The organism is Terrabacter tumescens (assembly GCF_014646815.1).
Lineage (GTDB): Bacteria > Actinomycetota > Actinomycetes > Actinomycetales > Dermatophilaceae > Terrabacter > Terrabacter tumescens.
In genome coordinates, this window is sequence record NZ_BMNZ01000001.1 from 114,063 (window position 1) to 229,405 (window position 115,343).

General features: G+C 71.9%; 106 protein-coding genes and 1 riboswitch (1 of these 107 only partly in view). Of the genes, 76 read left to right on the top strand and 30 right to left on the bottom strand.

Annotated elements, in window-relative coordinates; translation table 11 throughout:
• Positions 1-70: 70 nt before the first annotated feature.
• Entirely contained in the window at positions 71-1,540 is a 1,470-nt protein-coding gene (locus IEY30_RS00550; protein WP_030146617.1) for an NAD-dependent succinate-semialdehyde dehydrogenase, read from the top strand.
• Between the two features lie 58 nt (positions 1,541-1,598).
• Entirely contained in the window at positions 1,599-2,615 is a 1,017-nt protein-coding gene (locus IEY30_RS00555; protein ID WP_030146616.1) for a DnaB-like helicase C-terminal domain-containing protein, read from the top strand.
• Between the two features lie 88 nt (positions 2,616-2,703).
• Here the strand turns inward: IEY30_RS00555 and IEY30_RS00560 are convergent, their stop codons facing one another.
• Entirely contained in the window at positions 2,704-3,051 is a 348-nt protein-coding gene (locus IEY30_RS00560) for a barstar family protein (protein WP_030146615.1), read from the bottom strand.
• Entirely contained in the window at positions 3,048-3,515 is a 468-nt protein-coding gene (locus IEY30_RS00565; protein WP_030146614.1) for a guanyl-specific ribonuclease, read from the bottom strand. Before IEY30_RS00565 ends, IEY30_RS00560 begins: the two co-directional genes overlap by 4 nt.
• A gap of 72 nt (positions 3,516-3,587) precedes the next feature.
• Here IEY30_RS00565 and IEY30_RS00570 point away from each other — a divergent pair, with 72 nt between their 5' ends.
• The 8 genes from IEY30_RS00570 (at position 3,588) to IEY30_RS00605 (ending at position 11,484) form a co-directional block, all read left to right on the top strand.
• Positions 3,588-4,901 carry an SRPBCC family protein gene (locus IEY30_RS00570; RefSeq protein WP_030146613.1) on the top strand — a complete coding sequence of 438 codons (1,314 nt, stop codon included), beginning with the start codon at positions 3,588-3,590 and terminating at the stop codon, positions 4,899-4,901.
• A gap of 62 nt (positions 4,902-4,963) precedes the next feature.
• Positions 4,964-5,485 carry a pyridoxamine 5'-phosphate oxidase family protein gene (locus IEY30_RS00575; RefSeq protein WP_030146612.1) on the top strand — a complete coding sequence of 174 codons (522 nt, stop codon included), beginning with the start codon at positions 4,964-4,966 and terminating at the stop codon, positions 5,483-5,485.
• 33 nt (positions 5,486-5,518) lie between these two features.
• Positions 5,519-6,724, top strand: coding sequence for a 1-deoxy-D-xylulose-5-phosphate reductoisomerase (gene dxr / locus IEY30_RS00580; protein ID WP_030146611.1), 1,206 nt, complete (start codon positions 5,519-5,521; stop codon positions 6,722-6,724).
• Positions 6,725-6,831: 107 nt separating this feature from the next.
• Positions 6,832-8,178: a M50 family metallopeptidase gene (locus tag IEY30_RS00585; protein ID WP_030146610.1), complete on the top strand. Its 1,347-nt coding sequence runs from the start codon at positions 6,832-6,834 to the stop codon at positions 8,176-8,178.
• A 48-nt stretch (positions 8,179-8,226) separates the two neighbouring features.
• On the top strand, positions 8,227-9,387 hold the full coding sequence (gene ispG, locus IEY30_RS00590; protein ID WP_030146609.1) for a flavodoxin-dependent (E)-4-hydroxy-3-methylbut-2-enyl-diphosphate synthase: 1,161 nt from the start codon (positions 8,227-8,229) through the stop codon (positions 9,385-9,387).
• Between the two features lie 142 nt (positions 9,388-9,529).
• Positions 9,530-10,120: a nucleoside/nucleotide kinase family protein gene (locus tag IEY30_RS00595; RefSeq protein ID WP_229674771.1), complete on the top strand. Its 591-nt coding sequence runs from the start codon at positions 9,530-9,532 to the stop codon at positions 10,118-10,120.
• Positions 10,121-10,220: 100 nt separating this feature from the next.
• On the top strand, positions 10,221-11,045 hold the full coding sequence (locus IEY30_RS00600) for a GNAT family N-acetyltransferase (protein ID WP_052358205.1): 825 nt from the start codon (positions 10,221-10,223) through the stop codon (positions 11,043-11,045).
• 28 nt (positions 11,046-11,073) lie between these two features.
• The gene (locus tag IEY30_RS00605) at positions 11,074-11,484 is read left to right on the top strand and encodes a DoxX family protein (RefSeq protein WP_030146606.1); all 411 of its coding nucleotides are present in this window, start codon (positions 11,074-11,076) and stop codon (positions 11,482-11,484) included.
• Here the strand turns inward: IEY30_RS00605 and IEY30_RS00610 are convergent.
• From IEY30_RS00610 to mmsA, 5 genes are all read right to left on the bottom strand, one after another.
• Positions 11,474-12,337: a GNAT family N-acetyltransferase gene (locus tag IEY30_RS00610; RefSeq protein ID WP_030146605.1), complete on the bottom strand. Its 864-nt coding sequence runs from the start codon at positions 12,335-12,337 to the stop codon at positions 11,474-11,476. The genes IEY30_RS00605 and IEY30_RS00610 overlap by 11 nt on opposite strands.
• Positions 12,338-12,409: 72 nt before the next feature.
• Positions 12,410-13,213, bottom strand: coding sequence for a methyltransferase domain-containing protein (locus tag IEY30_RS00615; protein ID WP_030146604.1), 804 nt, complete (start codon positions 13,211-13,213; stop codon positions 12,410-12,412).
• A gap of 132 nt (positions 13,214-13,345) precedes the next feature.
• The gene (locus IEY30_RS00620) at positions 13,346-14,449 is read right to left on the bottom strand and encodes a substrate-binding domain-containing protein (RefSeq protein ID WP_030146603.1); all 1,104 of its coding nucleotides are present in this window, start codon (positions 14,447-14,449) and stop codon (positions 13,346-13,348) included.
• 138 nt (positions 14,450-14,587) lie between these two features.
• Positions 14,588-15,883, bottom strand: coding sequence for a multiple monosaccharide ABC transporter permease (mmsB, locus tag IEY30_RS00625; RefSeq protein ID WP_030146602.1), 1,296 nt, complete (start codon positions 15,881-15,883; stop codon positions 14,588-14,590).
• A 59-nt stretch (positions 15,884-15,942) separates the two neighbouring features.
• Positions 15,943-17,496 carry a multiple monosaccharide ABC transporter ATP-binding protein gene (gene mmsA / locus IEY30_RS00630; RefSeq protein WP_052358279.1) on the bottom strand — a complete coding sequence of 518 codons (1,554 nt, stop codon included), beginning with the start codon at positions 17,494-17,496 and terminating at the stop codon, positions 15,943-15,945.
• Between the two features lie 427 nt (positions 17,497-17,923).
• Here mmsA and IEY30_RS00635 point away from each other — a divergent pair, with 427 nt between their 5' ends.
• From IEY30_RS00635 to IEY30_RS00645, 3 genes are read left to right on the top strand one after another with little or no spacing between them, the layout of a single operon-like run.
• Positions 17,924-19,702 carry a proline--tRNA ligase gene (locus tag IEY30_RS00635; protein ID WP_030146600.1) on the top strand — a complete coding sequence of 593 codons (1,779 nt, stop codon included), beginning with the start codon at positions 17,924-17,926 and terminating at the stop codon, positions 19,700-19,702.
• On the top strand, positions 19,699-20,484 hold the full coding sequence (locus IEY30_RS00640) for an HAD family hydrolase (protein WP_030146599.1): 786 nt from the start codon (positions 19,699-19,701) through the stop codon (positions 20,482-20,484). Before IEY30_RS00635 ends, IEY30_RS00640 begins: the two co-directional genes overlap by 4 nt.
• Complete coding sequence (locus IEY30_RS00645; protein ID WP_030146598.1) at positions 20,481-21,263, top strand: TSUP family transporter; 783 nt, start codon at positions 20,481-20,483, stop codon at positions 21,261-21,263. Before IEY30_RS00640 ends, IEY30_RS00645 begins: the two co-directional genes overlap by 4 nt.
• A gap of 41 nt (positions 21,264-21,304) precedes the next feature.
• Here IEY30_RS00645 and IEY30_RS00650 read toward each other — a convergent pair whose 3' ends face one another.
• On the bottom strand, positions 21,305-22,576 hold the full coding sequence (locus tag IEY30_RS00650) for a cytochrome P450 (protein WP_052358204.1): 1,272 nt from the start codon (positions 22,574-22,576) through the stop codon (positions 21,305-21,307).
• A gap of 70 nt (positions 22,577-22,646) precedes the next feature.
• Between IEY30_RS00650 and IEY30_RS00655 the strand changes: the two genes are divergently transcribed.
• From IEY30_RS00655 to IEY30_RS00695, 9 genes are all read left to right on the top strand, one after another.
• Positions 22,647-23,657 (top strand): 3-oxoacyl-ACP synthase III family protein, encoded by a 1,011-nt coding sequence (locus IEY30_RS00655; protein WP_030146596.1) that lies wholly within the window; start codon positions 22,647-22,649, stop codon positions 23,655-23,657.
• Positions 23,654-24,445 (top strand): glycosyltransferase family 2 protein, encoded by a 792-nt coding sequence (locus IEY30_RS00660; RefSeq protein WP_030146595.1) that lies wholly within the window; start codon positions 23,654-23,656, stop codon positions 24,443-24,445. Before IEY30_RS00655 ends, IEY30_RS00660 begins: the two co-directional genes overlap by 4 nt.
• Entirely contained in the window at positions 24,442-25,683 is a 1,242-nt protein-coding gene (locus IEY30_RS00665) for a cytochrome P450 (protein ID WP_052358202.1), read from the top strand. The genes IEY30_RS00660 and IEY30_RS00665 overlap by 4 nt, the downstream gene beginning before the upstream one ends.
• Positions 25,680-27,248 (top strand): class I adenylate-forming enzyme family protein, encoded by a 1,569-nt coding sequence (locus IEY30_RS00670; RefSeq protein WP_030146593.1) that lies wholly within the window; start codon positions 25,680-25,682, stop codon positions 27,246-27,248. Before IEY30_RS00665 ends, IEY30_RS00670 begins: the two co-directional genes overlap by 4 nt.
• Positions 27,245-28,207 carry an NAD-dependent epimerase/dehydratase family protein gene (locus IEY30_RS00675; RefSeq protein WP_081920292.1) on the top strand — a complete coding sequence of 321 codons (963 nt, stop codon included), beginning with the start codon at positions 27,245-27,247 and terminating at the stop codon, positions 28,205-28,207. The genes IEY30_RS00670 and IEY30_RS00675 overlap by 4 nt, the downstream gene beginning before the upstream one ends.
• A gap of 50 nt (positions 28,208-28,257) precedes the next feature.
• The gene (locus tag IEY30_RS00680; protein WP_030146591.1) at positions 28,258-29,679 is read left to right on the top strand and encodes a ferredoxin reductase family protein; all 1,422 of its coding nucleotides are present in this window, start codon (positions 28,258-28,260) and stop codon (positions 29,677-29,679) included.
• 108 nt (positions 29,680-29,787) lie between these two features.
• Positions 29,788-30,315 (top strand): FMN-binding protein, encoded by a 528-nt coding sequence (locus IEY30_RS00685; protein WP_308423742.1) that lies wholly within the window; start codon positions 29,788-29,790, stop codon positions 30,313-30,315.
• Positions 30,316-30,349: 34 nt separating this feature from the next.
• Entirely contained in the window at positions 30,350-31,219 is an 870-nt protein-coding gene (locus tag IEY30_RS00690; protein WP_081920291.1) for an FAD:protein FMN transferase, read from the top strand.
• A gap of 415 nt (positions 31,220-31,634) precedes the next feature.
• On the top strand, positions 31,635-32,042 hold the full coding sequence (locus IEY30_RS00695) for a hypothetical protein (protein ID WP_030146588.1): 408 nt from the start codon (positions 31,635-31,637) through the stop codon (positions 32,040-32,042).
• Between the two features lie 71 nt (positions 32,043-32,113).
• On the opposite strand, the gene IEY30_RS00700 is transcribed toward IEY30_RS00695, so the two are convergent.
• Together IEY30_RS00700 and IEY30_RS00705 are read right to left on the bottom strand one after the other, a co-directional pair.
• A complete protein-coding gene (locus IEY30_RS00700; RefSeq protein ID WP_030146587.1) occupies positions 32,114-32,911 on the bottom strand; it encodes a response regulator transcription factor in 798 nt (265 codons plus the stop codon).
• A 64-nt stretch (positions 32,912-32,975) separates the two neighbouring features.
• Entirely contained in the window at positions 32,976-34,967 is a 1,992-nt protein-coding gene (locus tag IEY30_RS00705) for a thioredoxin domain-containing protein (protein ID WP_030146586.1), read from the bottom strand.
• Between the two features lie 90 nt (positions 34,968-35,057).
• Here IEY30_RS00705 and IEY30_RS00710 point away from each other — a divergent pair, with 90 nt between their 5' ends.
• Complete coding sequence (locus tag IEY30_RS00710; protein WP_081920290.1) at positions 35,058-35,693, top strand: hypothetical protein; 636 nt, start codon at positions 35,058-35,060, stop codon at positions 35,691-35,693.
• Here IEY30_RS00710 and IEY30_RS00715 read toward each other — a convergent pair.
• The 3 genes from IEY30_RS00715 to IEY30_RS00725 form a co-directional block, all read right to left on the bottom strand.
• Positions 35,669-37,102, bottom strand: a complete 1,434-nt coding sequence (locus IEY30_RS00715; RefSeq protein WP_229674772.1) for an MATE family efflux transporter — start codon at positions 37,100-37,102, stop codon at positions 35,669-35,671. The genes IEY30_RS00710 and IEY30_RS00715 overlap by 25 nt on opposite strands.
• Before the next feature lie 114 nt (positions 37,103-37,216).
• Entirely contained in the window at positions 37,217-38,185 is a 969-nt protein-coding gene (locus IEY30_RS00720; protein WP_030146583.1) for an aminoglycoside phosphotransferase family protein, read from the bottom strand.
• Entirely contained in the window at positions 38,182-39,219 is a 1,038-nt protein-coding gene (locus IEY30_RS00725) for a DUF4439 domain-containing protein (protein ID WP_156035065.1), read from the bottom strand. Before IEY30_RS00725 ends, IEY30_RS00720 begins: the two co-directional genes overlap by 4 nt.
• Before the next feature lie 133 nt (positions 39,220-39,352).
• On the opposite strand from IEY30_RS00725, the gene rimP reads away from it, so the two are divergent.
• The 9 genes from rimP (at position 39,353) to IEY30_RS00770 (ending at position 50,404) form a co-directional block, all read left to right on the top strand.
• Positions 39,353-39,958 carry a ribosome maturation factor RimP gene (gene rimP / locus IEY30_RS00730; RefSeq protein ID WP_030146581.1) on the top strand — a complete coding sequence of 202 codons (606 nt, stop codon included), beginning with the start codon at positions 39,353-39,355 and terminating at the stop codon, positions 39,956-39,958.
• Positions 39,958-41,013, top strand: coding sequence for a transcription termination factor NusA (gene nusA, locus IEY30_RS00735; RefSeq protein ID WP_043415654.1), 1,056 nt, complete (start codon positions 39,958-39,960; stop codon positions 41,011-41,013). Before rimP ends, nusA begins: the two co-directional genes overlap by 1 nt.
• 118 nt (positions 41,014-41,131) lie before the next feature.
• On the top strand, positions 41,132-41,377 hold the full coding sequence (locus IEY30_RS00740; RefSeq protein ID WP_229674773.1) for a YlxR family protein: 246 nt from the start codon (positions 41,132-41,134) through the stop codon (positions 41,375-41,377).
• Positions 41,378-41,554: 177 nt separating this feature from the next.
• Positions 41,555-44,491, top strand: coding sequence for a translation initiation factor IF-2 (gene infB / locus IEY30_RS00745; RefSeq protein ID WP_030146578.1), 2,937 nt, complete (start codon positions 41,555-41,557; stop codon positions 44,489-44,491).
• Between the two features lie 195 nt (positions 44,492-44,686).
• Positions 44,687-45,181, top strand: coding sequence for a 30S ribosome-binding factor RbfA (gene rbfA / locus IEY30_RS00750; protein ID WP_030146577.1), 495 nt, complete (start codon positions 44,687-44,689; stop codon positions 45,179-45,181).
• Complete coding sequence (truB, locus tag IEY30_RS00755) at positions 45,178-46,128, top strand: tRNA pseudouridine(55) synthase TruB (protein ID WP_030146576.1); 951 nt, start codon at positions 45,178-45,180, stop codon at positions 46,126-46,128. The genes rbfA and truB overlap by 4 nt, the downstream gene beginning before the upstream one ends.
• A gap of 56 nt (positions 46,129-46,184) precedes the next feature.
• Positions 46,185-47,156, top strand: a complete 972-nt coding sequence (locus tag IEY30_RS00760; protein ID WP_188960082.1) for a bifunctional riboflavin kinase/FAD synthetase — start codon at positions 46,185-46,187, stop codon at positions 47,154-47,156.
• Entirely contained in the window at positions 47,120-48,382 is a 1,263-nt protein-coding gene (gene rodA, locus IEY30_RS00765) for a rod shape-determining protein RodA (RefSeq protein ID WP_229674774.1), read from the top strand. The genes IEY30_RS00760 and rodA overlap by 37 nt, the downstream gene beginning before the upstream one ends.
• Before the next feature lie 168 nt (positions 48,383-48,550).
• A complete protein-coding gene (locus IEY30_RS00770; RefSeq protein WP_030146573.1) occupies positions 48,551-50,404 on the top strand; it encodes an AMP-dependent synthetase/ligase in 1,854 nt (617 codons plus the stop codon).
• A 400-nt stretch (positions 50,405-50,804) separates the two neighbouring features.
• Here IEY30_RS00770 and IEY30_RS00775 read toward each other — a convergent pair whose 3' ends face one another.
• Positions 50,805-51,938, bottom strand: coding sequence for an MBL fold metallo-hydrolase (locus IEY30_RS00775; protein ID WP_030146572.1), 1,134 nt, complete (start codon positions 51,936-51,938; stop codon positions 50,805-50,807).
• A 125-nt stretch (positions 51,939-52,063) separates the two neighbouring features.
• On the opposite strand from IEY30_RS00775, the gene IEY30_RS00780 reads away from it, so the two are divergent.
• On the top strand, positions 52,064-54,055 hold the full coding sequence (locus IEY30_RS00780; protein ID WP_030146571.1) for a TIGR03960 family B12-binding radical SAM protein: 1,992 nt from the start codon (positions 52,064-52,066) through the stop codon (positions 54,053-54,055).
• Positions 54,056-54,146: 91 nt separating this feature from the next.
• On the opposite strand, the gene IEY30_RS00785 is transcribed toward IEY30_RS00780, so the two are convergent.
• Complete coding sequence (locus IEY30_RS00785) at positions 54,147-54,680, bottom strand: NUDIX hydrolase family protein (RefSeq protein WP_030146570.1); 534 nt, start codon at positions 54,678-54,680, stop codon at positions 54,147-54,149.
• Between the two features lie 61 nt (positions 54,681-54,741).
• Positions 54,742-55,488 (bottom strand): M28 family metallopeptidase, encoded by a 747-nt coding sequence (locus IEY30_RS00790; protein WP_030146569.1) that lies wholly within the window; start codon positions 55,486-55,488, stop codon positions 54,742-54,744.
• Between the two features lie 16 nt (positions 55,489-55,504).
• Here IEY30_RS00790 and IEY30_RS00795 point away from each other — a divergent pair, with 16 nt between their 5' ends.
• Entirely contained in the window at positions 55,505-55,870 is a 366-nt protein-coding gene (locus IEY30_RS00795) for a hypothetical protein (RefSeq protein WP_156035061.1), read from the top strand.
• Here IEY30_RS00795 and IEY30_RS00800 read toward each other — a convergent pair.
• Positions 55,851-56,705 (bottom strand): GNAT family N-acetyltransferase, encoded by an 855-nt coding sequence (locus IEY30_RS00800; RefSeq protein WP_162180977.1) that lies wholly within the window; start codon positions 56,703-56,705, stop codon positions 55,851-55,853. The genes IEY30_RS00795 and IEY30_RS00800 overlap by 20 nt on opposite strands.
• A gap of 363 nt (positions 56,706-57,068) precedes the next feature.
• Between IEY30_RS00800 and ileS the strand changes: the two genes are divergently transcribed.
• The 11 genes from ileS (at position 57,069) to IEY30_RS00855 (ending at position 69,414) form a co-directional block, all read left to right on the top strand.
• Positions 57,069-60,353, top strand: a complete 3,285-nt coding sequence (gene ileS, locus IEY30_RS00805; protein ID WP_043415647.1) for an isoleucine--tRNA ligase — start codon at positions 57,069-57,071, stop codon at positions 60,351-60,353.
• A gap of 38 nt (positions 60,354-60,391) precedes the next feature.
• Complete coding sequence (locus IEY30_RS00810; RefSeq protein WP_043415916.1) at positions 60,392-60,916, top strand: GNAT family N-acetyltransferase; 525 nt, start codon at positions 60,392-60,394, stop codon at positions 60,914-60,916.
• Positions 60,913-62,304, top strand: coding sequence for a bifunctional folylpolyglutamate synthase/dihydrofolate synthase (locus tag IEY30_RS00815; RefSeq protein ID WP_030146564.1), 1,392 nt, complete (start codon positions 60,913-60,915; stop codon positions 62,302-62,304). The genes IEY30_RS00810 and IEY30_RS00815 overlap by 4 nt, the downstream gene beginning before the upstream one ends.
• 51 nt (positions 62,305-62,355) lie before the next feature.
• Positions 62,356-62,799 carry a hypothetical protein gene (locus tag IEY30_RS00820; protein WP_030146563.1) on the top strand — a complete coding sequence of 148 codons (444 nt, stop codon included), beginning with the start codon at positions 62,356-62,358 and terminating at the stop codon, positions 62,797-62,799.
• A gap of 79 nt (positions 62,800-62,878) precedes the next feature.
• Positions 62,879-63,319: a DUF4233 domain-containing protein gene (locus IEY30_RS00825; protein WP_030146562.1), complete on the top strand. Its 441-nt coding sequence runs from the start codon at positions 62,879-62,881 to the stop codon at positions 63,317-63,319.
• Entirely contained in the window at positions 63,316-63,744 is a 429-nt protein-coding gene (gene ndk, locus IEY30_RS00830; RefSeq protein WP_030146561.1) for a nucleoside-diphosphate kinase, read from the top strand. Before IEY30_RS00825 ends, ndk begins: the two co-directional genes overlap by 4 nt.
• Before the next feature lie 18 nt (positions 63,745-63,762).
• A complete protein-coding gene (locus IEY30_RS00835; RefSeq protein WP_030146560.1) occupies positions 63,763-64,797 on the top strand; it encodes a rod shape-determining protein in 1,035 nt (344 codons plus the stop codon).
• Positions 64,798-64,801: 4 nt separating this feature from the next.
• A complete protein-coding gene (gene mreC / locus IEY30_RS00840) occupies positions 64,802-65,674 on the top strand; it encodes a rod shape-determining protein MreC (protein ID WP_030146559.1) in 873 nt (290 codons plus the stop codon).
• Complete coding sequence (gene mreD / locus IEY30_RS00845) at positions 65,671-66,171, top strand: rod shape-determining protein MreD (protein WP_030146558.1); 501 nt, start codon at positions 65,671-65,673, stop codon at positions 66,169-66,171. The genes mreC and mreD overlap by 4 nt, the downstream gene beginning before the upstream one ends.
• 23 nt (positions 66,172-66,194) lie before the next feature.
• A complete protein-coding gene (gene mrdA, locus IEY30_RS00850; protein WP_229674775.1) occupies positions 66,195-68,204 on the top strand; it encodes a penicillin-binding protein 2 in 2,010 nt (669 codons plus the stop codon).
• A gap of 73 nt (positions 68,205-68,277) precedes the next feature.
• A complete protein-coding gene (locus IEY30_RS00855; protein WP_030146556.1) occupies positions 68,278-69,414 on the top strand; it encodes an FUSC family protein in 1,137 nt (378 codons plus the stop codon).
• A 229-nt stretch (positions 69,415-69,643) separates the two neighbouring features.
• Here the strand turns inward: IEY30_RS00855 and mctP are convergent, their stop codons facing one another.
• Positions 69,644-71,338, bottom strand: a complete 1,695-nt coding sequence (gene mctP, locus IEY30_RS00860; RefSeq protein WP_030146555.1) for a monocarboxylate uptake permease MctP — start codon at positions 71,336-71,338, stop codon at positions 69,644-69,646.
• Positions 71,335-71,643: a DUF3311 domain-containing protein gene (locus IEY30_RS00865; RefSeq protein ID WP_043415636.1), complete on the bottom strand. Its 309-nt coding sequence runs from the start codon at positions 71,641-71,643 to the stop codon at positions 71,335-71,337. The genes mctP and IEY30_RS00865 overlap by 4 nt, the downstream gene beginning before the upstream one ends.
• Before the next feature lie 174 nt (positions 71,644-71,817).
• On the opposite strand from IEY30_RS00865, the gene lpdA reads away from it, so the two are divergent.
• Positions 71,818-73,215, top strand: a complete 1,398-nt coding sequence (lpdA, locus tag IEY30_RS00870) for a dihydrolipoyl dehydrogenase (protein ID WP_030146553.1) — start codon at positions 71,818-71,820, stop codon at positions 73,213-73,215.
• A gap of 164 nt (positions 73,216-73,379) precedes the next feature.
• Here lpdA and IEY30_RS00875 read toward each other — a convergent pair whose 3' ends face one another.
• Positions 73,380-73,538 carry a DUF6131 family protein gene (locus IEY30_RS00875; protein ID WP_186815187.1) on the bottom strand — a complete coding sequence of 53 codons (159 nt, stop codon included), beginning with the start codon at positions 73,536-73,538 and terminating at the stop codon, positions 73,380-73,382.
• A 275-nt stretch (positions 73,539-73,813) separates the two neighbouring features.
• Here IEY30_RS00875 and rpsO point away from each other — a divergent pair, with 275 nt between their 5' ends.
• Both rpsO and IEY30_RS00885 read left to right on the top strand, forming a co-directional pair.
• Positions 73,814-74,083 carry a 30S ribosomal protein S15 gene (rpsO, locus tag IEY30_RS00880; protein WP_030146552.1) on the top strand — a complete coding sequence of 90 codons (270 nt, stop codon included), beginning with the start codon at positions 73,814-73,816 and terminating at the stop codon, positions 74,081-74,083.
• Positions 74,084-74,250: 167 nt separating this feature from the next.
• Entirely contained in the window at positions 74,251-76,503 is a 2,253-nt protein-coding gene (locus IEY30_RS00885) for a polyribonucleotide nucleotidyltransferase (protein ID WP_030146551.1), read from the top strand.
• Positions 76,504-76,603: 100 nt separating this feature from the next.
• Here the strand turns inward: IEY30_RS00885 and IEY30_RS00890 are convergent, their stop codons facing one another.
• Positions 76,604-78,232: an FG-GAP-like repeat-containing protein gene (locus IEY30_RS00890; protein ID WP_030146550.1), complete on the bottom strand. Its 1,629-nt coding sequence runs from the start codon at positions 78,230-78,232 to the stop codon at positions 76,604-76,606.
• Positions 78,233-78,356: 124 nt separating this feature from the next.
• Between IEY30_RS00890 and dapB the strand changes: the two genes are divergently transcribed.
• A complete protein-coding gene (gene dapB / locus IEY30_RS00895) occupies positions 78,357-79,145 on the top strand; it encodes a 4-hydroxy-tetrahydrodipicolinate reductase (RefSeq protein WP_081920287.1) in 789 nt (262 codons plus the stop codon).
• Between the two features lie 29 nt (positions 79,146-79,174).
• Positions 79,175-80,038, top strand: a complete 864-nt coding sequence (gene trhO / locus IEY30_RS00900; protein ID WP_030146548.1) for an oxygen-dependent tRNA uridine(34) hydroxylase TrhO — start codon at positions 79,175-79,177, stop codon at positions 80,036-80,038.
• A gap of 7 nt (positions 80,039-80,045) precedes the next feature.
• Here the strand turns inward: trhO and IEY30_RS00905 are convergent, their stop codons facing one another.
• The 4 genes from IEY30_RS00905 to IEY30_RS00920 are packed head-to-tail and all read right to left on the bottom strand — an operon-like array spanning position 80,046 to position 82,086.
• Positions 80,046-80,402 (bottom strand): MmcQ/YjbR family DNA-binding protein, encoded by a 357-nt coding sequence (locus IEY30_RS00905; RefSeq protein ID WP_030146547.1) that lies wholly within the window; start codon positions 80,400-80,402, stop codon positions 80,046-80,048.
• A gap of 3 nt (positions 80,403-80,405) precedes the next feature.
• Complete coding sequence (locus IEY30_RS00910) at positions 80,406-80,720, bottom strand: AzlD domain-containing protein (protein WP_030146546.1); 315 nt, start codon at positions 80,718-80,720, stop codon at positions 80,406-80,408.
• The gene (locus IEY30_RS00915; RefSeq protein WP_052358191.1) at positions 80,717-81,439 is read right to left on the bottom strand and encodes an AzlC family ABC transporter permease; all 723 of its coding nucleotides are present in this window, start codon (positions 81,437-81,439) and stop codon (positions 80,717-80,719) included. The genes IEY30_RS00910 and IEY30_RS00915 overlap by 4 nt, the downstream gene beginning before the upstream one ends.
• Positions 81,436-82,086 carry a GNAT family N-acetyltransferase gene (locus tag IEY30_RS00920; RefSeq protein ID WP_043415913.1) on the bottom strand — a complete coding sequence of 217 codons (651 nt, stop codon included), beginning with the start codon at positions 82,084-82,086 and terminating at the stop codon, positions 81,436-81,438. Before IEY30_RS00920 ends, IEY30_RS00915 begins: the two co-directional genes overlap by 4 nt.
• A 132-nt stretch (positions 82,087-82,218) precedes the next feature.
• On the opposite strand from IEY30_RS00920, the gene paaA reads away from it, so the two are divergent.
• The 5 genes from paaA to paaE are packed head-to-tail and all read left to right on the top strand — an operon-like array spanning position 82,219 to position 86,073.
• Complete coding sequence (gene paaA / locus IEY30_RS00925; protein WP_030146543.1) at positions 82,219-83,268, top strand: 1,2-phenylacetyl-CoA epoxidase subunit PaaA; 1,050 nt, start codon at positions 82,219-82,221, stop codon at positions 83,266-83,268.
• The gene (gene paaB / locus IEY30_RS00930; protein WP_030146542.1) at positions 83,265-83,573 is read left to right on the top strand and encodes a 1,2-phenylacetyl-CoA epoxidase subunit PaaB; all 309 of its coding nucleotides are present in this window, start codon (positions 83,265-83,267) and stop codon (positions 83,571-83,573) included. Before paaA ends, paaB begins: the two co-directional genes overlap by 4 nt.
• Positions 83,570-84,385, top strand: coding sequence for a 1,2-phenylacetyl-CoA epoxidase subunit PaaC (paaC, locus tag IEY30_RS00935; RefSeq protein ID WP_030146541.1), 816 nt, complete (start codon positions 83,570-83,572; stop codon positions 84,383-84,385). The genes paaB and paaC overlap by 4 nt, the downstream gene beginning before the upstream one ends.
• Positions 84,382-84,891, top strand: coding sequence for a 1,2-phenylacetyl-CoA epoxidase subunit PaaD (gene paaD, locus IEY30_RS00940; protein WP_030146540.1), 510 nt, complete (start codon positions 84,382-84,384; stop codon positions 84,889-84,891). The genes paaC and paaD overlap by 4 nt, the downstream gene beginning before the upstream one ends.
• The gene (paaE, locus tag IEY30_RS00945) at positions 84,892-86,073 is read left to right on the top strand and encodes a 1,2-phenylacetyl-CoA epoxidase subunit PaaE (RefSeq protein WP_030146539.1); all 1,182 of its coding nucleotides are present in this window, start codon (positions 84,892-84,894) and stop codon (positions 86,071-86,073) included.
• An 86-nt stretch (positions 86,074-86,159) separates the two neighbouring features.
• Here paaE and IEY30_RS00950 read toward each other — a convergent pair whose 3' ends face one another.
• Entirely contained in the window at positions 86,160-86,822 is a 663-nt protein-coding gene (locus IEY30_RS00950; RefSeq protein ID WP_156035059.1) for a putative endonuclease domain-containing protein, read from the bottom strand.
• A 457-nt stretch (positions 86,823-87,279) separates the two neighbouring features.
• Here IEY30_RS00950 and IEY30_RS00955 point away from each other — a divergent pair, with 457 nt between their 5' ends.
• From IEY30_RS00955 to IEY30_RS00975, 5 genes are all read left to right on the top strand, one after another.
• Positions 87,280-88,092 (top strand): thymidylate synthase, encoded by an 813-nt coding sequence (locus IEY30_RS00955; protein WP_030146537.1) that lies wholly within the window; start codon positions 87,280-87,282, stop codon positions 88,090-88,092.
• A gap of 28 nt (positions 88,093-88,120) precedes the next feature.
• Complete coding sequence (locus IEY30_RS00960; protein WP_030146536.1) at positions 88,121-88,600, top strand: dihydrofolate reductase; 480 nt, start codon at positions 88,121-88,123, stop codon at positions 88,598-88,600.
• Positions 88,601-88,836: 236 nt separating this feature from the next.
• The gene (dapA, locus tag IEY30_RS00965) at positions 88,837-89,748 is read left to right on the top strand and encodes a 4-hydroxy-tetrahydrodipicolinate synthase (RefSeq protein WP_030146535.1); all 912 of its coding nucleotides are present in this window, start codon (positions 88,837-88,839) and stop codon (positions 89,746-89,748) included.
• Between the two features lie 66 nt (positions 89,749-89,814).
• The gene (locus tag IEY30_RS00970) at positions 89,815-91,500 is read left to right on the top strand and encodes a ribonuclease J (protein WP_030146534.1); all 1,686 of its coding nucleotides are present in this window, start codon (positions 89,815-89,817) and stop codon (positions 91,498-91,500) included.
• Position 91,501: 1 nt separating this feature from the next.
• Complete coding sequence (locus IEY30_RS00975) at positions 91,502-92,614, top strand: endonuclease/exonuclease/phosphatase family protein (protein ID WP_229674776.1); 1,113 nt, start codon at positions 91,502-91,504, stop codon at positions 92,612-92,614.
• Positions 92,615-92,660: 46 nt separating this feature from the next.
• Here IEY30_RS00975 and IEY30_RS00980 read toward each other — a convergent pair whose 3' ends face one another.
• Complete coding sequence (locus IEY30_RS00980; protein WP_030146532.1) at positions 92,661-94,070, bottom strand: aminotransferase class V-fold PLP-dependent enzyme; 1,410 nt, start codon at positions 94,068-94,070, stop codon at positions 92,661-92,663.
• A gap of 35 nt (positions 94,071-94,105) precedes the next feature.
• Positions 94,106-94,231: riboswitch (SAM riboswitch) on the bottom strand.
• A gap of 223 nt (positions 94,232-94,454) precedes the next feature.
• Between IEY30_RS00980 and IEY30_RS00985 the strand changes: the two genes are divergently transcribed.
• Both IEY30_RS00985 and IEY30_RS00990 read left to right on the top strand, forming a co-directional pair.
• A complete protein-coding gene (locus tag IEY30_RS00985) occupies positions 94,455-97,412 on the top strand; it encodes an FtsK/SpoIIIE family DNA translocase (RefSeq protein ID WP_229674777.1) in 2,958 nt (985 codons plus the stop codon).
• 98 nt (positions 97,413-97,510) lie between these two features.
• Complete coding sequence (locus IEY30_RS00990) at positions 97,511-98,254, top strand: ion channel (RefSeq protein WP_030146530.1); 744 nt, start codon at positions 97,511-97,513, stop codon at positions 98,252-98,254.
• 45 nt (positions 98,255-98,299) lie between these two features.
• Here IEY30_RS00990 and IEY30_RS00995 read toward each other — a convergent pair whose 3' ends face one another.
• A complete protein-coding gene (locus tag IEY30_RS00995) occupies positions 98,300-99,520 on the bottom strand; it encodes a dipeptidase (RefSeq protein ID WP_030146529.1) in 1,221 nt (406 codons plus the stop codon).
• A 28-nt stretch (positions 99,521-99,548) separates the two neighbouring features.
• Here IEY30_RS00995 and rimO point away from each other — a divergent pair, with 28 nt between their 5' ends.
• Genes rimO through IEY30_RS01025 form a run of 6 tightly spaced genes read left to right on the top strand, consistent with a single transcriptional unit; the run spans position 99,549 to position 104,744 of the window.
• Positions 99,549-101,069 (top strand): 30S ribosomal protein S12 methylthiotransferase RimO, encoded by a 1,521-nt coding sequence (gene rimO / locus IEY30_RS01000; RefSeq protein ID WP_030146528.1) that lies wholly within the window; start codon positions 99,549-99,551, stop codon positions 101,067-101,069.
• Positions 101,066-101,851: a CDP-diacylglycerol--glycerol-3-phosphate 3-phosphatidyltransferase gene (pgsA, locus tag IEY30_RS01005; RefSeq protein ID WP_081920284.1), complete on the top strand. Its 786-nt coding sequence runs from the start codon at positions 101,066-101,068 to the stop codon at positions 101,849-101,851. The genes rimO and pgsA overlap by 4 nt, the downstream gene beginning before the upstream one ends.
• 1 nt (position 101,852) lies before the next feature.
• Positions 101,853-102,434, top strand: a complete 582-nt coding sequence (locus IEY30_RS01010) for a CinA family protein (protein WP_030146526.1) — start codon at positions 101,853-101,855, stop codon at positions 102,432-102,434.
• 11 nt (positions 102,435-102,445) lie between these two features.
• A complete protein-coding gene (locus IEY30_RS01015; RefSeq protein WP_030146525.1) occupies positions 102,446-102,748 on the top strand; it encodes a helix-turn-helix domain-containing protein in 303 nt (100 codons plus the stop codon).
• 17 nt (positions 102,749-102,765) lie between these two features.
• Positions 102,766-103,641: a serine hydrolase gene (locus IEY30_RS01020; protein WP_162180976.1), complete on the top strand. Its 876-nt coding sequence runs from the start codon at positions 102,766-102,768 to the stop codon at positions 103,639-103,641.
• Positions 103,638-104,744, top strand: coding sequence for a dipeptide epimerase (locus IEY30_RS01025; RefSeq protein WP_030146523.1), 1,107 nt, complete (start codon positions 103,638-103,640; stop codon positions 104,742-104,744). Before IEY30_RS01020 ends, IEY30_RS01025 begins: the two co-directional genes overlap by 4 nt.
• 76 nt (positions 104,745-104,820) lie before the next feature.
• Here IEY30_RS01025 and IEY30_RS01030 read toward each other — a convergent pair whose 3' ends face one another.
• Positions 104,821-106,437 (bottom strand): DUF3352 domain-containing protein, encoded by a 1,617-nt coding sequence (locus IEY30_RS01030; protein ID WP_030146522.1) that lies wholly within the window; start codon positions 106,435-106,437, stop codon positions 104,821-104,823.
• Positions 106,438-106,596: 159 nt separating this feature from the next.
• Between IEY30_RS01030 and IEY30_RS01035 the strand changes: the two genes are divergently transcribed.
• From IEY30_RS01035 to IEY30_RS01045, 3 genes are all read left to right on the top strand, one after another.
• Entirely contained in the window at positions 106,597-106,845 is a 249-nt protein-coding gene (locus IEY30_RS01035) for a DUF3046 domain-containing protein (protein WP_081920282.1), read from the top strand.
• A gap of 206 nt (positions 106,846-107,051) precedes the next feature.
• Positions 107,052-108,101: a recombinase RecA gene (recA, locus tag IEY30_RS01040; RefSeq protein WP_030146520.1), complete on the top strand. Its 1,050-nt coding sequence runs from the start codon at positions 107,052-107,054 to the stop codon at positions 108,099-108,101.
• A 368-nt stretch (positions 108,102-108,469) separates the two neighbouring features.
• Positions 108,470-109,084, top strand: coding sequence for a regulatory protein RecX (locus IEY30_RS01045; protein ID WP_229674778.1), 615 nt, complete (start codon positions 108,470-108,472; stop codon positions 109,082-109,084).
• A gap of 120 nt (positions 109,085-109,204) precedes the next feature.
• Here IEY30_RS01045 and IEY30_RS01050 read toward each other — a convergent pair whose 3' ends face one another.
• The gene (locus IEY30_RS01050; protein WP_030146518.1) at positions 109,205-109,810 is read right to left on the bottom strand and encodes a YceI family protein; all 606 of its coding nucleotides are present in this window, start codon (positions 109,808-109,810) and stop codon (positions 109,205-109,207) included.
• A 197-nt stretch (positions 109,811-110,007) separates the two neighbouring features.
• Between IEY30_RS01050 and miaB the strand changes: the two genes are divergently transcribed.
• From miaB to IEY30_RS01075, 5 genes are all read left to right on the top strand, one after another.
• Complete coding sequence (miaB, locus tag IEY30_RS01055; protein WP_030146517.1) at positions 110,008-111,573, top strand: tRNA (N6-isopentenyl adenosine(37)-C2)-methylthiotransferase MiaB; 1,566 nt, start codon at positions 110,008-110,010, stop codon at positions 111,571-111,573.
• Between the two features lie 42 nt (positions 111,574-111,615).
• The gene (def, locus tag IEY30_RS01060) at positions 111,616-112,242 is read left to right on the top strand and encodes a peptide deformylase (protein WP_030146516.1); all 627 of its coding nucleotides are present in this window, start codon (positions 111,616-111,618) and stop codon (positions 112,240-112,242) included.
• A 4-nt stretch (positions 112,243-112,246) separates the two neighbouring features.
• Positions 112,247-113,173 carry a tRNA (adenosine(37)-N6)-dimethylallyltransferase MiaA gene (gene miaA, locus IEY30_RS01065; RefSeq protein ID WP_030146515.1) on the top strand — a complete coding sequence of 309 codons (927 nt, stop codon included), beginning with the start codon at positions 112,247-112,249 and terminating at the stop codon, positions 113,171-113,173.
• A gap of 115 nt (positions 113,174-113,288) precedes the next feature.
• Positions 113,289-113,624 carry an ArsR/SmtB family transcription factor gene (locus tag IEY30_RS01070; RefSeq protein WP_030146514.1) on the top strand — a complete coding sequence of 112 codons (336 nt, stop codon included), beginning with the start codon at positions 113,289-113,291 and terminating at the stop codon, positions 113,622-113,624.
• Positions 113,621-115,343: the 5' portion of a SulP family inorganic anion transporter gene (locus tag IEY30_RS01075; RefSeq protein WP_081920281.1), read on the top strand. The gene runs 44 nt beyond the window's last position; 1,723 of the gene's 1,767 nt are visible here — the first part of the coding sequence; its start codon is at positions 113,621-113,623; its stop codon lies off the right edge, out of view. The genes IEY30_RS01070 and IEY30_RS01075 overlap by 4 nt, the downstream gene beginning before the upstream one ends.

Genomic DNA, 115,343 nt, shown 5'->3' on the forward strand with positions numbered 1-115,343 from the left:
GGGCGAGCGCTGACCACGCGTCCTCCGGGGCGGCGACGACCACCATCACGACAGGAATAGGGTTTCAGGCATGGCAGCGGTGACACAGAAGTCAGTGATCGACGCAGTGCCCAAGGGCCTGCTCATCGGTGGGCAGTGGCGTGACGGCAGCGAGGGAGAGACCATCGCGGTCGACGACCCCTCGAACGGCAAGGTGCTGACCCACGTCGCGGCGGCGTCCGTCGCCGACGGCCGGGCGGCGCTCGACGCCGCGGTGGCGGCGCAGGCGGACTGGGCCCGCACGGCCCCGCGCGACCGTGGCGAGCTGCTGCGGGCGGCATACGAGAAGATCACCGAGCGCGCGGACGAGTTCGCGATGCTCATGACGCTCGAGATGGGCAAGACGCTCGCCGAGAGCCGCGGCGAGGTCGCCTACGGCGCCGAGTTCTTCCGCTGGTTCTCCGAGGAGGCCGTGCGCATCTCGGGTCGCTGGTCGACGGCCCCCAACGGGGCAACCCGTCTCATGACGATGAAGCAGCCCGTCGGCCCGACGCTGATGATCACGCCGTGGAACTTCCCGCTCGCGATGGGCACCCGCAAGATCGGCCCCGCCATCGCGGCCGGCTGCACCATGGTCGTCAAGCCGGCGAGCCAGACGCCCCTGACGATGCTCGCCCTCGCCGAGCTGCTGCGCGAGTGCGGCCTGCCCGACGGCGTGCTCAACGTCGTCATGACGACGCACGGCACCACCGGCGACGTCATGGAGCCGCTCATCCGCGACCCGCGCCTGCGCAAGCTGACCTTCACCGGCTCGACGCCCGTGGGCCGTTCGCTCATGGAGCAGGCGTCGCAGGGCATCCTGCGGGTCTCGATGGAGCTCGGCGGGAACGCGCCGTTCCTCGTCTTCGAGGACGCCGACGTCGAGAAGGCCGTCGAGGGCGCGATGCTCGCCAAGATGCGCAACATGGGCGAGGCCTGCACGGCCGCCAACCGCTTCTACGTCCACGAGTCGCTCGCCGACGAGTTCAGCGCCAAGCTGGCCCGCCGGATGGGTGCCCTGACCCTCGGCAAGGGCACCAAGGACGGCGTCGACGTCGGCCCGCTCGTCGACGAGAAGGCCCGCGACAAGGTCTCGGCGCTCGTCGACGACGCCGTCTCCAAGGGCGCCAAGGTCCTCGTGGGTGGCAAGGTGCCCGACGGCGCGGGCTGGTTCTACGAGCCGACCGTGCTCGCGGACGTCCCCGACGACGCCGACATGGCCCGCGAGGAGATCTTCGGACCGGTCGCCCCGGTCACGACGTTCCGCACCGACGCCGAGGCGATCCGCCTGGCCAACGACACCGAGTATGGCCTCGTGGCCTACCTGTTCACCCAGGACCTCTCGCGCGCCATCACGATGAGCGAGGCGCTCGAGTACGGCATGGTCGGCGTCAACCAGGGCATCGTCTCCAACCCGGCGGCTCCCTTCGGCGGCGTCAAGGCCTCCGGGGTCGGGCGCGAGGGCGGCTTCGAGGGCATCGACGAGTACCTCGAGACGAAGTACGTCGGCATCGCCCTCTGACGTCCGGACATTCGCCGAACCGGCCCGACGCCCTGTCGCGCTGTGGTCCAATCTGCGCATGGTGACACCAGCCGGTCCGCGTGACGCCGGAGCCCTGCGCCCGCTCGACGCCCTTCTCAGCGAGACGGACGACGTGCTGAGGCGCGGGGCGCCGGCGGGCGCGCGGGTCTGGTCGACGGGCTTCCCGGCGCTCGACACCGTGCTCACGGGGGGCCTGCGCTCGGGCGAGCTCGTCCTGCTCGGTGGCCCGGCCGGCCACGGCAAGACGACGATCGGGATGCAGTTCGCCCGCAACGTCGTCGCTGCCGGGGCGAGCGCGCTGGTCTTCTCCTACGAGCACGAGAGCCACACCCTGCTCGAGCGGCTCATCTCGATGGAGGCCGCCGAGGGTGACCCCGGCGAGGTCGCGGGGGTCGTCGACGTGCGCCGCGCGCTCGAGACCGCCGACCACGGCGACTCGCTCGACGCGGTGCTCGGCGCCCTGCCCGGCGGGTCACGCGCGCTCGCGGCGCTCGTGGGCTACCGCGACCGCCTCCAGATCCACGAGTCGTCGGGCGCTACGACGACGCTCGAGCAGATCCGCGCGGCGGTCGAACGTGTCACGGAGACGACGGGGCAGGCGCCCTTCGTGCTGCTCGACTACATCCAGAAGCTGCCCGTCGACCGTCCGGGCGAGGACGAGCGCATCACCGCCGCCGCGGAGGGCCTGAAGGACCTCGCCCTGGCCGCGCGCGTGCCGGTCGTCGCCATCTCGGCCGCCGACAAGGACGCACTGGCCGCAGGGCACCGGATGCGCACCCACGACCTGCGTGGCTCCTCGGCCCTGGCCTTCGAGGCCGACGTCGTCCTCATCGTCAACGACAAGGTCGACGTCGTCTCGCGCGAGCACCTCGTCTACAACCTCGGCAACATCGACCGGTTCCGCGGGTGGTCGGTCGTCAGCATCGAGAAGAACCGCCACGGCAAGGCCCACGTCGAGCTCGAGTTCGCCAAGGACTTCGAGCACGGCCGGTTCCACACCGAGGGCCAGCAGGTCACCGAGCGCCTCATCGACGACCGGGTCTTCGTCTCCTGACCACCCGATGGCGTATGCCGTGTGGCTGCGCGAGCGAGCCCGCGCGGGCACGCGGGAGGTCACGTGACGGCATACGCCCGCGTGCGCCTCAGCGGGTCACGACCGTGACGTTGAGGTCGTCGCGCTCGTCGGCGACCTGCTCGAGGATCTCGACGACCGTGTCGTAGGCGTCGCGGTCCTGCTCGCGCAGGTGGGCCGCGTGGTCCCAGACGAGCTCGATGGGCACGCCACGCCGGCTGTCGAGGTCGCGCAGCGCGTCGACCAGGGCGTCCCAGTTGTGCCCGAACCAGTCGGGCAGCTCGAGGCCGGTCGCAAAGGCCTCGAGCACGCTCGCCTTGTCGTGGCCGCCGGACACGACGCGCACGTCGTGCCCCAGCCACCGCAGCTGCTCGAGGTGGTCGTCGGCCTCGCTGTGCCTGCCCAGGAACGTCGTCACGTGCCCTCCCTGATCCGGCTGAACGACTCGTAGTGGTCGGCGGTCCAGTACTTCTCGCCGGCACTGCCGGTGATGATGCGTCGGGCGCCGCGGTCCTCGGATCCCGGTGTCACGACGGTGAACTCGCGGTAGTAGCCGCGAGTCTGCTTCGGCAGCAGACGTTCCCGGTTGTCGAAGACCTGGTTGTCGCTGCGGGGGAAGGGGAACGGGCCGCCCGCCCGGATCAGGGCGAGGGTGTCGGCGGCCTGTCGCGGGAGCGCCGACTCGGCCACCCACGGCAACCCCGAGACCGGGTCGGTGCCCTGGGGGCCCGGCGTGCGGGTGTCCGTCGCGCTCGTGCGAGGTCCGTCTGTCGTGGCGCTCGTCGACGGCGCCTGCGGGGTGCGGACGACCACCCACGCGAGCACGACGAGGGCCACGGCGAGGACGCCGAGCAGGACCTGACGCGAGCCGAGCGTCTTCACGCCCTCATCATGCCCGAGGGAATGCCGCGAATCCGCTGACGAGGCAGTCTCGCCGGGGGGAGACTGCCGGGCGTGAGCCTTCTGCGCGGCCTCTTCGGGGACCGGGGTGGTCGTCGTGACGAGCCGGCCCCGGCCGTCGTGGTGCACGACGTCGGCCACCGCGTCTTCGTCGAGCGCCCGCCCGCGGACGTCTGGCCGCACCTCGTGTCGCCCCGTCCGGGTGCGGAGCTCGGGGTGGACTGCGTCCGAGTCGTGGCCCTGCCGGCCACCGGTCCGGCCGGGCTGCCGGAGTTCGCCGGCGTCTGGCGGCGGTCGAACGGGCGCCTCTGGGCTGGTCTCAGCACCGTCGTCGACGTCGAGCACGGGAAGCGCGTCGTGTCGCAGGCGGCCGACGGAGCGGTCGCCCTCGTCCTGACGACGACGCTCGAGCCCCTCGACGGCGGATGCGTCGTCGCCCAGCAGCTGGACGGCGTCGCGCCTGTCGATCCCGTGGCGGAGTTCGCCCGGGCTTGGATGGCGCGCGCCCTGCTCGGCCTCAAGGCGGACGTCGAGGGCACTTCCCGCGGCGGGACCCGGGACCCCGCGATGGACGAGCCGGTGGACGCCGCCATGGCGAGCGGCTTCGTCGGTCACGGCGTCGCGACGGCGGGCGGCCCGGGCGTCGCGCCCGTGCACGAGAGGGCGTCGATCGACGTCGCCACGTCACCGGAACGCCTGTGGGAGCTGCTCGGCCAGCCCTCGTCGGAGCAGCTGCTCAAGCCCTCGCTCGAGCAGCTCCTGCGCACCGAGCTCGCCGACGAGCCCGGACGCGAGCACGTGCTCGCGGTCCACCGCAGCGACGACGGGCGGCGCGCGGCCTCGGTGTCGCTCGTGGTCGAGGCGACACCGCCTGCACGCTCCGTCGAGCGCGACCTGACGTCGTCGCACGAGGCCGACGTCGTCACGACCATCGAGCCGTGCGAGCTCGGCGCCCGTCTCACGGAGACGTTCACCGGCTGGCTGCCGGCGGGCCCCGGCCGTGTCGTCGACGCGTCCGGGATCGCTGCGCTGATGCGGACGCGGCTCGCGGTCGTCAAGAACCTCGCCGAGGCCGGCGTCGAGCCGCAGCGTGATCCTGCGACCGGCTTCCTGCCCCCGGGGACCGTCCCGGACCTGCCGCCTCCGTCAGGCGAGCCGGTGTGCCTGCCCGGGGAGGTCCCGGCCGACGTCGCGGCCGCTGTGCCCGCGCTCGCGTCGAAACCTGCGTCGGGACCGGCGTCGCTGCCGTCGAGCGTGCTGCTGCCGCCACCGCACGTCGCCGCCCCGGCAGCGGGCTACGACGTCGGCTCGTGGCTCACCTGGGGCGAGGACGGCTTCTCCACGGCAGCCGACGCCAGCTGGTGGTGACGCCCGTCGATGGCGCAAGGACGATCAGGTCCACTGTCGGCGCCCGGCGCTAGCGTCGGAGGATGCTCGAGACACCTGACGAGACCGCCGCCCTGCAGGCCCTGCTCGACGCCTCCCACGAGCGCGCGACGGGCCACCTGCGCAGCATCATCGACGACGACCGCACCCTGACGGCCGAGCAGCTCGTCGCGCTGCTGACCGGCATGAAGGTGCTGTCCGTCGCCACCGTCACGGCGGCCGGCGAGCCGCGCATCAGCGCCCTCGACGGTCACTTCCTCCACGGCACGTGGACCTTCGGCACGGCAGGGAGCTCGGCCAAGGCCAGGCACCTCGCGGCGCGGCCCGCAGTCAGCGTCGCCCACATCGACGGCGAGGACCTGGCGCTCTTCAGCCACGGCCGGGCCGAGCTCATCGAGCCGGGTCCGGAGCGGGACGAGGTCGACGCGCACTGGACCGCCCACTACGGCAGCAGCCCCTTCAGCTGGGGCGACGACATCCGGATGTACCGCCTGCGCATGACGTGGGCCGTCGCCTACGCCTTCAAGCGTGACGAGCTCTTGCGGTCCAGGGGAGTGACCACCTGAGCCGCCGGCCGGCACCTGCGCGAGAATGCCGGGGTGACTGACACCCCGGCCCGTCCCCGCCGCATCGTCCTGCTCGGATCGACCGGCTCGATCGGCACTCAGGCCCTCGACCTCGTGCACCGCAACCGCGACCGCTTCGAGGTCGTCGGGCTCTCGGCCGGCGCCAACCTCGACCTCGTCGCCGAGCAGGCCGTCGCCCTCCGAGTTCCCGTCGTGGCCGTGGCGAGCGGGACGCCGGACGACCTCGCGGCAGCGCTCGCGCGCGCGGCCGACGCGGCCGGCGTCACGGCATACGACCCCGACCTGCTCGTCGGCCCCGACGCGAGCTCGACGCTGGCCGCCCGGGACGCCGACGTCGTCGTCAACGGCATCACCGGTGCGATCGGGCTCGAGCCGACGCTCGCGGCCCTGCGGGCCGGGACGATCTTGGCGCTCGCCAACAAGGAGTCGCTCATCATCGGCGGCCCGCTCGTCAAGGCGCTCGCGGCGCCCGGGCAGATCGTGCCCGTCGACAGCGAGCACTCCGCCATCGCCCAGTGCCTGCGCGGAGGCCGCGCCGAGGAGGTGCGACGGCTCGTCGTGACCGCCAGCGGCGGGCCGTTCCGCGGGCGCTCGCGAGCCGAGCTCGCCGGCGTCACGCCCGAGCAGGCGCTCGCGCACCCGAACTTCTCGATGGGCCGCGTCATCACGACGAACTCGGCGACGCTCGTCAACAAGGGTCTCGAGGTCATCGAGGCACACCTGCTCTTCGACATCCCGTTCGAGCGCATCGACGTCGTCGTGCACCCGCAGCAGATGATCCACTCGATGGTCGAGTTCGTAGACGGGTCGACCATCGCCCAGGCCGGACCGCCACGGATGCTCGTGCCCATCGCGCTCGGCATGAGCTGGCCCGAGCGCATCGCCGACGCCGACGTGCCCGTCGACTGGACCAGGGCGCAGAGCTGGGAGTTCGAGCCGCTCGACGACGAGGCCTTCCCTGCGGTCGCGCTGGCCCGCCGGGTGGGGGAGGCGGGCGGCACGTGGCCGGCTGTCTACAACGCCGCCAACGAGGTCGCCGTCGACGCCTTCCACGAGGGCCGCATCGGCTTCGTCGACATCGTCGACACGGTGGCCGTGGTCGTGGACTCGTATGCCGCAGAGCCGGCCTCGCAGGTGCGCGACCTCACCCTCGACGACGTCCTCGCCGCCGACACCTGGGCCAGGAGCGCCGCCGAGCGCAGCATCCCCACCCCCTGACCCGCGGTGGAGGTGATCCGCGACCGCATCCGGTCGCCGATCACCTCCGATCCCGCGCTGGGGCACATCGAATCGGGTTCACAGGAAGTCGATGTGACAATGAAGGGGTGCTGTTCTTCCTAGGGGTCCTGGTCGTCGTCATCGGTGTGGCGCTGAGCATCGCGCTGCACGAGATCGGCCACCTCGTGCCGGCCAAGAAGTTCGGGGTCAAGGTGACCCAGTACATGGTCGGCTTCGGCCCCACGGTCTGGTCGCGCAAGCGGGGCGAGACCGAGTACGGCATCAAGGCCATCCCGCTCGGCGGCTACGTCCGCATGATCGGCATGCTGCCGCCGCGACCCGGTGACAAGCCCGGTGAGCTGCGCACCCTCTCGACGGGCCGTTTCAGCCAGATGGTCGACCAGGCCCGCGCCGACTCCATGGAGGAGGTCAAGCCCGGCGACGAGGACCGCGTCTTCTACAAGCTGAGCCCCGGCAAGAAGATCGTCATCATGATGGGCGGGCCCCTCATGAACCTGCTCATCGGCTTCGTGCTCATCACCGGCGTCATCACGCTCTACGGCCTGCCGCAGGTCGCCCCCAAGGTCGGGGCACTCTCCGCGTGCGTGCCGACGACCGCACCGACCGTGCAGGTCCCGCAGCCGCAGTGCCAGCCCGGCGACCCCGTCGCGCCGGCCAAGGCCGCCGGTCTGCAGGCACGCGACCGCATCGTCTCCGTCGACGGCAGGGCCATCAGCACGTGGGACCAGGTGACCGCGGCCATCCGCGACAGCAAGGGCCGCACCATGACGTGGGTCGTCCAGCGCGGTGACCAGAAGGTGTCGATCTCGATCACCCCCGCCGTCATCGACCGGGCCACCTACGACGACCAGGGCAACCCCGTCGCCAAGGACGGCAAGCCGGTCCTGGCCTCGATGGGCTTCGCCGGCATCACGCCCGGTCAGGAGCTCGTCCGCACCCCGATCACCCAGGCTCCCGGCTTCGTCTGGGACCGCGTCGTCGACACCGCCTCGATCATCGTCAAGATCCCCGAGAAGATGACCGGCGTCGTCCAGGCCGCCTTCGGCTCCGAGGCGCGTGACCCCAACGGTCCCATCTCGGTCGTCGGCGTCGGCCGCATCGGCGGGGAGGTCGCGGCTCTCGACATCCCGGCGGACGAGGGCGGCAACTGGGTCAAGCTCGCGCAGCTGATCCTGCTCATCGCCTCGCTCAACCTCGCGCTCTTCGTCTTCAACCTCGTCCCGCTGCTGCCGCTCGACGGTGGGCACGTGGCCGGCGCCATCTGGGAGTGGGTCAAGAAGGGCTGGGCCCGCCTCCGCCACCGCCCTGACCCCGGCTTCGTCGACGTCGCCAAGGGCCTGCCCATCGCCTACGGCATGAGTCTCGTTCTCATCACCATGTCGGTGCTCCTCATCTACGCCGACATCGTCAAGCCGATCAAGCTCTTCGGCTGAGCCCGCCCGAGGGTACGAGCGATCACCGGGGCGGGACATAATGGCGACATGAGCGTCTCCCTCGGCATGCCGCCCCTGCCCCCGCCGGTCCTCGCCCCGCGGCGCCAGACCCGTCAGATCCAGGTCGGCAAGGTCGGGGTCGGCAGCGACTTCCCGGTGTCGGTGCAGTCGATGACGACGACGCCCACCACCGACATCAACGCGACGCTCCAGCAGATCGCCGAGCTCACCGCGAGCGGCTGTGACATCGTGCGCGTCGCGTGCCCGAGCCAGGACGACGCCGACGCCCTGCCGGCGATCGCGCGCAAGAGCCAGATCCCGGTCATCGCCGACATCCACTTCCAGCCGAAGTACGTCTACGCGGCCATCGAGGCCGGCTGCGCGGCCGTGCGCGTCAACCCGGGCAACATCCGCCAGTTCGACGACCAGGTCAAGCAGATCGCGCGCGAGGCCAAGGACGCCGGTGTCTCGATCCGCATCGGCGTCAACGCCGGCAGCCTCGACAAGCGGATCATGGAGAAGTACGGCAAGGCGACGCCCGAGGCGCTCGTCGAGTCGGCCGTCTGGGAGGCGAGCCTTTTCGAGGAGCACGACTTCCACGACTTCAAGATCTCGGTCAAGCACAACGACCCGGTCATCATGGTGCGCGCCTACGAGCTGCTCGCCGAGCGCGGCGACTGGCCCCTGCACCTCGGCGTCACCGAGGCCGGCCCCGCATTCCAGGGCACCATCAAGTCGGCGACGGCCTTCGGGGCCCTGCTCTCGCGCGGCATCGGCGACACGATCCGCGTCTCCCTGTCGGCTCCGCCCGTCGAGGAGGTCAAGGTCGGCATCCAGATCCTGCAGAGCCTCAACCTGCGACCGCGCAAGCTCGAGATCGTCTCGTGCCCCTCGTGCGGCCGCGCGCAGGTCGACGTCTACACCCTCGCCGACCAGGTCACCGCCGGACTCGAGGGCATGACCGTGCCGCTGCGCGTCGCCGTCATGGGCTGCGTCGTCAACGGTCCGGGCGAGGCCCGCGAGGCCGACCTCGGCGTGGCCTCCGGCAACGGCAAGGGCCAGATCTTCGTCAAGGGCGAGGTCATCAAGACCGTGCCCGAGGCCCAGATCGTCGAGACCCTCATCGAGGAGGCCATGCGCCTGGCCGAGGAGATGGGCGAGCCGATCGACGAGGAGTCGGCCGGCGCCCCCAGCGTCACCGTCAGCTGACGTGCGGGCCCCCGTCCCCGCGACCGGGAATGGAGCCGGGGACGAGCCACGCCCGAGCTCGCGAGGGCCTGGCACGTCACTCCGGCATGCAGTCCTGCGCGACCTCGCCGAGCGTGTCGTCGCGCTACGGCCCGGGGAGCGCGTGGCCGTAGCCGTCGACGGTTTCGACGGCGCCGGCAAGACCGTGCTGGCCGACCAGCTCGCCGAGGTGATCGGCGCCGTGGACGGCTCACGCGACGTGCTGCGCGTCTCGATCGACGGGTTCCACCGGCCGAGGGCCGAGCGCATCGCCCGTGGCCGGGGACCCGAGAGCTTCTACGAGGACTCGTACGACTACGTCGCGTTCCGCCGGGCCGTCCTCGCCCCGTTCCGCCGCGGCGAGCCGGTCACCCCGACCGTCAACGACGTGGAGGCCGACCGCCCCGTGCACCCCGAACCGGTTTCGGTCGAGGCGGACACGGTGCTGCTCGTCGACGGGATCTTCCTCCAGCGACCGGAGCTGGCGGACGTGTGGGACGCAGCCGTGTGGGTCGACGTGCCGTTCGCGGTGTCCGTGCCACGCGGCAACGCGCGGTTCGGCGACGGCCACGACGCCGACCCCGAGGCGCCTGCGAACCGGCGCTACGTCGGCGGGCAACGCCTCTACCTCGAGGCGGCCGACCCGCGCGGCCGCGCGACCTGGGTGCTCGACAACACCGACCTCGACCGTCCGGTCCTGCACACCCGCGCCTGAGCGCGCCCCGGGAGCGCTGTGACGCGTTCGTGAGGCGCGCCGGGGTGACACCCGGGCCGTGGGAAGGCACTCTTGGGAGGTGCTCCGCCAACGACTCCCCGTGCGCCCCCTGTCGGCGGCCGACCTCGATACGGCGCTCGAGGTGTGCGCGCGCGACCGGGTGGCCAACGCCTTCGTGGCGGCACGCATCGTCGAGGGCTCGCTGCGCACGTCCCCGGGCGCGCTCCTCGGCCACTGGGCCGACGGCGAGCTGCGGGGTCTGGCCTGGGTCAGCGCCAACGTCGTCCCGGTCGAGCTCGACGAGGACGGCGTCTCCGCCGTCGCGGCGCGGATCAGCCGGATGCGGCGCCAGTGCGCCTCGATCTTCGGTCCCAGCGAGCAGGTCAGGGGCCTCTGGGACCGCCTGGGGCCGACGTGGGGCCCGGTCAGGGCCATCCGCACGCACCAGCCCCTGCTGACGACGCGGACGCTGCCCTCGGGCCTCGGCCTCACCCTGGACCCGGACGTGCGTCCGGCGCGTCTCGACGAGGTCGACCTCGTGCTCCCGGCGGCCGCCGCGATGTTCACCGAGGAGATCGGCTACCCGCCCTACTTCGGGTCCGACCGCAGCTACCGGGCGAGCATCGGCTCGCTCATCCGGGCGGGACACACCTTCGTCAAGGTCGAGGACGGCGAGGTCGTCTTCAAGGCGGACGTCGGCTCCCTGGCGCTCGGTTGCGCCCAGGTGCAGGGGGTCTGGCTGCACCCCCGGCTGCGCGGACAGGGCCTGTCGGTCCCTGCCATGGCGAGCGTCGTCGAGCAGTGCCTGTCGGGCCTGGCCGACGAGGTCTCGCTCTACGTCAACGACTTCAACGTCGCGGCCCGGGCCACCTACGCGCGGTGCGGCTTCCATGAGGTCGGGGCCTTCACGACCGTCCTGCTCTAGCCCGCGGTCGTCCGCCTAGGGTGAGGTCATGAAGACCGCCACCAACGCCCCGCTCGGCAAGGACGCCATCGCCCTGGCCGGACTCTTCCTCACCTCGGGCACGATGCACTTCGTCAAGCCCGAGCCGTTCGAGGCGATGGTGCCGAAGCAGCTGCCGTCGCGACGCGCGCTGGTGTATGCGTCGGGTGCCCTCGAGATCGCTTGTGCGGTGGGCCTGTTCGTCCCTCGCACGCGTCGTGTCGCCGGGCTGGTCTCCGCGGCGCTCCTCGTCGCCGTCTTCCCTGCGAACGTCACCATGACGGGGCAGGCCAAGCGCCGCCTCGACCGCAAGCCGGACGACGCCAAGCGGCAGGGCTACCTCGCCGCCACGGTGGCGCGGTTGCCGCTCCAGTGGCCGATGATCCGGACGGCCCTGCGCGCCGGGGAAGTCATGCGCTGAGGCCGGCCCGGCCGAACCCGATCGTGACGCTCTCGCCGACCCGGCGGTAGCCCAGCGCCCGGTAGATCGCGTTGGAGGTCGGGTTGGCGAGGTCCGTGTAGAGCATGCACGCCTCGCCCGCGTCCTGCCGGTCGCTGCTCAGTGCGGCGACGACCGCGCTCGCGTAGCCGTGCCCGCGCAGCTCGCGAGGGGTCCAGACGCCGGAGATGCGGGTCACGCCCCCACTCGGGGACGACGCATACGCCATCGAGACCGTCCGGCCGTCGTGCTCCCACAGTCCGACCCGCCCGGCCTCGACGGTCCGCACCAGCGAGGCGACGGTGCGGCCACCGCCCTCGATGGCGTCGACGAACTGCTGGTGCCACTCGTCGACGAGCGCGCAGTCGGCACCGGTGGCGACGCGGAAGGATCCGGCGACCTCGAAGGGCATCCGGGGACGCTCGGGCAGGTCGAAACGACCGACCCGCATGGTCACCGTCGCCGTGTCGTCCGTTCGGGCCGTCCACTCGTCGGCGAACGCCTCGGCCGGCTCCCGCAGACCGCCCACGCCGGGCAGTGTGTCTCCGTCGGCCGCGAGCAGCGCTGCCAGGTCGCGGGCCTGCTCCGCGGTGGCCAGCGCGACGTGCAACGGGTGCGGTGGCGTGTGCATGAAGGCGCCCACGACCTCGCCGGCCGTGTCCGCGACCACCCACCACCGCGGCCCCGCGTAGCGGTCGGGCTCCGCGACGAGCGACTCGGTCACGCTTGCGATGACGCTGAGGGACTCGGGCTCGCGGGTCACGAGCCCGGCGAGTCGGCTGCGAGCGACGGCCGCGTCGGTGACGAGGGTGAACGTGTGGGAGGGACGCGGCATACGACCACTCTGGCAAAGTCCACCAGCTGACCGCGACCAGGTTCCCTGTCGTCCCTAGGGCCCTCGTCCGGCTCAGACGTGCGCCACGATCTCGGCGTGGGTCATCGCGAACCACGCGTCGGGATGCGTCGACCAGTCCTGCCACGCGGCGCTGATCTGCGCGAGGTCCGCGGGCGTCGCGAGGCCGTGGTCCACCGCCTGGGCGGCGAAGGTCGACTCGAGCGTGCGGCGGGCCCACGTGCCGCCCCACCAGGCGCACTGCTCCGGTGTCGCGTAGGTCCACAAGGACGCGGACGGAGTGAGCCGGGTGAGCCCTGCGGCGTGTGCCCAGGCCACGAGATGGCGGCCGGCGTCCGGCTCGGCGTGGTTGAGCCTGGCGAGGTGTCGGTAGAGCTCGAGCCATCTGGTCATGAGGTCGGACGCCGGGTGCCACACCATCGAGGCGTAGTCGACGTCGCGCACGGCGACGAGTCCTCCGGGCCGGGTCACGCGCGCCATCTCGCGAAGGGCGCCGACCGGCTCGGTGAGGTGCTGGAGCACCTGGTGCGCGTGCACGACGTCGAAGGACGCGTCGGCATACGGAAGTCCCATGACGTCGGCGAGCTCGAACGACGTGCGCACGTCGCCGCGGGCGGCGGCGCTGCGGCGGGCGTGCTCGAGCGGACCGGTGACGTTCTCGACGCCGACGACGCGACCCGACGGTCCGACCGCCTCGGCGAGGTCGAGCGTGATCGTGCCGGGCCCGCAGCCCACGTCGAGGACGTGCATACCGTCGTGCAGGTGGGGGAGGAGGTAGGCCGCGGAGTCCGCGGCCGTGCGCGCCCCGTGCGACGCGAGGACGCTCGGATGGTGCCCGTGGAGATAGACGTCCGCCATGGCGCGACGCTACGCCGCGTCGGGGTCCCGGCGCGGTCGGTGTCCAGCGGTGGGACGCGCGCCCGGACACGACGAAGGCCCGCCCCTGACGGGACGGGCCTCCACCGAGAGCGGTGACGCGGCGGGCTCAGCTCACTTGGTGAGCGGGGCCAGCGTCGGGTCGTTCGCGTAGGCCTCGGCTGCGTTCTCCTTGGTCACGATGACCGGGGGGAGCAGGTTGGCCGGGACGACCTTGACACCGTTGTTGTAGGACTTGGTGTCGTTGACCGTCGGGGTCTGGCCCTTCTGGAGGGCGGAGACCATGGCGATGGTCTCCTTGACGAGGTTGCGCGTGTCCTTGTTGATCGTGGAGTACTGCTCGCCGGCCATGATCGACTTGACCGACTCGACCTCGGAGTCCTGACCGGTGACGATCGGGACGGGCTTGCCGGCCGCCTTGACCGACGTGATGATCGCGCGGGCCAGGGTGTCGTTGGGCGACAGGACGCCGTCGAGGGCGGCGCTCTGGTAGTTCGCCGACAGGAGCGTGTCCATGCGCTTCTGGGCGTTCTCGGCCTTCCAGCCCTGCGTGACGACCTGGTTGAAGTCCTTCTGGCCGGAGACGACCTTCAGGGTGCCGTCGTCGATCTTCGGCTTGAGCACCTTCATGGCGCCGTCGAAGAACACCTGGGCGTTGGCGTCGTCGGGCGAGCCGGCGAAGAGCTCGATGTTGTACGGGCCGTTGGCCTTCTTCTTGGCCATGCCGTCGAGCAGGGCCTGGCCCTGCAGCTCGCCGACCTTGAAGTTGTCGTAGGCGACGTAGTAGTCGACGGCCGCCGTGTTCTTCACGAGGCGGTCGTAGGCGATGACCGTCGCGCCGGCGTCCTTGGCGGCCTTGAGCTGGGTGCCCAGCTGCGAGCCGTCGATGGCGCCGACGACGATGACCTTCGCGCCCTTGGTGACCATGGCCGAGATCTGGTTCTGCTGCTCGGACACGCCACCGTTGGCGAACTGCACGTCGCCCTTGAAGCCGGCTGCGGACAGGCCGTCCTTGAACAGCTGCTCGGCGAGCACCCAGTTCTCTGACGTCTTCTGCGGCAGCGCGATGCCGATGACCGAGTCGGCCGGGAAGCCCGCTGCGGCGGATCCCCCGTTGGATGCGCCCGGCGTCGTGCCGGTGTCGCTGCTCCGACCGCAACCGGTCAAAGCAAGGGCAGCCACAGCCGTGACGCCCAGCACCTTGGTGAAGGTACGCATGTGCTCTCTTTCCTCTCGTCGCGTCCGGGCGAACGCGGATCCTTCTCGGTCACGGGCGGCGCCCTGACCGGGTCTGTGGTGGGTCGTGCCGGGCCGTCCCCGGTGGCTGTCGGCCACCGGGGTCCCGGCACGGGGGATTCAGCTGGACTGGCGGATGGTCTCGCTCACCGACGAGGTCTCGGTGGCCGCCGACGGCGGCGGCGTGGCCGACGTGTCGTCGTCGTTGCCGCGACGGAAGTTGCGCATCATCATCCCGATGAGCGAGGCCCGCCCCTGCGACTTGTTGTAGACGTCGAACGCGACGGCGACGAGGAGCACGAGGCCCTTGATCATCTGGGTCGCGTCGGCGCCGATGCCCTGCAGCTGCAGGCCGTTGTTGAGCACGGCCATGACGAGGCCTCCGACGATCGAGCCGACCACGGTGCCCACACCGCCGGTGACGGCAGCGCCACCGATGAAGACGGCCGCGATGGCGTCGAGCTCCCAGCCGACACCGTCGGACGGGCCGGAGGCGGTCGAGCGGGCCACGAAGATCATGCCGGCGAGGGCCGCCAGGATCGACATGTTCATCATGACGAGGAAGTTGACCTTCTTGCTCTTGACGCCCGACAGCTCCGCGGCGTGCCGGTTGCCACCGACGGCGTAGATGTGGCGGCCGATGACGGTGCGGTTGGAGATGAAGCCGTAGAGCAGGACGAGGACCGCGAGGATGATGCCGGAGATCGGGAACGACGTGCCGGGTCGGCCGGAGCCGAAGAGCAGCGTGGCGCCGATGATCGCCGCGCAGATGAGCCCGAGGCGCACCCACATGATCCACGCGTCCTCGACCTCGGCGCCGAGCTTGACGAGCGCGCGGCGGCTGCGCACGGCGCCGACGACGATGCCGACGGCGAGGAGCAGGCCGATGAGGACGGTCAGGTTGTTGTAGCCGGTGTTGGGCCCGATCTCGGGGAGGTAGCCGCCACCGATGACCTGGAAGTCCTCGGACACGGGCACCGAGTTCGACTTGCCGACGTACTGGTTGGCGCCGCGGAAGAGCAGCATGCCCGACAGCGTCACGATGAAGGCGGGGATCCCGACGTAGGCCGTCCAGAGCCCCTGCCACGCGCCGACGAGCGCACCGATGGCGAGGCCGAGGAGGATGCCCATCCACCAGCTGAGGTTCCAGTCACGCATCGCGATGGCCACGCAGATCCCGACGAACGCCGCGACGGAGCCGACGGAGAGGTCGATGTGGCCGGCGATGATGACGAGCACCATGCCGATCGCGAGCACGAGGATGTAGGAGTTCTGCTGGAAGATGTTGATGACGTTGTCCGGCGTGAGCGTGAGCCCACCGGTCCAGATCTGGAAGAAGATGATCAGCGCCACGAGGGCGAAGATCATGCCGAGCTGACGGGTGTCGCCACCGAAGATCTTCTTGACCTTGTCCATGGGTGCAGTCCTGGCTGTGTGGAGTGTGGATGGGGGAGTGGTCGGGGCCGGCTCGCCGCTCACGCGCTCTCGCGGGAGGACGTGGGAGTGGTCTCCGCGGAGCCGCCGTGGGTGCGTCGGGTCATGAGCCTCATCAGCGACTCCTGGTCCGCCTCCTCACGGGAGAGCACGCCGGTGACCGCGCCCTCGGCGATGGTGTAGATGCGGTCGGACAGGCCGATCAGCTCGGGCAGCTCGGAGGAGACGAGGATGACGCCCTTGCCCTCCGACGCCATGCGCTGGATGATCCCGTAGATCTCGAACTTGGCACCGACGTCGATGCCGCGCGTCGGCTCGTCGAGGATGAGCAGGTCTGGCTCGGTGAAGAGCCACTTGGCGAGCACGACCTTCTGCTGGTTGCCGCCGGAGAGCTTGCCGACTCCCTCGTCGACGTTGGGCGCCTTGGTGCGCAAGGACTTCCGGTAGGACTCGGCGTAGTTGTACTCCTCGCGCTCGTCGACGACGAAGCCCTTCGTGATGCGCTGGAGCCGGGCCGAGACCGTCGTCCGCTTGATGTCGTCGAGGAGGTTGAGGCCGAGCGTCTTGCGGTCCTCGGTGACGTACGCGAGGCCGGCGTCGATGGCGTCCGCGACGGTGCGCAGCCGCAGCTCCTTGCCGTCCTTGATGATGGTGCCCTCGACGTACGTGCCGTAGGACCGGCCGAAGAGGCTGCGCATGAGCTCGGTGCGTCCCGCGCCCATGAGGCCGGCGAAGCCGACGATCTCGCCGCGGCGGACGAAGAAGTCGCTGTGCTTGGCCACGAGACGGTCGGGCACGCTCGGGTGCCGGACGGTCCAGTTCTTGACCTCGAAGAACACCTCGCCGATGTCCGGGGTGTGGTCGGGGAAGCGCGACTCGAGGTCGCGGCCGACCATGCCGCGGATGATGCGGTTCTCGTCGACGCCGTCCTCCTTGACGCGGAGGGTCTCGATGGACTTGCCGTCGCGGATGATGGTGATGGAGTCCGCGATCTGCTCGATCTCGTTGAGCTTGTGGCTGATCATGATGCAGGTCACGCCCTTGGAGCGCAGGCCCGCGATGAGGTCGAGGAGGTGCTGCGAGTCGCCCTCGTTGAGCGCGGCGGTCGGCTCGTCGAGGATGAGGAGCTTGACGTCCTTGGACAGCGCCTTGGCGATCTCGACGAGCTGCTGCTTGCCGACGCCGATGTCGCGGATCTTCGTGTCCGGCTCCTCCTCGAGGCCGACGCGGGCGAGCAGCTCGCGCGCCTTGACGCGCGTGGACAGCCAGTCGATGACTCCGCCCTTGGCCGTCTCGTTGCCGAGGAAGATGTTCTCGGCGATCGACATCTCCGGGATGAGCGCGAGCTCTTGGTGGATGATGACGATGCCGGCGTGCTCGCTGTCGCGGATGTTGTTGAACTCGCACAGCTTGCCCTCGAAGTGGATCTCACCGTCGTAGGTGCCCGCGGGGTGCACCCCGGACAGGACCTTCATGAGGGTGGACTTGCCGGCGCCGTTCTCCCCGCAGATCGCGTGGACCTCTCCTCGACGGACCGCCATCGAGACGTCGGAGAGGGCCTTGACGCCGGGGAACTCCTTGGTGATCTCCCGCATCTCGAGAATGATGCTGCCGGGCGGGGCGGCGGGCTGCGCCGCGCCGGCCGTCTCGGCACTCGATGATCCAGGAGCCGGGTTGGAGGGGGTGCTCATCTGGTCGTCAACACTCCTTTGTGGTGTTCGTGAGGCGCACGCGCCCGTCCCGATTGTTCCTCACGGTTCGTGCTCACGTGGCCGAACACCGCGTCGTGGTGTCACAAGGACGTCACGATCTCCGGACAAGCTGACGTCGTCATCCGGCAGGGGTCACTGAACCCGCGGTGCTGCCTGTCGTCAAGCCCGTGACCACGTCTTGTCCGGTCAGGACAACAACCGGACAATTGCCGGGCCGACGGCACCCTACGGCACCGTCCGGCAGGTGCGCCGGGTGGCCGATATCCTTCCAAGGTTCCGCACCACGCCCAGCACCACAAGAGGAGACCCGGTGGCCCTGCACATGTCGTCCCTGTTCCTGCGAACCCTTCGCGAGGACCCGGCGGACGCAGAGGTCCCGAGCCACCGGCTGCTCGTGCGCGCCGGCTACGTGCGGCGCGTCAGCCCCGGCGTCTACACGTGGTTGCCGCTCGGCCTGCGCGTGCTGCGCAACGTCGAGAGGATCGTGCGCGAGGAGATGGACGCCATCGGCGCCCAGGAGCTGCTCTTCCCGGCGCTGCTGCCCAAGGAGCCCTTCGAGGCCACCGGACGCTGGACCGAGTACGGCGACAACATCTTCCGCCTCCAGGACCGCAAGGGCGCCGACCACCTCCTCGGCCCGACCCACGAGGAGATGTTCACCCTCACGGTCAAGGACCTCTACAGCTCCTACAAGGACCTGCCGCTCTCGATCTACCAGATCCAGACGAAGTACCGCGACGAGGCGCGCCCCCGGGCGGGCGTGCTGCGCGGACGCGAGTTCGTCATGAAGGACAGCTACTCCTTCGACGTCGACGCTGCGGGGCTCGACAAGAGCTACCAGCTGCACCGCGAGGCGTACGTCCGCATCTTCGACCGGCTCGGCTTCCACTACGTCATCGTCGAGGCGATGGCCGGGGCCATGGGCGGCAGCAAGAGCGAGGAGTTCCTCGCGACGGCCGAGGTCGGCGAGGACACCTACGTCCACTGCACGAGCTGCGGGTATGCCGCCAACGTCGAGGCCGTACGCGTGCCCGCGCCGGACCCCGTCGGGTGGGACGGCGTCCCTGCCGCGCACGCCGAGGAGACCCCGGACACCCCGACGATCGAGACGCTCGTCGCCCACCTCAACGAGCGCTTCCCGCGCGAGGACCGTCCGTGGGCGGCCGGCGACACGCTCAAGAACGTCGTCGTGACGCTCGTGCAGCCCGACGGCACCCGCGAGCCGCTCGCCATCGGCGTGCCGGGTGACCGCGAGGTCGACGAGAAGCGTCTCGGCGCCCAGGTCGAGCCGGCCGAGGTCGAGGCCTTCACCGAGGCCGACTTCGCCGCCAACCAGGCCCTCGTCAAGGGCTACATCGGCCCCGGCGCGCTCGGGCTCGAGGGCACGAGCGGCATCCGCTACCTGCTCGACCCCCGCATCGCCGAGGGCACCCGCTGGGTGACCGGCGCCAACGTCGCCGGGCAGCACGTCATCGACCTCGTCGCGGGCCGCGACTTCACGGCCGACGGCACCATCGAGGCCGCCGAGGTGCGGGCCGGTGACCCCTGCCCGAACTGCGAGCACACGCTCTCGACGGCGCGCGGCATCGAGATGGGACATGTCTTCCAGCTCGGCACGAAGTACGCCGAGGCGCTCGACCTCAAGGTGCTCGACCAGAACGGCAAGCTCGTCACCGTCGTCATGGGCTCCTACGGCGTGGGCGTCTCACGCGCGGTGGCCTGCGTCGTCGAGGGCAACCACGACGAGTCGGGCATCATCTGGCCGCGCGAGCTCGCGCCGGCCGACGTGCACATCGTGGCCGCCGGCAAGGACGAGGCGCTCTTCGTCAAGGCCGAGGAGATCGCCCGCGAGCTCGAGGTGCAGGGCCTGACCGTCCTCGTCGACGACCGCAAGGGCGTCAGCCCCGGCGTCAAGTTCAAGGACTCCGAGCTCATCGGCGTCCCGACGATCCTCGTCATCGGGCGCGGCCTCGCCGAGGGCAAGGTCGAGATCAAGGACCGCCGCACCGGTGAGCGCCGTGAGGTCGCCGTCGACGACGCCGTGGCCGCCCTGACCGCCGAGGTCACCGCGGAGGTCGAGCGCTCGTGACCGCTTCCCGGCGCCCCGTGGAGGCCGTGGTCTTCGACTGGGGTGGCACGCTGACGCCCTGGCACGAGGTGGACCTCCCGCAGCCGTGGCGGGTCTTCGCTCGCACCGTGCACGGGCTCCCCGTCGAGGACCCCGCCATGCCGGCCGAGGACCTCGCCGAGGCCGACTCGCTCGCGATGCGCATCCACGACGCGGAGGAGCACGCCTGGCGACGCGGTCGGGAGACGCACGAGAGTGCGTCGATCGCGGCGATCCTCGAGGCCGCGGGTGTCGACCCGGAGCACGACCGGCACCACTTGGCGCTCGCGGCATACCAGCGCTTCTGGGAGCCGCACACCCACACGGACGAGCAGGTTCGTCCGCTCTGGGAGTCTTTGCAGCGCAAGGGAATCCGGGTCGGTGTGCTGTCCAACACCATCTGGACCCGCGACTACCACCGGGAGGTCTTCGAGCGTGACGGGGTGCTCGACCTGCTCGACGCCGACGTCTACTCGTCCGAGATCCACGTCGTGAAGCCGCACCCGGACGCGTTCCGCACCGTGTGCGATGCGCTCGGGGTGGCACCCGAGCGCGCGGTCTACGTCGGCGACCGGATCTTCGAGGACGTCCACGGCCCGCAGCAGGTCGGCATGCGCGCGATCCTCGTGCCGCACTCCGACATCCCGGCGGGCCAGCGCACGGCGGTCGAGGCCCGCCCCGACGCCGTCGCCCACGAGCTGCTCGACGTCGCGGGGATCGTCGCCCTCTGGAACCACGAGGCCCAGGAGCCGGAAGGGGCGTGAGCGACCCGACCACCACGACCCTCGCCTTCCTCGCGGCAGCGGCCTTCGTCGCCGGATGGATCGACGCCGTCGTCGGCGGGGGAGGGCTCGTCCAGCTGCCCGCGCTGCTCATCGGGATGCCGGGGGCCACGCCCGCGCAGCTGCTCGCGACGAACAAGTTCGGCTCGATCTTCGGCACGGCGACGAGCTCGATCACCTTCTACCGGCGGGTCCGGCCCGACCTGCGCACCGCCCTGCCCATGGCCGCCGTCGCCTACGTCGGCTCGATCGGTGGCGCGCTCATCGGGCTGCACATCCCGAAGTCGGCGTTCAACCCGATCATCCTCGTGCTCCTCGTCCTCGTCGGGGCCTACACGCTCTTCAAGCCCGACCTCGGCTCCGAGTCGATCCGGCGGTTCCACGGTGCCCGCCACACCGTCCTCGCGATGCTGACCGGCTTCGTCATCGGGGCCTACGACGGGGCGCTCGGGCCCGGCACCGGCAGCTTCCTCGTCTTCGCGCTCGTCGGGCTGCTCGGCTACAACTTCCTCGAGGCCAGTGCCAAGGCCAAGATCGCGAACTTCGCGACCAACCTCGGTGCGCTGACGATCTTCGCCCCGATGGGCCTCGTCATCCTCAAGGTCGGCGTCGTCATCGCCGCGGCCAACCTGCTCGGCGGCTACGTCGGGGCGCGCACCGCGGTCGCCAAGGGCAGCGGCTTCGTGCGCGCGGTCTTCGTCGTCATCGTCAGCGCCTTCATCGTCAAGATCGGTGGCAGCCTGCTGGGCTGGTGGCCCTGACCTTCGGTGTCGTCGACCGACCGCCAGCCGGAGGGCCGTCGTCAGCCGCGAGCGACGACGAGCCTGCGGTAGGTCGGGATGAGGACACGGCGGGCCGGCTCGCGCTCCACGACGGCCCAGGGCCCGGCATCGGCCAGCGCTCCGAGCACGGCGCGCAGCTCGGCCCGCGCCACCGGCGCCCCGAGGCAGAGGTGGCGTCCGGCGCCGAACCACAGGTGCCGGTTGTCCGGCAGGTAGGGCCGGTCGAGGTCCAGGGCACCGGGAGCGGTGTTGGCGACGTAGGTCAGGGCGAGCACCCGGTCGCCGGCCCGCAGCGTCCGTCCGCCGACGGTGACGTCCCGGGTGACGTGGCGGCCGATGACGGGTGCCGGGGTCGTGACCCGCAGGCCCTCGCGGACGGCGACGTCGAGCAGGTCGTCGCGCTCGTCACCCGTCGCGGCGCAGAGCCGCGACGCCTGGCCGGTGTCGGCGAGCAGGGCCGTCGTCCGCGCGATCGCGCTCGCTGCCGTCTCGGTCCCCGCGACGAGCAGGAGGGAGGCCAGACCCGTGGCCTCCTGCTCGGTGACCCCGAGCTCCCGGCAGCGGCCGAGCACCGTCGTGACCGGCGAGGAGCGGTAGGCCGCGGGGACCCCTGAGGTGAGCCCGCCGAGGAGCTCGCGGGCGCGGGCGACCGTGGGGTCGGAGAGCGTGGTGTCGGCCTGGGTCCCCAGGGCGAGGGCGGCGAGCTCCTCACCACGGGCGAAGACGAGCCGGTAGGCACCCCAGCCGTCGTCGTCGAGCCCAGCAATCGCGGCCTCGTCGGCGAGGGTCGTCGCGTCGAGGCCGAGCATCGCCACCACGAGGCGTCCGACGAGGACCTTGGCCAGGTCGGCGACGTCCACGGTGTCCCCGTCACGCAGGCGACGTCGGAGGAGCTCGGTCACCGGTCCCGCGGCCACCGACACGAGGTCACGGGCTGCGGCCTCGGTGAAGAGGTCGCGGGCGCGGGTACGCAGCGAGTGGTGGCCCCGGCCGTCGAAGAGGTCCTCCACCCAGTCGCCGAGCACCTGGGACCAGAGGTGCCCGACACCGCCCTCGCCGAGGAGCGAGGTGGAGCGGTGGTCGACGAGCAGCTCTCGGATGAGCGCGGGATCCCGGACCAGCCAGCCGAGGCCCGGCGCCCTCACGATCCGCGGACCGCGTCGGGCGAGGGCGACGAGCAGACCCAGACGGGGGTCGGCCGACCTGATCACGCGGCGCTCGTGACGCGTGGCCAGCCGGTGGCCCGTCGGCGACGACACGGGGTGAGTACGTCGGCTCAGCACGGGCTCCATGGCCTCACCGTAAACTGCCCGCACGGTGCCGGGAGGGCCCGGACGCCGAGCCAGGGAGGGTCACGCGCGCATGTCCAGTCGCATCGCCGGCGTCAGCGCCCACGTCGCCGAGCACGCCCTCGACGTCGAGCAGGTCGAGGCCCGCATCGTCGGGTCAAGCAGCGGGTTCGTCCCTCCCGCGGGCGTGCTGGGACGCCTGACGGGCGTGAGGCGGATCCACCACGCCGGCCCGGACACCCAGGCGTCCGACCTCGCTGCGGCCGCCGCCCGCACGTCGCTCGCCTCGCTCGACCTCGAGATCGGCGACGTCGACCTTCTCGTGTTCGCCTCCGCGTCGCAGGACCTCGTCGAGCCGGCGACGTCGCACATCGTGGCCGACCTGCTCGGCGCTCGGTGCCCGGTCATGGACGTCAAGAACGCGTGCAACTCCTGGCTCAACGGCGTCCAGGTCGCGGAGGCCCTGATCGCCATGGGGCAGTACGACCGCGTGCTCGTCGTGACGGGAGAGATGCCGTCGCGTGCGGCCCGGTGGTCCGTACGCGACGCGGCGCAGTTCGTCGAGTCGGTGCCCGGCTACACGATGAGCGACGCCGGGGCGGCAGCCCTGGTCGAGCGGGCCGCACCGGGCGCCCGAGGCGAGATCCTGCACCGCTGGTTCACCGCGGAGTCGCGGCACTGGTCGGTCGGCCAGCTTCCGGCCGGTGGCACCAGGCACCCGCGCGACGTCGACAAGGGCTACTTCGTCATGGACGGCGCCCGCCTGCGCCAGGCGTTCGACAGCGTCGACGTCGAGGAGATCCACCGCGCGCTCAAGTCCGACGGACTCGGCGTCGAGGACTTCGTGGCGGTTGCCGTCCACCAGGTCGCAATGCCCTACCTCGACGTCTTCGCCGCGCGCCTCGGGCTGCGGCGCGACCTCGTCGTCGAGACGCTGCCCGAGCACGGCAACTGCGCCTCGGCCACGCTGCCCCTCCAGTGGCAGCAGGTGCAGCGGCTCGGGCTCGCCGAGCCGGGCGACCCGGTGCTGCTCGTCGGGCTCGCGGGCGGCATCAGCGTCGGCACCATGGCGGTGCGCTGGTGACGGGTCCGGCACCCCTCGGAGCCGGTGACGTCCGGCTCTGGGTCGTCGTCCCGGCCTTCGACGAGGAGGCCGGCATCGCGCGCACCATCGCCGCGCTCGCAGCACAGCACGACCGCGACTTCAGACTCGTCGTCGTCGACAACGCCAGCACCGACGGGACGGTGCTCGCCGTCGAAAGTGCTTGTGCGGCATACGGACTCGGCGTCACGATCGTCACGGAGAGGCGCAAGGGCACGGGCGCGGCCTCCGACACGGGGGTGCGCCACGCCATCGCGCACGGGGCCACGCACGTGCTGCGCACCGACGCGGACACGTTGCCCACTCCTCGGTGGACCGCCGTCGGGCGCCGCGCGTTCGCGGCCGGCGCCGATCTCGTCACCGGACCCATGCGGGCCCGCACCGACGAGGTGCGGCTGCGTCCGTGGGAGCGCGTCGTCCTGCCGGGAGTCATCGGCTTCTGCCAGGCGTTCGGCCGCTTCCGCCCGAGCAACCGCTCACCCGAGCTGCTCGGCCCCTACCGGATGAGCCCGGGCTGCAACCTCGGCGTCAGCGCCCGCGCCTACGAGGCGAGCGGCGGCTTCCCCCGCACGGCGATCGAGGAGGTCCACGAGGACCGCGAGCTCGTCAACCGGGTGCGGCGCGTCAGCTCGCGCCTCGAGCACCACCGCGGCCTCGTCGTGCACGCGTCGGTCCGGCGGCTGCGCGCCTACGGCCTGCGCAACACCCTGCGCTGGTACCTCGACCACGGCCACCGCCCGGACGTCGTCGACGTGCGGGTCGTCGCGTGAGGGCGCTCGCGCGCACCGACCCCGGGAGCCGCTGGGAGTCACGGCTGGTGCGTTCGGCCCACCCCGTGGTCGCCCGCGTGGTCGACGCGGCCGTGTCGCGTCGCGGGGTCGTACGCGTGCCCGGAGTCGGCGTGCTCGTGGCCGACCCGGGGGTGGCCCGGCGGGTGCTGACCGACCCGGACGCCTTCGCCAAGAACGGTCCCGGCTCGTCTGGGGCGCTGTGGACGCCGGTCCTCGGCGAGCGGGTGCTGCTCAACATGGAGGGCGCGGCCCACCGCGCCCTCCGACGCTCGCTGTCCGACCTCTTCTCGCCGCGTGTCGTCCGCGAGGTCTGCGACGCCGCCGCCGGGCCGCTGGTCGCCGCGGCAGCGTCGAGGCTGAGGGCGGGTGAGGACCTCGACGTCGTCCGGCTCGCGCGCGAGGTGTCGGCCGCGGCCATCGGGGTCGTCGTCGGGCTCGACCCCGCCACTCCACCTGCGACGCTGCTGGAGGCGAGCGATGCCATCGAGTCGATGGTCAGCTGGCGCACCCGCGGGTTCGACGAAGGTGCGGTCCGCCGGGCGCGTGCCGCGCTCGCCGTCGTGCAGGACGCGGCCGAGTCCGCCCACGCGGCAAAGGGACCCGACACCGTCATGGGCCGACTGGCACGCCAGGGCGCCTCGCTCGACGACGCCCGGTCCCTCGCCGCAGCACTCTTCCTCACGGGCACGGGCACCGTCAGCAGTGCGTTCCCGCGGATCGCCGGCCAGCTCGCCGACGCCGACCTCCTCGCTCCCGGACGGGTCCTCTCCCACGACGTCGACGCAGTCGTCGCCGAAGGCCTGCGCATGACGACGCCGAGCCTCGCGACCCTGCGCCGGTGCGTGCGTGTCACGGACCTCGGCGGGGTCCGCGTGCGCGCCGACGAACGCGTCGTCGTGCTGCTCTGGTGGGCGACCCGGCGCGAGGGCGGCTTCGACCCAGGTCGCGCGGCCACGGGCGACCTGCGCCACCTGTGGTTCGGTGCCGGCAGCCACTTCTGCCTCGGGGCTCCGCTCGCCCTCGCCGAGCTGCGCGCGATGACCGCGATGCTGCTCGACGTGGCCGGCGAGCAGGGGCTCGTCGTCTCGTCGCGCCGGGCCGCCCGTCGCGTCCTCGTGCCGCGCTACGCAGAGCTGACCGTGCGGACGCCGAACGGGCGTCAGGTCGACCGTCTGGCGCGGCCGGCAGGGCCGAGCCGATCGGACCGGGCGGCGTGACCCCTCGCGACGACCTCGTCACGACGATCCTCGCGAGGGCCGGCGAGTCACCACGTCGCGTGGCCATCCGCGACCACCGGGGCCGGTCGGTGACGTTCGGCGAGCTCGGCGCGGACGTCACGCGCGTCGCCGCACATCTCGCGTCCCGCGGTCTCGCCGCCGGGGAGGGCGTGCTGCTGGCCGTCCGGCCCTCGCCGCGGGCCGTGTCCGCAGCCCTGGGGGTCGTCCTCGCCGGGGGAGTCGTCGTCGTGGCCGACCCCGGAGCCGGCGAGGCGCTGCTCGACGTGCGCCGCCGGACCGTGCCGGTGCGCGGGGCGGTCGCCGACACCGTCGTGCACGCCGCCACCCACCGGCCGCTGTCGTCCCTGCTCGCGCGGCTGCCGGCCACATCGGGGCTGCAGCTGCCGGACCTGTCGACGCCGGGGCTGGTCCACGTCGTCACCGGCCCGCGCCTGCCCGGTGTGCCGAGGTCGGCGACGCGCTGGGAGCAGCTTCCGACCGGCAGTCCGCCTGCGGCCGTGGGGGATCCGGCACGCGACGCGCTCGTCGTGTTCACGTCCGGGACGACGGCCGCGCCCCGTGCGGTCGTGCACACCCTGCGCTCGCTCTCTGCCGGCATCGAGGCCGCCGTCATGGCCCTCGAGCTCGACGAGCGTGTCGTGATGCACACCGACCAGCTCATGATCGGGCTGCCGACACTCCTCGCCGGAGCGACGTGGTCGTTGCCGCCCGTCACAGCCACGACGCGGGCCTGGCTGCGCCAGGCCGAGCGCGAGCGGGCGACCCACGCGTATGCCGTGCCGACCAAGATGCTGGCCGCCGCGTCCCGTGGGCTGCCGCCGGCGATCCGACAGCTCGGCATGGGCGGCGCTCCCGTCCTGCCGGTCACCGTCCGTCGACTGGGTTCGCTCGCTCCCGGCGTGTCCGTGCGGGCGGTCTACGGGCTGACCGAGGCCCTCCCCGTCGCCGTCGCCACCGGGGATCAGGTGCTCGCGTCGCCGCCGGGCCGCACCTGCCTCGGACCCCCGCTGCCGGGGGTCACGGTGCGCATCGAGACCCCCGACCGCGACGGTGTCGGCGAGATCGTCGTCCGTGCCCCGCAGGCCCGCCACCGCCTCGCGGGTGAGTCGCCGACCGAGGAGGTGCGCACCGGCGATCTCGGCGAGCTCGGCCCCGACGGCACGCTGCTGCTCGCCGGGCGGTCCAAGAACATGATCATCCGGGGGCAGGCCAACATCTACCCCGAGCTCGTCGAGCCGCTGCTGCTCGACCGGCTCGGGGACGCCATCGCCGACTGCGCCCTCGTCGGGGTCGCCCACCCCGTGACGGGGGACGAGCGCGTCGTCCTGGCCGTGGTCCCGGTCCGTGCGGGGTCGCCGGAGACGGAGGCTGCCACCCTGTCGCGCCTCGTGCTGCGTGCCTGGTCGGGACTCGCGGACGACGCCTGGCGTCCAGACGAGGTCGTCACGGTCGCGGAGGTGCCGCGCCGGGGGCGCTCGGCGGGCGTCGACCTCGAGGCCCTGCGTGGCCTCGTGGACAGCAGGCGTGAGGAAGCGCCGGCATGAGGGTGGCCGTCACGGGGGCCAGCGGCTTCGTCGGGGGAGCGGTCCTCGACCTCCTGCTGGCGCGAGGACACGACGTGCTCGCCCTGAGCCGACGCCCCGTCGCCTCGCGTCCGGGCCTCGAGCACCGACAGTGGGACCTCACGAGCGGAGCGCTGCCGGACGCGCCGAACGTCGACGTCGTGGTCCATGCGGCAGCGCACGTCGACGAGTGGGACCCGTGGGCCGTGCACCAGGCCGTGACCGTCGGGGGCACGCAAGCCGTCCTCTCGACCTGGCCCGCCGCACGGGTCGTGCTCGTCTCGTCGTGCAGCGTCTACCCGCTCCGGGCCCCTCGACCTCCCCGGGAGGTCCTGACCGAGGACGTCGCACCGACCCGGCGCCACCTGTCGGCGTACTCCCGGGCCAAGGCGGTCCAGGAGCGGCTCGTGCTCGACCGTCCCCGCACCGTCGTGCTGCGGCCCCATGCCGTGCACGGCCCCGGGGACCCGACGCTCCTGCCGAGACTGGCCCGGGCACGCCGACGGGGCCGACTGTTCTGCCCCGGCGACCCCGACACCCTCGTCCACCTCACCGACGTCCGGCTCGTCGCCGAGGCGGCGGTCGCGGCCTGCGAGATCCCCTGCGACGCAACGGTCCTCAATGTCGCGGACGCGGACCCACTCCCGCTGGCCGCCGTCGCCGCCGGGGTGGCCACCGCCAACGGCTGGACCGAACGACCGCTGTTCACCGGTGCACCCACCGCGTGGGCCGCGGCGCTCGCCCTGGAAGGCGCCGCACGCCTCCTGCGCGCATCCACGCCACCGCTGCTCACGGCATACGCCGTCTCCCACCTCGCGGTGAGCCGGATCTTCGGCACGGACCTGCTGCGTCAGCAGCTCGGGGTCGAGCCCCGCGCGACCGACCTCTCTCGCTGGCGACCCACCCCCACACCCGAGGGGGCCGGGGACTCACACGCGTGACATCCTCGTGACACAGCACACGCACAGGATCTGCGCCGAACCTGAGTGCCATGACCTCACTCGCCCTCTCCGAGAGCCGCGACCTCTCGGTGCCGGCCGCGTCGCGGCGCCAGGCCCTCGCCCCGACGCCCCGCTGGCTGCGGGACGCGTCCGCCGTGTTCGCCTGGGGCGTCACGCTGTTCGTCGTCGCCCTCTGGGTGGCCGGCGGGGGACTGACCGCCTTCGGCACGCTCGGTGAGAGCCTCATCAACATCGGTCGCCTCACGGGTCTCGTCGCCTCGGTGCTCATGCTCCTGCAGGTGCTGCTCATGGCGCGCATCCCGTTCGTCGAGCAGGCCTGGGGCCAGGACGAGCTCGCCCGCGTGCACCGGCTCGTCGGCTTCACCTCGTTCAACCTCATGGTCGCCCACATCGTGCTCACGACCGTCGGCTACAGCGCCGGCACCGACCTGGGCGTCATCGCGACGTTCGTCGACCAGGTGCTGCACTCGCCGGGCATGCTCCTCGCCCTCGCCGGCACCGTCGCGCTCGTCATGGTCGTCGTGACCTCGGTGAAGAAGGCGCGCGCGAGGCTGCGCTACGAGTCGTGGCACCTGCTGCACCTCTATGCCTACCTCGGCGCCGGGCTCGCCCTGCCGCACCAGCTGTGGACCGGACAGGACTTCACGTCGAGTGTCACGGCCACCGTCTTCTGGTGGGGGCTGTACGCGTTCGCGCTCGTCGCCGTCCTCGTCTACCGCATCGGGCTGCCGCTCGTCCGGTCCCGTCGCCACCGCCTGGTGGTCTCCGAGGTCGTCGCCGAGACCCCCACCGTGACGTCGGTCGTCATGACGGGGCGCCGACTCGACCGACTGCCCGTCCGCGCCGGTCAGTTCTTCCAGTGGCGCTTCCTCGACGGTCCGGGCTGGACGCGAGGCAACCCCTACTCCCTGTCCGCCGCGCCGGACGGCCGCTCGCTCCGCATCACGGCCGAGGCCGTCGGATCCTCCAGCGCCCGGCTCGCCACGCTCCGGCCCGGCACCAAGGTCGTCGTCGAAGGGCCCTATGGACGACTTCACGCCGGGGTCCGCACGCGCGACAAGGCCGTGCTCATCGGCGCCGGGATCGGCATCACCCCGCTGCGTGCCCTCCTCGAGGAGCTGCCAGCAGCACCGGACGGCGTCGTCGTCATCTACCGCGTCGGCAGCCAGGCCGACATCGTGCTCGCCGACGAGCTGCTCGACCTCACCCGCGCCAAGGGCGGCCGCGTCGTCGCCGTCGTCGGCCACCGCAACCGCGAGCGTGCCAGCTGGCTGCCCGTCGAGTCGAGCCACCTCACCGACGCCGAGGCCCTGACCCGGATCGTGCCCGACATCGCCGAGCGCGACGTCTACGTGTGCGGCAACCCCGCCTGGATGGACACCGTCATCACCGCCGCCCACGAGGCCGGCGTGCCGCCCGAGGCCGTGCACCACGAACGCTTCACCTACTGACCCTTCGACCCGAGCGGACCCGCGACGACGCGACGTACGCCCCCGCATCCGCCCCGCATCCGCCCCGAACGAATCGAGCCCCCAATGCGACGCATCGTCCTCTGGGCCATGAGCACCCTGACCGTGCTCGTCCTCCTCTTCAGCTACAGCACCTCGCGCAGCTCCTCCGCCCTCGTGGCAGCCGAGACCCGGACGGTGACGACCACGAGCAAGACCTCGGACAGCACCGGCTCCACGTCGGGATCCTCGTCGGCGTCGGCGACCGACTCCTCGGGCCAGCAGCCGACCGGCACCTCCGCGACGCCGAGCGGCTCGTCGGGCTCGTCGGGCTCGTCCGGCTCGTCCGGCTCGTCGTCAGCGACCAAGACGTACGCCGGTGACGCGGTCATGACGCGCTACGGCAACGTCCAGGTCCAGATCACCGTCAAGGACGGCAAGATCACCGCGGCCGAGGTGCTCCAGGTCCCGTGGAACGACCGTCACGACCAGATGATCAACTCCGAGGCCGTCCCGGTCTACAACCAGGAGGCCGTTGCCGCCCAGTCGGCCCGGATCGACGTGGTGTCCGGTGCGACCTACACGTGGGACGGCTACACCCAGTCCCTGCAGTCCGCCATCGACCAGGCCAACCTGTGAGGCACTCTTGAGACAGGCGACCGAGGAGCCCACCATGAGCCGACCCGCGACCCCCAGCCAGCCCGTCCCCTCCACCAAGCCCGTCCTGCCGCTCCAGCCCCTGGAGCCCGTGCAGGGCATACGTCCCCCGCTGCCCGCGCAACCGGGCGCGGCTCCCGCGCCGGCCCGGCGCGCCTGGGTGGAGCAGATCATGGGGATGCCGATCTCGATCCACCTGCGCGGCGACGACGTCGACCGGCCCGAGGCGCAGCAGGCCGTCGCGGAGGCCTTCCGGATCCTGCGCGAGATGGACTCGATCTTCTCGACCTACCGCGACGACTCCGACCTCATGCGCCTGCGCCGTGAGGAGGTCCAGGTGTCGCAGTGCAGCCCGCTCGTCGAGGAGGCGCTGCGCATCGGGCAGGAGGCCGAGGTCGTGACGAAGGGAGCGTTCACGACGCTCCTGCCCACGGGTGACGGCGACCTCGCCTTCGACCCGACCGGCCTCGTCAAGGGGTGGGCCGTCGACCGCGCCTCGGTGCCGATGCGGTCGCTCGAGCGGATCTCCTTCTGCATCAACGCCGGTGGGGACATCCTCATCGGCGCCCACCCCGACATGCCTACGACCGGGCCAGATGCGATCGTGTGGCGCGTCGGTGTCGAGGACCCGCTCGACCGGCAGCGGATCGCGAGCACCCTGACCCTCGCGCGGGGAGCGGTGGCGACGTCCGGGACCGCGGCGCGGGGAGCGCACCTCTACGACCCGCACTCGCGCGAGCTCGTCGGGCGCCTGGGGTCGGTGACCGTCACGGGGCCCACTCTGCTGTGGGCCGACATCTGGGCGACAGCGCTCTTCGTCGGCTCGGAGCGCACGAGCGAGGCCTTCGCCACGAGCGCCACGGACTACCTCTCCACCGCCCTCTGAGTCCGAGGCGCAAGGACAAAAGGAGCACGGCGTAGCGAAGCGGAACGGGCTTGCGAGTTTCTTGCGCAAACCATGCGTGCGACGGGCTTCGGCCCTTGCAGTTGGCCCGGCAGAGTCGTCTCTGTCAGCAGGAGCGGTCGGGGGACCGCCGGCTGACACAGAGACCTTCGGGCGAGTGCCCGCCGATCCGGGGAGAGGAGCGCCATGACCGCCACCACCGACACTGACCCTGCAGTGAAGGAGCGCGGCCCCGGCGCCCGCCCCGGACGGCGGGCCCACTCGAGGACTCCGTGGGGGGGAGGTAGCAGGAACGGGGCGGGCCACCTGGTGGGAGGCCGGCCCGCCCCGATCCAGCTCGTCGCAGGGCGTCCGCGCCGCGAGAGCTCCCCCGCCCGAGGCGTCATCGGCGCCGAACGTGGCCGCTGAGCTGCTCGTGGGCCCGGTCTGTCCCGGACTCACGGCAGAGGAGCTCGACCCGGGCGCGCTGACGCGCCTCGCCTCGGAGCTGGAGAGCGAAGAGCTCGCCCGTTCCATCGCACAGACCTACCTGCGGATGCTCGAGGCGCGACTGACACGCGCCGCCACCGCTCTGGACCGCCGCGACGAGGTCGCCGCCATGGACGTCCTGCTGAGCCTTCGCGTCTCCTCGGCCACCGTCGGACTCGTCCGGCTCGAGTCGGCCGTCCGGTGCGTCATCGACGCCGTGCGCCGCGGCGAGCACGATCTGGCGCGCGAGCGCGGTGCCTCGATGCTCGCTCTCGCGACGGGAGCGCGCCAAGCGCTGTGCGAGCACCTCGACGGAGCCGTCGAGAGCCCGGTCTGACCGGTCCATCAGTCTGACGTGTTCCGCCCCGTCCGCCGCTCCAAGGGCGCCGGGCCCGGCCCGCCCGGACGTCAGAAGGCGTCGGGCTCCTCCATGCGGTAGCCCACGCCGCGGACGGTCCGGATCGGGGCGCGCGTGCCGTCCGGGCCCAGGCGGCTGAGCTTGCGGCGCAGGTTGCCGACGTGCACCTCGACGAGGTGCTCCTCCGACCATCCCGGCCCCCAGAGGCTGTCGAGCAGCACCGCACGCGACCACACCCGGCGCGGAGCGCTGAGCAGGGTCGTGAGCAGGTCGAACTCGGTGCGCGTGAGGTCGACCTCCTGCTCGTCGACCGTGACGACGCGACCCTCCGGGTCGACCGCGATGCGGCCGTGGCGCACGAGCGGGTGCTCCGCGTCGACGCTCGACTCCGCCGCTCGGGGCGCACCCTCCGTGGCAGGAGCCGGGACCGGGGCGACAGGGCCGGCTCCGTCGGCGGCGCCGTTGGACCCTCCCGTGCGGGGACGGCGGAACATGGCGTTGACGCGGGCCTGGAGCTCGCGAGGGCTGAACGGCTTGGTGAGGTAGTCGTCGGCGCCGATCTCGAGGCCCATGAGGCGGTCGATCTCGTCGGTGCGCGCACTGATCATGACGACGTAGGCCTGGCTCACGTCGCGGACCCGGCGGCACACCTCGATGCCGTCGAGGTCCGGGAGCCCGAGGTCGAGGGTGACGAGGTCGGGGTCCGTGGCGACGACGAGCTCGAGACCGGCCTGCCCGGACGACGCGGTGGACACCGCGAAGCCCTGCATCGTCAGGCTGTGCGTGATGAGCTCACGGATGTCGTCGTCGTCCTCGACGACGACTGCGGTGCGTGCGGAGCCCATCATGCGGCGATTCTTGCAGAATGCACGGGTTTGGCCGAACAGATCCGCAAGATGGGCGGTTCGCGCCTCACCCGTCGGCCGATGGCCGGCCGGCCCGCAGCTGCTCGACGAGCACCTCGGGGTCCGTCGTCGGCAGCTCGCACACCATGTGACGACAGACGTATGCCGCCGGGTGGCCGTCCACGAGCGGGCGTCCGGCGAGGAGCGGGACCCCCGGCGCATCCGACGCGCCGCGGACGACGACGAGTCCCGGGCTGGGGGAGCGCCGCGCCACCCGCTCGAGGGCGTCGGCGTCAGCCCCGGAGCCGACGACCGCGACCTGCAACGGACCCGAGACGAGTGCCTCCGCGACGGCGAGGGACCAGCCGCCGAAGCGGGGCTCGCGGACCGCCAGGCCGAGCCCGGCGGCGGTCGCCCGGGCGCCGGCGTCGAGGGCCTCGGGGTCCCCGGTCACTGCGCCCAGGGTCACGAGCGCCCCCGCGAGAGAGGACTGCCCCGCCGGCTCCGCGTTGTCGGCAGCACTGCGTGGACGCAGGTAGAGGGGCTCGGCGGCGCGGGCCGTGTCGTGGAAGCCGCCGTCGTCGGCGGCGAAGTCCTCGGCCAGCTGTAGCACCTGGCGGGCCGCGTCGAGCCAGCGGCCGTCGCCGGTGACCTGGTGGAGCGCCAGCAGTCCTTCAGCGAGGTTGCCGTGGTCGTCCGCCACGGCCCGGGCCGCGCCGACGCGACCGTCGCGGGAGGCGCGTCGCAGCTCGCCGTCGACGACGTGGACGTCGAGCACGTGCGCGGCGCAGGCGGAGGCAGCCCGCACCCAGTCCGCCCGGTCGAACGCGGCACCGGCATCGGCGAGCGCACCGATCGCGAGGCCGTTCCACGAGGTGACGACCTTGTCGTCGCGCCCGGGCTGCGGCCGTGCGGCCCTGGCCGTCAGGAGGCGGGAGCGGACGTCGTCGAACCAGCCGCGGTCGCCGGGCTCGGACCTGAGCTGCAGGGTCGACATGCCGTGCTCGAAGGTGCCCTCCGGCGTGACGCCGAACAGCTCTGCCGCACGGGGCCCGTCGTCGCCGAGGACGTCGGCGAGCTGCGTGGGCGTCCACGCATACGTCAGCCCCTCGACGCCGTCGGCGTCGGCGTCGAGCGACGAGGCGAAGCCGCCCCCGCCGGTCGCGAGGTCGCGAAGGAGGAAGTCGACCGTCTCGAGGACGACCCGTCGGGCCAGGGGGGCGCCGGACACCTTCCACCACGTCGTGTAGGCGCGGAGCAGGAGGGCGTTGTCGTAGAGCATCTTCTCGAAGTGCGGCACGACCCAGCCGGCATCGACGGCGTAGCGCGCGAAGCCCCCGGCGAGCTGGTCGTAGAGGCCGCTGCGGGCCATTGCTTCAAGCGTGCGGGACGCCATCTCGAGGGACGAGGTCTCCCCGGTGCGAGCGTGGTGCCGGAGCAGGAACTCGAGGACCATCGACGGTGGGAACTTGGGGGCGCCCCCGAATCCGCCTGCCGTGCGGTCGAACTGCCGGGCCAGCAGGTCGACGGCGCCGGACAGCGCGCGGGGCTCGACGGCATACGGTCTCGGGGGCTGGAGGGCGTCGGCCAGGCTGGTCGCGATGTGCGTGCCCGACGCGCGCACCTCCTCCTCACGGGTGCGCCACGCCTCGTCGAGCGCGGTCAGGACGCGCAGGAAGTGGTCACGCGGGAAGTAGGTCCCGCAGAAGAACGGCTCTCCCTCGGGCGTGAGGAAGACCGTCATGGGCCACCCGCCGTGGCCCGTGGTCGCGGTCACCGCGGACATGTAGACGGCATCGATGTCGGGTCGCTCCTCGCGGTCGACCTTGACCGACACGAAGCGCTCGTTGAGCGCCGCGGCCACCGCCTCGTCCTCGAACGACTCGTGCGCCATGACGTGGCACCAGTGGCAGGCGGCGTAGCCGACGGACAGCAGGACGGGCACGTTGCGCGCGCGGGCCTCGGCGAAGGCCTCCTCGCCCCACTCCTGCCAGTCCACCGGGTTGTCCCGGTGCTGCAGCAGGTACGGGCTGGTGGCGGCTCCGAGGCGGTTGGGCATGGATCCACTCTCGCGCACGCCGGCCGGAGACGGACGACTGGTGCGTCACAACCGGGCGCCGACCATACCCCCCGGGGTTAGGTTCGTCGTATGGCAGGACGTGCTCGCAACCGGGGTCGGCGTCGTGGCTGGGCGACCGCGCTCGCAGCCGGCGTGGTGCTCGCCGGGTGCTCGACGACCACCGTGTCGATGACCCCCGGCAGTGGCATGGGCAGTGTTATGGGTGGCGGCATGAACGGTCTGCGCGCGACGCCGACCCCGGGCGCGCACCTGGCGGCGCCGCTGTCGTGCGCCGCCCCCACCGACCTGGCCGCGGAACGCGTCATGGTGACCCTCGTCGACATGGGGATGTCGCGGATGATGGGCGGGGTGGCCCCGATGGGCTCGCACATGCTGCTCAGCGCAGCGCCCACGACGGTCCGCACCGGTCGGGTCAGCATCGTGGTGGACAACACCGGATGGCGCACCCACGAGCTCGTCGTCCTGCCGCTGGCCCCCGGGGCCGAGGCGGGTCAGCGCGTCGTCCGGTCCGACGGCACGGTGGACGAGGCCGGGAGCCTGGGGGAGGCGTCGGCCTCGTGCGCGGCCGGCGAGGGCGACGGCATCACGTCGGGCAGCGTCGGCTGGGTCACGCTCACCCTGCCGCCCGGCCACTACGAGCTGGTCTGCAACCTGCAGAACCACTACGCGAGCGGCATGCGTCAGGAGCTCGTCGTCACGTCCTGAGGCTGTGCGGGGCTGGCCGGTCGCGCCGCCTTGGCGACGAGCACGTCCCAGCGCACCCGCTTGGCGCGCCAGGTGAAGATCGCGAGCTTGGCCAGCTCCTCGAGGATGCGCGCGACGAAGATCCCGACGTAGCCGAGCGGAGTGTGCAGCCCGAGGACCACGGCGAGCGGCAGCCCGATGGCGAAGGCACCGACGACGTCGCCCATGATGACGCCGCGCACGTCGTTCGCGCTGGGGAGCACGCCCGCGCCGACGATCATGTTGCGCACCTTGACCACCTGGAAGGCGGCGTTGATGAGGATGCCGACGCCGGCCATCGTGCGCACGTCGCGACCGGCCTCGCCGAAGAGGACGTCGAGGAGCAGCACCGACACCGCGAAGAGCACGCCGAAGACGACGGCCGTCCCGATGCCGGCGCGCGTCAGGCGGCGCACCCAGGCCATCGCGTCGGCGACGTCCCCGCGCCCGACCGAACGACCCACGAGGGTCGTCGTGGCGCTCATCAGGCCGATGCTGCCGACGACGAAGACGCCCTCGAGGGTCGTGACGATCTGGGCGGCGGCGAGCGCCTCGTCGCCGAGCTGCTGGAAGACGACGTTGTAGAGGAACGTCCCGACGGTCCAGAACAGCTCGGTGACGCCGAGCGGCAGGGCCAGGACGAACAGCGGCACGATGACGGCCCGCCACTGGCGGAGGCTGTCGGGCAGGCTCCAGCCCACGACGCCGTGGCGACCGTAGGTCATCCACAGCAGGATGAGGGCCTTGGCGACGGCGGTGACGAGGGTGGCCCAGCCGGCGCCCGCGACGCCGAGCGAGGGCAGCGGGCCGAGGCCGACGACGAGGGAGTACGCGATCACCGAGTTGGCGACGACCGTGACCATCGTCGCGATCATCGGGCTCGTCGGCCGTCCGGCCGAGCGCAGCACGCCCGACAGGATCGCGCTCAGCATGACGGGCAGCGTCGCGAGGACGGTGAGCCGGAAGTAGTCGGTGCCCGCTGCGGCGACCGAGGGCGACGCGCCGACGAGACCCATGAGGTGGTCGGCGAAGAACCACGGCACGAGCGAGACGACGACACCGAGACCGACGGCCACGAGCAGCGCCGCCGTCACGGTGTGGTCGAGGGCGTCACGCCGCCCAGCGCCGTGCGCACGGGCCACGAGGATGCTCACCGACGTCCCGAGGCAGCCGAGCGTCACGGCGAGGATGAAGGTCAGGCTGTTGGAGAAGCCGACGGCCGCGATGGCCGTGGCGCCGAGGCTGCCCACGACGATCTGGTTGACGAAGTTCAGCACCAGCATGAGGACGAACTCCATGCTCACCGGCACGGCGATGCGCGCGATCTCGCGGGCCGGCGTCGGCGGGGCCGCGCGACGGTCGCGGGAGGTGGGCATGGCAAGGCGAGGCATGCGAGTGCCTTTCGACAACGAAGGGGGGAGCGCGACACAGGCTACGGCGTCCGACCGTCGGAGTCGAAACGATTTGATCCGACCCGTCGCGCACGGTCGCGACGGGCCCCGACGTCAGTCGTTCATCGCCTTGATGATCGTCACCGCGAGGCTGATCCGGTCGTGCGCCCACGCGTCGTCGGCCGGGCTCGCGGCGAGCCCCTCGGCGGCGTCGAGGGCGTTGTCGGCCTCTCGGACGATGGTCCACGCCCGGGCGCGTCCCTCGTCGAGACCGGCCCGCTCGCAGATGATCTCGAGGCGTCGGCGCAGGGACCACCGCACCTCCGATCCCGTGCCGAGCTCGTCGGCGCGGTTCCACAGCGCGGGCGCCACCTCGAACGCGGGGTCGCCGGCCATCGGCTTGGGGTCGATGGCCACCCAGGGGGCGCGGTAGGCGGCGAGCACGTTCGTGTAGTGCAGGTCGGTGTGCAGCAGGCGGTCCTCGGACGGTGCGCGGTCGGTGAGCTCCTTGGCGAGTGCCGCCGCCTGGTCGAGGTAGCGACGCGGCAGCACCGCGGGTGCGGCGCGCAGCTCGTCGGCCTGACGGAGGGCGTATGCCGTGAGGCTGGGGACGCGTGGGTGTGGCGGTCGCCGCAGGACGCCGAGGAGGTCGCCGATGACCCCGCACGCCTCGTCGATGTCGACACGCGTCAGGTCTCGGGTGTGCAGCCGCTCGAGCAGCAACGCGAAGCGCGACGGATCGGCGCGCACGAGGCGCACGGCGCCGTGGCCGTTCCACGTCTGCAGGGCGAGATGCTCGGTAGCCGCCTCGCGGTGGGGCCAGGAGATCTTGAGGACCCCCTCGCCGCTGACCCCGACGACGTCACGTCCCGCGCCGAGGAGGCGCACCGGGATGGCGACGGCGCAGACGCCGCTCGAGCTGCGACCGATGGGCTCGAGCTCCCACTCGGCGAGCAGGTCGCGGATGAGACCGGGGAGCGCGTCGAGCCAGTCGTCACCCGACTCGTGCCCGTCGGGCTCGTAGGCGCTGACGGCATGGGCGAAGTGGGCGGGGATGAGGTCGTACATAGGGTCGTAGCTCATGCCGAGGCTCCCGGGAAGGCGGTCAGGGGCACGCGCCAGTCGACGGCGAGTGCCTGCAGGTGGGCGCTCCAGCGGGCCACGTCCTCGAGGGTGGCCGCGTCAGGGCGTGTCCCCATGAGCTCGGTCGAGGCGTCCAGCGCCGACGACAGCGTCTCGGTCGCGAGGCGGCGGGCGGCGTCCGGGCTGGTGACCGGATGGGGCAGGGCCCAGCCGGCGGGCGTCGTCGAGCTCGTGCCCGAGACGGCGATCTCGAGGCGGACGAGGGCCTCGAGGGTGTCCTCGGCCTGCTGCCGCTGGTCCCCGACGCTCTGGGCGGCGACGACCTCGAAGGCGTAGACGAGTGGCTGGGTGCGGGCGACCACGGCTGGCCGGGCGGTGCTGGGCGAGGCCAGCACGACCTCCCGGCCCAGCAGCACGGCGCCGGCCAGGCGCTCGGACCAGACGGCCGCCAGCAGGTCGCGGGTGCCGGCCGTCGCGGCGGCGAGCTCGGCCCAGTCGTCCCGGTCGAGCGAGTCGAGCAGCGCGGCCAGCTCCGCGCGGGTGCGCACGGGCGCACCGGCCTCGGGGGTCCCCGAGGTGGTGGGGCTGGCCGTGCTCCCGGGTGTGGGCGTGCCCGTCGGGGCTGCTGTCGGGGCTGCTGACGGGGACGCGCTCGGACCCCGCGCCACGGCTGCGGCAATGACGGCGGTCGGGACGCCCGCGTTGGTCAGGCGTCCGCGCAGGACCCGGAGCTGCTCGCGGCTCACCGTGCGCAGCTGCCGGACCAGGGCGCCGCCGGCCTCGCCCGCGAGGACGGACGTCTCCGCCGCGACGACGCGCGAGAGGTCGGCCACGGCATGCAGCAGGAGGGCCTCGTTGGGAGCGGGGCGCCGGGTCGGCACCGGCGGCGGAGGCGGCGGGACGTCGAGGCGAAGGCCCCGGTCGACGAGCACGGCGAGGGCGGCTGCGCCGGCTCCCAGCGCGAAGAGACGCCGAGGCGGACGACCCATGCCGTCCATCACCCGTGACCCGGGTCCACGGGTGTCGCCGTCCATGCCGAGATCTTCGCACGCGGCCGGCGGTCGGCGACGACGCCCCGGCGCCGATAGAGTGGAGGCCACGCGGCGTCCGTCGTGCCCTTCGGGGTGTCGGCGCCGGACATTCGAGAAGAGCAGGAGGCGTCGACTGATGAGCACGGCCCAGGAGATCAGAGCGACGCTCGAGCCGGTGCTCGCGCCCCTCGGGCTCGTCGTCGAGGACGTCTCCGTCTCGCCCGCCGGCAAGCGGCGGCTCGTGCGCGTGCTCGTCGACTCCGACATCGCCGACCTCGACGTCGCCGACACGACCAGCGCCGTCCCGCCGCTGTCGCTCGACGCCGTCGCCGACGCGACGAGGGCCGTGAGCGACGAGCTCGACGCGAGCGACGTCATGGGCGAGGCGCCCTACGTCCTCGAGGTGTCCTCGCCCGGCGTGGGCCGTGGCCTCACCTCGCGCGACCAGCTCCGGCGCCAGGTCGGCCGACTCGTCGAGGTCGCCCACCAGGGCGGCAGCGACACCGGCCGCCTCGTCGAGGTGGGCGCCGACTCGCTCACCCTCGAGGTCGCCGCGACGAAGAAGATGCCGGCGCGACGGCTGACCCTCGAGCTCGACACCGTGCACCGCGGCACCGTGCAGGTCGAGTTCAAGCGGTCCGACGCCGGCACCGACCCAGACCTCGGGACGGACGTCGAGACCGACGCCGACCCCGACACCGACGAATCGGACGAGACGTCCGCCCTGGAAGGGGACCACTGATGGACATCGATCTCGCAGCCCTGCGCGCCCTCGAACGGGAGCGCGACATCAGCCTCGACGTGCTCATCCCGGCCATCGAGCAGGCGCTGCTCGTGGCCTACCACCGCACCGACGGCAGCCAGCGCATCGCCCGCGTCGAGCTCGACCGCAAGACGGGCCACGTCATCGTGTGGGCCCGGGAGGAGGGCGAGCTGCTCCCCGTGACGGAGGAGGGCGAGCGCCCGCAGCGCGGCGAGCCCGGTCCGGAGTTCGACGACACGCCGGTGGGCTTCGGACGCATCGCCGCATCGACGGCCCGCCAGGTCATCGTCCAGCGACTGCGCGACCTCGAGGACGAGGCGATCCTCGGCGACTTCAAGGGCCGTGAGGGCGACGTCATCTCCGGCATCATCCAGCAGAGCCAGGACCCCCGGAACGTCCTCGTCGACTTCGGCACCGTCGAGGGGATCCTGCCGCTCGCCGAGCAGGTGCCGGGCGAGAAGTACGTCCACGGCGAGCGCCTGCGGTGCTTCGTCGTCAGCGTGAAGCGCGGCCCCAAGGGGCCCCAGGTGGGCCTCAGCCGCACCCACCCCAACCTCGTGCGCACCCTGTTCAAGTTCGAGGTGCCCGAGATCGCCGACGGCACCGTCGAGATCGCGGCGCTGGCCCGTGAGGCCGGGCACCGCACCAAGATCGCGGTCCACAGCAAGGTCGCCGGGGTCAACGCCAAGGGCGCCTGCATCGGCCCGATGGGGGCGCGCGTGCGCGCGGTCATGACCGAGCTGCGCGGTGAGAAGATCGACATCGTCGACTACGCGGACGACCCGGCCACCTTCGTGGCGGCCGCGCTGTCGCCGGCGCGGGTCCAGTCGGTCGAGATCGTCGACGCGGCGGCCCGCGCGGCACGCGTCGTCGTGCCGGACTACCAGCTCAGCCTGGCCATCGGCAAGGAGGGCCAGAACGCCCGCCTCGCGGCCAAGCTGACCGGGTGGCGCATCGACATCCGGCCCGACACCGAGGCCGGGGCCGCGTCCGGCCCCCGTGGCGGCGCCGGGACCACCCCTGACGACGTCTGAGCGGCCGGGAGGCGGCCCCCATGGAGCGGGCGGCCGCCCGGACGCGGTAGACTTGTCTGTGGCCGACCGGACTGGACTCCGTGCTGAGCCGTCCCGCACCTGTGTGGGATGTCGAGGAATGGATAGCTGGTCGGCCCTGCTGCGAGTGGTCGCGGTGACGGACGGAGACGCCGGAGGCAACCCCCCGGTCACGCTCCGCCCCGACCCTCGGCACCGGATGCCGGGACGCGGTGCATGGATGCACCCGACCCCCGACTGTTTCGAGCTGGCAGTGCGCCGCAAGGCGTTCGGACGTGCCCTGCGCCTGCAGGCCGCGGTCGACGTGAGCGCGGTGGCACGACACCTCGGAGTCCAGCACGAGTAGCACGCACTGGTGCTGCCCCTTGCGGGTTGCACCGGATCAGTCAGAGATCAGTCAACGAACCACAAGGCGGGTTGAAACGCTATGAGCACCCGATGAGTACTCAGCGATGAGCAAGCCCCAGCAATAACCCACGGTTCGGCCACTTCCTGTTCAGGCCGGACCAGGAACAGGAGAGATGTGGCTAAGGTCCGGGTCTACGAGCTCGCCAAGGAGCTCGGAGTCGAGAGCAAGACACTGCTCGCACACTTGAAGAGCCAGGGAGAGTTCGTCCGGTCGGCGTCGTCGACCATCGAGCCCCCCGTCGTCCGCAAGATCATCGAGACCTTCCCCAGGGAAGGCTCGTCAGGCGGCGACAACAAGCCGGCGGCCCCCAAGGCCGCCCCCAAGGGCGCGACTCCGTCCGCCCCCCAGAAGGCTGCTCCGGCAGCCCCCGCGCCGTCGGCCCCTGCGCCGGCTGGCCCCGCCGCAGCAGCGCCGTCGGCCCCCGCGCCGGCCGCTCCCGCGGCACCGGCGGCCCGCGCGGCGGCCCCGGCGCCCGCCAAGGCTGCTCCGGCACCTTCGGCTCCGGCACCCAAGGCTCCCGCCCCGGCGGCTCCGGCCCCGGCTGCTCCCGCAGCCCCGGCGGCGTCCGCTCCCGGTCGGGTGCAGTCCAGCCGTGACGGTGGTCAGCAGACCTCCGGCGTCCCGGCCTCCCCGCGTCCGGCTCCCCGTCCGGGTCAGCCGCGACCGGGCAACAACCCGTTCGCCCCGAGCCAGGGCATGGGCCAGACCCGCGCCCCGCGTCCCGGTGGCGACGCCGGCCCGCGTCCGGGCAACAACCCGTTCAGCCCCAGCCAGGGCATGCCGCGTCCGCAGCAGCGTCCCGGCGGCCAGGGCGGTCCCGGTGGACAGCGTCCCGGCGCTCCCGGTGGCGCTCCGCGTCCCGGCGCTGCCGCAGGCGGTCGTCCGGGCGGTGCTCCTGGTGGCGCGCCGCGTCCCGGTGGCCCGCGTCCGAGCCCCGGCATGATGCCGGAGCGCAGCACCGTCGGCCGTCCGGGTCAGCGCCCGGCCGGTGGCCCGGGCCGTGGTGGTCCCGGTGGTGGCGCAGGCCGTGGCGGCTTCGGTGGTGGCCCCGGTGGTGCCCCCGGTCGTCCCGGTGGCTTCGGTGGTCCCCGCGGTGGCGGCGGCGGTCGTGGCTCGACGGCAGGTGCCTTCGGTCGCGGTGGCGGTCGTCCGGTCCGAGGCCGCAAGTCCAAGCGCGCCAAGCGCCAGGAGTTCGAGCAGATGCAGGCGCCGAGCCTGGGTGGCGTCACCGTCCCCCGTGGCGACGGCAAGACGACCATCCGTGTCCGTCGTGGCTCCTCGCTGACCGACTTCGCCGACAAGATCAACGCCAACCCGGCATCGCTCGTCACCGTGCTCTTCCACCTCGGTGAGATGGCCACGGCGACGCAGTCCCTCGACGAGGACACCTTCAAGGTGCTCGGCGCCGAGCTCGGCTACGACATCCAGGTCGTCTCCCCGGAGGAGGAGGAGAAGGAGCTCTTCGACTCCTTCAACATCGACCTCGAGACCGGTATCGAGGGTGAGGACGACGAGGACCTCGAGGCCCGTCCGCCGGTCGTCACCGTCGTCGGCCACGTCGACCACGGCAAGACCCGCCTGCTCGACGCGATCCGCAACGAGGACGTCGTCGCCGGCGAGGCCGGTGGCATCACCCAGCACATCGGTGCCTACCAGGTCCACCGTGAGCACGAGGGCGTCGAGCGCGCGATCACCTTCATCGACACCCCCGGTCACGAGGCCTTCACGGCCATGCGTGCCCGTGGTGCCAAGGTGACCGACATCGCGATCCTCGTCGTGGCTGCGGACGACGGCGTCATGCCGCAGACCATCGAGGCGCTCAACCACATGCAGGCGGCCGACGTGCCGATCGTCGTGGCGGTCAACAAGATCGACGTCGAGGGTGCCAACCCGGCCAAGGTGCGTCAGCAGCTGACCGAGTACAACCTCGTCGCGGAGGAGTACGGCGGCGAGACGATGTTCGTCGACGTCTCGGCCCGCCAGGGTCAGAACATCGACGGTCTCCTCGAGGCGGTCCTCCTCACGGCGGACGCGGCCCTCGACCTCCGGGCCAACCCGGACAAGGAGGCTCGCGGCGTCGCGATCGAGGCCAACCTCGACCGTGGTCGCGGTGCCACGGCGACGGTGCTCGTCCAGACCGGAACCCTGCACGTCGGTGACTCCATCGTCGCCGGCTCGGCCCACGGTCGCGTCCGCGCCATGCTCGACGAGCACGGCCAGAACGTCGACGAGGCAGGCCCGTCCCGCCCGGTCCAGGTGCTCGGTCTCAGCTCGGTGCCGCGCGCCGGTGACACGTTCGTCGTGGCGCCGGACGACCGCACAGCCCGCCAGATCGCCGAGCGGCGTGAGGCAGCCGACCGTCAGGCCGTGCTCGCCAAGTCCCGCAAGCGCATCTCGCTCGAGGACCTCAACGAGGCCCTCGCCGCGGGCAAGGTCGAGACCCTCAACCTCATCCTCAAGGGTGACGTGTCGGGCTCGGTCGAGGCGCTCGAGGACGCGCTGCTCAAGATCGACGTCGGCGACGACGTGGACCTGCGCATCATCGACCGTGGGGTCGGCGCGATCACGATGAACAACATCAACCTCGCGATGGCCTCGAACGCCATCATCATCGGCTACAACGTTCGGGCCGAGGGCCAGAACGCCGACTACGCCGAGCGCGAGGGTGTCGAGATCCGCTACTACTCGGTGATCTACCAGGCCATCGACGAGGTCGAGGCGGCGCTCAAGGGCATGCTCAAGCCGGAGTTCGAGGAGGTCGAGCTCGGCACGGCGGAGATCCGCGAGATCTTCCGTTCGAGCAAGTTCGGCAACATCGCCGGCTCGATCGTGCGCAGCGGCGAGATCAAGCGTGGCTCCAAGGCCCGCATCACCCGCAACGGTGTCGTCGTGTCCGAGAACGTCGAGGTGGCCGGTCTGCGCCGCTTCAAGGACGACGTCACCGAGGTCCGCGACGGCTTCGAGTGCGGTATCAACCTCGGGTCGTACAACGACCTGCAGCTCGGTGACCTCATCGCCACCTACGAGATGCGTGAGAAGCCGCGAGCCTGAGCTCGCGACACGACCGACGGCGCCGGCCCCCACGGGGGTCGGCGCCGTCGCCGTCCGCTCGGCGCCACCCGGCCCGCGGACGCCCCGGGACGCAGCCGGGGAATGTGGGCCGTCCGCGGCCCGCTACTAGGGTGAACACCACGTCGGGCCGGCTCGACCGGTCCGACCGCACGTCACACGAAAGCAGAGGTAGTCATGGCTGACCCCGCCCGCGCCCGCAAGATCGCCGACCGGATCAAGGTCATCGTCGCCGAGTACCTCGAGTTCCGGCTCAAGGACGAACGACTCGGGTTCGTCACCATCACCGACGCCCGCGTCACGGGCGACCTCCAGCAGGCGTCGGTCTTCTACACCGTCTTCGGCAGCAACGAGGACCGCCAGGCCACGGCCGACGTCCTCGAGGCCAACAAGGGCCGCATCCGCTCCGCCGTCGGCAAGGGCATCGGCATCCGCCTGACGCCGTCGATCGAGTTCATCGCCGACGCGCTGCCCGAGGGCGCCGCGCACCTCGAGGACCTCGTGGCCCAGACGCGTGCCCGGGACGAGGAGCTCGCCCGCGCTGCGGCGAACGCCAAGCCCGCGGGAGACGCCGACCCGTACCGCAAGCCGGTCGACCGCTCCGAGGCCGAGGACACCGATGGCGACGACACCGTGGACGCCGAGGTGGACGCGGACGTCGACGCACGATGACCGACCGTTCGGGAGGCCTGCTCGTCGTCGACAAGCCGGCCGGCTGGACGAGCCATGACGTCGTGGCGCGTGCGCGCCGGCTCTGCGGCACCCGCAGGGTCGGCCACGCGGGCACGCTCGACCCCATGGCCACCGGCGTCCTCGTGCTCGGCGTCGACCGGGGCACCAAGCTGCTGACCTTCCTCGTCGGCTGCGACAAGTCGTATGCCGCGACGATCCGTCTCGGCATGGCGACCCTCACCGACGACGCCGAGGGAGAGACGACCGCGGCGCTGGGCGTCGACGACGTGCCGGCCCTCGAGGCCGCGCTGCCCGCCGCCGTCGCAGCGCTCACGGGCGACATCGAGCAGGTGCCGAGCGCCGTCAGCGCGATCAAGGTCAAGGGCGTGCGCAGCTACACCCGTGTGCGCCAGGGCGACACGGTCGAGCTGCCTGCGCGTCCGGTGACGGTGAGCCGCTTCGACGTGCTCGCGGTCCGCCCGGCCACGGCGACGCCCGAGGTCGGTCCGGCCATCGACGTCGTCGACGTCGAGGTCGAGGTCGACGTCTCGTCGGGCACCTACGTGCGAGCGCTCGCCCGCGACCTCGGCGCCGCGCTCGGCGTCGGGGGCCATCTGACGGCGCTGCGGCGCACGCGGGTGGGCCGGTTCGGGCTCGAGGACGCCATGTCGCTCGAGGCACTGACGGCCACGTCGGAGACCGACGGGCCGGACGGCATACCCCTGCTCCCGATCGCGGAGGCGGCCCGCGCGCAGCTGCCCGTGCACGAGGTCTCGGCCCAGGAGGCCGTCGCACTCGGCTACGGCCAGCGCATCCCGAGCGTCGTGGCCGGCTCCGACGCCGTAGCCGCGATCGACCCCGACGGACGCCTCGTCGCCGTTCTGGACGAGACCCGGGCCACGGCCCGGGCCAAGGTGGTCTTCGCCGCGTCCGGAGCGGGTGCCTGATGCCCGTACCCGAGCCGTCGGACGGCCGCTCCGGCGTGGCCACTACAGTGGGCGCCGTGCAGCGCTGGTACGGACTCGACGACATCCCGGCCGACCTCGGGGCCACCGTCGTCACCCTCGGCAACTTCGACGGGGTGCACCGCGGGCACCGAGAGGTTCTGACGCGCGTCGTGCGCGAGGCCGCCGACCGTGACGCGCTGCCGGTCGCCGTGACCTTCGAGCCGCACCCCATCGCCGTGCTCTACCCCGACCGTGCGCCGGCGGCCGTCATGTCGCTCGAGCAGCGTCTTGACGCGCTCGAGTCGGTCGGCCTCGCCGCGGTGCTCGTCATCGAGTTCACCCGCGAGTTCGCCCAGCAGACGCCCGAGGAGTTCGTCCGCGGCACGTTCGTCGACGCGCTCGGGGCGTGCGCGGTCGTCGTCGGCAAGGACACCCGCTTCGGGGTGCGCAACTCCGGCGACGTCGACACCCTGCGCGAGCTCGGCGGAGCGCACGGCTTCGAGGTCGTCGCGCTCGACGACATCGGCGAGGGCGCGACCGAGGGCGCCCGCTGGAGCTCGACGCAGCTGCGCGCCGAGCTGCTCGGCGGCAACGTCGACCACGCGGCCCAGATCCTGGGGCGCCCCCACCGCGTCACGGGTGCGGTCGTCCACGGCGACCACCGCGGCCGCGAGCTCGGCTACCCCACGGCGAACCTCTCCCAGGACCACGAGGGCCTCGTGCCCGCCGACGGGGTGTATGCCGGGTGGCTCGTCCGTCTCGACCTCGACGAGAGTGCCCCCGACCGGACGCTCCCGGCCGCGGTGTCGGTCGGGACCAACCCGACGTTCGACGGTCACCAGCGGCGCGTCGAGGCCTACGTCCTCGACCGCACCGACCTCGACCTCTACGGGGAGCGCGTCGCCGTCGAGTTCGTCTCGCACCTGCGGCCCACGTTGCGGTTCGAGTCGATCGACATGCTCGTCGAGCAGATGGCGCAGGACGTGGCGCGGTGTCGCGAGATCCTCTCGGCGATCGTCCCGTCGTAGGGACCCTCCCGCGTCCCGCGCGCGGCGGGTCGCGGACCGGTGCCCGGTGGGTGCCCGGGTCGGGCCGTCGAGCCGGGCCGAGGTGGCAGCAGGTCGACCTCGGCCTGTTCATCGGGGCCCTCGGCCTCTCGGTCGTCGGTGTCGTGCTCGTGTGGTCGGCGACGCGGGCCTCGTCCGGTGGCAGCGCCGCGCTCAAGCAGCTCGTCGCCCTCGGGGTCGGGATCGCGTGCGCGGCCGTCGTCGCACGCCTCGACGTGCGCTCGGTACGCGCGCTCGCGCCCGTCGTCTACGTGCTGGCCGTCCTGGGCCTCGCCGCCGTCGTGTCCCCGCTGGGGTCGACCGTCAACGGCTCACGGTCGTGGATCCGGCTGCCCGGTGGCATGACCCTGCAGCCCTCGGAGCTGATGAAGGTCGCCCTGGCCGTCGGTCTGGCCATGCTGCTCGCGGAGCGCGCCGAGCGGGGGCTGCGCCAGCGGCACCGCGACGTCGTCCTCGCGTGGGTCGTGGCCGGCATACCGGTGCTCCTCGTCCTGGCCCAGCCCGACCTCGGTTCCGCCCTGGTGCTCGTCGCGATGTCCGTCGTCATCATCGCGGCCGCGGGCGCGCCGTGGCTGTGGACCGTCGCGGTGCTCGTCGCGGGGGCCGGCGCCGTCGCCGCCGCGTTCCTGACCCCGCTGCTCTCGGGCTACCAGCGCAACCGGCTGCGGGCCTTCCTCGACCCCTCCCTCGACCCGCAGGGCATCGGCTACCAGACGCGCCAGGTCCGGGTCGCGATCGGGTCCGGCGGCCTCGGCGGGCAGGGCCTGTTCGAGGGCCGGCAGACCCAGGGCGGTTTCATCCCCTTCCAGGAGACCGACTTCGTCTTCTCGGTCGCGGGGGAGGAGCTGGGCTTCCTGGGGGCCGCGGGTCTCGTGGTGCTCATCGGCTTCATCGTCGTGCGCTGCGTCGTCGTCGCGCGCCGGGCAGACGCGTTCGGGCGGCTCGTCGCCATCGGGGTGGCCGTGTGGCTCGGTGTCCAAGCCTTTGAGAACATCGGGATGAATCTCGGTCTCATGCCGGTGACCGGCCTGCCGCTGCCGTTCGTCTCGAGCGGCGGGTCCTCGCTCATCGCGTCGTGGGTCGCCATCGGCCTCGTCGGCAACGTGGCGGCGGCGTCCGTGCGGCACCGCGGTCCGGCAGGCCCGGCGGGCGTCGGCGCCGGTGGGCCGTCCCGCGCGACGCGGTAGGGACGCGGTAGGACGGCGGGTCCCGGCCGCGGGGTTACCCGGCGGTCACGTTTCGGTGAGGAACGTCGACAATGCGTGACTGACGCGTCGAATCTTGACATCATCCCGGCATGGCGGGCGCCCGCAGACGCCGATGACGGGCCGGCCCGCAGCGACAAAGGAGTCCACATGCCCCTCCAGGCACTCGCCGAGCGGGACGTCGACCAGAACGTCCTCGACGGTCGCGCTCCCAGCGTGGGCGCGCTCTTCCGCAGCCGGGTCCGCGCCACGCCCGACGCCCCCGCCTACCTCTACTTCGCCGAGGGGTCGAGCGAGCTCACCACCCTGACCTGGGGACAGACGCACGAGATCGTCGAGCAGTGGGCCGCCGGGCTCATCAGCCTCGGCGTGCAGCTGGAGGACCGGGTCGCGATCGCCTCGACGACGCGCGTCGAGTGGATCCTCGCCGACCTCGCCGTCATCTGCGCCGGTGGCGCGACCACGACCGTCTACCCGACGACGATCGCCGAGGACGTCGCCTACATCCTCGCCGACTCCGGCAGCGGCATCGTCTTCGCCGAGAACGAGGAGCAGGTCGCCAAGCTCCAGCACGTCCGCTCCGAGATCCCCGGCGTGCGCCAGGTCATCGCCCTCACCGGTCCCGGCAGCGACGACGGCTGGGTCATCACCACGGACGAGCTCGCCGAGCGCGGGCGCGAGTGGCTCGCCGCCACCCCCGACATCGTCGACTCGCGCGTCGACCAGCTCGGCCCCGAGTCGCTCGCGGTCGTCATCTACACCTCCGGCACGACAGGCCGCCCCAAGGGCGTGCGCCTCGTGCAGGACAGCGTCGTCTACGAGGGCGCCGTCATCGACGCCATCGGCACGTTCACCAAGGACGACCTGCAGTTCCTCTGGCTGCCGTTGTCGCACGTCTTCGGCAAGATGCTCGTCGCGACGGGCCTGCAGATCGGCTTCCCGACGGCGGTCGACGGCCGGGTCGACAAGATCGTCGACCACATGGCCGTCATCAAGCCCACCTTCATGGCGGGTCCGCCCCGCATCTTCGAGAAGGCCCACGGCCGCATCGCGCTGATGTTCGCGCAGGAGCAGGGCGTCAAGAAGCGGCTCATCGACTGGGCCCTCAAGGTCGGCGGCGAGATGCGCGACGTCCTCGCCCGGGGCGAGGAGCCCTCGTCGGGCCTGCAGCGCCGGCACGCCCTCGCCACGAAGCTCGTGCTGCACAAGGTCCAGGAGCGCTTCGGCGGCCGGGTCCGCTTCATGATCAGCGGCTCCGCCCCGCTCAACGCCGACGTCGCGCGCTGGTTCGGCTCGGTCGGGCTGCTCGTCCAGGAGGGCTACGGCCTCACCGAGACCTCGTCGGGCACGACCGTCAACGCCCCCGAGCACGGCTCCTACCAGTACGGCTCGGTCGGCTGGCCCCTCCCGGGCACCGAGGTCCGCATCGCGGAGGAGGACGGCGAGATCCTCGTCAAGGGTCCGGGTGTCATGCGCGGCTACCACAACAACCCCGAGGCGACGGCCGAGGTGCTCACCGAGGACGGCTGGTTCCACACCGGCGACATCGGCCGCATCGACGAGCGCGGCTTCCTCTACGTCACGGACCGCAAGAAGGACGTCTTCAAGACGAGTGGCGGCAAGTACATCGCGCCGGCCGAGATCGAGGCGCGCTTCAAGGGCCTGTGCCCGTTCGTCAGCCAGTTCCTCGTGCACGGCGCCGGCCACAACTACGCGACGGCGCTCGTGACCCTCGACCCCGACGCGGTGGCCGGCTGGGCGCCGACGGTCGGCCTGGGCGGCAAGTCCTACGCCGAGGTCGCCACCTCGCCGGAGGCGCACGCGCTCGTCCAGCGCTACGTCGACCAGCTCAACGACGGCCTCAACCGCTGGGAGACGATCAAGAAGTTCACGATCCTCGACCAGGACCTCACGGTCGAGGGCGGCGACCTCACGCCGAGCATGAAGCTGCGCCGCAAGGCCGTGACCGAGAAGCACCGCGCCGAGCTCGACGCGATGTACTGAGTCTTCTGGGCTCGCTTCGCTCGCCCGTGTTCGGCGCGCCTGACGTCACGCCTTCCCTCCTCGGCTTGCTCGCTGTGCTCGCATCGCTCGTCCGTGTTCGGCGCGCCTGACGTCACGCCTTCCCTCCTCGGCTTGCTCGCTGTGCTCGCATCGCTCGTCAGTCCAGGCGTGACGCGCGCCGAACGCTCGCATCGCTCGTCAGTCCAGGCGTGACGCGCGCCGAACCATCATTTTGGCTCGCTCTGCTCGCCGGGTCCGGCACGCCCCGTCGTCACGCCTTCCCTCCTCGACTGGCTCGCTGCGCTCGCTTCGCTCGTCAGTCCAGGCGCGACGGCGTGCCGGACCATCTTGGCTCGCTTCGCTCGTCAGTCCAGGCGCGACGGCGTGCCGAACGTGGTTGTCAGGGGCGCGCGGGGAGGTCGAGGACGATCCCGGCTTCGGCGTGCCCCGGGTCGGGGTAGGTGGCGCGGTGCCCGTGTCGCTCGGTGAGCGCGGGGTCACCCCACCTCTCGGTGCGTGGGGTGCGGTAGTTGAACCACAGCGTCGGTCCGGCCGGCGCGTCGAGCACGACACGGGCGAGGGCGGCGTCGTCGGGATGGTGGAAGACGTCACCGTTGGTCGAGACGAGGTAGTGGCTGGCCGGGGCGGCCGCGACCAGCCCCTTGACGACGTTCGCGCGGCTGGCGTGGTGCGGCAGCTTCAGGGCGTCGACGGGGAGGGTCTGGGCGCCACGCGCCCGGGCGACACCGTGCAGGCCGGCCGCCAGGACGCTGCCGTAGGCGTCCGCCCCGAGCACGATGCTGGCCCCGCGGTGCTCGACGAGCAGCGCGATGCTGCTGCCGTTGGGCACCGAGGAGTCCTGGGGCAACCGCTCGTCCGCGAGGTGCTGGAGGTCGTCGAGCGGTCCGAGCACGTCGAGCTCCGCACCGCGGTCGCGCTCCTGGCCGTGCAGCGCCTCGCGCAGGCTCGCTGACCACGTGTCCGCGAGCCGGGCGAGGCGACGGGTCGTCGGCGAGAGCACCGTGATCGTGGGCCCGCCCGGCACCGCGACCTCGAAGAAGCCGCCGGAGGCGCCGGTCTCGACGGGCCCGCCGTGGAAGGCGGTGTTCCACGGCAGCGTGCGGTCGTGCGAGGGGGCAGCCACGCCGGCGGCCAGGGGGTCGTCGAGGGGCCCGAGCAGCGCGGCGACGAGGCTCTCGCCCTGGTCGACGCTCCGCGAACGGCCCGGCGATCCCTCCGCCAGGTGCGTACGGCCGTTGAACCAGAAGTCGCGCACGTCGGCGGCGAGGTCGCTGGCCAGGAAGGCGAGCATCCCGCCGATGTGGTCGTTGTCGATGTGGGTGACGACCGCGACGTCGATGTGACGGTCGGCCGGGTCGAGCCGGCGTAGTCGAGCCTCGAGCAGCGGCCACGTGTCGGGAGGTCCGCCGTCGACGAGCATCCGCCACGTCGGGCCTCCGGGGCTCGGGCACTCGACGAGCAGGCAGTCGCCCAGCCTCGCGGGCAGCACCTCCACGTGGATCGCCGTCGGCACCTCGCCACCCTTTCGCCCCTGCTCCCCAGACTAGGACCGGCGCCCACGGCTGTCCGGCCCTTGCAGGCGTGCGCACGGTTCGTCCGCGTTTTCGGTGACCGCCGGGCCGCACGTACGATGGTCCAATGCCCGGTGAGTCACTGTTCAACGCCCTCGAGCCCCTGCTGGAGCGGGTCAACAAGCCCATCCAGTACGTCGGCGGCGAGCTCAACTCGACGGTCAAGGACTGGAACGTCGGCGGCCACGGCCCCGGCGGCGAGGAGCTGACCACGCGTTGGGCGCTGATGTACCCCGACGCATACGAGGTCGGCGTGCCCAACCAGGGCGTCATGATCCTCTACGAAGTCCTCAACGAGCGTCCCGACGCCCTCGCGGAGCGGACGTATGCCGTGTGGCCCGACATGGAGGCACAGCTGCGCGAGGCGGGTCTGCCGCAGTTCACGGTCGACGGTCACCGCTCGGTGCGCGACTTCGACCTCTTCGGCCTCAGCTTCTCGACGGAGCTCGGCTACACCAACATGCTGACGGCGCTCGACCTCGCCGGCATCCCGCTGCACGCGGTCGACCGTGACGTCGACGACCCGATCGTCATCGCCGGTGGCCACGCCGCCTTCAACCCCGAGCCGATCGCGTCGTTCATCGACGCGGCCATCGTCGGCGACGGCGAGCAGGCCGTGCTGACGGTCACCGACATCGTGGGGGAGTGGAAGGCCCAGGGGCGGCCCGGTGGTCGCCGCGAGGTGCTGCTGCGCCTCGCCCGCACCGGCGGCGTCTACGTGCCGGCGTTCTACGACGTCTCCTACCTGCCCGACGGGCGCATCCAGCGCGTCGCGCCGAGCTCGGACGCCTCCGGCGTGCCGTGGCGCGTGTCCAAGCACACCGTCATGGACCTCGACGCCTGGCCCTACCCGAAGAAGCCCCTCGTGCCGCTCGCAGAGTCGGTCCACGAGCGCATGTCGGTCGAGATCTTCCGCGGCTGCACCCGCGGCTGCCGCTTCTGCCAGGCGGGCATGATCACCCGTCCGGTGCGCGAGCGGTCGATCACCGGCATCGGCGAGATGGTCGAGCGCGGCCTGGCCGCGACGGGGTTCGAGGAGGTGGGCCTGCTGTCACTGAGCTCTGCCGACCACTCCGAGATCGCCGACCTCACCAAGGGCCTCGCCGACCGCTACGAGGGCACCCAGACCGGTCTGTCGCTGCCGTCGACGCGTGTCGACGCCTTCAACATCGACCTCGCCAACGAGCTGACCCGCAACGGTCGCCGGTCGGGCCTGACCTTCGCCCCGGAGGGCGGCTCCGAGCGCATCCGCAAGGTGATCAACAAGATGGTGTCCGAGGAGGACCTCATCAAGACCGTCGCTGCGGCCTACGGTGCCGGCTGGCGCCAGGTCAAGCTCTACTTCATGTGCGGCCTGCCCACCGAGACCGACGAGGACGTGCTCCAGATCGCCGAGCTCGCCAAGCGGGTCATCGAGACCGGCCGCCAGGTCTCGGGTCGGCGCGACATCCGCTGCACCGTGTCGATCGGTGGCTTCGTGCCCAAGCCGCACACGCCCTTCCAGTGGGCCTCGCAGCTCGGTGTCGAGGAGACCGACGCCCGCCTCGCCAAGCTCCGTGACGCGATCCGGGCCGACAAGCGCTACGGCTCGTCCATCGGGTTCCGCTACCACGACGGCCAGCCCGGCATCGTCGAGGGACTGCTCTCCCGCGGTGACCGCCGAGTCGGCAAGGTCATCGAGGCCGTGTGGCGCGACGGTGGCCGCTTCGACGGGTGGAGCGAGCACTTCTCCTACGAGCGCTGGATGCGCTGCGCCGACGAGGCGTTCGCCGACGTCCCGGTCGACCTCGCCTGGTACACCACGCGCGAGCGGGGGGAGTCCGAGGTGCTGCCCTGGGACCACCTCGACTCCGGCCTCGACAAGGACTGGCTGTGGGAGGACTGGCAGGACGCCCTCGACGAGACCGAGGTCGACGACTGCCGCTGGACCCCGTGCTTCGACTGCGGCGTCTGCCCCCAGATGGGCACCGAGATCGAGATCGGCCCCACCGGCAAGACGCTGCTGCCGCTCACCGTTCTGGGCTCCGGCCGCCAGGACCTCCTCGAGCACCAGCACTGACCCGCCTCGTCGCCCCGCCCGCCGTGCTGGCGGGCGGGGCAGACAGGCCGTATGCGGCGTTCCTGTCAGCGTATTCCGCGACTTGGGGTGCTTAGACGGGGAAGCCGACGTGGGCGAGGGCCTGCCGGACGAGGACGCCGTGCGAGCCGGGCATCTCGCCCCGGACCGCGAGCGACGCCGCCTCCTCGGGGGTCACCCACGACAGGTCGAGGGCGTCCTGCTGGGGCCGGCAGTCACCCGTGACGGCGACGACGAAGGCCAGCGACACCGCGTGCTGGCGCGGGTCGTGGAAGGGCGTGACGCCGGGGGTCGGGAAGAACTCGGCGACCGTGAACGGCTGCGGCGAGAGCGGGATGCGGGGGAGGGCCATGGGGCCGAGGTCGGACTCGACGTGCCGCACCAGGGCGTCTCGGATGCGCTCGTGGTAAAGCACGCGGCCGCCGACGACCTCCTGGCCGATGCCACCGTCGCTGTCCGCCCGCAGCAGCAGCCCGACGTGGGTGACGACGCCGCGGTCGTCGACGCGAACCGGGATCGCGTGGACGTAGAGGATCGGCAGTCGGTCACGGGCGTTGTCGAGGTCCTCGCGGCTCAGCCACGCACCCGTCGTGTCCACTTCGGTCATGACGTCATACTGCCAAACGCGGGACGTGACGCCGGGCCGGGTCCACGAGCGGCGCGTCGGCTCACCGCAGCGAGCGGATCCAGGCCCACAGCACGGCGCCTGACCGGCTGAGCTGGGCGGGGTCGACGACGGACGGCACGTCCCGGGCCGAGTGGTACGCCGGGTAGGGCACGCTGCCGAGGCGCGCCGCTGGGATGCCGACCTTCTGGAACGACACGTGGTCGCTGGCCTTGTTGGTGCACGCCCGGGTCGCGGCCGGGCTGGCTGCGGCGCGGATCGCGTCGGCGAGCGAGGGGTCGGCCCCGGCGACGTGGCACACCGGCACCGGCGCTGCACGTACGCCCACGCGGTCGAGAGCGACCATCCCGCGGATGGCCGAGCGCTCGGCCCCGGTGAGCGAGGCGACGAAGTGTCGCGAGCCGAACGCATACAGCGTGCCGTTGCCGCCGCGCGCCTCCTCGGCGCCGAACGCGACGAACCGCACGGGGAGGGCGCCCGGCTGCCGGCGCGTCATCCGGGCCACCTCGGCCATGACCATGAGCCCCGACGCGTTGTCCTCGGCCCCGGGCGACTGGGGCACGGTGTCGAGGTGGGCGCCGACGACGACGTGCGGCCTCGTCGGGTCGAAGCCCGGCGGGTCGGCGACGACGTCGACCGTCGTGCCAGCCGGGACCCGGACACCCCACGAGACCCCCGCCGGCACGCCTAACGGGACGAGGGTGACCCGGTAGCCGGCGGTGCGCAGGCGGGCCGCGACGAAGGACGCGGCCCGGTCCGACGCCGGGCTCGCCGCATCCCGGGGTCCCATCGCGGCCAGGGTGCGTATGCCGTCCTGCACCGTCGCGACGTCGAAGCCCTCCGCGCGCGGCGGGGGAGCCGGCGTCGTCGTCGCGCTGGACGTGGTGCTGGACGTGGTGCTGGACGTGGTGCTGGACGTGGCGCTGGAGGTGTCGCTGGACGTGGCGCTGGACGTGGCGCTGGACGTGGGCGTCGAGGCAGGGGGCAGCGAGCGGGCGTCAGGCGCGGGGCCGGCCTTCGTGCCGGCGGTCAGGCAGATTGCGACCGCGACGGCGGCGATCGAGGCGCCACGGCGGGCTCTCGCGCGTACGGGCATCACCCACGCTAACCCGGGCGGCGCTCACCGACCGGCCGACGAGACCTCCCGCCTGGTCAGGCGCCTCCGCGGGTGAGCGTCGTGATGACCTCGACGGGAGGGATGCCTGCGGACTCGTAGAGCCGGACGCCGCTCGTGTTGGACTGCCGCGTCGCGACGCGGACGGCTGCGGCGCCGCTCGCCGCCAGCGCCTGGACGGCCGCTTGCACGACGCGGCGCCCGTGCCCGGCGCCTCGGTGGTCGGCGTGCGTGGCGACGGGCTCGAGGAGACCGCACCGTCCGGGACCGGCCGACCACGCGGTGGCGGCAGCCACCGCCGTGCCGTCGGCGTCGCGCGCGACGAGATCGAGCTCGGGGCGGAAGCCGGGCGCCGCGGCCATCCGGTGCCAGCCCTCCGCCGTGAAGGTCGAACGCTCGAAACCGCTGCGCTGCAGGGCAACCCGTTCGTCGACGGCGTCGCCGGTCGGGCCGACCCCGGTGGTCGCGGGCAGCGGCGTGCCGTCGAGGTCGAGGTGGAAGACGACCCACGCCTCGTCGGGACGCCATCCCCTCCCGAGCAGGACCCGGCGGTGGGCAGTGGCCTCCTGGGCATCGGTCCAGGCGTGCTCCGGCAGCAGTCGGGAGACGTCGTCGGCCACGACGGACGCCACCCCGTCGTCGTCGAGCCGGTCCGGCGCGACCCGCGGGCGCGCGACCTGCCCCTCGACGATCGAGACCGCGACCATCCGCCCGGCCTCCCACCACGAGTGGACCGTGCCGTCGACGTGCTCGTCGGGATGCCGCAGGTACCAGCCGAGGTCGCCGGCGTGGAGGCAGTCGCCCGCGTAGCCGGCACCGGCCTCCCACGACGCCAGCGCCTCCACCACCTCGGGCAGGTCGGTGCGGGTGTGGCTGCGGTGCTCGACAGGCATCTGCGGAGTGTATGAGCGCCCGCCCGCGCGGCGCCCGGGCTTTTCCGTCACGACGGACATGACGGCATACGACTGATCGACCTCGCTCGGCCGGTCCGGCGACCCGGGCAGGCTAGAATGGCGCGCACAGGCGTTCGAGCCGTCATCAGCGGCGAGCCTCCGGAAGAACAGGGCGCAAGCCCCCACTAGACCCGGACGGGTGGGCCCGTCACAGCCTTCGACAAGAGCGGCCGTATGCCGTCTGCCCGAGCGGGTGGGCAGCGTGCGGCAAGCGGGGTGGTACCGCGGCAGCCTCCGGCAGGAGACGTCGTCCTCGTGTCAGGGACGAGTGACCAACAGACGCGAACGCAGGAGACCACGAGCATGACCTACCCCCGGGTCACCACGAACGACGACGGCGCGCCCACGACGGGCGTCACCTCCAACCCACGCTTCCCCGAGATCGAGCAGCGGGTCCTGAAGTACTGGGACGAGGACGGCACGTTCATCGCGTCGGTCGAGGGCCGCGACGCCGGGACCGACGGCGACAACGAGTTCGTCTTCTACGACGGCCCGCCCTTCGCCAACGGCCTGCCGCACTACGGCCACCTGCTCACCGGCTACGTCAAGGACATCGTCCCGCGCTACCAGACCATGCGCGGCAAGCGTGTCGAGCGCCGCTTCGGCTGGGACACCCACGGCCTGCCCGCCGAGCTCGAGGCGCAGCGCCAGCTCGGGCTCAAGACGAAGCAGGACATCGTCGAGCTCGGCATCGACCGCTTCAACGACGCCTGCCGCAGCTCGGTGCTCAAGTACACCGGCGAGTGGCGCGACTACGTGACGCGGCAGGCGCGCTGGGTCGACTTCGACCACGACTACAAGACGCTCGAGCCCGACTACATGGAGTCGGTCATCTGGGCGTTCAAGCAGCTGCACGACAAGGGCCTCGTCTACGAGGGCTTCCGGGTGCTGCCGTACTGCTGGAACGACCAGACGCCCCTGTCCAACCACGAGCTGCGCATGGACGACGACGTCTACAAGATGCGTCAGGACCCGGCCGTCACCATCGGCCTGCGCCTCGAGACCGGCGAGCTCGCCCTCGTCTGGACGACGACCCCGTGGACCCTGCCGGCCAACCTCGGCATCATGGTCGGCCCCGACATCGACTACGTCGTCGTCGAGTCCGACGTCACCGGCACGACGGAGCGCTACGTCATCGGCGAGGCCCGCCTCGCGGCCTACGCCAAGGACCTCTTCGGCCCCGACGTCGACCAGAGCACGCTCGACCAGCGGATCGTCGAGCGCCTCAAGGGCTCCGACCTGCTCGGCCGCTCGTTCACCCCGCCGTTCTCCTACTACCGGGGGCACGAGCGCGCGCACTTCGTCTTCCCGGCCGACTTCGTCACCACCGAGGACGGCACCGGGCTCGTCCACACGGCGGGCGCGTTCGGTGAGGAGGACAAGATCGTCACCGACGCGGCCGGCATCGAGCCGGTCGTGCCCGTCGGCGCCGACGGCCGCTTCCTCTGGCCCGTGACGGACTACGAGGGCATGCACGTCTTCGACGCCAACGCCCACATCATCGACCACCTCAAGGCCGCCACCCGCGGCGAGGGCGAGACCGGTTCGGTCACGGCCGGCACGGTGCTGCTGCGCCGCGAGACCTACGACCACAGCTACCCGCACTGCTGGCGCTGCCGCGAGCCCCTCATCTACATGGCCGTCTCGTCGTGGTTCGTCGAGGTCACGAAGATCAAGGAGCGGATGCTCGAGCTCAACCAGGAGATCGAGTGGACGCCGTCGCACATCAAGGACGGCCAGTTCGGCAAGTGGCTGTCCAACGCCCGCGACTGGTCCATCTCGCGCAACCGCTTCTGGGGCAGCCCGATCCCCGTGTGGAAGTCCGACAACCCGGAGTTCCCGCGTCTCGACGTCTACGGCTCGTTCGAGGAGCTCGAGCGTGACTTCGGCGTCGAGGTCAAGGACCTGCACCGGCCGTTCATCGACAGCCTGACCCGTCCCAACCCCGACGACCCGTCGGGGAAGTCGACCATGCGCCGGGTCGAGGACGTCCTCGACGTGTGGTTCGACTCGGGCTCGATGAGCTTCGCGCAGGTTCACTACCCGTTCGAGAACGCCGAGTGGTTCGAGCACCACTTCCCGGGCGACTTCATCGTCGAGTACATCGGGCAGACCCGCGGCTGGTTCTACACGCTGCACATCCTCGCCACGGCGCTGTTCGACCGTCCCGCCTTCAAGACGTGCGTCAGCCACGGCATCGTCCTGGGCTCGGACGGGCAGAAGATGAGCAAGTCCCTGCGCAACTACCCGGACGTGCGCGAGGTCTTCGACCGCGACGGCGCCGACGCCATGCGGTGGTTCCTCATGAGCAGCCCGATCCTGCGCGGCGGCAACCTCGTCGTCACCGAGCAGGGCATCCGCGACGGCGTGCGCCAGGTGATGATCCCGCTGTGGAACGCGTGGTCCTTCTTCTCGCTCTACGCCAACACCGCACGCGGCGGCGAGGGCTACGAGGCCAAGCGCTCGACCACCTCCACCGACGTGCTCGACCGCTACCTGCTCGCCAAGCTGCGTGAGTTCGTCGGCGACATGACCGATCAGCTCGACGCCTACGAGATCGCGGCCGCCTGCGACACGATGCGTGGCTTCCTCGACGTGCTGACCAACTGGTACATCCGCCGGTCGCGCGACCGCTTCTGGGGCGGCGAGAGCGACGAGTCGCTCGCGGCGTTCGACACGCTCTGGACCGCGCTCGAGACGGTCACGCGCGCCACGGCGCCGCTGCTGCCGCTCGTCACCGAGGAGATCTGGCGCGGCCTGACGGGCGGCCGCTCGGTGCACCTCGCCGACTACCCGACGGTCGACGACCTCCCGGCCGACCACGAGCTCGTCGTCGCGATGGACCGCGCCCGCGAGGTCTGCTCGACCGGCTCCAGCCTGCGCAAGGCCCGCAGCCTGCGCGCCCGCCTGCCGCTCGCCGAGCTGACGGTCGTGGCTGCCGACCCGGCCGCCCTCGAGCCGTTCCGCGCGATCATCCAGGACGAGCTCAACGTCAAGGCGCTGACCCTCGTCGACGTCGCCACCGCCAGCGAGTCCGACTTCGGTGTCAGCCAGCGCCTGACGGTCAACGCCCGCGCGGCCGGCCCGCGCCTGGGCAAGGACGTGCAGCGCGCCATCAAGGGCAGCAAGTCCGGCGACTGGAGCGTCGACGCCGACGGCACCGTGACCGCCGGGGGCCTCGCCCTCGTCGAGGGCGAGTACGCCCTCGAGACGGTCGTGGCCGGCGACGCCGCCGAGTCCGGTGCCACGGCGATGCTGCCGTCCGGCGGGTTCGTCGTGCTCGACACCACGGTGACCCCTGCGCTGGCCTCCGAGGGCCTGGCCCGCGACCTCGTCCGTGCCGTCCAGCAGGCGCGGCGCGACACCGGCCTGCACGTCAGCGACCGGATCAGCCTGACGGTCCAGGGCGGCGCCGAGGTCTTCGAGGCCACGGTGACCCACCGCGACCTCATCGTGGGGGAGACGCTCGCGACGCAGTTCGCTGCCGCGGGTCCCGACCACACCCTGCCCGACGGGTTCCCGGGCACCCCGACCGACGTCGTCGTCGGCGACAACCACCCCGCGACGATCCTCGTGGTCAAGCGATGATCGCCGCGAACCGCGAGCACGACCTGGAGGGCGCCGACGTGAGCACCACCGAACCCGACCCGACCGACGGGGTCGCCGTCCGCGGCGCCGTCGGAGACGACCTCACGGGCATCCTGTCCGTCGGGCACCGCACCTGGCTCGCGACCTACGAGCCGATCGCCGGCCCGGAGTACGTCGCCATGGGCCTCGCCAAGTGGTGGACGAGCGACGTGGTCACCGACGCCATCCGCAAGGGGCGCACCCTCGTGGCCGTCGACGGGGACGACGTCGTCGGCGTGGCGACCTTCGGCCCGCAGGACGACGCCTTCGTGCTGTGGAAGCTCTACGTCCTGCCCGGCCACCACGGCCACGGCATCGGGTCCCGGCTCATGGAGGCGGTCGTCGAGCGGGCACTCGAGAGCGAGCACCCGCGCATCACGCTGTCCTACCTCGAGGGCAACCAGCAGGCGGCCCGCTTCTACGCCAAGCACGGCTTCGTCGAGACGCACCGCGAGACGCCGGGGTCCGGCCTGCCCGAGAGCGTGTGGATGGCCCGCGACCTGAAGGCAGGTGACTCCGCATGAGCGGCCGCCCCGACGCCGCCGCCCTCGAGGCTGCGCGCAACCTCGAGGAGATGAAGCGGATGCGCGAGATCGAGGAGGAGATCCTCGCCCGCGCGCCCGAGAACGACATCGGCCCGTCGCTCGACCGCATCCGTGCGGTGATGGAGCTCGCGGGCGACCCACAGCGGACCTACCCCTCGATCCACCTCACCGGCACCAACGGCAAGACGTCGACCAGCCGGATGATCGACGCCATCCTGCGCGAGAGCGGCCTGTCCACGGGACGCTTCACCTCGCCGCACCTGCACGACATCAGGGAGCGGATCACCCTGTCGGGCAAGCCGATCCCGCGCGAGAAGTTCATCGCCGCCTACGACGAGGTGGCTCCGCTCATCGAGCTCGTCGACGCCCGCTCCCTCGAGTCGGGCGGGCGGAGGATGAACTTCTTCGAGGTGCTCGTCGCGCTCGCCTACGCCGCGTTCGCCGACGCCCCCGTCGACGTCGCCATCATCGAGGTCGGGCTCGGCGGCTCGTGGGACGCGACCAACGTCATCGACGCCCAGGTCGCCGTGGTGACGCCCGTCGACCTCGACCACACGCACCTGCTCGGTGACGACGTCGTCTCCATCGCCGAGGAGAAGAGCGGCATCATCAAGGCCGACTCCGTGACCGTCTCGGGCGTCCAGGACGAGGACGTCGCACGCGTGCTCCTCGACCGCGTCGAGGAGGTCGGTGGTGCGCGGATCGTCTTCGAGGGCAACGACTTCGGCGTCCTCGCACGCGAGGTCGCCATCGGTGGCCAGCAGGTCTCCGTCCGCGGCCTGGCGGGGGAGTATGCCGACCTCTTCCTCCCGCTCCACGGCGCGCACCAGGCGAGCAACCTCGCGACTGCCGTCGCCGCGGTGGAGGCCTTCGTGGGAGGCGGTGACCAGCGCATCGAGCAGGACGTGCTGGCGGCCGCCGTCGCGTCGATGACCTCACCGGGGCGCCTCGAGATCGTCCGCCGGTCGCCGACCGTCCTCGTCGACGCGGCCCACAACCCCCACGGCGCCCGATCGCTCGTCGCAGCGATCGAGGAGGCGTTCGCCTTCACCCGCCTCGTCGGCCTCGTCGGCATCGTCGCCGACAAGGACGCCGCCGGGATGCTCGAGGTGCTGGAGCCTGCGCTCGACCACATCGTCGTCACGCGCAGCTCGTCACCGCGCGCGATGCGCCCGGACGACCTCGGCAAGCTCGCGGTCGAGATCTTCGGCGAGTCCCGGGTGACCGTGGTCCGCGACCTGCCTGACGCGCTCGAGCAGGCCGTGACGCTGGCCGAGGAGGACGGCATGGGTGGCGGCGTCATCGCCACCGGGTCGGTCATCACCGCCGGCGAGGTCCGCATGCTGCTCGGTCTCACCGACGTCTGAGCACCGTCTGTCGGCTCGGTCACCGTCCGTCCTCGACCTAGGCTGGGAGCCATGAACCCCGGAAAGATCGTCCTCGTCGCGATCGTCGTCGTCGTGCTCGTCGTCATCTGGGGGCGGGTCATGGGCCGCAAGGACCCCGACCGCGAGCTCGTGGGTCTCACCGACACCGTCCGCGCCAAGGTGAGCCGGGAGATCAGCGCCGGCCACAAGATCAACGCGATCAAGATCTACCGCGAGGCGACCGGCGCGCCCCTCGCCGACGCCAAGCGCGCCGTCGACGCCTGGTTCGTGCCGGGACAGGGGCCCGGGGTGCGGGACGCGGCAGCGTCCTACACCGAGGGTCGACTCACCGACGAGGGTCGCGCCCGCATCAGCGAGCTGATCCTCGCCGGGCGGCGTGAGGACGCGATGAGCCTCTACGCCGAGGCGACGGGCGCGAGCCAGTCCGAGGCCCAGGCCATCATCCGAACGTGGGACACCAGCCAGCATTACTGAGGACCCACGACGGGTCGACCACCCACCACCACTCATCCACCACGACAGAGCCGCACGACAGCCGAGGCGACCACACCCCATGCGTTCGATCATCTTCTACGGACAGACCGGCAAGTTCACCTTCCGCATGCTCGCGACGGTGCTCGGCGGCCAGTCCATCTGCATCCTGCTCGGCGCCCTCGTCGCCCGCGCCATCGCGGCGACCGACGAGGGCAGCCGGTCGAGCACGGCATACCTCGTCGTCGGTCTCGGCCTCGGAGCGCTCTGCATCGTGGCCGCGGGGCTCATGCGCCGGCCGTGGGGCCTGACCCTGGGCTGGGTCGTGCAGGCCCTCACCCTGCTCAGCGCCCTCGTCGTGCCGATGATGCTCGTCGTCGGTCTGTTCTTCCTCGCCCTGTGGGTCACCTGCCTCGTCAAGGGCGCCCAGGTCGACCGCGAGATGGCCCGTCGCGAGGCGGCCGCGGCCGCAGGTGAAGCGGGCGCGGGCGGCGACGACACGGCCGATAGGGTGGACGGGTGACCACCGAACGCTCCCTCGTCCTCGTCAAGCCCGACGGTTTCCAGCGCGGCCTCACCGGTGAGGTGCTGCGTCGCATCGAGGGGAAGGGCTACCGCCTCGTGGCCCTCTCCGTGCTGACGCCCACCCGTGAGCAGCTCGCGGCCCACTACGCCGAGCACGAGGGCAAGCCCTTCTACGAGCCCCTCGTCGAGTTCATGAGCTCCGGCCCCGTCACGGCGGTCGTCATCGAGGGCCAGGACAGCGTCAAGGGCTTCCGCAGCCTCGCCGGCGCCACCAACCCGACCGACGCCGCCCCGGGCACCATCCGCGGCGACCTCGGCCGCGACTGGGGCACCAAGGTCCAGCAGAACATCGTCCACGGATCGGACTCCCACGAGTCCGCCACACGCGAGATCGGCATCTGGTTCCCCGATCTCGAGGGCTGATCGGGGCACAATCTCGGCATGACCTCCCGACCGTGGCTGCGCTCTCTCGGGCGTGACCTCGCGGTCGACCTCGGCACGGCCAACACGCTGATCCACGTGCGGGGGCGCGGGGTGGTCGTCGAGGAGCCGTCGGTCGTGGCGGTCGAGGTCGGCACCGGGCGTCTCGTCGCGGCCGGCAGCCGCGCCAAGGAGATGCTCGGCCGGGCGCCCGGCACCATCCGGGCCGTGCGTCCCCTGCGCGACGGCGTCGTCTCGGACGCCGACGAGACCGAGCGCATGCTGCGCTGGTTCATCGACCAGGTGCGCACGTCGCGCCTCGTGCGCCCGCGCATGGTGCTCTGCGTCCCCAGCGAGGTGACGGGGGTCGAGCGCCGGGCCCTCGAGGACGCCGCCACGCGGTGCGGCGCCCGACGCGTCTACATGATCGAGGAGCCCATGGCGGCTGCCATCGGTGCTGGTCTGCCCGTCTACGAGACGGCCGCGAGCATGGTCGTCGACATCGGCGGGGGCACCACGGACGTCGCGGTCATCAGCCTCGGCGGCATCGTCACCTCGAGCTCGCTGCGCATCGCCGGCGACGAGATCGACGAGGCGCTCGTCAGCCACGTCAAGAGCGAGTACTCCCTCCTGCTCGGCGAGCGCAGCGCCGAGGACATCAAGGTCGCGGTCGGCTCGGTGTTCCCGCTCCGTGAGGAGCTGACCACCCGGGTGCGTGGGCGTGACCTCGTGACGGGCCTGCCCAAGACGGTGCAGGTGAGCTCGGTCGAGGTGCGCCGCGCCATCGAGACCCCGGTGCTCCAGATCATCGAGCTCGTGCGGGCCACGCTCGACGTCTGCCCGCCCGAGCTCGCCGGCGACATCCTCGACCGCGGCATCACGCTGACCGGCGGGGGAGCGCTGCTGAGGGGCCTCGACGAGCGGATGCGCCACGAGCTCGGGGTGCCCGTCCAGGTCGCCGAGGACCCGCTGCGGGCCGTGGCCCGTGGCGCCGGTCGGTGCGTCGACGACTTCGACAGCCTCGAGCGCGTCCTCGTCGGGGACCACCGCCTCTAGCCGCATGCAGCCCGCCGCCCGCCGCCGTCTCCTCGTCGTCCTCGCCTCGCTGACCCTCGCCCTGCTCCTCGCGGACCTCGCCGGCTGGGCCGGCGCCGACCGGCTGCGCAGCGTCGGAGGGCTCGTGCTCGGTCCCGTCCAGCGGGCCCTGTCGGGAGCGCCGCACGACGAGCTCGCCGCGGTCCAGGCCGAGAACGTCAGGCTGCGGACCGTCGCCGCGGAGCAGCAGCACCGGCTCGACGAGCTCGGCCGCCTCGAGGAGCTCCTCGGCTCGGGCGTGACGACGGGCCGCACGCTCGTCCCCGCCCGCGTCGTCGCCACCGACGTCAGCCCTCTCGGAGGCCGCAGCGTGACCATCGACGTCGGCTCGCGCGACGGCGTCCGGCCGGACTCGACGGTCGTGGCGGCCGACGGCCTCGTCGGCCGCGTCACCGCCGTGTCGCCGTGGACGGCCGACGTGCAGGTCCTCGGCAGCGCCGGGTCCGTCGTGGCCGTGCGGGTCGGGCCGGCCGGCACGCTCGCCACCGTGTCGCCGCCGGCAGCAGGCGACTCCGAGTCCCGCCCGCGTGGCTCGCTCCGGCTCACCGGTGTCGTCCCAGCGACCCCGGTGGTGGGTGACGTCGTGCGCACCCTCGGCAGCGTCGACGAGACCCCGTATGCCGCGGGCATCGTCGTCGGCACCGTGACGGCCGTCGACCCCGACCGGGGGCAGCTGACCCGCAGCGCGACGGTGCGACCCGCCATCGACGTCGACGCGATCGACGTCGTCGGCGTCCTCGTGCCGACCGCGCGCAGCACGACCCGCCCGACCACCCGCCCGACCACCCGCCCGACCACCCTGGCGACCACGGGGCCGACGACCGGAGCCCCTCGATGAGGCCGACGCTGCTGGGGCTGCTGCGGACGGCATACGTGCTCGTCGCGGCACTGCTCGTGGCGACCCTGCTGCCGCGTCTCGGGGTCCCCCCGCGGTGGGTGCCGGACCTCGTGCTCGTCGGCGTCGTCGCCACCGCCGTGCTCCGCGGGCCCGTCCACGGCGCCCTCGTGGGGCTGCTCGCCGGCTGGGTCGTCGAGCTCGTGCCGCCGGTCGGCAGCCCGCTCGGACTGACCGCCCTCGTCATGATGGTCGCCGGGTTCGTGGCCGGCTTCTTCCGTCGCACCTCGTCGCGGTCCCGGCTGCGTGCCCCCGTCGCGCTGCTCGTGGCCGGCGTCGTGGTGCTCGCCGGACGTCTGGCCGCAGCGGTCGTCGGCGACGGCAGCGTCGAGGTCGTCGAGGGCCTGTGGCGGCTCGGGGTGACCGTCGCCCTCGGCGCGCTGCTGCTCCCGGCCTTCCTCGCGCTCGACCGCGCCCTCGTGCGCCGGAGGCTCGGATGAGCCCGCGGCCCCGAGGTGGTCGCGTGCAGAGCCTGCGCCCTCGCCGGCGCCGGGTGGGCGTGGCGGGGGTGGTGCTCGTCCTGCTCGTCACGCTCTTCGGTCTGCTGCTCGGCCGGCTCGGTCAGCTCCAGCTCGTCCAAGGACCCCAGCTGGCCCGGGCGGCCGTCACCGTCAACACCCGCACCGTCACCGAACAGGCCCTGCGTGGTCGCATCCTCGACCGCACGGGTGCACCCCTCGTCGACAACACGTTCGACACCGTCGTGACGGTGCAGCGCTCGGTCCTCGTCCGCGCGGACGACGGCGGCCGTGCCCTCGTGACCCGCGTCGCGACGGCGCTGGGCCTGCCCTTCGAGCGGCTCTGGGGCAAGACGATGCTGTGCGGCACCCAGGGGGCGCCGGCAGCGCCGGCCTGTTTCAACGGATCGCCCTACGTCCCGATCCCGGTGGCCACCGGTGTCGACGCCCGCCGAGCGCTGACCCTGCTCGAGCAGCCGGAGAAGTTCCCCGGCGTCGGCGTCTCGGCCGCGCCGGCGCGGTCCTACCCGCGGCCCGCCGGCGCGCTCGCACCGCACGTGCTCGGCTGGGTCGCCCGGGCGTCCGCGGACGAGGTGACCGCGGGCCGAGGACGCATCGGCGCCGAGGACGCCGTCGGACGCTCCGGGCTCGAGGCCCAGTACGACGGCGTGCTGCGGGGGACCAACGGCGCCACCGTGGTCGCCATCGACCCGCGGGGCATCGTCACGAGCACCGTCAGCTCCACCCCGCCGGTCCCCGGGCGCGACGTCGTGACCCACCTCGACGCCGGGCTCCAGGCCCGCACCGAGGCCACGCTGGCGCGCGCTGTCGCGTCGGCGCGGTCGCAGAAGCTGCGCGCCGACACCGGAGCTGCCGTCGTCCTCGACGTGACCAACGGCGCCGTCGTCGCGGCGGCGAGCTACCCCTCCTACGACCCGTCCGTCTTCTCCGGCGGCATCAGCAGCGCCGACCTCGCGCGCCTCGACGACGAACGGTCGGGCACCCCGCTGCGCTCGCGCCTGACGGCAGAGACCTTCCCGCCGGCGTCGACGTTCAAGGTCATCTCGGTCCCCGCGGCCGTCAACGCCGGCGCCGCCCTCAGGGGGACCTACGACTGCTCGCCGAACCTCTCGGTCGGGGGCCGCCTCTTCAACAACTACGAGTCGCGCGGCTACGGACCGATCGACCTGCACCAGGCCCTCGTCGTCTCGTGCGACACCGTCTTCTACCGCCTCGCGTATGCCGCGTGGCTCGAGCAGGGCGGTCTCGCCGCGCCCGTGACGGCCGCCGACCCGTTCGTGTCGATGGCCAAGGCGTTCGGGCTCGGGCAGCGCACGGGGATCGACCTGCCCGGCGAGGCCGCGGGCCGCGTCCCCGACCGCGCGTGGAAGGAGCAGTACTGGGCGGCGACCAGGAGCGAGACGTGCAAGCGGGCGAGCTCGGGCTACCCCGAGGTCGCTCGCACCGACCGGGTGCGGGCCGACTACCTCAAGCGGCTCGCGGCGGAGAACTGCACCGCCGGCTACCAGTACCGCGCCGGCGACGCCGTGAACTTCTCCATCGGCCAGGGCGACACCGCGGTCACGATCCTGCAGATGGCAGGCGTCTACGCCGCGATCGCCAACGGCGGCACCCTGTGGCAGCCCCAGCTGGCCTCCGCATACCGCTCGCCGTCCGGCACGACCGCGATCCCGCCGAAGCGCGTCGGCACGGTGCCCCTGCGACCCGACGTCGCGGCATACGTCCGAGCCGCGCTCGCCGACGTGACGCGGCCTGGCGGCTCGGCGGGCACGGCCTTCAAGGGATTCCCGCAGGACCGCTACCCCGTCGCGGGCAAGACGGGCACCGGTGAGGTCTTCGGCAAGCAGGCGACCGCGTGGTTCGCGGGCTACGGTCCGACGACGAAGCCGAGGTATGCCGTCGTGGTCGTCGTCGGACAGGGCGGCTCCGGCTCGAAGGTGGCCGCCCCTGCCGTCCGGCAGATCTTCGATGCCATCCTTGCCCTGGGCCTGTAGCCCGCCCGAACCGCCGGCCGACCCACCGACCGCACCGCCCGCACCCGACCGCACCCGACCGAGAGGCGCCTTCGTGGACGACTACCTGAAGAGCGACGCCCCGGTCGTCGAGGCGCTCGACCGCGCGTGGGACCGCAGTCGGCTCAGCGTCCGCACCCGGCTCGACCGACTGCGCTCGCGCGGCTTCCTGCTCGTCCAGTGCGCCGTCGCGGCGGGCGTCGCCTGGTGGGTCGCGACGGACGTCTTCCGCCACCCGTCGCCGTTCTTCGCGCCGATCGTCGCCGTCGTCTGCCTCGGGATGTCCTACGGGCAGCGGCTGCGCCGCGTCTTCGAGGTCGCCATCGGGGTCGCCGTCGGCGTCTTCACGGCCGACGTCTTCGTGCACGTCGCCGGCAGCGGTCCGTGGCAGATCTCGGCGGTGGTCCTCGTGTCGATGGCGATCGCGACGCTCCTCGACGGCAGCGCGGTCATCGTCACGCAGTCGGCCGTGCAGGGCATCGTCATCGCTGCCCTCGTCGCGAGCCCCGGACAAGCCTTCGGCCGCTGGACCGACGCCCTCATCGGTGGAGGCATCGCGCTCATCGCGGCGACGGTCGTGCCCCAGGCGCCCCTGCGCCGGCCCCGGGTCGCGGCCGCCGAGGCCGTGCGCAAGATCGGGGAGCTGCTGCGGCGGGCGGCCGCCAGTGCCCGGGACGGCGACGTCGAGGGCGCCGCCGAGGTGCTCGCGTCGGCGCGCGGCACCGAGTCGCTGCTGCGCGAGCTGAGGTCGGCCGCCGACGAAGGGCTGTCGGTCATCTCGTCGTCGCCGTTCAAGCGGCACCACGGCCCGGGCGTGCGCAAGATGGTCGACCTCGTCGAGCCGCTCGACCGTGCCATGCGCAGCACCCGGGTGCTCGTGCGTCGAGTCACCGTCGCCGTCGGTCGTGGCGAGCCCCTGCCGCCCGGCTACGGGACGCTCCTGATCGAGCTGGCCGACGCCACCGACGTCATCGGGCGCGCCCTGTCCGAGAACGCGTCACCCGAGATCGGGCGCCCGGCGCTGCTCGCCGTCGCGGCCGCGACGGGGGAGGTGCCGCGCACCCCGAGCCTCGCGACGGAGACCGTGCTCGCCCAGGTGCGCTCGACGCTCGTCGACCTGCTCCAGGTCACCGGCCTCGACGTCGACCAGGCCATCGCGGCGCTCCCACCCGAACGCCCCCGCGACGCCTGACCCCGCAGCCCCGGCTCACTCCCTGACCACTCGAGTGGCCCCGTCGTCACACTCGCCGACCGCCGCCTCCCGTCGAGTGGCCCCGCTGTCCCAGGGGCAGAGATGGGGCAGGTGAGGTTGCGGGGCCACTCGAGTGAAGCGGGGGAGTCGGGAGCCCGGGCGGGGACGCGCGCAGGGCCGGGTCCTCGCGGACCCGGCCCTGCGGCATACCTGCTCGGTGACGCGGCGACTAGGCCGACGGCGTCGTCTCGTGCGGACCCACGGCGAGCTTCTCGACGCGCGGGTCACCGGCGTCGGCGAAGTAGTCGGCCGGGATCGTCTCGTCCTTGCCCTCCGGCGCCTTGGCCGCGCGCAGGACGAGGGTCAGGACTGCGGCGACGATCACGTTGGCGGCGAAGGCCGTCACCGCGATGTAGCCGAGCTGTCCGATGACCGGGATGTTGGCCACGGACCCCGCGAACGGCGCCCCCGTCGCCTTGTTGGTCACGTTGTACGCGGCGAGCGTGCCGTAGACCATGCCGACGGCCCAGCCGGCGAGCAGCGCCCACCGGTGGAACCAGCGCGTGTAGAGGTAGAACACCAGCGACGGGAACGTCTGCAGGATCCAGATGCCGCCGAGGAGCTGGAAGTTGATCGCGTTGCTCTTGTCGAGGGTCAGCACGAAGATCAGCGCGAAGCCCTTGACGACGAGCGAGGTGATCTTGCTGACCTTGGCCTCCTGCTGCACCGTCGCCTCGGGCTTGATCCACGCCTTGTAGATGTTGCGTGTGAAGGTGTTGGCCGCGGCGATCGACATGATCGCGGCCGGAACGAGCGCGCCGATCGCGATGGCGGCGAAGGCGACTCCCGCGAACCACGCCGGGAACATGTCCTCGAAGAGCTGCGGGATGACGAGCTGGCCGTTGACCTTGCCGTCGAGACCGACCGGCTTGGTGCCGGCCGCGATCGCGACCCAGCCGAGGAGCGCGAGCAGGCCGAGCAGGAAGGAGTATGCCGGCAGGATCGAGGCGTTCTTGCGGATCGTGTTGCGGCTCTTGGCCGACAGCGTCGCCGTGACCGAGTGGGGGTACATGAACAGGGCCATGGCCGACCCGAGGGCGAGCGTCGCGTAGGCCCAGTACGCCTTGGGTCCCGGGATGAAGACGTTCGGGTTGCCCGTGGCCGCGTTGGTCGTCGTCTTCATCTTCTCCTCGGCCGCGTCGAAGACGTGGCCCCAGCCGCCGACCTTCGAGGGCAGGTAGATGACGGCGACGATGATGACGATGTAGATGAGGATGTCCTTGACGAACGCGATGATCGCCGGCGCCCGCAGACCCGAGGTGTAGGTGTAGAGCGCCAGGACGAGGAACGCGATGAAGAGCGGCAGGTCCTTGGCGACCCAGTTGCCACCGCCGCCGACGCCTGCCACCTCGAGGACGGCCTGGATGCCGACGAGCTGCAGGGCGATGTAGGGCATCGTCGCGAGGAAGCCGGTGACCGCGACGGCCAGGGACAGGCCGCGCGAGCCCGACCGGCCGTGGACGAAGTCGGCCGGCGTGACGTAGCCGTGGCGGTGCGAGACCGACCACAGGCGCGACATGAAGATGAAGATGATCGGGTAGAGGATGATCGTGTACGGCACGGCGAAGAAGCCGTTGACGGCGCCGAAGGCCCACATCGCCGCGGGCACCGCGACGAACGTGTAGGCCGTGTAGAGGTCGCCGCCGAGCAGGAACCACGTGATCCACGTGCCGAACGAGCGGCCGCCGAGGCCCCACTCCTCGAGGCTCTCCATGCTCGTCGGGCGACGCCAGCGCGCGGCCCAGAAGCCGGCCGCTGCGACGACGACGAAGAAGAAGATGAGCACGGTCAGGGCGACGCCGTTGACGCCGCCGGTGTCGGCGGACGGGGCGAGTGCTGCCACTGCAGGGGCGCTGGCGGTCATCGGGTGCCGTCCTCTCGGGGCGCGTCGTCGGCGTCGAGGTAGGCGTCACCCTCGGGGTTCATCGGCACGTGCGGTCGTGCCTTGAGCACGATCCGGTAGGCGGAGTAGGTCAGCGCCGAACAGATGATGACCCAGAGGAACTGGTACCAGATGAAGAAGGGGAAGCCCCCGAGTCGCGGCTCGTCCTTGGCGTAGGTGCCGACGAGGAGCAGGGCGACGATGGGGATGGCGAGGAGCACGCCGGCAAGGGCGAGCAGGCCCTTGTTCGCCGGCGGTGCCTCGTGGCGGTGCGGAGTGGTGCTCACGCTGGTGACCTCCGTTGGTCGGGCCGGACAGTTCGGCCGTGCGTCGCGGAAACTTACTCCCGTGACCGTGCGGGATGTGGTCTGCGACACCGTCATTTCAACAGTTCTGTGCAGATCGTGATGTGGGGCCGGACGCCGTCTCGGCACGCGCGGGCGCACGGATAGGGTGTGGTCATGGCTGATTTCGATCTCGTTGTGCTCGGTGCCGGTCCTGGTGGCTACGTCGCGGCGATCCGCGCGTCGCAGCTCGGCAAGAAGGTTGCGGTCGTGGAGAAGCAGTACTGGGGCGGCGTGTGCCTCAACGTCGGCTGCATCCCGAGCAAGGCGCTGCTGCGCAACGCCGAGATCGCGCACATCATCACGCAGGAGAAGAAGACGTTCGGCATCGAGGGCGACGCCACGATGAGCTTCGGCCCGACGCACGCGCGCAGCCGCTCGGTCGCCGACGCCAGCGCCAAGGGCGTCCACTACCTCATGAAGAAGAACAAGATCGAGGAGATCGACGGCTGGGGCACCATCACCTCGGCCACCTCGCTCGACGTCGAGCAGGCCGACGGCTCCAAGCGCTCGGTCACCTTCGACAACCTCATCATCGCCACGGGCGCGACGGTCCGGATGCTGCCCGGCATGCAGGTCAGCGACAACGTCGTCACCTACGAGGAGCAGATCCTCGACGCCGAGCTGCCCTCGTCGATCATCATCGGCGGCTCCGGCGCCATCGGCGTCGAGTTCGCCTACGTCATGAAGAACTTCGGCGTCGACGTCACCATCGTCGAGTTCCTCGACCGCATGGTCCCGACCGAGGACCCCGACGTGTCCAAGGAGCTCTTCCGCCAGTACAAGAAGCTCGGCGTCAAGGTCCTGCTGTCGACCGCCGTCAAGAACGTCGAGGACACCGGCTCGGGCGTCCGCGTCACGGTGACCCCGGCCGCCGGGGGAGACGAGACCGTCCTCGAGGCCGACAAGTTCCTCGCCGCCTTCGGCTTCGCCCCCCGCACCGAGGGCTACGGCCTCGAGTCCCTGGGCCTGGAGATGACCGAGCGCGGCGCCATCGCGATCGACGGCCGCGGCCGCACCAGCGTGCCCAACGTCTACGCCATCGGTGACGTGACGGCCAAGCTCATGCTCGCGCACACCGCCGAGGCCATGGGCGTCGTCGCCGCCGAGACCATCGCCGACGCCGAGACGATGGAGCTCAACTTCGACATGATCCCGCGGGCGACCTTCTGCCAGCCGCAGATCGCCTCGTTCGGCTACACCGAGGCCCAGGCCAAGGAGAAGGGCCACGAGGTCAAGACGGCGAGCTTCCCGTTCTCGGCCAACGGCAAGGCCCGCGGCATGGCCGAGGGCGTCGGCTTCGTCAAGATCGTCGCCGACGCCGAGCACAACGAGCTCCTCGGGGCCCACATGATCGGCCCCGAGGTCACCGAGCTGCTGCCGGCGCTGACGCTGGCCCAGCAGTGGGACCTGACCGCCGACGAGGTCGCCCGCAACGTCTTCGCGCACCCGACGCTGAGCGAGGCGATGAAGGAAGCCATCGAGGGCATCGCGGGACACATGATCAACCTCTGACCAGCCGGCCTTCGGAGGCCACAGCACGATGACGTATGCCGTCCGCCCACCTCGGGCGGACGGCATACGTCATCTCGTGGTCGCGGGGGCACGACAGCACAGACAGCACGAAGCCCCCGCGGTGACCGCGGGGGCTTCGTGCACTTGCCGGTTCCTGCGACCGATCAGTACCAGTGCTTCCTGCCACCGATGGCGCGACCCGTCGCACCGAGCACGAAGAGCACGATGCCAATCACCAGGATGATTGCGCCGATGGTCACAAGGATGCTGAGGGACTTCACCAGAAGTCCGATGATCAGCAAGATGAGTCCGAGAACGATCATGGTGTCGCTTAGCTCCTTCAAGATGGATTCCCCGAGCAATTGACGACGTACCCAAGCCGTGGCAGTCCTCGAACACCTCCACGGTCACGAAACGATCACGTGGCGGCGACGAGGTCACGTCGGCGTCGGGGCGTGGGGTGGGCTGGGCCGATTAGGGGCGTACGAACCCCACTGTTACGCTTGGAGACGCCGTAGACCGGCCGCGGACCGATAGCGCCCAGGTGGACATGCCCTGGAGCACCGCGCAACGAGAATGAGAAGGAGTCGGTTCATCCATGCCTTTGGACGCTGACGTGAAGAAGCAGATCATGACCGAGTACGCCACGGTCGAGGGCGACACCGGCTCTCCCGAGGTCCAGATCGCGATGCTGACGCAGCGCATCAAGGACCTGACCGAGCACTCGCGTGCCCACAAGCACGACCACCACAGCCGTCGTGGTCTCCTCCTGCTGGTCGGCCGCCGCAAGCGCATGCTGCGCTACCTCGAGGCGACCGACATCGAGCGCTACCGTTCGCTGATCAAGCGACTCGGCCTGCGTCGATGAGTTCGTGACGAAAGGCGGTCACCGCGTCCATCGCGGGGACCGCCTTTCGTCGTAGGTGCGGGTCGACGCCCGTCGACCGCCGCACCAGGGCCACCCGGCCCGAAGAAGCAACCACGCACACAACGACGATGTGCGCGGCACATGAGAAAAAGAAAGCGAGGGCCCACATGGAGGGTCCAGACATCACCTTCGCCGAGGCCGTCATCGACAACGGCAGCTTCGGCACCCGCACGGTCCGGTTCGAGACCGGCCGCCTGGCCCGTCAGGCCGGCGGCGCCGTCACTGCCTACCTCGACGACGACACGATGCTCCTGTCGACGACGTCCGCGGGCAAGTCCCCGAAGGACCAGTTCGACTTCTTCCCGCTGACGGTCGACGTCGAAGAGCGCATGTACGCCATCGGCAAGATCCCCGGCAGCTTCTTCCGCCGTGAGGGCCGCCCGTCCACTGAGGCCATCCTCACCTGCCGCCTGATCGACCGCCCGCTGCGCCCGACCTTCAAGAAGGGTCTGCGCAACGAGGTCCAGGTCATCATCTCGGTGTTCTCGCTGAACCCCGACCACCAGTACGACGTGCTCGCCATCAACGCGGCCAGCGCCTCGACGCAGATCTCCGGCCTGCCGTTCTCCGGCCCGGTCGGCGGCGTTCGCGTCTCGCTCATCGACGGCCAGTGGGTCGCCTTCCCGAACTTCTCCGACATCGAGCGCTCGGTCTTCGACATGGTCGTCGCCGGTCGTGTCGTCAAGCACGCCGACGGCAGCGACGACGTCGCGATCATGATGGTCGAGGCCGAGTCCACCGAGTCGACGTGGGACCTCGTCAAGAACGAGGGCAAGCAGGCTCCGACCGAGGAGGTCGTGGCCGAGGGCCTCGAGGCCTCCAAGAAGTTCATCAAGCAGCTCTGCGACGCCCAGGCCCAGCTCGCTGCCGAGGCCGCCAAGCCGGTCCAGGACTTCCCGATCTTCCTCGACTACGAGGACGACGTGTACGCCGCCGTCGAGTCCGCCATCGAGGCCGACACGACCGCTGCCCTCACGATCGCGGGCAAGCAGGAGCGCGAGGAGCGCCTCGACGAGATCAAGGCCGCCGTCAAGGCGCAGCTCGCCGAGCAGTTCGAGGGGCGTGACAAGGAGGTCTCGGCCGCCTTCCGCTCCGTGCAGAAGAAGCTGATCCGCCAGCGCATCCTGCGCGACAAGGTCCGCATCGACGGCCGTGGCCTCGCCGACATCCGCGCCCTCGGCGCCGAGGTCGAGGTCCTGCCGCGCGTGCACGGCTCGGCGATCTTCGAGCGTGGCGAGACCCAGATCATGGGTGTCACGACGCTCAACATGCTCAAGATGGAGCAGCAGCTCGACACGCTGAGCCCCGTCACGCGCAAGCGCTACATGCACAACTACAACTTCCCGCCCTACAGCACCGGTGAGACCGGCCGCGTCGGTTCGCCGAAGCGCCGCGAGATCGGTCACGGCGCCCTGGCCGAGCGTGCGCTCATGCCGGTCCTGCCGACGCGCGAGGAGTTCCCGTACGCCATCCGTCAGGTGTCCGAGGCCCTCGGCTCCAACGGCTCGACGTCCATGGGCTCGGTCTGTGCCTCGACCCTGTCGCTGCTCAACGCCGGTGTGCCGCTGCGCGCCCCGGTCGCCGGCATCGCGATGGGGCTCGTGTCCGACACCGTCGACGGTGAGACGCAGTACGCCGCGCTCACCGACATCCTCGGTGCCGAGGACGCCTTCGGCGACATGGACTTCAAGGTCGCCGGCACCAAGGAGTTCGTCACGGCCATCCAGCTCGACACGAAGCTCGACGGCATCCCCGCGTCGGTCCTCGCCGGCGCGCTGACCCAGGCCCGCGACGCGCGTCTGCACATCCTCGACGTCATGGCCGAGGCCATCGACGTGCCCGACGAGATGAGCCCGTACGCGCCGCGCATCATCACGGTGAAGGTCCCCGTCGACAAGATCGGTGAGGTCATCGGCCCGAAGGGCAAGATGATCAACCAGATCCAGGACGACACGGGCGCCGACATCTCGATCGAGGACGACGGCACGGTCTTCATCGGTGCGGTCGACGGCCCCTCGGCCGAGGCGGCTCGCGCGGCGATCAACGCCATCGCGAACCCGACGATGCCCGAGGTCGGCGAGCGCTTCCTCGGCACCGTCGTCAAGACGACCACCTTCGGTGCGTTCGTCTCGCTGCTGCCCGGCAAGGACGGTCTGCTGCACATCTCCGAGGTGCGCAAGCTCGTCGGCGGCAAGCGGATCGACAGCGTCGACGACGTCGTCAAGATCGGCCAGAAGATCCAGGTCGAGCTCAAGGAGATCGACCCGCGCGGCAAGCTCAGCCTCGCGGCGGTCCTGCCCGAGGGCGAGAGCGGCGACTCCGCTGCCGACGCTCCGGCCGAGGCCCCTGCCGAGGTCTGACCGGTCCCGGATCCACGCGAGCGGCCTGTCACCCCTTCCGGGGTGGCGGGCCGCTCGTCGTCCGGGGCGGGCTTGTTGCTCGTGATCCGGCAGGCCTTGCTCAGAAGACGAGGTTGACGATGTTCCAGCCCGTGCCGAGCAGCTGTCGTGCCTGCCAGCCGGTCGTCGTGCGCGGGTAGAGCCACAGGCTGCCGGAGCCGTCACGGACGACGATGTCGGGCACCCGGTCGCCGTTGAGGTCGCCGGGGCTCGTCAGGGACGTCATCGAGCCCCAGCCCGTGCCGAGCCGGACGCGGGCGAGCAGCCCGCCGGTGCCGTTGCCCGGGTAGAGCCAGAGGTAGCCGGTCGCGCGCTCCCGGACCACGAGGTCCGCGCGGCCGTCCCCGTTGACGTCGCCCGGTCCGGCGAAGCCGTTCATGGCGTTCCATCCGGCACCGAGGCGCACTCGAGCACCCCACCCGCCACGACCGTTGCCGGGGTAGAGGAACAGCTCACCGGTCGACGCGCGTCGGGCGAGGACGTCGACGCGCTGGTCCCCGTTCCAGTCGCCGACGCCGACGACCGCGTCGAAGATGCCCCAGCCGGTGCCGACCCGCACGCGGGGGAGTGCCCACCCGCCCTTGCCGTTGCCTCGGTAGAGCCAGAGGTAGCCGGTCGATGTCTCCCTCGTGAGGACGTCGGCGGCCCCGTCGCCGTCGAAGTCACCGACCGTCTCGAGGGAGGCGAAGGCGCCCCAGCCGGCGCCCAGCAGCACACCGGTGCCGATGCCACCGGTCCCGTTGCCGGCGTAGAGGCGCAGGGTGCCCGTCGACGTCCAACGGGCGAGCAGGTCGTTCTTCCAGTCGCCGTTGAAGTCGGCTGTGCTGCCCGACAGCGTCGCCGGCGGAGCGGGGAACGAGGTGAAGGTGTACGGCTCGCACGTGCGGTCGTAGTCACGCGTCGCGTCCCACCACTGGGCGAGGTAGGGGCGCCCGCCCGAGAAGCTGGGCTGCGTGCACCGATCGAGGGCCTCGGTCGGGTAGTCGAGGGTGCCCGCGGTCGCCCACACCGGCACGCCGGGCAGCCACCACGAGCCCGTGATCGCCTGCCAGCCGGAGGTGTTGGAGTACAGCCCGTAGGCGAAGCCTGCCTCCTTGAGCCCGCGCATGATCCCCTCGATGACGTAGCGGTTCTCGAGGCGCTGTGCGGCCGAGGTCGATGGCCAGGGCTGGGCGCTCCGGGGCTCGACGTCGATCCACACGACCGGCGGGTGCCAGGAGATGCGCCCGAGGCTCGCGACGGCATACCTCGCCTCGGCGTAGCCGACGTTGGACAGCCGGCCCGCGCGCGTCGTCGTCCGCCACGGTCCGCTCGCGCCGTAGGTCGTCAGCTGCGCGGTCGTCGGGAAGCCGGCCATCGTGTAGGCGTGCGCCGGCCGGGAGTTGGTGCGCACCCAGGAGATCTGGCTCGCCAGGCAGGGGTTCTCGGTGAACGGCAGCCCCTTCGTCAGGCCGAGGATGACGAACCCCGTGGTGGTCGGCGGCATCGGCAGCCCGTAGCCGCCCACCGACGTCGGGCACTGTGGCCAGGAGATGTCGTGGCCCAGCACCACGGCCGCGCGGGCCGGCGGCGCGTTCCCGACGGCGAGGACGCCGGTGACGAGCGCGAGGGCGCTGAGGCACGCGAGCAGGCGCGAGACGCTGCGGCGCACGACGGACCGGTCACGCGAGACGGGCATGTTGTCGGACATGGCGACCACTTCCTCCCATCCCAGTGTGCGTCGGCCGAGCGGCCTCGGCAGCGATGTGTGAGCGACGAGTCCGTATGCCGTGTGCGCCCGACGGGCGTGCGACCCGGCTCGTTAGGGTGGCCGGGTGAGCGACACGACACGCAACCCGTCCCGCGACACCAAGGTCGCCGTCATCGGGGCCAGCGGCCGGATGGGTTCCGAGGCGGTGCGGGCCGTCGAGAGCGCCCCGGGCCTGTCCCTCGTCGGGGCCTACGGGTCCGGCGACGACCTCGGTGACCTCGGCGGCGCCGACGTCGCCGTGGAGCTGACCGTGCCGGGAGCCTCGCCCGCCAACGTCACCCACTGCGTCGAGCGCGGCATCCACGTCGTCGTCGGCACCACCGGCTGGGACGACGCTCGGCTCGAGACCCTGCGGGGCCAGCTCGCCGAGGCGCCGCCGGCGGCCACCGGGGCAGGCGTCGGCGTGCTCATCGCGCCGAACTTCGCCATCGGGGCCCTGCTCATGATGTCGTTCGCCGCCAAGGCCGCTCCCTTCTTCGAGTCGGTCGAGGTCATCGAGCTGCACCACCCGGCCAAGGTCGACGCACCGTCCGGGACAGCCGCGCGCACGGCAGCGATGATCGGCAGGGCCCGGTCCGAGGCCGGCTGCGACCCGGTGCCCGACGCCACGACCCACGACCCGGACGGTGCCCGCGGCGCCCGGCTGGACGGCATACCCGTGCACTCGGTGCGGTTGCGCGGGCTGACCGCGCACCAGGAGGTGCTGCTCGGCAACGCGGGCGAGATGCTGACCCTGCGGCACGACTCGTTCGACCGGGGCAGCTTCATGCCGGGCGTCATCGCCGCGGTGCGCGCCGTGGCCGACCACCCGGGCCTCACGGTCGGGCTCGAGCACTACCTCGGCCTCGCCTGACCGGCGCCCTCCTCGAACGAGCTCCTCCCGTGGCCATCCCCAAGGTCGTCATCTTCTACGCGTTCCGGCCGCTCGCCGACCCTGACGCACTTCGCCTCTGGCAGCGCGACCTCTGCGAGGGTCTCGGGCTGCGCGGTCGTATCCTGTTGTCCCCGCACGGGATCAACGCGACGGTCGGCGGCGACGTGACCGTGCTCAAGACCTACGTCCGCAAGACCCGCGAGTACGCGCCGTTCCATGACATCGACGTGAAGTGGAGCAACGGGACCGGGCTCGACGACGAGGGCCGCAGCCTCGACTTCCCTCGCCTCGTGGTCAAGGTCCGTGACGAGATCGTCTCGTTCGGCGTGCCCGACGAGGTCGTCGTCGACGAGCACGGTGTCGTCGGCGGCGGCACACGGCTGCGTCCCGAGGAGCTCGACGCCCTCGTCGCCGAGCGGGGCGACGACGTCGTCCTCTTCGACGGGCGCAATGCCGTCGAGGCGCAGGTGGGCCGTTTCCGTGGCGCCGTCGTCCCCGACATCGGGCACACGAGCGACTTCGTGCGCGAGCTCGACGCCGGCCGCTGGGACGAGCTCAAGGGTCGCCCCGTCGTCACCTACTGCACGGGTGGCATCCGGTGCGAGGTGCTCACGAGCCTCATGCGCTCCCGCGGCTTCGAGGAGGTCTACCAGCTCGACGGCGGCATCGTGCGCTACGGCGAGGAGCGGGGCGACCGAGGCCTCTGGGAGGGGCACCTCTACGTCTTCGACGAGCGGATGGCGGTGGGCTTCACGGACGAGGCGGTGCACCTCGCGGCCTGCCACGTGTGTGGCGCACCGACCAGCCGCCTGCACAACCGGGAGGAGCTGCCCGGGCGCCCGCTCCAGCCCGTCTGCGACGCGCACGCCTGAGGCCGGCTCAGGGGCCGGGCAGCTCGTCCGGCGCGCGCATGCGCCAGGCGTCGGTGACGAGCTCGTCGAGCCGACCGACGTCGACCTGCTCGAGGCGGAGCATGACGAGCGGGGCTCCGTCGTAGGCGGGCGTCGTGAAGAAGAGGTCCGGCTCGCCGAGCACGAGCGCCTGCTTCTCGGCCTCGTCGCCGACGTAGAGCACCGCGATGTCGGTGTGGATCACCCGGCGCTGCCCGGGTCGCCGCTCGGGCCAGGACCACACGAAGCCCTTGTTGCCCACCCGGAAGTCGAAGCCGTCGCTCGCGATCTCCTCGACCCCGGGAAGGGCCAGGGCCAGTCGACGGACGTCGTCGGCGTCGGCCACGGCTCAGCCCCAGCCCATCGCCCGCAGCAGCGCCGCGGTGGCCGCCCCGAGCACGACGACGACGATGAACGGCGCGCGGAGTGCGAGCGCGACGACCGCGACGCCGACGGCGGCGGCACGGGCGTCGAGCACGAACGCCCCACCCGTGACGGTGAAGGCCTGTGTGGCGACGAGCGCGGCCAGCAGGGCGACGGGCAGGGCCGCGGTGACCCGGCGCACCCGGGGGCCGTCGAGCAGGTGGGTCGGCACGAGGTGACCGGCGAGCTTGAGTGCGAAGGCGATTCCGGCCGCCAGCAGCAGCGCGGTCCAGAGGCTCACGGCGTCTCCCTCCTCGGCGTCCGCCAGGCCAGCAGCGATGCGGCCGCCGCCACGACGACGGGTATGCCGGGCGGCATCGTCGGTGACAGCACGATCGCCACGACGGCGCCCAGGACGGCGATGGCGACCGCGTCCCGGTCCCGCAACCGCGGCCACAGCAGGGCGGTGAACGCCGCACAGGCCGCGGCGTCGAGACCGTAGGTGCGGGGGTCGCCGATGTGCGTGCCGACGACGGTGCCGACGAGCGTGGTGAGGTTCCACAGGACGAAGACGGTCAGTCCGGTGACCCAGAAGCCGAGGCGGGAGGTGCGCGCGTCGTCCTGGGCCACGGCCACGGCCGTCGACTCGTCGATGGTCAGGTGGGCCGCGGCGACCCGGCGCGGACCGCGCGCCCCGAGCAGGTGGGTCAACTCGAGGGCGTAGAGCCCGTTGCGGATGCCGAGCATCGAGGACGCGGCGATCGCCGCCGGCGCCGCGTGCAGCCCGTTCGCGATGATGCCGACGAACGCGAACTGCGACCCGCCGGTGAACATCAGCAGCGACAGCGCCATCGCCTGCCACGTGTCCAGCCCGGCAGCGACCGCGAGCGCCCCGAAGCTGAGGCCGTAGGCGCCGGTCGCGACGCCCACCGACAGCGCCTGCCGCACGACGGCACGCCGTGCCGTCGGGTCAGCCTGGACAGCCGGGTCTGCCGCGTCGGATCCTGCGGATGCGGTCACTCCGGCTCCGTGCCCCCGCTGTCCTCGCCGGGAGTGCCGTCCTCGCCGTCGACGACGGCCGCCGACAGGCGGACCTCACCGGTGGTCTCGCCGTCCTGCGACACCACCCGCTCGCGGTGCGCACCGTCGGCCACCATCCCGGCTGCGGTGAGGAACCCCCGGGTGGCGTCGTCGCTCGCCAGCACCCAGGCGGCGAGCTCGGAGCGGCCGCGGCCCCGGGTCGTGTCGACGACGGCGTGCAGCAGCCGTGAGCCGTGCCCCTGGCGGCGCGCGTCCGGGTGCACGCCGAGGACGAGCAGCTCCGCAGTGCCGGGATCGGCGTCGGCGTCGTCGGAGGCGCCGACCGCGGCGAACCCGACCACCTGCTCGCCCGCGCAGGCGACGAGCAGCACGCCGTCGCCGGACTGCTCGCCCTCGAGCGTCGCGCGCCAGGCGTTGGCGAAGGCCCGCGGCTCGAAGGTCGCGATGACCTCGGGTGCGAGCGTGGCGGCATACGCCTCCCGGAAGACGACGGCCTGCACGAGCCCGACGGCGGGGGCGTCCGAGGCGCGGGCGACCCTGACCGACGCGTCGGCGACGGGGCCGCGCTCGTGCTGGTGGTCGTGCCCGTGGTCGTGCTGGTGTCCGTTCGAGTGCTCGTGTGCCACCACAGCATCCTCTCAGGCGGGAGCGGCCCGGTCGTCCACCCCGGTCGCTCCCGACCCGCCCCGGACCACCCCGGACCACCCCGGACCACCCCGGCTTTGGACGCCCCCGGCTCCATCTCGCATACTGGACTCATGTATGGCAATGACGTCATCGACCCGAACGAACCGCTGAACGCGGCCGAGACAGGCGCGTACGACGCGGCCGCGGCGCACGAGGACCAGCGTGAGGCGATCGGGTCCGACTTCGACGCCCTCATCGCCGCCGACCAGCGCATCGAGCCGCGGGACGCGATGCCCGACACCTACCGCGAGACGCTGATCCGCCAGATCGCCCAGCACGCGCACTCCGAGATCATCGGCATGCAGCCCGAGGGCAACTGGATCACCCGCGCCCCGTCGCTGCGCCGCAAGGCCATCCTCATCGCCAAGGTGCAGGACGAGGCCGGGCACGGCCTCTACCTCTACTCGGCCGCCGAGACGCTCGGCGTCGACCGGCAGGAGCTGCTCGACCGGCTGCACGACGGCAAGCAGAAGTACTCCTCGATCTTCAACTACCCGACGCTGACGTGGGCCGACTGCGGGGCCATCGGCTGGCTCGTCGACGGCGCCGCGATCATGAACCAGGTGCCGCTGTGCCGGTGCTCCTACGGTCCCTACGCCCGCGCCATGATCCGCGTGTGCAAGGAGGAGTCCTTCCACCAGCGGCAGGGCTTCGAGATCCTCTGGACCCTCATGCGCGGCACCGAGGCCCAGCAGGCCATGGCGCAGGACGCCGCCGACCGCTGGTGGTGGCCGGCGCTCGCGATGTTCGGCCCGCCGGACACCGGCGAGGCCGCCAAGGGTGGTCACACCGAGCAGTCGATGGCCTGGGGGATCAAGCGGTTCAGCAACGACGACCTGCGGCAGAAGTTCGTCGACATGATGGTGCCGCAGGCCGAGAAGCTCGGCATCGTGCTGCCCGACCCGCACCTGCGCTGGAACGAGGAGCGCGGCCACTACGACTTCGGCGAGATCGACTGGGACGAGTTCTGGCAGGTGCTGCGCGGTGACGGCCCGTGCAACGCCGAGCGCATCGAGCACCGCCGCCGCGCCCACGACGAGGGTGCGTGGGTGCGCGAGGCCGCCAACGCGTACGCCGCCAAGCAGACCATCCGCGAGAACGAGAAGGAGAGTGCCGCGTGACCGACGCACCCGAGGGGGCGACCGAGCGAAGCTGGCCGCTCTGGGAGGTCTTCGTCCGCGGCAAGCGCGGCCTGTCGCACGTGCACGTCGGCTCGCTCCACGCACCTGACGCGGAGATGGCGCTGCGCAACGCGCGCGACGTCTACACCCGCCGCCAGGAGGGCGTGTCGATCTGGGTGGTCAAGGCCGACGACGTCACCGCGAGCAGCCCGTCGGAGAAGGACTCGTTCTTCGACCCGGCCGGCGACAAGATCTACCGGCACCCGACGTTCTACGACGTCCCCGAGGATGTCGAGTACCTATGAGCACCATGCGGAACGAGTCGCTGCCCGGGGCCGCGGAGAACACCGGCGCGGCCCCTGGCGACAAGCCGTACGCCGGCTACCTCCTCGGCCTCGCCGACGACGCCATGGTCTATGCCCAGCGCCTCGGCGAGTGGATGACGAACGCGCCGCAGATCGAGGAGGACATGGCGCTCGGCAACATCGCGCTCGACCTCCTCGGACAGGCGCGCGGGCTCTACCCCTACATCGGCTCGATCGACGGGTCCGGCCGCGGTGAGGACGACTACGCCATGCAGCGCGACGAGCGGGACTGGCGCAACGTCCACCTCGTCGAGCAGGAGCGCGGCGACTTCGCCGACGAGATGGCGCGGCTGCTGTGGTTCTCGGCCTACCAGGTCGAGCTGCACACCGCGCTCACCGGATCGGGCGACGACGTCGTCGCGGGCGTCGCCGGCAAGGCCCTGAAGGAGGTGCGCTACCACCTCGACCACGCGTCGCTGTGGGTCGTCCGCCTCGGCGACGGGACCGAGGAGTCGCACCGCCGCATGCAGGCAGCCCTGGACCGCGTGCTGCCCTACGTCGCAGAGCTCTTCGACGACGACGAGGCCTCGGTGCTCGCCGTCGACCGCGGGGCCGGGGTGCTGCCCTCGAGCCTGCACGACCGGGTCGAGGGCCGGGTCGCGGCCGTCGTGGCGCAGGCGACGCTCACCCTTCCCGACGGCTCCCGGTGGCGGTCGCGCGGCGGCCGCTCCGGCATCCACTCACGCCCGATGGGCTACCTCCTTGCCGAGATGCAGCACATCGCACGGTCCCACCCCGGCGCGACGTGGTGACTGTCGTGACCGCGGAGTCCGCTGTGGCACAGGCGATCTCGCGCATCCCCGACCCGGAGGTGCCCGTTATCAGCATCGCCGACCTCGGCATCCTGCGTGCGGTCGACGTGGACGAGCAGGCACACACCGTGACCGTGACGGTCACACCCACCTACAGCGGGTGCCCGGCCATGGAGGCCATCGCGTCGCGCATCGTCTTCGAGGCCGACCGTCAGGGGTATGCCGCCGACGTCCGCACGCAGCTGTCGCCGGCCTGGACGACCGACTGGATGAGCGACGAAGGTCGAGCAGCCCTGAGCCGCTTCGGCATTGCGCCACCCGGGCCGGCGCCGACGGGGGAGCCCTCCGGTCCCGTCGCCGTCACGCTGACCCGCCACGTCGTCACCTGCCCGCTCTGCGGGTCCACCGACACCACCGAGATCGCCCACTTCGGCTCGACCGCCTGCAAGGCCCTGCGCCGGTGCAACGCGTGCCTCGAGCCCTTCGACGAGTTCAAGGCCATCTGAATGACCGACGTCACCACCCCGGCCGCGGCCGAGTCCGCCTCGGCCCCTGCTCCGAGCACGGCCGCGAGCCCCGCCTCGGCACCTGCCGGCGCCCGCCACCGTGCCCGGTTCCACCCGCTCACCGTCGACTCGGTGGAGCGTCTGACCGAGGACGCCGTCGCCGTCACCTTCCTCGTGCCGGAGGGCCTCGTCGAGGAGTTCGCCTTCGAGCCGGGCCAGCACCTGACGCTGCGCGCCACGATCCGCGGGGAGGACGTGCGCCAGTCCTACTCGATCTGCCAGTCGCGCCGCGCCGACCCTGCCGGGCGTCGCCTGCGGGTCGCAGCGGCCCGGGTGCCCGAGGGCCGGATGTCCAACTGGCTCAACGACGGGGTCTCGCCCGGTGACGTCGTGGAGGTCATGACCCCCCAGGGCTCCTTCACGTGCGCGACCCGGCCGGACGGCATACGCCATCACGTCGCCATCGCGGCAGGCTCCGGCATCACGCCCGTGCTGTCGCTCCTGACGAGCGCCCTCGAGGAGGAGCCCCGCTCGCGCGCGACGCTGCTCTTCGGCAACCGGCGGACGAGCTCGATCATGTTCCTCGAAGAGCTCGAGGACCTCAAGAACCGGTTCCCCGGACGCTTCCACCTGGTCAACGTGCTCTCGCGCGAGGCCCAGGACGTCGAGCTCTTCCATGGACGCCTCGACGCCGAACGGCTCACGGCGATCTTCGACACGCTGCTGCCTGTCCGGTCTGTCGACGAGTGGTACCTCTGCGGGCCGTTCGGGATGGTGACGGGCGCCGAGTCGCTGCTCACGGGTCGCGGCGTCGACGCGCGCCACATCCACCACGAGATCTTCCACGTCGACGACGGCACCGAGCCGAAGCGCAAGGTCGTCGTCGACGCCGGCGCCCCGCCCGAGGCCACCGTCACGGTCAACCTCGACGGGCGCACGACGGTCATCCCGATGCCGAGCCGCGAGGAGACCATCCTCGACGCGACGCTGCGGGCCCGGCCCGACGCGCCCTACTCGTGCACCGGGGGAGTGTGCGGCACGTGCCGGGCGCGCCTGGTGTCGGGCGAGGTCCGGATGGACCGCAACTACGCCTTGGAGCCCGAGGAGGTCGAGGCCGGCATCTTGCTCGCCTGCCAGAGCCACCCGGTCACCGACCAGGTCAGCCTCGACTACGACGCCTGACGCCACGCAGGCTGGGCCTGGCTTCGTGTGCAGCCATCGCCCTGCTGGGGGCGTCATCTGCACACGGAGGCGCCAGGTGGGAGGCGTCAGCCTGCTCGCTGCCGGGCGACGAAGCACCCCGGACGGCGACAGGGGACGGCACGGCCGGTCCACCCCCGGCTCCCGAGGATCGCCTCCAGGTCGGCGGCGAGCCGGCAGGGAGCGTCGGCGACCTCGAGCCAGGTCGGCCGCACCGTCAGCCAGCCGGTGACGGCGCTGTCGATGTCGCGTCGCCGGTCGAAGGCCTGCGCGGCCCAGCCCTCGTGCCCGAGCCGGCCGTCGACCTCCACGACGACCTTCTGACCGTCATAGGCCGAGTCACGGTGTCGCTGTCCCGGCGCAGGAGCCTGCCGACGCCCGACCGGTAACCCATGGGCGTGCTCGACGTCCCGGACGTAGCGGTACTCCGCCGCGCTCTCGACGCCTTCTCCGACCTCGCCCAAGGCCTCCATCAGCAGGCGCCGCTGTGGCTGGCGCGACCGAGTGGCCAGGGCGGCACGCAGCTCGTCGGGCGTGCAGAGGCGCAGCTGCTGCGCCTTGGCCATCAGGGCGACAGCCCGGTCCAGGGGCGCGCCGGCCGACAGGTCGAAGACGGTGGGGGCAGCCGAGACGCGGTGTGGCCAGGCCGTGGGGTCCAGTCGTTCGTGGAAGTCTCGGTTGCGCACGATCGTGATCCCGTCGCGGGTCCGCCCGGAGCGACCGATCGGCACGACGACCTCGATCGGGTCGTCGCCCCTGTGGACCAGGGACCGCGTGCCCGGCACTCGACCGGAACAGGGCAGCGGGGCGCCCGACGTGCAGCAGCGCTGCCGTCGCACGGAGGTCCCACCCCTCTCGGCCCGGCTCCGTCAGGTACACCCGCGGGTGCACGGCGGTCCACCGACCCGAGGTCACGCGCCAGCGGATCGCCTTCTCGGTGAGTCCCGCCGCCAGTGCCTGCTCGCGCGTCACGAGGCCCGACTGGCCCCTGATGCGTGCGGCGAGCAGAGGATGCATGGCCCAAAGCCTCTCGGCACCTGAGCGGCTAGGGCGACGGTCGTCCACAACCCCGGCGCCGACAAGCACTCGGGAAGGGTTCGTGTGCACGCGCGGCCCCGGACGGGGCGGGCTGTGCACACCAGGTGTCGATCATCGGCGGGGTGGGTGGCCGGGGTTAGGCTGCGGACCGTGCGGCAGTACCTCGACCTCCTCGACCACGTCCTGACCCATGGTCAGGAGAAGTCCGACCGGACCGGCACCGGCACGCTCAGCGTGTTCGGCCACCAGATGCGCTTCGACCTCGCCGACGGCTTCCCGGCGATGACGACCAAGAAGCTGCACCTGCGCTCGATCATCGGCGAGCTGCTGTGGTTCCTGCGCGGCGACACCAACGTGCGCTGGCTGCAGGAGCGCGGCATCTCGATCTGGGACGAGTGGGCCGACGAGCGCGGCGACCTCGGGCCCATCTACGGCTACCAGTGGCGGTCCTGGCCGACCCCCGACGGCCGCCGCGTCGACCAGATCGCCAAGGTCATCGAGCAGATCCGGACCAACCCCGACAGTCGCCGCCTCATCGTCTCGGCCTGGAACGTCGCCGACGTCGACGACATGGCGCTGCCGCCCTGCCACACGATGTTCCAGTTCTACGTCTCGCCGCCCGGGCCCGACGGCCGCCGCCGGCTGTCCTGCCAGCTCTACCAGCGCAGCGCCGACATCTTCCTCGGCGTGCCCTTCAACATCGCGAGCTACGCGCTGCTGACCCAGATGGTCGCCCAGCTGACCGACCTCGAGCCGGGCGAGTTCGTGCACACCCTCGGCGACGCGCACCTCTACCTCAACCACCTCGACCAGGCGCGCCTGCAGCTGACCCGCACGCCGCACGCGCTGCCGACGATGCGGATCACGCCCGGCAAGACGGACATCGACGACTTCGACCTCGACGACTTCGAGCTCGTCGACTACGTCGCCGACCCGGGCATCAAGGCCCCCATCGCCGTCTGACCCGCGACCGTCTGGGAGCCTTGGCGCCATGTCGACCGTGCTGCCCAACGTCACGATGATCGCCGCCGTCGGGCGCAACGGCGTCATCGGCGACGGACTGACCATGCCGTGGCACCTCTCCGAGGACCTGAAGTTCTTCAAGCGCACGACCATGGGCCACCCGATGGTCATGGGCCGCCGCACGTTCGACTCCATGGGCGCGCTCCCCGGCCGGCGGAGCATCGTCATCACCCGCCAGACGGGCTGGAGCGCGCGCGGCGTCGAGGTCGCGCACTCGCTGCCCGAGGCGTTGGCGCTGGTCGCCGGTGCGGAGCAGGTCTTCGTCGTCGGCGGGGGAGAGGTCTACCGCCAGGCGATGGCGTATGCCGCCCGCCTCCTCGTCACCGAGGTCGACCAGTCCCCGGACGGCTCGGTCACCTTCCCGCCGATCGACCCTGTCGACTGGGTCGAGACGGCGCGCGACGAGCACCCCGGCTTCGCGTGGGTCACCTACGAGCGGCGCGGCTGACACGGCATACGCAGACGTTCAGAAAAATCTTAGGCGCGGGCTGTAACGCCTGCCGCAGACCCGCGATGTACGGGGTGGCGAGGCACTACTCGGACCCCCGAGCGAGTAGTGCCTCGCCATTGTCATGCCCCCGGAGGGACGGCTGTCAGCGCCCGGGAAGGTTCGGTGTGGGCGCGGTGTCGGCGTGGCGTGGGCGTGGCGTCGTGCCCGGTCACACGGGCGCTAACCTTGGGCGCATGGCTGACGCACCCGCCCTCGGACGTGTTCTCTCGGCGATGGTCACGCCCATGCGGCCCGACGGCTCCATCGACCTCGACGCCGCTCAACGGGTCGCGACCCACCTCGTCGACGCCGGGCACGACGGCCTCGTCGTCTCGGGCACGACCGGCGAGTCGCCCACCACCTCGGCCGACGAGAAGGACGAGCTGCTCCGGGCCGTCATCGAGGCCGTCGGCGACCGGTGCGTCGTCATCGCCGGCGCCGGCAGCAACGACACGGCCAAGAGCGTCGAGTCGGTGCGCCTGGCGCAGAAGGCCGGCGCGGACGCCGTGCTGGCCGTCACGCCCTACTACAACAAGCCGCCGCAGGCCGGCCTCGTCGCCCACTTCACGGCGCTCGCCGACGCCTCGGACCTGCCCGTCATGGTCTACGACATCCCGGGGCGCTCCGGCATCGCCATCGAGCGCGAGACCTACCTGCGCATCGCCGAGCACGACCGCATCACCGCAGTGAAGGACGCCCGGGGCGACCTCTGGTTCGCCGGCGCGATCATGCAGGAGACCGGCCTCGACTGGTACTCCGGCGACGACGCCATGAACCTCCCGCACTTCGTCAACGGCGCGGTCGGCTTCGTCGGCGTCACCTCCCAGGTGGCCCCGGTGGACTACCGCGAGATGGCCGACGCCGTCGTCGCAGGCCGTTGGGAGGACGCACGCGCCGTCCACCGGCGCCTCGTGCCGATCGTCGACGCCATCATGAACGTCACGCAGGGCGCGATCATGGCCAAGGCCGGTCTCGCGCTCCAGGGCGTCATCGACTCCCCGGCGGTCCGCCTGCCCCTCGTGCCCGCCGACGACCACCAGACCGCGCTCGTCCGCGCCGCCCTCTCGCAGCTCTCGGCAACCTCCGAGCGCCCGGCGGCAGGATGACCGCCCCCACGACCTCCGACCGGCGCCCCTGACGGCCCGGCAGCACCACCGAATGACAGGACACCTGTGAGCCACCCCCACCCCGAGCTGAGCACGCCCCCCGCCCTCCCCGACAACGGCCTGCGGGTCGTCGCGCTCGGGGGGCTCGGCGAGGTCGGCCGCAACATGGCCGTGCTCGAGACGAAGGGCAAGCTGCTCGTCATCGACTGCGGCGTGCTCTTCCCCGAGGACCACCACCCCGGGGTCGACCTCATCCTCCCGGACTTCAGCTACATCGCCGACCGGCTCGACGACATCGTGGCGATCGTGCTCACCCACGGCCACGAGGACCACATCGGCGCCGTGCCCTACCTGCTCAAGCTCAAGGGCGACATCCCGATCATCGGCTCGACGCTGACCCTCGCCCTCGTCGAGGCCAAGCTCAAGGAGCACCGCATCCGGCCGTACTCCATGGCGGTCAAGGAGGGCCAGCGCGAGAAGCTCGGCGTCTTCGACCTCGAGTTCGTCGCCGTCAACCACTCGATCCCCGACGCGCTCGCCGTCTTCGTGCGCACCGAGGCCGGCACGCTGCTGCACACCGGCGACTTCAAGATGGACCAGCTGCCGCTCGACGGGCGCCTGACCGACCTGCGCGCCTTCGCCCGGCTCGGCGAGGAGGGCGTCGACCTCTTCCTCACCGACTCGACCAACGCCGACGTCCCGGGCTTCACGACGCCCGAGCTCGAGATCGCGCCCGCCATCGACAAGGTCTTCCGCCACGCGGAGCGCCGGATCATCGTGGCCTGCTTCAGCAGCCACGTGCACCGCGTCCAGCAGGTCCTCGACGCCGCCGAGAAGGCCGGCCGCAAGGTCGCCATGGTCGGCCGGTCGATGGTGCGCAACATGGGGATCGCGGCCGAGCTCGGCTACCTCCGGGTGCCCGACGGCATCCTCATCGACATCAAGAAGATCGACAGCCTGCGCGACGACGAGCTCGTCCTCATCTGCACCGGCTCGCAGGGTGAGCCGATGGCGGCCCTGTCGCGGATGGCCAACCGTGAGCACCGCATCGACGTCGGTCCGGGCGACACCGTGCTGCTCGCGAGCAGCCTCATCCCGGGCAACGAGAACGCCGTCTACCGCATCATCAACGGCCTGATGCGCCTCGGCGCCACCGTCGTGCACAAGGGCAACGCCAAGGTCCACGTCTCGGGCCACGCCAGCGCCGGCGAGCTGCTCTACTGCTACAACATCGTCAAGCCCCGCAACGTCCTGCCCGTGCACGGCGAGTGGCGGCACATGTACGCCAACGCCCAGCTCGCCATCGCCTCCGGCGTCCCCGAGGACCAGGTCGTCCTTGCCGAGGACGGCGTCGTCGTCGACCTCGTCGACGGGGTGGCCGAGGTGACCGGCGTCGTCGAGTGCGGCTACGTCTACGTCGACGGCAGCAGCGTGGGCGGCGCCGACGAGGCGCTGCTCAAGGACCGCCGCATCCTGCGCGACGAGGGCTTCATCACCTGCGTCGTCGTGCTCGACGCCGCCACCGGCAAGATCGCGAGCGGCCCCGAGATCACCGCCCGCGGTTTCGTCGAGGACGCCGAGATCTTCCAGCAGGTCATCCCGAAGGTCGAGCGCGCCATCGAGGAGGCCGTCGCCAAGGGCGTCAGCGACGACCAGCAGCTCCAGCAGGTCATCCGCCGTGCCGTCGGCTCGTGGGTGGGCGGCAAGATCCGCCGCCGACCGATGATCATCCCGGTCGTGCTGCAGGCCTGAGGTGACGGTGCGCGAGGTCGACGGGGGGCTCGACACGGGGGACGACACGGGGGTCGACACGGGGGTCGGCGGGGCTGTCGAGCACGCCGACGACGGACCGGACCAGCCCGACCACTCTGCCGAGACGGATCTCGACGAGCACCGGCGCCCGCGTCACGGGCGCTGGGTCGACGTCGCCATCGGCGTCGTCCTGGTCGGCCTCGGCGCCGTCGGGGCGCTGCGCTGGTACGACTCCACGGCATACCCCGTCGTCGTGCTCCAGACGGCAGGGCCGTTCGTCGTCGTGGGCCTCGGCCTGCTGGCCGTCGCGACGCTCGTGCTCCGTCGCTGGTGGATGCTGCTTCCGGTCGTCGCCGTGCTCGCGGTGGCTGTGACCGTCGCGGCCCCGGCCTTCCGGGCCACGACGTCGCCCAAGGCCGAGCGCGACCTCACGGTCATGTCGGCCAACGTGTGGATCGGGGAGGCCAACGCCGTCCAGCTCATGGAGGCCGTGCGCTACCACTCCGTCGACGTGCTCGTCCTGACCGAGGCGACGCCGGCGATGCTGCGCCGTCTCGACGCCGAGGGCGCCACCGACTACTTCTCCCAGCGCGAGGGGGTGGCGCGCGCCGGGACGTTCACCGGGACGATGGTGCTCTCGCGCTACCCGCTCACGGTGATCGACCGCGGCGCCGACCCGGCCGTCCAGGGCACCGACAGCGTCCAGCCCGAGCTTGACGTCACCGCTCCGGAGGGCACGGTCCGCCTCAAGGTCGCCCACCCCACGGCTCCGCTCCGGGGCGACACCGAGCAGTGGCGGGCGGGGCTGCGTGCCCTCGACTCGTGGAAGCAGCGGCTCGACGGCGACGAGCTGCTCGTCATGGCCGGCGACTTCAACGCCGGCTTCGGCCACCCCGGTTTCCGCGACCTCGCCGCCGGGCTCGAGGACGCCCAGCGCACCGCCGGCCAGGGCTGGGTGCGCACCTGGCCGTTCGCGGGCAACCGGCTGCCGGCGTTCGCGGCGCTCGACCACCTGCTGAGCCGGGGCCTGACGGTCGTCGCGGCCGGGCAGGTCGCCTACAACCGCGCCGACCACGCGGCGGTGTGGGCGAGCTACCACCTGCCGGCGCGCTGAGGCGGGACCGCAGACGCGGCCCCCGACGTCTTCAGGGACGCCGGCGTCACCATGGGCGCTCGACCTCGACGTCGCGCGGGTCGGTGCCCTCGACGGCCCAGCCGGACCCGGTGAGGGTCCACGTGCCGTCGGTGCCGTGCTCGACGAGCCGCGCGACGGCCGCGACGAGGCGCTCGACGCCCTCGAGGGTGCTGCCGAGGCCGATGCTCACTCGCACGGCGGTGGCCGCGCGCTCGCCCCACGGGTCCTCGAGCAGCTCGTCGACGAGCAGGTGGGCGCAGAACTTGCCGTCGCGCACCCCGATGCCGTGCTCGACGGACAGGACCTGCGAGACGAGAGAGGAGTCCCAGCCCTCGACGGTGAAGGCGACGACGCCGACCCGGTCGCTGTCCTCGCCGAAGATCGAGAGCACCTCGACGCCGGCGACCTCGTCGAGCCCGGCGCGCAGCCGCTCGAGCAGGCGCGACTCGTGCTCCTCGATGGCCTCACGGTGACGGGCGATCGTCGAGCAGGCCGCGGCCAGTGCGATGGCGCCGATGACGTTGGGGCTGCCTCCCTCGTGGCGGGCCGGGCCGGTGGCCCATGTCGTGCCGTCCTCGGTCACCGACCGGGTGGCGCCGCCGCCGACGAGGTAGGGGCTGCCGGCGTCGAGCCAGTCGGAGCGCCCGGCCAGCACGCCCGCGCCGTAGGGGGCGTACGTCTTGTGGCCGGAGAACGCGACGTAGTCGGCGTCCCACTCGGCGAGGTCGATGGTGCGGTGCGCCGACAGCTGGGCGGCGTCGACGGCGATCCGCGCGCCGTGCTGGTGCGCGAGGGTGGCGAAGCGCTCGACGGGCCAGACCTCACCGGTGACGTTCGAGGCGGCCGCGACGACGACGAGACGGTGGCGCGAAGGGTGGTCGGCCAGCGCCTCCTCGAGGAGGGCGTGCGCGTCCTCGACCGTCTGCGGGACGGGCAGGCGCACGGTGCGGAAGCGGCCCCAGGGCAGCAGGGTCGAGTGGTGCTCGGAGTCGAAGACGAAGACGGTCGTGCGGCTCGGGAGCGCCTTGCTCAGCAGGGCCCACGAGTCAGTGGTCGTGCGGGTGAAGACGACCGAGTCGCCCTCGCGTGCGCCGACGAACGCCGCGACCTCCTCACGGGCCTGCTCGTACCACGTGCTCGTCAGGCGCGAGGCGAAGCCGGCGCCGCGGTGCACCGAGGAGTAGGTCTCGAGCGCGCGGTCGACCGCCGCCTTGACCGTCTCCAGCGCGGGCGTCGACGCGGCGTGGTCGAGGTTGGCGTATGCCGTCTCGCCGTGGAGGGTGGGCACGCGCAGTCCCGCACCAACGACGGTGGGCAGCGTGCGCGACTCGGGCACCACGTGCAGGGCGCGGGTGCGCACGGCGGGGGCGGGGGAGTTGCCGCAGAGGGAGGCGGCGGGGTGCGTCGAGTCAAGGGTCGAGGGAAGGACCGACATGAGGGTGCTCCTGGGTCGTGGACCCACCCGGTGCGGGTCCGCGCTTGCCGACCTCGATGACGCGAACGGATCGAGGGCGGCCAGGTCGTCACCCGGAGCACCCCACCGCGGAGGAGGGTTGCTGACCAGCGAGCCGGGGCTTGTCGCTGGCACTCATGACCTGCGACGACGATAGGGGGAGGCCTCGCGGACTGTCCACCGGTCGGTCCTCGGGTGTCGCGATCTGAGACGCGGGCAGGCGTGCGACCCCACCCGCGGAGGCTCGGCGGCCGCGCCGATCGGGCCACCCGGCATACGCGACGGGGTTGCGCCGCCCTCCAGTCGGTCGTCGCTGTTGCGCGTGTGACGCGTGAGTTCAGCGGTGCGTTGACGTACGGTGCGAGCATGGCGTCACGTCCGTCCAACAGCCCACGCTCGAGCACCACTGCGGCCACCCGTGCCAAGGGGTCCTCCGGCGGGGCCACGTCGCGCCCGCCCGCAGCCCGGTCGACCCGGCCCGCGCAGCGCAAGCCGGCTGCCCGCAAGCCGGCCGCCAAGACCCCGACCAAGACGGCCTCCAAGGCGCGCGGCGGGGGTCTGCCCTTCCCGTTGGGCGCGATGCGCAACACGTGGATGGGCGTCTCGCACATGGCCGGGGGAGCGGTGCGCCGCGTCGGCCACAGCGCCGCCGACCTCGAGCCCGAGCACAAGCGTGACGGCATCGGCTTCTCCCTCATCGCGCTCGCGATCGTCGTCGCCGCCCGCGAGTGGTGGGGCGTCTCGGGCACCTTCGGCCAAGTCGTGCACGCGGTCTTCGCCGGTACGTTCGGCCGCGTCGCGTATGCCGTCCCGCTCGTCCTGCTCGCCCTCGGCCTGCGCATGCTGCGTGCGCCGCAGGACGACGCGGCGACCAACCGCATCGTCGTCGGCACCATCGCGCTGACCTTCGCGGCGTGCGGCCTGTCGCACCTCGCCGACGGCATCCCCAACCCGCCCGACGGCGCCGACGGCATGCGGGCGGCCGGCGGCATCCTCGGCTTCCTCGCCTCGAGCCCGCTCGCCGCCGCCGTCTCGACCTACGGCGCCCTCGTGCTGCTCATCCTGCTCGGGCTCTTCGGCCTGCTCGTCATCACGGCCACACCGGTCAACATGATCCCGACCCGGATGCGCCAGCTGCGCGCCCTCGTCATCGACCGCGGCCACGGCGACGACGACCAGGGGCTCGACGAGCTCGACGACGCCCCGGCCGCGGCCGTCAAGCGCGCCCGCCGCAAGCCCGTCGACCTGTCCGACCGCGACGGCGACGAGGCCTTCCGCCAGGCCGCGCAGAAGGCGCTCGAGGAGGACACGACGACCCGCCCGCGACCCGGTGAGAAGCGCCCGACGCCTCCCGGCCTGGTCGTTCCGCGCCCCGGCGGCGAGAAGGGCGAGCGCGTCATCGACGCCACCGACCCGAAGACGCTCGGTGCGCCCGACACGGGCAAGGTCGGCCCCAAGGCCGAGCTCATCCCGCCGCCCATGTCGGAGCTGCCGGCCCGCGTCGAGCAGCTGAGCCTCGGCGGCGACATCACCTACCGCCTGCCCGACCCGGCGATGCTGACCCCCGGCGCGCCGCACAAGACGCGCAGCGAGACCAACGACCGCGTCGTCGAGTCGCTGACCGGCGTCTTCGACCAGTTCGATATCGACGCCGCCGTCACCGGCTTCACGCGCGGCCCGACGGTCACGCGCTACGAGGTCGAGCTCGGCTCGGGCACCAAGGTCGAGCGCGTCACCGCCCTCTCCAAGAACATCGCGTATGCCGTCGCGTCGGCCGACGTGCGCATCCTCAGCCCGATCCCGGGCAAGTCCGCCATCGGCATCGAGATCCCGAACCTCGACCGCGAGAACGTCGCGCTCGGCGACGTGCTGCGCAGCCACACCGCCCGCAGCAACGAGCACCCGATGGTCATGGGTGTCGGCAAGGACGTCGAGGGCGCCTACGTCATCGCCAACCTCGCGAAGATGCCCCACCTGCTCGTCGCCGGCGCCACGGGCTCGGGCAAGTCGAGCTTCGTCAACTCGATGATCACCTCGATCCTCATGCGCTCGACGCCCGAGGAGGTGCGCCTCATCCTCGTGGACCCGAAGCGCGTCGAGCTCACGGCATACGAAGGCATCCCGCACCTCATCACGCCGATCATCACGAACCCCAAGAAGGCCGCCGAGGCGCTCGCCTGGGTCGTCAAGGAGATGGACCAGCGCTACGACGACCTCGCGGCGTTCGGCTTCAAGCACGTCGACGACTTCAACAAGGCGGTCCGTGCCGGCAAGGTCAAGCCGCTGCCGGGGTCCGAGCGCCAGATCACGACCTACCCGTACCTGCTCGTCGTCGTCGACGAGCTCGCCGACCTCATGATGGTCGCGCCGCGCGACGTCGAGGAGTCGGTCGTGCGCATCACCCAGCTCGCGCGAGCCGCCGGCATCCACCTCGTGCTGGCGACGCAGCGACCGTCGGTCGACGTCGTCACCGGCCTCATCAAGGCCAACGTGCCCTCGCGGATGGCGTTCGCGACGAGCTCGCTCGCCGACAGCCGTGTCGTGCTCGACCAGCCCGGCGCAGAGAAGCTCATCGGCCAGGGTGACGCGCTGTTCCTGCCGATGGGTGCGAGCAAGCCGATGCGTGTGCAGGGCGCGTGGGTCAACGAGTCCGAGATCCACGAGGTCGTCAAGTTCGTCACGACCCAGCTCAAGCCCAACTACGTCGAGAACGTCACCGTCGCGGCGCCCAAGAAGCAGATCGACGACGACATCGGCGACGACCTCGACGTGCTGCTGCAGGCGACGGAGCTCGTCGTCACGACGCAGTTCGGGTCCACGTCGATGCTCCAGCGCAAGCTGCGCGTCGGCTTCGCAAAGGCCGGTCGCCTCATGGACCTGCTCGAGTCGCGCGGCGTCGTCGGCCCGAGCGAGGGATCCAAGGCCCGCGACGTCCTCGTGCGCCCCGACGACCTCGAGCAGACGCTCGCGCTGCTGCGCGGTGAGGACGTGCCGCACCCCAACGAGCCGATGGACGACGACCTCGCGGAGCTCATCGAGCCCGCAGAGCCGTATGCCGCCCCGCCGGTCGACGTCGAGCCGCCCGAGGTCTCGGCCCACTACGCCGACGAGATCGACGAGCCCGACGAGCCCGAGGTGGCGCCGCAGCGGACGGCCGCGATCGTCGCGCAGCGGGGCGAGCAGCGCCGCGGCGACGAGGAGACGACCGCCGTGCCGACCGCGCAGTGGACTCCGGGTGACATGACGCGCACGGTCGACGAGGACGACGAGGAGTCCGAGGACGCCTGGAACCTCACCGACCGCGGCGGCCGCGAACGCTACTGACGTCCTTCCATGGGAGCCGGTCGCTCAGGGGCACGCTGGACCTCGCGCTGACGGCTCTTGACGCCTTCCTGACGGGGTCCGCGACTAGAGTCCGAGTCGTGAGTGCGTCGCTGGAGCTCTGGCCGTCATCGCCCCGTCGTGCGGGGCCGCCGTCGAGGCTGGATCGTCTGCGCCGCAAGGTCACCGAGCTGCCGTGCGCCCTGCTGCTCTTCGTCCAGCTCGCGGCGCTCGTCGCCTACCCGTTCGTCGAGACGCGCGCCGGTGACGTCCGTGAGACCGGTCGGGCGATCTTCGGCCTCATCGGCCTGCTCGTGCTCTTCCTCGCCGTGCGTGCCGTGCGGGCGACGCCGGCGCTGACGTGGGTGGCGGCCGTGCTCGGCGGTCCCGTCGTGCTGCTGACGATCGCCGAGGCGGTGTGGACCGACAACACGACGATCGCCTTCTGGAGCTCGCTGCTGCACGCGCTCTTCTATTTCTACACGGGCTACGGCCTGCTGCGGTACATGTTCGCCGACAACTGGGTGACCCGCGACGAGCTCTATGCCACGGGTGCGACCTTCACCGTCGTGGCCTGGGGTTTCGCCTACCTCTACGTCGCGGTCCAGATGCTCTGGCCGAACTCGTTCACCATCTACGGCGAGGCCGACCCGGGCACGCGCACGTGGTTCGAGCTGCTCTACCTCTCGATCACGACCATGACCTCGACGGGCCTGTCCGACATCATCGCCGTCGAGCCGCACGCCCGGGCGTTCGTGCTGCTCCAGCAGATCGCGGGCATGCTCTACGTCGCGCTCGTCGTCGCCCGTCTCGTCGGGCTCACGATCGCCCGCTTCCGGCAGTAGCCGGCTTCGCCCACCGAGGGCGTATGCCGTGTGCCCGGGTGGCGCTCAGGCCGTCCCGTCGAGCTCGGCGAAGGTCTTGAGGCTCGGGGCGCGGGTGGTCTGCAGGTCGCGCGACACCGCCTCGACGTCGCGCATGACCCGGAGGGTGTTGCCGCGGACGAGCTTCGCGACGTCGGCGTCGGACCAGGATCGCTCGAGCAGCGCGGCGACCAGGCGCGGATAGCCGCTGACGTCCTCGAGGCCCACGGGGAAGGTGTCGGTGCCGTCGTAGTCGCCGCCGATGCCGACGTGGTCGATGCCGGCGACGTTCCGCACGTGCTCGATGTGCGCGACGACCTGCTCGACGGTGGCGTCGGGCTTGGGGTGCTCGCGCTGCCAGGTGGCGGTGAACCGGCCGAAGGCCTCCCAGTCGCGGGCCTCGACGCCGACCTCGGCGGCCGCGGCCGCCGCCTCGACGCGCCAGGCGGCGGTGGCGGGGGAGACGAACTCGGGCACGAAGGTCACCATGCACACGCCGCCGTTGGCCGGCAGCGCCGCGAGCACGTCGTCGGGCACGTTGCGGGGCGTGTCGCACAGGGCGAGCGCCGAGGAGTGGCTGAAGACCACCGGGGCGTCGGTGGTCTCGAGCGCGGTGCGCATCGTCGTCGCAGCGACATGGCTGAGGTCGACCATCATGCCGAGACGGTTCATCTCGCGCACGACCTCGCGGCCGAACTCGCTGAGCCCGCCGACGACGGGGACGTCAGTCGCGGAGTCGGCCCAGGGGGTGTTGTCGTTGTGCGTCAGGGTCAGGTAGCGCACGCCGAGCACGTGGAGCAGCCGGAGGGTGCCGAGCGAGCAGCCGATCGAGTGGCCGCCCTCGGCCCCGAGCAGCGACGCGAGCCGCCCCGTCGCGGTGGCCGCCTCCACCTCGTCGGCCGTGCGCGCGAGGGCCAGCCGGTCGGCATACGACCCGATCATCCGGTGCACGCCGTCGACCTGCTCGAGGGTCGCGACGACGGCCGAGTCGCCCTGCAGGGTGCTCGGGACGAAGACCGACCAGAACTGCGCCCCGACCCCGCCCTCGGCCAGCCGCGGCAGGTCGGTCTGGGTCGTCCTGAGACGGCTGCCGATGTCGAGGGCGTCGAAGTCGTAGCGGGTCTGCTCGCGGGCCTCCCACGGGAGGTCGTTGTGCCCGTCGACGAGCGGGTGCTCGCGGAGCAGGTCGCGCGCCCTCGCCAGCAGGTCGTCGTGGCCGAGGGGGGCGGTTCCGAGCATGTCGGCCATTGAACACCCCGGCCTCTAGAGTGGACGCATGACCCCTCCCCACCCGAGCGCCGACAGAAGCGTCGCACTCGTCACCCTCGGGTGCACGCGCAACGAGGTCGACTCCGAGGAGCTGGCCGGACGGCTGCTCGCGGAGGGCTGGCGTCTCGTCGACGACGCCGCCGAGGCCGACGTCGCCGTCGTCAACACCTGCGGCTTCGTCGAGCAGGCCAAGAAGGACTCCATCGACGCCCTCCTCGAGGCCTCCGACCTCAAGGGCGACGGCGGGCGCACCCAGAAGGTCGTCGCCGTCGGCTGCCTCGCCGAGCGCTACGGCAAGGAGCTCGCCGACCAGCTGCCCGAGGCCGACGCGGTGCTCGGTTTCGACTCCTACCGCGACATGAGCACGCACCTGCAGACGATCCTCGCGGGCGGCCACGTCGAGAGCCACACGCCTGGCGACCGCCGCACGCTGCTGCCGCTGACCCCGGCCAAGCGCCAGGAGGGTGCAGGCGGCGTCGCGCTGCCCGGTCACGGCGACCACGACGGCGACCACGGCGACACCCAGGGCGCGACCGACGGCGACGTCCGGCCCGACCTCGCCGACGCCGGCGTGCCGACGCCCGCCACCGGCCCCCGCGTCATCCGCGCCCGCCTCGACGGTCGCCCGTGGGCACCGCTCAAGATCGCCTCGGGCTGCGACCGCCGCTGCTCGTTCTGCGCCATCCCGATGTTCCGCGGGGCGTTCCTGTCCCGCCGCCCGGCCGACATCATCGCCGAGGGCCGCTGGCTCGCGCAGCAGGGCGTCAAGGAGCTCTTCCTCGTCTCCGAGAACTCCACGTCCTACGGCAAGGACCTCGGCGACCTCGGGCTGCTCGAGAAGCTGCTGCCGGAGCTGACGGCCATCGAGGGCATCGAGCGCGTCCGCGTCTCCTACCTGCAGCCGGCCGAGATCCGCCCGGGCCTGCTGCGCGCCATGGCCGACACGCCCGGCGTCGTGCCCTACTACGACATCTCCTTCCAGCACGCGTCCGAGCCGCTGCTGCGCTCGATGCGTCGCTTCGGCTCGTGCGAGGCCTTCCTCGAGCTGCTCGGTCGCGTCCGCGCCGACGCCCCGCACGCCGGCATCCGCTGCAACGTCATCGTCGGCTTCCCCGGCGAGACCGAGGCCGACCTCGACGAGCTCGAGGCCTTCCTCACCGAGGCCCGTCTCGACGTCGTCGGCGTCTTCGGCTACTCCGACGAGGACGGCACCGAGGCCGAGGGGTATGCCGGCAAGCTCGCTCCCGAGGTCGTGGCCGAGCGCCTCGACCGCTTCACCCGCCTCGTCGAGGAGCTCAACGCCCAGCGCGCCGAGGAGCGCGTCGGCGAGCGCGTCGTCGTCCTCGTCGAGGAGATCGACGACGAGGAGGGCACCGTCATCGGCCGGGCCGACTTCCAGGGTCCCGACGTCGACGGGGTCACCATCGTGCACGTCCCGGAGGGCGCCCCGGCACCCCAGGTCGGCGACCTCGTGCCGGCCGTCGTCGTCGGCACCGAGGGGATCGACCTCGTCGCGGAGCCGCGATGACGCCGCAGACCTTCCACCGGGGGGAGGGGCCCGCGCCCCGGCCCACCGACTGGAACCTGCCCAACGCCCTGACGGTGCTGCGCTTCCTGCTCGTGCCCGTCTACGCCGTGCTGCTCTTCCAGGACGGCGGCCACGAGCCGTGGTGGCGCTTCTGGGCGTGGGTGGTCTTCGCGCTCGCGGCCGTGACCGACGGCGTCGACGGCAAGATCGCCCGACGCCGCGGTGAGATCACCAACTTCGGCAAGGTCGCCGACCCCATCGCCGACAAGGCCCTGACCGGCACGGCCTTCATCGGCCTGTCGCTGCTCGGGGTCGTGTGGTGGTGGGTGACCGTCGTCATCCTCGTGCGCGAGATCGGCATCACGGTGCTGCGGTTCGTCGTCATCCGGCACGGCGTCATGCCCGCCGGCCGCGGCGGCAAGCTCAAGACGATGCTGCAGACGCTGGCCCTCGGCTCGCTGACCCTGCCGCTGTGGGTCTGGCCGTTCAGTGACGTGCTGACGACCATCGCCTACGTCCTGCTCGGTGCGGCGCTCGTCATGACGGTCGTCAGCGGCGTCGACTACGTCTTCAAGGCGGCCCGCCTCCGGGAGACGAGCGAGCGCACCCGCACGCGGCGTGCGGCTCGGGCGGCCCGCGCCGGGCAGCACGGGACCGGACCGGACGGGACCGGACCGGACGGGGCCGGACCGGACGGGACCGGACCGGACGGGACCGGACCGGACGGGACCGGACATGGCGACACGCCTGCGTCTCCCGAGCGGACGGCGAAGCGGGACTGACGTGGGCGTCGACGACACGCCGGGGTCGCTGCTCGTGGCCGGCCTGACCGCCGCCGGACAGACGCTGGCGTGCGCCGAGTCGCTGACGGCCGGGCTCGTGGCCGCCACGGTCGCCGACACCCCGGGTGCCTCCGTGGTCCTGCTCGGCGGCGTGGTGGCCTATGCCGCGCAGGTCAAGTCGCTGCTGCTCGACGTGCCCACCGAGCTCATCGCCCGGGTGGGCACCGTCGACCCCGCCGTCGCGGTCGCCATGGCCGAGGGCGTACGCCGTCGGCTCGGTGCCACGTGGGGCCTTTCCACGACGGGGGTGGCCGGTCCCGGACCCTCGGAGGGCAAGCCCGCCGGCACCGTGCACGTCGCCGTGGCGGGGCCGTCGGGAACAGCGACGCGTGCGCTGCGGTTGAACGGGACCAGGGCCGAGATCCGCTCGGCCACGGTCGACGCGGTGCTCCGGCTCGCGGTGGAGGAGACGGGCGCCACGCGCCGAACTCCTGCGCCGCCGTGGGAGCCTCGGGGTACGGTAGGGCTGTCGGGCCACCCCGGCGGTGACCCCGCACCGGACCACACGACACCAGCGACCTGAAGGAGGACGGCATGACGACACTGTTGCGACGCGAGCTCGGTGACGTCCTGCGCGAGCGCCGCCGCGCCCAGGGCCGCACCCTCCGCGAGGTCTCCGCGACGGCCTCGGTGTCCCTCGGCTACCTCAGCGAGGTCGAGCGCGGGGAGAAGGAGGCGTCCTCGGAGCTGCTCGCCTCGATCTGCGGCGCGCTCTCGCTGCCGCTGTCCCAGGTGCTCATCGACGTCTCCAGCCGGATGGCCGAGAGCGAGGGGCTCGCACCGACCGTCGCGCTGCCCGTTCCCTCCGGTGACGTGGTGTCGGCCTCCGCCGCCTGATCGTCTACCGTGCTGGGGTGCCCAGCCCCTTCTCGATCCTCGACTCACGACTCGACGAGGCCGCCGCGGCAGCGCGCTCCTCGGGCCCGTCCCGTCCCGCCGTCCTGTCGGTGTGGCTCGGCGACCTGCAGGGTCGGCCCCGCTACGAGCACGACGCCCTCGCGCCGCACTACGCCGCCTCCACCATGAAGCTCCCGCTCGTCGTCGCGGCCTACCGTCGCGCGGTGCGGGGTGAGCTCGACCTCGATGCCCCGGTGACCGTCACGGGCACCTTCGCGTCGGTGCTCGACGGCTCACCGTTCGAGCTCGACGAGTCCGACGACCAGGACCCCGACACGTGGGCGGCCGTCGGTGGCACCCGGACCCTCCGCGAGCTCGCCGAGCAGGCCATCACGCACTCGAGCAACATCGCGACCAACCTGCTCGTCGACGTCGTCGGCCTCGACGAGGTCGCCGAGGTGCTCCGCCTCGTCGGGTGCTCGCCGACGACGGTCGTTGCTCGCGGCATCGAGGACGCGGTCGCGCGCCGGGCCGGGATCACCAACACCGTGACCGCCGCCGACCTCGGCCTGGTCATGGCTGCCGTCGGGCGACGCGACCCGGCTCTCGGCGGTGACGCGGTGCTGGCCCCGGTCGAGGCGCTGCTGGCCCGCCAGGTGCACGTCGACCAGGTGCCGGCCGGGCTGCCGCCGGGCACCCCGACGGCGAGCAAGTCCGGCTGGATCCCCGGTGTGTCCCACGACGTCGCCCTGGTGCGCCCCGAGGGCGAGGAGCCCTTCGTGCTGGCGGTGTGCACGACCGTCGACCTGGACGAGGCGCAGGCAGCAGCCTTGGTCGCCGGGGTGGCCCGCGACGTCTGGGACGCCGAGCACCGGGCGCAGGTGCAGGCATGACGACCATCGAGCGGGTCACGACGACCGCGTCGTCGGTGCCGCTGCACACGCCGTTCGTCACCGCGCTACGCCGCACCGAGACCACCGACACCGTCCTCGTGACCGTCACCGACAGCGACGGCCGCACCGGCTGGGGCGAGGCGCCGCAGGTGTGGCAGGTGACCGGCGAGTCGCTCGCGAGCGCCACGGCGTGTCTCGAGACGATGCTCGCTCCCGCGGTCACCGGCCGGCGCCTCGACGACCGCGACGACCTCACGGCCACGGCCGCCGTCGTCCAGCGCACCGTGGCCCGCAACTTCGGCGCCAAGGCCGCGCTCGACGCCGCGCTGCACGACCTCGTCGCCCGGGCGGAGGGCACCTCGGTGGCCGCCGTCCTCGCGGGTCGGCCGGACGGCATACGCGATGTGCTGACGACCGACGTGACCCTGTCGGCCGGCAAGGCCGACGCGCTCGCGGACACGGCTCGTGCCCGGGTCGCGGACGGCTTCCGCACCCTGAAGATGAAGGTGGGCACCGACGCGAGCACCGACGTGCAGCGGGTCGCGGCGGTGCGCGACGCCGTGGGGCCCGACGTCGCGATCCGCCTCGATGCCAACCAGGGATGGACGCGCGAGGAGGCCGTGCAGGTCATCCGCGCGCTCGAGGTCGCCGACCTCGGGGTCGAGTTCGTCGAGCAGCCCGTCGTGGCCGACGACGTCGAGGGGCTCGCGTGGGTGCGTGAGCGCGTCGGCCTGCCGGTCATGGCCGACGAGTCCTGCTACGGGCGCTTCGACCTCGAACGGATCATCCGGCTCGGCGCGGCTGACCTCGTCAACGTCAAGCTCGCCAAGTGCGGCTCGCTCACGGTGGGACGTGACATGCTGCGGCGCGCGCACGAGGCGGGCCTGCGCACCATCGTCGGCTCGATGATGGAGAGCCACGTCGGGGTGGGCGCCGCGGCTGCCCTCGTCGCGGCCGAGCCGACGACCGAGGTCAGTGACCTCGACGCGGCCTGGTGGTCCCGGCGCTCGCCGGTGGATGGCGGAATCTCTTACTCCGGCAACCAGATCCACGTGCCCGTCGAGGGTGGTTCGGGCATCACGGGGTTCTCCGCAGCCGGCTGACCGCTGCCGTCGCACGACGCCGTTGCACGACGAAGGGCCCCGCCGGAGCGGGGCCCTTCGTGCGTGCGGGAACGGGTCAGTCGCCCACGACGCGGAGCGTGAAGCTGCCCTCGCCGTTGCCCGTGTTGGAGGCGTTGAAGCCGACGGCGCGCAGCGACTCGAGGAACGACTTGGCCTCGCCGTGCACCTGGCCCTGCGCCAGCTTGTCGATCTTGTCGAGGTCGACGAAGAGCGTCGCGTTGGAGCTCGTGACGTCGCCCACCGCCAGCTTGAAGGTGTCGCTGTCGCCCAGCTTGCCGCCGGCCTTGAGGTCGTCGGCGTAGTCGGGCGTCGTGGCGACGAAGACCTTGTCGCCCTCGACCTTGTGGGTCAGGACGTCGCTGCCGACGCCCGCGGTGTCCATGAGACGGCCGACGAGCTCGTCGGCGCGCTTGGCGTCGCTCGAGACGACCTTGGCACCGATCGTGGGCACCTCGGAGTCGAACTTCTGGTCGGGCATCGCGAGGGTGAACGAGCGGCCGAGGAGGACCTTGAGGTCGTCGGGCAGCTTCATGTCGAGCTGCTGCTCGATCGAGCCGATCGGGTCGGACTCGCCCTGGGTGCCGGCGAGGGTCTCGATCTGCTTCTTCAGCGCGGGCCAGGCTCCGTCGACCATCGCGTCGGCGCCCGAGATGTTGATCGCCGCCATGGTGTCGGCCGGGAGGGAGGCCACTTCGGCGCCGTCGCCCTTGACCGACGTCTTGGTGTCGGTGCCGCGCACGACGCCGGCCATCTCGACGTAGTCGGAGTCGAAGCGCAGTGCTGCCGCGACCCGGCCCTTGGCGCCGGCCGGCGGGACGGCCGCGAGGTCCGACGAGCCGCTCAGCTTCTGGATCTCCTTGAGGCCCGAACCCATGTCGAACCAGGCCGACACGACGCCCTGCTCGCCGAGGGCGTTCATGTCCTCGGTGAAGGTGGTGTTCTGGGCCAGCGACCCCTTGTCGACGGCGGCGAGCGTGGTGTCGCCGACGCCGCGCGGCGTGATGATGGCGTAGCCGTTCTTCATCCGCAGCTCGGTGTCGCCCTTCGCGTCGCAGGCGAAGAGCTTGGTCAGGGTGTCCTTGGCGGCGCCCTCGTCCTTGACCTGGACGGCGATGGCGACGTTGGGGGCATCGGACGTGCCGCCGGGGCGGATCGCGGCACCGACGCGGTCACCGAGCCAGGGCGCGATGTCGTTGTCGTAGCTGAACTTCGCGACGCAGTCGTTGCTGGCGTCCTTGGAGGCGAGCTCCCACAGCTTCTTGCGCGGGTCGTCGCTGCCCAGGGTGTCCTTGACCTGGGGGAGCTTGCCGAGGAAGCGCACCGCGGCGATCTTCTGGCCCGCGGAGGGGTCGATGTCGAGGCGGAAGTAGGCGTACGCGTCGCCGGGCAGCACCTCGGCGGGCTGCGAGCCGCCACCGCTCAGTGTCTGGAAGGCGAAGGCCCCGGCGCCGCCGAGGACCAGCGCGGTGACGACGCCGCCGACGAGCAGGCCGGTCCGCTTGCGGCTGCCCGCGGGCGTGGGCTGGGGGTCGTCGGAGAGGGTGACCCCGCCCGGGACCGCTTGGGTCGCCCCGGAGGGTGAGGCAGGCGTGGGGTAGGAGTAGGGCTGGGCGGACCCGTGGGCCGGCTGGTCGATGGGCGCCCCGGAGGGTCCCTGCGTGGGCTCGTTCATGGTGTTGCTCCCCTGGAAAGAGTTCGGTGTGCCGCACGGCCTCGCGCGGGACGAGTGGACGATACCGGTACGGCAGGCCGTCCGCGGCCGGTTGTGGTAACGCTCCGACGACGGTTTCGCGCGGATCGGTTCCGGGTGTCGGGGTGGCACACTGCTGGGGTGCGGATCAGCCACTTCTGGACCTTGATGGACGCCGAGTTCGGCCCGGCGTATGCCGGGTCGCTCGCCCGCGACCACGTGCTGGGTGCGCTCGGCAACCGCACGGTCGTGCAGGCGCTCGCCGACGGAGAGCCGCCGCGGGCAGTCTGGGAGGCCCTCTGCACGGACATGGACGTCCCGCCGGAGCGGCGGCTCGGCCGGGACGTCCGGGTGGCCCGCGGGGCCCAGGGCGGTCAGACCGGCCGCTGACCGGCGTGTCGCAGCGACCTCGAACACCTGTTCGGTAGTGTTCTCCACAGGTCCTGCGCCACCACCCGCATCGTCCACAGGCCGTCTCGTGGTCCACCCGATGTCGGCGCCGGCACCTAGCGTCTGACCCGACAGCGAATCTCTCAGGAGCCGTGGCCGGGTCGAAGGTAGACGACCGCAGCGCAGACGGCAGATAGGTGACCGACATGGCATCGGTGCAGACGAAGGACAAGGACAAGGCCCTCTCCTCGGTGATGGGCCAGATCGAGAAGAGCTACGGCAAGGGTGCGGTGATGCGCCTCGGCGACGACGTCCGCCCGCCGATCGAGGTCATCCCGACCGGGTCGATCGCGCTGGACGTGGCTCTCGGCATCGGCGGACTCCCGCGCGGCCGCGTCGTCGAGATCTACGGCCCGGAGTCCTCGGGCAAGACGACGGTCGCGCTCCACGCGGTCGCAAACGCCCAGAAGGCCGGCGGCATCGCGGCCTTCATCGACGCGGAGCACGCGCTCGACCCCGAGTACGCCAAGAAGCTCGGCGTCGACACCGACGCGCTGCTCGTGTCGCAGCCCGACACCGGTGAGCAGGCGCTCGAGATCGCCGACATGCTGATCCGGTCCGGCGCCATCGACATCATCGTCATCGACTCGGTCGCGGCTCTCGTGCCCCGGGCCGAGATCGAGGGCGAGATGGGTGACAGCCACGTCGGTCTGCAGGCCCGCCTCATGAGCCAGGCGCTGCGCAAGCTGACCGGTGCGCTCAACAACACCGGCACCACGGCGATCTTCATCAACCAGCTCCGCGAGAAGATCGGCGTCATGTTCGGCTCACCCGAGACGACGACCGGTGGCAAGGCCCTGAAGTTCTACGCCTCGGTCCGCCTCGACGTGCGCCGCATCGAGACGCTCAAGGACGGCACCGAGCCGGTCGGCAACCGCACCCGCGTCAAGGTCGTCAAGAACAAGGTCTCGCCGCCGTTCAAGCAGGCCGAGTTCGACATCCTCTACGGCCACGGCATCTCGCGCGAGGGTGGCCTCATCGACATGGGTGTCGAGCACGGCTTCGTCCGCAAGGCCGGTGCCTGGTACACCTACGAGGGCGACCAGCTCGGTCAGGGCAAGGAGAACGCCCGCAACTTCCTCAAGGACAACCCCGACCTGGCCGACGAGATCGAGAAGAAGGTCAAGGAGAAGCTCGGGGTCGGCCCGCGCGTCGACCAGCCCGCCGAGGTCTCGGACGTGCCCGTCGACTTCTGATCATGGGCTTCTCCGACGAGGAGACCATGCAGGACCGTCTGGCCCGCGCCGCGGCCGCCCTGGCTGAGGCCGAGGGTGTCGCCGGGGTGCGGGCCGGCGGTGTCTCGGGCGTGACGTCCGGCGTGCCGTCACGCGGATCCGCCCGTGCAGAGTCGTCGAAGCCAGCCACGTCGTCGACCGAGCGGTCCACGAAGGCGGAGCCGTCTTGGAAGGCTGAGCCGTCCACGAAGGCGGAGCCGACGAGGAAGGCCGAGCCGTCCACGAAGGCCGAGCCGTCCGCGAAGGCCGGACGGACGCAGCGGCGGGGTCGGACGGAGCGGTCGACGAGGTCGGAGCCGACCGGCGGGTCCGACGGTTCTGGCGGGTCCGTGCGGTCAGGACGGGCAAGCCGCCCGGGGTGGGCCGGCCGCGAGGGAGGTTCGGGCTGGGGTGTCGACGGCGCGGGGGAGCGGCCCGACTGGGCGCCGCCGCCGGAGGACACCGAGGGCGCGGTCCCCGACGCGGATGCCGAGTCGGTGGCGCGGGCCATCGTGCTGCGACAGCTGAGCATGGCGCCACGCAGCCGCACCCAGCTCGAGCGGAAGCTGCGCCAGCGCGGGTGTGACGACGACGTCGCCGCGCGGGTGCTCGACCGCATGACCGAGGTCGGTCTCGTCGACGACGAGGCGTACGCCCAGATGCTCGTGCGCTCGCGCCAGTCCGACAAGGGGCTGGCACGTCGTGCCCTCGCGCACGAGCTGCGCAAGCAGGGGATCGACCAGGAGATCGCCGACGAGGCCCTGGGCCAGGTCGGCGCCGGCGACGAGCGGCTGCGCGCCGAGCAGCTCGTCGCGAAGAAGCTGCGCTCCATGCGCGGCCTGGCTCCCGAGGTCCAGACCCGTCGGCTCGCAGCGATGCTCGCGCGCAAGGGCTATTCGGGCGAGGTCGCGTGGCCCATCGTCCGCGACGCCGTCGACGGCCTGCCCGAGCATCGCCGCGACTGACGCGATCGCGCAGGATGCGCCTGCCGGCGGGTCCTTCAGACTGGGCGCACCACGAGGGGGTGAGGACCGGTCCGGTCCTCACCCCCTGGGGCGGTGGGCGGTGCTGTGGTGCTGTGTTGCTCAGACCTCGGCGGGCACGTTGGCGATCGCGGAGATGTCGAACTCGAGCTTGACCTTCTCGCTCACGAGGACGCCACCGGTCTCGAGGGCGGCGTTGAAGGAGAGGTTCCAGTCGGTGCGGTCGATGGTGACGTCACCCTCGAAGCCGACGCGGGTGTTGCCGAACGGGTCCTTGGCCGAGCCGGTCTCCTCGAAGGGGATCGTGACGGGCTTGCTGACACCGTTGATGGTGAGGTCGCCCGTGATGGCCCACTCGGAGCCGTCGCGCTCGACGTTCGTCGAGACGAAGGTGATCTGCGGGTAGTTCGCGATGTCGAAGAAGTCGGGGGTCTTCAGGTGGCCGTCGCGCTGCTCGTTGCCGGTCGTGACGCTGGCGGCGTCGATGGTCACGGTGACCGAGGAGTTGGCCGGGGTGACGGTGTCGACGTGGGCGGTGCCCTCGAACGTGTCGAAGTGGCCGCGGACCTTCGTCACCATGGCGTGGCGGGCGGAGAAGCCGATGCGGGTGTGGCTCGGGTCGAGCGTGTAGTCGCCGGAGATGTTCTCGACGGCGACCGACGGGGTCTCGGTGACGGTCTCGTCCTTGGTGCGGTTGAACAGGCCCATGATGTGTCCTTCGGAGTAGGTTATTGAATCTTCAACAACTATGATGCAGGGAAGTTGTTGAACTGTCAAGCAGTGTCGTCAACGGGTGCAGGTGGTCCCCTATTCCCGGCGTCCGGCGGGCGGGATCCCGGGTCGGCCGGCCGGGGCTCGGCGTCCGGCGCGTCGCGGTTGCCGCACGACGTACCCTTGTCGATGCCATGACAACGCAGAACATCGCCCCCACGCCCGTCGCGACCGGGCCGGTCGGCTCGCCCCGCACCTATGACGTGCGCACGCACGGCTGCCAGATGAACGTCCACGACAGCGAGCGCCTCGCCGGCCTGCTTGAGACGGCCGGCTACGTCGACCTCGCCAGCCTGCCGGCGGGGGAGCGCCCCGAGGCCGCCGACGTCGTCGTGTTCAACACCTGCGCGGTGCGCGAGAACGCCGACAACAAGCTCTACGGCAACCTCGGCCAGCTGCGTCCGGCCAAGCAGAAGAACCCCGACATGCAGATCGCCGTCGGGGGCTGCATGGCGCAGAAGGACCGCGGCACCATCGTCGAGCGCGCGCCTTGGGTCGACGTCGTCTTCGGCACCCACAACATCGGCTCCCTGCCGGCCCTGCTCGACCGGGCCGCGCACAACCGGCGTGCCGAGGTCGAGATCCTCGAGAGCCTCGAGGTCTTCCCCTCGACCCTGCCGACCCGGCGCGACTCCGCCTACAGCGCCTGGGTCTCCATCTCGGTCGGCTGCAACAACACGTGCACCTTCTGCATCGTGCCGAGCCTGCGGGGCAAGGAGCAGGACCGTCGTCCCGGCGAGATCCTCGCCGAGATCGAGGCGCTCGTCGCGCAGGGCGTCGTCGAGGTGACCCTGCTCGGCCAGAACGTCAACACCTATGGCGTCGAGTTCGGTGACCGCCTCGCCTTCGGCAAGCTGCTGCGCGCGTGCGGCGAGATCGAGGGGCTCGAGCGGGTCCGTTTCACCAGCCCCCACCCGGCGGCCTTCACCGAGGACGTCATCCTCGCCATGGCCGAGACGCCCAACGTCATGCCGAGCCTGCACATGCCGCTGCAGTCCGGCTCCGACAAGGTGCTCAAGGACATGCGCCGCTCCTACCGGAGCACGAAGTTCCTCGGCATCATCGACAACGTCCGTCAGCACATCCCCGACGCCGCGATCACGACCGACATCATCGTCGGCTTCCCCGGTGAGACCGAGGAGGACTTCCAGGGCACGCTCGACGTCGTGCGCGAGTCCCGCTTCTCGAGCGCCTTCACCTTCCAGTACTCCATCCGACCGGGCACCCCGGCGGCGACCATGGCCGACCAGGTCCCCAAGCAGGTCGTGCAGGAGCGCTTCGAGCGGCTCATCGCCCTCCAGGAGGAGGTCAGCTGGGCCGGCAACCGCGCCGTCGAGGGCCGCGAGGTCGAGGTGCTCGTCGCGCCATCGGAGGGTCGCAAGGACCTCGAGACCAAGCGCCTCTCGGGCCGCGCCCGCGACAACCGTCTGGTGCACTTCGCGGTGCCCGAGGGCGCCGAGGTGCCGCGGCCCGGTGACATGGTCACGGTCCGGGTGACCTACGGAGCGCCGCACCACCTCGTGGCCGACTCGGGCGTCGAGGGCGGGACGTACGCCGTCCGGCGCACTCCCGGCGGTGACGCCTGGGCAGCGCTCCAGGACGCACCGCAGGGCACCGGCAAGCCTGCCGTCAGCCTGGGCATGCCGTCGGTCGGGCGACCCGACGCAGCGCCGGCCGCGCCGGGCTGCTCTGTCGTCTGAGCCGATTCGGGCGGGCACTGTCCCTCGTGCTTGACTTGGCGCATGAGTGTGCGCCCCATCGTCATCACCGGCGAGCCCGTCCTGCACCGGGCCGCAGCCCTCGTCACGAGCTTCGACGACGAGCTGCGCACCCTGGTCGAGGACATGTACGAGACCAACGTCGCGGCCAACGGGGTGGGACTCGCGGCGCCGCAGATCGGTGTCGGCCTGCGCGTCTTCGTCTGGAAGATGGCCAACGAGGACGGCGTGCCCGAGCAGGGGCACGTCGTCAACCCGACCCTGACCACCTCTAAGGTCCCGCAGGAGCGCCCCAACCCCGACGAGGAGACCGAGGGCTGCCTGTCGGTGCCGGGTGAGGCCTTCCCGCTCAAGCGCGCCGACCGCGCGCACGTCATCGGCTTCGACGTCGACGGCAACCGCGTCGAGTTCGACGCGACCGGCTGGTTCGCCCGCTGCATGCAGCACGAGTACGACCACCTCAACGGCACGCTCTACGTCGACCGCCTCGACGACCGTCAGGCCAAGAAGGCGCGCAAGGCCGTCAAGCGCAACGGCTGGGGCAAGCCCGGCAACTCGTGGCACCCGGGCGTCGACCGCGACCCGTTCGGCCACGACGAGGACGACCTCGACGAGCACACCGGCGACCACAGCGACGAGCTCATCGGCTGAGCGCGTGAGCGCCGATCCGACCCTCCCGGTCGTCGCCGTGGTGGGTCCGACCGCCACGGGCAAGTCCGACCTGGCCCTCGACCTCGCCGAACGCCTCGGCGGCGAGGTCGTCAATGCCGACGCCATGCAGTTCTACCGCGGCATGGACATCGGCACCGCCAAGCTGGCCCCGGCCGAGCGACGAGGCATCCCGCACCACCAGCTCGACGTCCTCGAGGTGACCGAGGAGGCGAGCGTCGCCGGCTACCAGGCCGCCGCCCGTGCCGACATCGGTGCCATCCGGGAGCGCGGCCACCGCCCGTTGCTCGTCGGCGGCTCGGGTCTCTACGTTCGGGCGGCGCTCGACCGGCTCGACATCCCGCCGACCGACTCCGCGGTCCGCAGCCGGCTCGAGGCGGAGTCCGAGGCGATGGGCGGCGACGCGCTCCACGCCCGACTGCGCGAGCTGGACCCTCGGTCGGCAGCCACGATCCTGCCCGGCAACCTGCGCCGGGTCATCCGCGCGCTCGAGGTCATCGAGCTCACCGGCAGGCCGTTCAGCGCGACCATGCCGACCCGCGAATTCGTCTCTCCCGCAGTGATGCTCGGTCTGCGAGTCGATCGCGACCGGCTCGTCGACCGCATCGACCTCCGGGTCGAGCGCATGTGGCAGCAGGGGCTCCGCGCCGAGACCGAGACGCTGCTCGCGCGCGGCCTGCGCGACGGTGTCACCGCGAGCCGGGCCATCGGCTACAGCCAGGCGATCGCCGTGATCGACGGCGAGATGGACGAGGCAACAGCACGGACCGAGACGGCCCAGGCCACGCGGCGCTATGCCCGGAGGCAGGAGTCGTGGTTCCGGCCCGACCCCCGCATCGTCTGGCTCGACGCGACCGACGGTGACGGGGCCAGGGTGCTGGACGAAGCCCTCAGCGTGCTCCGCGCGTCCTGACCGGCTGGCGCGCCCCGACCGGGTCCTGCCGTCTCCCGAGGCGGCCGTGGATGACGCGCACTTCATCACTTGATAAAGTGTGCAACTGAAAAGGTCCGCATCGAAGGGTCGTTCCATGAGTGTGCCGCTCTACCAAGCGAAAGCAGAGTTCTTCAAGACGCTCGGCCATCCGGCCCGCATCCGGATCCTCGAGCTGCTCTCGGAGCGCGACCACGCCGTGCACGAGCTGCTCGCCCACATCGACATCGAGCCGAGCAGCCTGTCGCAGCAGCTCGCCGTCCTGCGGCGCACGTCGCTCGTCACGTCGACGAGGGTCGGCGGTGAGGTGGTCTACTCGGTCAGCGTCCCGGAGGTGCGTGACCTGCTGCTCGCCGCACGGCGCATCCTCTCCGGCGTCATCGCCGCGCAGGGGGAGCTCGAGTCCGAGCTGAGCCCGACGGCCGGGTCATGACCCTCGAGCTCGACGTCCACGGGGTCCGGGCCTGGACCGCCCGGCAGGCGCGACGGGTGAAGTCCCTGGCTCCACGCAGGTCCGACTGGGCCTCGACGCGGATCGGGCGAGACCTGCCTGCCGGCCTCATGGTCGGCCTCGTCGCGCTGCCGCTCGCCCTGGGCTTCGGGGTCAGCTCCGGGATGGGAGCCACGGCAGGGCTCGTGACGGCCGTGGTCGCGGGCGCCGTCGCGGCGGTCTTCGGGGGCAGCCGGGTGCAGGTGAGTGGGCCGACCGGCGCGATGACCGTCGTCCTCGTCCCCATCATCGCGACGTACGGTCCGCACGGCGTCCTCGTCGTCGGGCTCATGGCCGGTGTCGTGCTCACCGCGCTCGGCTACGCGGGTGCGGGCCGCTACATCCGCTACGTGCCCGTGCCGGTCGTCGAGGGCTTCACCCTCGGGATCGCGGCGATCATCCTGCTCCAGCAGGTGCCTGCCGCCCTGGGCGTGCACGCTGTAGGCGAGAAGGTGCTCGGTCAGGCGCTGGGTGCCGTCGGCGACTGGTCGTCCCACCCGGCCTGGCCCTCGCTCGCCGTCGCCGCCGCCGTCGTGGCCGGGGTGCTCGGGCTGGCGCGCCTGCGCCCGGGCCTGCCGTGGGCGCTCGTCGTCGTCGTGCTCGCGACCGTCGCCAACTCGGTGCTCGACCTCGGGATCGCCACCATCGGCGCGGTGCCCGCCGGCCTGCCGGCCCCCTCGTTGCCGTCGATGGCGGTGTCCGACCTCAGCTCGCTCGTGCTTCCCGCCGTCGCGGTCGCGGCCCTCGCGGCGCTCGAGAGCCTGCTCTCCGCCACCGTGTCGGACGCGATGAGCGTGGGGCAGCGGCACGACTCCGACCGTGAGCTCGTCGGGCAGGGTCTCGCCAACCTCGCGGCGCCGCTCTTCGGCGGCATACCGGCCACCGCGGCCATCGCCCGCACGGCGGTCAACGTGCGATCGGGGGCGGCGTCGAGGCTCGCCGCCCTCACTCACGCGGCCGTCCTCCTCGTCATCGTGCTATTGGCCTCCCGGTGGGTGGCGATGATCCCCACCGCCGCCCTGGCCGGAGTCCTCGTCGCGACCGCGGTGCAGATGGTCCGGGTCTCGAGCCTCGGAGCCCTGCTGCGCTCCTCGCGCGGGGATGCCGTCGTCCTCGTCGGCACGGCTGCGGCGACGGTCCTGCTCGACCTCGTCATGGCGGTGCTCATCGGGCTCGTCATGGCCGGCTTCTTCGTGCTGAGGCAGGCCGCCGCCTCCGCCCGTCTCGAGGAGGTGCCCCTCGACGAGCGCGACCACGGCGACGAGGAGCGCGCGCTGCTCGATGAGCACATCGTCGCCTATCGCATCGACGGGCCGATCTTCTTCGGTGCCGCGCACGACTTCCTCCTCGAGCTCACCGAGGTGAGTGACGTGCGCGTGGTCGTCCTGCGCATGTCGCGAGTGACCGTCATCGACGCAACGGGTGCCACCGTCCTTGCCGACACGATCGCGCGGCTCGAGGCACGCGGCGTCTCGGTGCTGCTCTCGGGGGTGCGCCCCCAGCACGAGCGGATCCTCCGCGAGCTCGGGGTCTACGACGGTCTGGCTCACGAGAAGCACCTCTTCGCGACGACGCCCGGCGCGATCGAGCACGCGCGCGTGCACGCCGCGCGGGTCGCCCACGATCCGGCGCAGACCCCACCCGGGGACGACCGGGTGGACC

Bases quoted from the DNA above. Each gene is read 5' to 3' on its own strand.
- IEY30_RS00615 (WP_030146604.1), bottom strand. From the start codon at position 13,213: ATGGCGGACGTCTATCTCCACGGGCACCATCCGAGCGTCCTCGCGTCG.
- rimP (WP_030146581.1), top strand. From the start codon at position 39,353: ATGAGCACGGCCCAGGAGATCAGAGCGACGCTCGAGCCGGTGCTCGCG.
- IEY30_RS00815 (WP_030146564.1), top strand. From the start codon at position 60,913: ATGAGCGGCCGCCCCGACGCCGCCGCCCTCGAGGCTGCGCGCAACCTC.
- IEY30_RS00680 (WP_030146591.1), top strand. From the start codon at position 28,258: ATGACCTCACTCGCCCTCTCCGAGAGCCGCGACCTCTCGGTGCCGGCC.
- IEY30_RS00770 (WP_030146573.1), top strand. From the start codon at position 48,551: ATGCCCCTCCAGGCACTCGCCGAGCGGGACGTCGACCAGAACGTCCTC.
- IEY30_RS00980 (WP_030146532.1), bottom strand. From the start codon at position 94,070: ATGTCGGTCCTTCCCTCGACCCTTGACTCGACGCACCCCGCCGCCTCC.
- IEY30_RS00825 (WP_030146562.1), top strand. From the start codon at position 62,879: ATGCGTTCGATCATCTTCTACGGACAGACCGGCAAGTTCACCTTCCGC.
- rimO (WP_030146528.1), top strand. From the start codon at position 99,549: ATGACCCCTCCCCACCCGAGCGCCGACAGAAGCGTCGCACTCGTCACC.
- IEY30_RS01030 (WP_030146522.1), bottom strand. From the start codon at position 106,437: ATGAACGAGCCCACGCAGGGACCCTCCGGGGCGCCCATCGACCAGCCG.
- pgsA (WP_081920284.1), top strand. From the start codon at position 101,066: ATGACGCCGCAGACCTTCCACCGGGGGGAGGGGCCCGCGCCCCGGCCC.
- dapA (WP_030146535.1), top strand. From the start codon at position 88,837: ATGGCTGACGCACCCGCCCTCGGACGTGTTCTCTCGGCGATGGTCACG.
- ispG (WP_030146609.1), top strand. From the start codon at position 8,227: ATGAGCGTCTCCCTCGGCATGCCGCCCCTGCCCCCGCCGGTCCTCGCC.
- IEY30_RS00800 (WP_162180977.1), bottom strand. From the start codon at position 56,705: ATGCCTGTCGAGCACCGCAGCCACACCCGCACCGACCTGCCCGAGGTG.
- paaC (WP_030146541.1), top strand. From the start codon at position 83,570: ATGAGCACCATGCGGAACGAGTCGCTGCCCGGGGCCGCGGAGAACACC.
- IEY30_RS00710 (WP_081920290.1), top strand. From the start codon at position 35,058: ATGGCAGGACGTGCTCGCAACCGGGGTCGGCGTCGTGGCTGGGCGACC.
- rpsO (WP_030146552.1), top strand. From the start codon at position 73,814: ATGCCTTTGGACGCTGACGTGAAGAAGCAGATCATGACCGAGTACGCC.
- IEY30_RS00875 (WP_186815187.1), bottom strand. From the start codon at position 73,538: ATGATCGTTCTCGGACTCATCTTGCTGATCATCGGACTTCTGGTGAAG.
- IEY30_RS00655 (WP_030146596.1), top strand. From the start codon at position 22,647: ATGTCCAGTCGCATCGCCGGCGTCAGCGCCCACGTCGCCGAGCACGCC.
- ileS (WP_043415647.1), top strand. From the start codon at position 57,069: ATGACCTACCCCCGGGTCACCACGAACGACGACGGCGCGCCCACGACG.
- IEY30_RS00785 (WP_030146570.1), bottom strand. From the start codon at position 54,680: ATGACCGAAGTGGACACGACGGGTGCGTGGCTGAGCCGCGAGGACCTC.
- lpdA (WP_030146553.1), top strand. From the start codon at position 71,818: ATGGCTGATTTCGATCTCGTTGTGCTCGGTGCCGGTCCTGGTGGCTAC.
- IEY30_RS00995 (WP_030146529.1), bottom strand. From the start codon at position 99,520: ATGGCCGACATGCTCGGAACCGCCCCCCTCGGCCACGACGACCTGCTG.
- IEY30_RS00650 (WP_052358204.1), bottom strand. From the start codon at position 22,576: ATGGAGCCCGTGCTGAGCCGACGTACTCACCCCGTGTCGTCGCCGACG.
- IEY30_RS00555 (WP_030146616.1), top strand. From the start codon at position 1,599: ATGGTGACACCAGCCGGTCCGCGTGACGCCGGAGCCCTGCGCCCGCTC.
- IEY30_RS00685 (WP_308423742.1), top strand. From the start codon at position 29,788: ATGAGCACCCTGACCGTGCTCGTCCTCCTCTTCAGCTACAGCACCTCG.
- paaE (WP_030146539.1), top strand. From the start codon at position 84,892: ATGACCGACGTCACCACCCCGGCCGCGGCCGAGTCCGCCTCGGCCCCT.
- IEY30_RS00790 (WP_030146569.1), bottom strand. From the start codon at position 55,488: ATGGGACCCCGGGATGCGGCGAGCCCGGCGTCGGACCGGGCCGCGTCC.
- IEY30_RS00960 (WP_030146536.1), top strand. From the start codon at position 88,121: ATGTCGACCGTGCTGCCCAACGTCACGATGATCGCCGCCGTCGGGCGC.
- IEY30_RS00605 (WP_030146606.1), top strand. From the start codon at position 11,074: ATGAAGACCGCCACCAACGCCCCGCTCGGCAAGGACGCCATCGCCCTG.
- IEY30_RS00780 (WP_030146571.1), top strand. From the start codon at position 52,064: ATGCCCGGTGAGTCACTGTTCAACGCCCTCGAGCCCCTGCTGGAGCGG.
- IEY30_RS00720 (WP_030146583.1), bottom strand. From the start codon at position 38,185: ATGAGCTACGACCCTATGTACGACCTCATCCCCGCCCACTTCGCCCAT.
- IEY30_RS00620 (WP_030146603.1), bottom strand. From the start codon at position 14,449: ATGCGTACCTTCACCAAGGTGCTGGGCGTCACGGCTGTGGCTGCCCTT.
- IEY30_RS01070 (WP_030146514.1), top strand. From the start codon at position 113,289: ATGAGTGTGCCGCTCTACCAAGCGAAAGCAGAGTTCTTCAAGACGCTC.
- IEY30_RS00675 (WP_081920292.1), top strand. From the start codon at position 27,245: ATGAGGGTGGCCGTCACGGGGGCCAGCGGCTTCGTCGGGGGAGCGGTC.
- IEY30_RS00575 (WP_030146612.1), top strand. From the start codon at position 4,964: ATGCTCGAGACACCTGACGAGACCGCCGCCCTGCAGGCCCTGCTCGAC.
- nusA (WP_043415654.1), top strand. From the start codon at position 39,958: ATGGACATCGATCTCGCAGCCCTGCGCGCCCTCGAACGGGAGCGCGAC.
- IEY30_RS01015 (WP_030146525.1), top strand. From the start codon at position 102,446: ATGACGACACTGTTGCGACGCGAGCTCGGTGACGTCCTGCGCGAGCGC.
- mreD (WP_030146558.1), top strand. From the start codon at position 65,671: ATGAGGCCGACGCTGCTGGGGCTGCTGCGGACGGCATACGTGCTCGTC.
- IEY30_RS00740 (WP_229674773.1), top strand. From the start codon at position 41,132: ATGGATAGCTGGTCGGCCCTGCTGCGAGTGGTCGCGGTGACGGACGGA.
- def (WP_030146516.1), top strand. From the start codon at position 111,616: ATGAGTGTGCGCCCCATCGTCATCACCGGCGAGCCCGTCCTGCACCGG.
- IEY30_RS00795 (WP_156035061.1), top strand. From the start codon at position 55,505: ATGCCGTCCTGCACCGTCGCGACGTCGAAGCCCTCCGCGCGCGGCGGG.
- mmsB (WP_030146602.1), bottom strand. From the start codon at position 15,883: ATGGACAAGGTCAAGAAGATCTTCGGTGGCGACACCCGTCAGCTCGGC.
- miaB (WP_030146517.1), top strand. From the start codon at position 110,008: ATGACAACGCAGAACATCGCCCCCACGCCCGTCGCGACCGGGCCGGTC.
- paaA (WP_030146543.1), top strand. From the start codon at position 82,219: ATGTATGGCAATGACGTCATCGACCCGAACGAACCGCTGAACGCGGCC.
- IEY30_RS00820 (WP_030146563.1), top strand. From the start codon at position 62,356: ATGAACCCCGGAAAGATCGTCCTCGTCGCGATCGTCGTCGTCGTGCTC.
- IEY30_RS00690 (WP_081920291.1), top strand. From the start codon at position 30,350: ATGAGCCGACCCGCGACCCCCAGCCAGCCCGTCCCCTCCACCAAGCCC.
- IEY30_RS01025 (WP_030146523.1), top strand. From the start codon at position 103,638: ATGACGACCATCGAGCGGGTCACGACGACCGCGTCGTCGGTGCCGCTG.
- IEY30_RS00715 (WP_229674772.1), bottom strand. From the start codon at position 37,102: ATGCCTCGCCTTGCCATGCCCACCTCCCGCGACCGTCGCGCGGCCCCG.
- IEY30_RS00705 (WP_030146586.1), bottom strand. From the start codon at position 34,967: ATGCCCAACCGCCTCGGAGCCGCCACCAGCCCGTACCTGCTGCAGCAC.
- IEY30_RS00550 (WP_030146617.1), top strand. From the start codon at position 71: ATGGCAGCGGTGACACAGAAGTCAGTGATCGACGCAGTGCCCAAGGGC.
- mctP (WP_030146555.1), bottom strand. From the start codon at position 71,338: ATGACCGCCAGCGCCCCTGCAGTGGCAGCACTCGCCCCGTCCGCCGAC.
- IEY30_RS00985 (WP_229674777.1), top strand. From the start codon at position 94,455: ATGGCGTCACGTCCGTCCAACAGCCCACGCTCGAGCACCACTGCGGCC.
- mreC (WP_030146559.1), top strand. From the start codon at position 64,802: ATGCAGCCCGCCGCCCGCCGCCGTCTCCTCGTCGTCCTCGCCTCGCTG.
- IEY30_RS00885 (WP_030146551.1), top strand. From the start codon at position 74,251: ATGGAGGGTCCAGACATCACCTTCGCCGAGGCCGTCATCGACAACGGC.
- truB (WP_030146576.1), top strand. From the start codon at position 45,178: ATGACCGACCGTTCGGGAGGCCTGCTCGTCGTCGACAAGCCGGCCGGC.
- IEY30_RS00700 (WP_030146587.1), bottom strand. From the start codon at position 32,911: ATGATGGGCTCCGCACGCACCGCAGTCGTCGTCGAGGACGACGACGAC.
- IEY30_RS00610 (WP_030146605.1), bottom strand. From the start codon at position 12,337: ATGCCGCGTCCCTCCCACACGTTCACCCTCGTCACCGACGCGGCCGTC.
- IEY30_RS00835 (WP_030146560.1), top strand. From the start codon at position 63,763: ATGACCTCCCGACCGTGGCTGCGCTCTCTCGGGCGTGACCTCGCGGTC.
- rbfA (WP_030146577.1), top strand. From the start codon at position 44,687: ATGGCTGACCCCGCCCGCGCCCGCAAGATCGCCGACCGGATCAAGGTC.
- recA (WP_030146520.1), top strand. From the start codon at position 107,052: ATGGCATCGGTGCAGACGAAGGACAAGGACAAGGCCCTCTCCTCGGTG.
- mmsA (WP_052358279.1), bottom strand. From the start codon at position 17,496: ATGCGGGAGATCACCAAGGAGTTCCCCGGCGTCAAGGCCCTCTCCGAC.
- IEY30_RS00725 (WP_156035065.1), bottom strand. From the start codon at position 39,219: ATGGACGGCGACACCCGTGGACCCGGGTCACGGGTGATGGACGGCATG.
- IEY30_RS01050 (WP_030146518.1), bottom strand. From the start codon at position 109,810: ATGGGCCTGTTCAACCGCACCAAGGACGAGACCGTCACCGAGACCCCG.
- IEY30_RS00890 (WP_030146550.1), bottom strand. From the start codon at position 78,232: ATGTCCGACAACATGCCCGTCTCGCGTGACCGGTCCGTCGTGCGCCGC.